Annotated in this window: 105 protein-coding genes, 1 other RNA gene and 2 pseudogenes (1 of these 108 running past the window's edge); 61 read left to right on the top strand and 47 right to left on the bottom strand. The window is 61.2% G+C overall.

The features are described from left to right. From algG to yaaA, 9 genes and pseudogenes are all read right to left on the bottom strand, one after another. Positions 1-594, bottom strand: the 5' portion of a protein-coding gene (gene algG / locus PVV54_RS04200) for a mannuronan 5-epimerase AlgG (protein WP_274908739.1). 966 nt of this gene lie to the left of the window's left edge; 594 of the gene's 1,560 nt are visible here — the first part of the coding sequence; it begins with the start codon at positions 592-594; the stop codon falls past the left edge of the window. 18 nt (positions 595-612) lie between these two features. Continuing rightward, complete coding sequence (locus PVV54_RS04205) at positions 613-2,091, bottom strand: alginate export family protein (RefSeq protein WP_274908740.1); 1,479 nt, start codon at positions 2,089-2,091, stop codon at positions 613-615. Further along, positions 2,088-3,536, bottom strand: a complete 1,449-nt coding sequence (gene algK, locus PVV54_RS04210; protein WP_274908741.1) for an alginate biosynthesis TPR repeat lipoprotein AlgK — start codon at positions 3,534-3,536, stop codon at positions 2,088-2,090. The genes PVV54_RS04205 and algK overlap by 4 nt, the downstream gene beginning before the upstream one ends. A 12-nt stretch (positions 3,537-3,548) precedes the next feature. Further along, positions 3,549-4,715: a PilZ domain-containing protein gene (locus tag PVV54_RS04215; RefSeq protein WP_274908742.1), complete on the bottom strand. Its 1,167-nt coding sequence runs from the start codon at positions 4,713-4,715 to the stop codon at positions 3,549-3,551. A gap of 36 nt (positions 4,716-4,751) precedes the next feature. Then, positions 4,752-6,233 (bottom strand): mannuronan synthase, encoded by a 1,482-nt coding sequence (gene alg8 / locus PVV54_RS04220; protein WP_274908743.1) that lies wholly within the window; start codon positions 6,231-6,233, stop codon positions 4,752-4,754. Positions 6,234-6,301: 68 nt separating this feature from the next. Further along, a complete protein-coding gene (locus tag PVV54_RS04225; RefSeq protein WP_274908744.1) occupies positions 6,302-7,618 on the bottom strand; it encodes a nucleotide sugar dehydrogenase in 1,317 nt (438 codons plus the stop codon). Positions 7,619-8,460: 842 nt separating this feature from the next. Beyond that, positions 8,461-8,598, bottom strand: a pseudogene (locus PVV54_RS04230) (peroxide stress protein YaaA); the annotation flags it as partial. Positions 8,599-8,963: 365 nt separating this feature from the next. Next, entirely contained in the window at positions 8,964-9,884 is a 921-nt protein-coding gene (locus PVV54_RS04235; protein WP_274908745.1) for a lipid II-degrading bacteriocin, read from the bottom strand. A gap of 539 nt (positions 9,885-10,423) precedes the next feature. Continuing rightward, positions 10,424-11,203: a peroxide stress protein YaaA gene (yaaA, locus tag PVV54_RS04240; RefSeq protein WP_274908746.1), complete on the bottom strand. Its 780-nt coding sequence runs from the start codon at positions 11,201-11,203 to the stop codon at positions 10,424-10,426. Positions 11,204-11,339: 136 nt separating this feature from the next. Between yaaA and PVV54_RS04245 the strand changes: the two genes are divergently transcribed. From PVV54_RS04245 to moaE, 5 genes are all read left to right on the top strand, one after another. Continuing rightward, positions 11,340-12,467, top strand: coding sequence for a polysaccharide deacetylase family protein (locus PVV54_RS04245; RefSeq protein WP_274908747.1), 1,128 nt, complete (start codon positions 11,340-11,342; stop codon positions 12,465-12,467). Between the two features lie 280 nt (positions 12,468-12,747). Continuing rightward, complete coding sequence (locus PVV54_RS04250) at positions 12,748-14,142, top strand: PhoH family protein (protein ID WP_274908748.1); 1,395 nt, start codon at positions 12,748-12,750, stop codon at positions 14,140-14,142. A gap of 169 nt (positions 14,143-14,311) precedes the next feature. Beyond that, a complete protein-coding gene (moaC, locus tag PVV54_RS04255; RefSeq protein ID WP_274908749.1) occupies positions 14,312-14,782 on the top strand; it encodes a cyclic pyranopterin monophosphate synthase MoaC in 471 nt (156 codons plus the stop codon). After that, the gene (moaD, locus tag PVV54_RS04260; protein WP_274908750.1) at positions 14,782-15,027 is read left to right on the top strand and encodes a molybdopterin converting factor subunit 1; all 246 of its coding nucleotides are present in this window, start codon (positions 14,782-14,784) and stop codon (positions 15,025-15,027) included. The genes moaC and moaD overlap by 1 nt, the downstream gene beginning before the upstream one ends. 1 nt (position 15,028) lies before the next feature. Continuing rightward, the gene (moaE, locus tag PVV54_RS04265; protein WP_274908751.1) at positions 15,029-15,475 is read left to right on the top strand and encodes a molybdopterin synthase catalytic subunit MoaE; all 447 of its coding nucleotides are present in this window, start codon (positions 15,029-15,031) and stop codon (positions 15,473-15,475) included. A 128-nt stretch (positions 15,476-15,603) separates the two neighbouring features. Here the strand turns inward: moaE and rhlB are convergent, their stop codons facing one another. Together rhlB and PVV54_RS04275 are read right to left on the bottom strand one after the other, a co-directional pair. Further along, the gene (gene rhlB / locus PVV54_RS04270) at positions 15,604-17,055 is read right to left on the bottom strand and encodes an ATP-dependent RNA helicase RhlB (RefSeq protein ID WP_274908752.1); all 1,452 of its coding nucleotides are present in this window, start codon (positions 17,053-17,055) and stop codon (positions 15,604-15,606) included. A gap of 100 nt (positions 17,056-17,155) precedes the next feature. Beyond that, a complete protein-coding gene (locus PVV54_RS04275) occupies positions 17,156-17,812 on the bottom strand; it encodes an alpha/beta hydrolase (protein WP_274908753.1) in 657 nt (218 codons plus the stop codon). A gap of 332 nt (positions 17,813-18,144) precedes the next feature. Between PVV54_RS04275 and PVV54_RS04280 the strand changes: the two genes are divergently transcribed. The 4 genes from PVV54_RS04280 to PVV54_RS04295 all read left to right on the top strand — a co-directional run bounded on the left by PVV54_RS04280 (position 18,145) and on the right by PVV54_RS04295 (position 22,302). Further along, positions 18,145-19,173, top strand: coding sequence for an amino acid ABC transporter substrate-binding protein (locus tag PVV54_RS04280; protein WP_274908754.1), 1,029 nt, complete (start codon positions 18,145-18,147; stop codon positions 19,171-19,173). A gap of 67 nt (positions 19,174-19,240) precedes the next feature. Then, entirely contained in the window at positions 19,241-20,419 is a 1,179-nt protein-coding gene (locus PVV54_RS04285) for an amino acid ABC transporter permease (protein WP_274908755.1), read from the top strand. A gap of 10 nt (positions 20,420-20,429) precedes the next feature. Continuing rightward, complete coding sequence (locus PVV54_RS04290) at positions 20,430-21,527, top strand: amino acid ABC transporter permease (protein WP_274908756.1); 1,098 nt, start codon at positions 20,430-20,432, stop codon at positions 21,525-21,527. Positions 21,528-21,537: 10 nt separating this feature from the next. After that, positions 21,538-22,302 carry an amino acid ABC transporter ATP-binding protein gene (locus PVV54_RS04295; protein WP_274908757.1) on the top strand — a complete coding sequence of 255 codons (765 nt, stop codon included), beginning with the start codon at positions 21,538-21,540 and terminating at the stop codon, positions 22,300-22,302. Positions 22,303-22,422: 120 nt separating this feature from the next. On the opposite strand, the gene algW is transcribed toward PVV54_RS04295, so the two are convergent. Then, complete coding sequence (algW, locus tag PVV54_RS04300; protein WP_274908758.1) at positions 22,423-23,583, bottom strand: Do family serine endopeptidase AlgW; 1,161 nt, start codon at positions 23,581-23,583, stop codon at positions 22,423-22,425. Between the two features lie 157 nt (positions 23,584-23,740). Between algW and PVV54_RS04305 the strand changes: the two genes are divergently transcribed. From PVV54_RS04305 to PVV54_RS04320, 4 genes are all read left to right on the top strand, one after another. Further along, entirely contained in the window at positions 23,741-24,499 is a 759-nt protein-coding gene (locus tag PVV54_RS04305) for a Nif3-like dinuclear metal center hexameric protein (protein ID WP_274908759.1), read from the top strand. 226 nt (positions 24,500-24,725) lie between these two features. Beyond that, complete coding sequence (cysD, locus tag PVV54_RS04310) at positions 24,726-25,643, top strand: sulfate adenylyltransferase subunit CysD (protein ID WP_060508578.1); 918 nt, start codon at positions 24,726-24,728, stop codon at positions 25,641-25,643. A 16-nt stretch (positions 25,644-25,659) separates the two neighbouring features. After that, positions 25,660-27,561 (top strand): sulfate adenylyltransferase subunit CysN, encoded by a 1,902-nt coding sequence (cysN, locus tag PVV54_RS04315; RefSeq protein ID WP_274908760.1) that lies wholly within the window; start codon positions 25,660-25,662, stop codon positions 27,559-27,561. Positions 27,562-27,567: 6 nt separating this feature from the next. After that, positions 27,568-28,383 (top strand): hypothetical protein, encoded by an 816-nt coding sequence (locus tag PVV54_RS04320; protein WP_274908761.1) that lies wholly within the window; start codon positions 27,568-27,570, stop codon positions 28,381-28,383. Between the two features lie 142 nt (positions 28,384-28,525). On the opposite strand, the gene PVV54_RS04325 is transcribed toward PVV54_RS04320, so the two are convergent. The 7 genes from PVV54_RS04325 to PVV54_RS04355 all read right to left on the bottom strand — a co-directional run bounded on the left by PVV54_RS04325 (position 28,526) and on the right by PVV54_RS04355 (position 32,525). After that, positions 28,526-28,705, bottom strand: a complete 180-nt coding sequence (locus PVV54_RS04325) for a hypothetical protein (RefSeq protein WP_274908762.1) — start codon at positions 28,703-28,705, stop codon at positions 28,526-28,528. After that, positions 28,702-28,968 (bottom strand): bacteriocin immunity protein, encoded by a 267-nt coding sequence (locus PVV54_RS04330; RefSeq protein ID WP_274908763.1) that lies wholly within the window; start codon positions 28,966-28,968, stop codon positions 28,702-28,704. The genes PVV54_RS04325 and PVV54_RS04330 overlap by 4 nt, the downstream gene beginning before the upstream one ends. Further along, entirely contained in the window at positions 28,962-29,285 is a 324-nt protein-coding gene (locus PVV54_RS04335) for an S-type pyocin (RefSeq protein WP_274908764.1), read from the bottom strand. Before PVV54_RS04335 ends, PVV54_RS04330 begins: the two co-directional genes overlap by 7 nt. Positions 29,286-29,351: 66 nt before the next feature. Then, the gene (locus tag PVV54_RS04340) at positions 29,352-29,615 is read right to left on the bottom strand and encodes a bacteriocin immunity protein (protein WP_274908765.1); all 264 of its coding nucleotides are present in this window, start codon (positions 29,613-29,615) and stop codon (positions 29,352-29,354) included. Next, positions 29,612-30,154 carry an S-type pyocin domain-containing protein gene (locus tag PVV54_RS04345; protein WP_274908766.1) on the bottom strand — a complete coding sequence of 181 codons (543 nt, stop codon included), beginning with the start codon at positions 30,152-30,154 and terminating at the stop codon, positions 29,612-29,614. The genes PVV54_RS04340 and PVV54_RS04345 overlap by 4 nt, the downstream gene beginning before the upstream one ends. Before the next feature lie 46 nt (positions 30,155-30,200). After that, complete coding sequence (locus PVV54_RS04350) at positions 30,201-31,931, bottom strand: S-type pyocin domain-containing protein (protein ID WP_274908767.1); 1,731 nt, start codon at positions 31,929-31,931, stop codon at positions 30,201-30,203. 114 nt (positions 31,932-32,045) lie between these two features. Then, positions 32,046-32,525: an Lrp/AsnC family transcriptional regulator gene (locus PVV54_RS04355; RefSeq protein ID WP_274908768.1), complete on the bottom strand. Its 480-nt coding sequence runs from the start codon at positions 32,523-32,525 to the stop codon at positions 32,046-32,048. A 127-nt stretch (positions 32,526-32,652) separates the two neighbouring features. On the opposite strand from PVV54_RS04355, the gene PVV54_RS04360 reads away from it, so the two are divergent. Further along, the gene (locus PVV54_RS04360; RefSeq protein ID WP_274908769.1) at positions 32,653-33,849 is read left to right on the top strand and encodes a methionine gamma-lyase; all 1,197 of its coding nucleotides are present in this window, start codon (positions 32,653-32,655) and stop codon (positions 33,847-33,849) included. A gap of 892 nt (positions 33,850-34,741) precedes the next feature. Here the strand turns inward: PVV54_RS04360 and PVV54_RS04365 are convergent. Further along, entirely contained in the window at positions 34,742-35,179 is a 438-nt protein-coding gene (locus tag PVV54_RS04365; RefSeq protein ID WP_274908770.1) for a YhcB family protein, read from the bottom strand. Between the two features lie 135 nt (positions 35,180-35,314). Here PVV54_RS04365 and PVV54_RS04370 point away from each other — a divergent pair, with 135 nt between their 5' ends. The 3 genes from PVV54_RS04370 (at position 35,315) to zapE (ending at position 38,592) form a co-directional block, all read left to right on the top strand. Further along, positions 35,315-35,950 carry an alpha/beta hydrolase gene (locus tag PVV54_RS04370; RefSeq protein ID WP_274908771.1) on the top strand — a complete coding sequence of 212 codons (636 nt, stop codon included), beginning with the start codon at positions 35,315-35,317 and terminating at the stop codon, positions 35,948-35,950. A 25-nt stretch (positions 35,951-35,975) separates the two neighbouring features. Beyond that, entirely contained in the window at positions 35,976-37,325 is a 1,350-nt protein-coding gene (locus PVV54_RS04375) for a tryptophan--tRNA ligase (RefSeq protein ID WP_274908772.1), read from the top strand. Between the two features lie 172 nt (positions 37,326-37,497). After that, on the top strand, positions 37,498-38,592 hold the full coding sequence (gene zapE, locus PVV54_RS04380) for a cell division protein ZapE (RefSeq protein ID WP_274908773.1): 1,095 nt from the start codon (positions 37,498-37,500) through the stop codon (positions 38,590-38,592). Between the two features lie 132 nt (positions 38,593-38,724). Here the strand turns inward: zapE and PVV54_RS04385 are convergent, their stop codons facing one another. After that, a complete protein-coding gene (locus PVV54_RS04385) occupies positions 38,725-39,645 on the bottom strand; it encodes a GlxA family transcriptional regulator (protein ID WP_274910384.1) in 921 nt (306 codons plus the stop codon). Positions 39,646-39,918: 273 nt separating this feature from the next. Then, positions 39,919-40,959 (bottom strand): NADP(H)-dependent aldo-keto reductase, encoded by a 1,041-nt coding sequence (locus PVV54_RS04390; protein WP_274908774.1) that lies wholly within the window; start codon positions 40,957-40,959, stop codon positions 39,919-39,921. A 258-nt stretch (positions 40,960-41,217) separates the two neighbouring features. Here PVV54_RS04390 and rplM point away from each other — a divergent pair, with 258 nt between their 5' ends. The 7 genes from rplM to PVV54_RS04425 all read left to right on the top strand — a co-directional run bounded on the left by rplM (position 41,218) and on the right by PVV54_RS04425 (position 46,076). Further along, a complete protein-coding gene (gene rplM / locus PVV54_RS04395) occupies positions 41,218-41,646 on the top strand; it encodes a 50S ribosomal protein L13 (protein WP_274908775.1) in 429 nt (142 codons plus the stop codon). 15 nt (positions 41,647-41,661) lie between these two features. Further along, a complete protein-coding gene (gene rpsI, locus PVV54_RS04400; protein ID WP_003260797.1) occupies positions 41,662-42,054 on the top strand; it encodes a 30S ribosomal protein S9 in 393 nt (130 codons plus the stop codon). Between the two features lie 265 nt (positions 42,055-42,319). Further along, complete coding sequence (petA, locus tag PVV54_RS04405) at positions 42,320-42,913, top strand: ubiquinol-cytochrome c reductase iron-sulfur subunit (protein ID WP_274908776.1); 594 nt, start codon at positions 42,320-42,322, stop codon at positions 42,911-42,913. Further along, positions 42,913-44,124 carry a cytochrome b gene (locus tag PVV54_RS04410; protein ID WP_274910385.1) on the top strand — a complete coding sequence of 404 codons (1,212 nt, stop codon included), beginning with the start codon at positions 42,913-42,915 and terminating at the stop codon, positions 44,122-44,124. Before petA ends, PVV54_RS04410 begins: the two co-directional genes overlap by 1 nt. After that, on the top strand, positions 44,124-44,903 hold the full coding sequence (locus PVV54_RS04415; RefSeq protein WP_274908777.1) for a cytochrome c1: 780 nt from the start codon (positions 44,124-44,126) through the stop codon (positions 44,901-44,903). The genes PVV54_RS04410 and PVV54_RS04415 overlap by 1 nt, the downstream gene beginning before the upstream one ends. A 116-nt stretch (positions 44,904-45,019) precedes the next feature. After that, positions 45,020-45,643 carry a glutathione S-transferase N-terminal domain-containing protein gene (locus PVV54_RS04420; protein ID WP_274908778.1) on the top strand — a complete coding sequence of 208 codons (624 nt, stop codon included), beginning with the start codon at positions 45,020-45,022 and terminating at the stop codon, positions 45,641-45,643. Positions 45,644-45,653: 10 nt separating this feature from the next. Continuing rightward, positions 45,654-46,076 carry a ClpXP protease specificity-enhancing factor gene (locus PVV54_RS04425; protein WP_274908779.1) on the top strand — a complete coding sequence of 141 codons (423 nt, stop codon included), beginning with the start codon at positions 45,654-45,656 and terminating at the stop codon, positions 46,074-46,076. Between the two features lie 44 nt (positions 46,077-46,120). Here PVV54_RS04425 and PVV54_RS04430 read toward each other — a convergent pair whose 3' ends face one another. From PVV54_RS04430 to PVV54_RS04450, 5 genes are all read right to left on the bottom strand, one after another. Next, a complete protein-coding gene (locus PVV54_RS04430) occupies positions 46,121-46,336 on the bottom strand; it encodes a YgdI/YgdR family lipoprotein (RefSeq protein WP_274908780.1) in 216 nt (71 codons plus the stop codon). Positions 46,337-46,432: 96 nt separating this feature from the next. Then, entirely contained in the window at positions 46,433-47,011 is a 579-nt protein-coding gene (locus PVV54_RS04435; protein ID WP_274908781.1) for a BON domain-containing protein, read from the bottom strand. After that, positions 47,008-47,601 carry a phosphoheptose isomerase gene (locus tag PVV54_RS04440; protein ID WP_119143469.1) on the bottom strand — a complete coding sequence of 198 codons (594 nt, stop codon included), beginning with the start codon at positions 47,599-47,601 and terminating at the stop codon, positions 47,008-47,010. Before PVV54_RS04440 ends, PVV54_RS04435 begins: the two co-directional genes overlap by 4 nt. An 86-nt stretch (positions 47,602-47,687) precedes the next feature. Continuing rightward, positions 47,688-48,059: a YraN family protein gene (locus tag PVV54_RS04445; protein ID WP_274908782.1), complete on the bottom strand. Its 372-nt coding sequence runs from the start codon at positions 48,057-48,059 to the stop codon at positions 47,688-47,690. Then, positions 48,059-49,876 (bottom strand): penicillin-binding protein activator, encoded by a 1,818-nt coding sequence (locus tag PVV54_RS04450; RefSeq protein ID WP_274908783.1) that lies wholly within the window; start codon positions 49,874-49,876, stop codon positions 48,059-48,061. Before PVV54_RS04450 ends, PVV54_RS04445 begins: the two co-directional genes overlap by 1 nt. 187 nt (positions 49,877-50,063) lie before the next feature. On the opposite strand from PVV54_RS04450, the gene rsmI reads away from it, so the two are divergent. The 18 genes from rsmI to lpxC all read left to right on the top strand — a co-directional run bounded on the left by rsmI (position 50,064) and on the right by lpxC (position 69,483). Continuing rightward, positions 50,064-50,939 carry a 16S rRNA (cytidine(1402)-2'-O)-methyltransferase gene (gene rsmI, locus PVV54_RS04455; RefSeq protein WP_274908784.1) on the top strand — a complete coding sequence of 292 codons (876 nt, stop codon included), beginning with the start codon at positions 50,064-50,066 and terminating at the stop codon, positions 50,937-50,939. A gap of 67 nt (positions 50,940-51,006) precedes the next feature. Further along, positions 51,007-51,366: RNase P RNA component class A (rnpB, locus tag PVV54_RS04460), an RNA gene on the top strand. A gap of 309 nt (positions 51,367-51,675) precedes the next feature. Next, positions 51,676-52,131 carry a division/cell wall cluster transcriptional repressor MraZ gene (gene mraZ, locus PVV54_RS04465; RefSeq protein ID WP_011535546.1) on the top strand — a complete coding sequence of 152 codons (456 nt, stop codon included), beginning with the start codon at positions 51,676-51,678 and terminating at the stop codon, positions 52,129-52,131. Then, on the top strand, positions 52,128-53,075 hold the full coding sequence (rsmH, locus tag PVV54_RS04470) for a 16S rRNA (cytosine(1402)-N(4))-methyltransferase RsmH (protein WP_446731439.1): 948 nt from the start codon (positions 52,128-52,130) through the stop codon (positions 53,073-53,075). Before mraZ ends, rsmH begins: the two co-directional genes overlap by 4 nt. Then, positions 53,072-53,365 (top strand): cell division protein FtsL, encoded by a 294-nt coding sequence (gene ftsL, locus PVV54_RS04475; RefSeq protein WP_114171376.1) that lies wholly within the window; start codon positions 53,072-53,074, stop codon positions 53,363-53,365. Before rsmH ends, ftsL begins: the two co-directional genes overlap by 4 nt. Beyond that, positions 53,365-55,098 carry a peptidoglycan D,D-transpeptidase FtsI family protein gene (locus PVV54_RS04480; RefSeq protein WP_274910387.1) on the top strand — a complete coding sequence of 578 codons (1,734 nt, stop codon included), beginning with the start codon at positions 53,365-53,367 and terminating at the stop codon, positions 55,096-55,098. Before ftsL ends, PVV54_RS04480 begins: the two co-directional genes overlap by 1 nt. Continuing rightward, positions 55,098-56,585 carry a UDP-N-acetylmuramoyl-L-alanyl-D-glutamate--2,6-diaminopimelate ligase gene (locus PVV54_RS04485; RefSeq protein ID WP_274908785.1) on the top strand — a complete coding sequence of 496 codons (1,488 nt, stop codon included), beginning with the start codon at positions 55,098-55,100 and terminating at the stop codon, positions 56,583-56,585. The genes PVV54_RS04480 and PVV54_RS04485 overlap by 1 nt, the downstream gene beginning before the upstream one ends. Then, a complete protein-coding gene (locus tag PVV54_RS04490; RefSeq protein WP_274908786.1) occupies positions 56,578-57,945 on the top strand; it encodes a UDP-N-acetylmuramoyl-tripeptide--D-alanyl-D-alanine ligase in 1,368 nt (455 codons plus the stop codon). The genes PVV54_RS04485 and PVV54_RS04490 overlap by 8 nt, the downstream gene beginning before the upstream one ends. Beyond that, positions 57,945-59,027, top strand: a complete 1,083-nt coding sequence (gene mraY / locus PVV54_RS04495) for a phospho-N-acetylmuramoyl-pentapeptide-transferase (RefSeq protein WP_274908787.1) — start codon at positions 57,945-57,947, stop codon at positions 59,025-59,027. The genes PVV54_RS04490 and mraY overlap by 1 nt, the downstream gene beginning before the upstream one ends. Before the next feature lie 6 nt (positions 59,028-59,033). Continuing rightward, positions 59,034-60,380 carry a UDP-N-acetylmuramoyl-L-alanine--D-glutamate ligase gene (gene murD, locus PVV54_RS04500; protein WP_274908788.1) on the top strand — a complete coding sequence of 449 codons (1,347 nt, stop codon included), beginning with the start codon at positions 59,034-59,036 and terminating at the stop codon, positions 60,378-60,380. After that, entirely contained in the window at positions 60,377-61,591 is a 1,215-nt protein-coding gene (gene ftsW, locus PVV54_RS04505; protein WP_446731440.1) for a putative lipid II flippase FtsW, read from the top strand. The genes murD and ftsW overlap by 4 nt, the downstream gene beginning before the upstream one ends. Continuing rightward, on the top strand, positions 61,581-62,660 hold the full coding sequence (murG, locus tag PVV54_RS04510; protein ID WP_274908789.1) for an undecaprenyldiphospho-muramoylpentapeptide beta-N-acetylglucosaminyltransferase: 1,080 nt from the start codon (positions 61,581-61,583) through the stop codon (positions 62,658-62,660). Before ftsW ends, murG begins: the two co-directional genes overlap by 11 nt. After that, complete coding sequence (gene murC / locus PVV54_RS04515) at positions 62,653-64,101, top strand: UDP-N-acetylmuramate--L-alanine ligase (protein WP_274908790.1); 1,449 nt, start codon at positions 62,653-62,655, stop codon at positions 64,099-64,101. The genes murG and murC overlap by 8 nt, the downstream gene beginning before the upstream one ends. Beyond that, positions 64,098-65,054, top strand: a complete 957-nt coding sequence (locus PVV54_RS04520; protein WP_274908791.1) for a D-alanine--D-alanine ligase — start codon at positions 64,098-64,100, stop codon at positions 65,052-65,054. The genes murC and PVV54_RS04520 overlap by 4 nt, the downstream gene beginning before the upstream one ends. Positions 65,055-65,060: 6 nt before the next feature. Next, complete coding sequence (locus PVV54_RS04525) at positions 65,061-65,930, top strand: cell division protein FtsQ/DivIB (protein WP_274908792.1); 870 nt, start codon at positions 65,061-65,063, stop codon at positions 65,928-65,930. 14 nt (positions 65,931-65,944) lie between these two features. Continuing rightward, the gene (ftsA, locus tag PVV54_RS04530) at positions 65,945-67,207 is read left to right on the top strand and encodes a cell division protein FtsA (protein ID WP_027594020.1); all 1,263 of its coding nucleotides are present in this window, start codon (positions 65,945-65,947) and stop codon (positions 67,205-67,207) included. A 55-nt stretch (positions 67,208-67,262) separates the two neighbouring features. Then, entirely contained in the window at positions 67,263-68,459 is a 1,197-nt protein-coding gene (gene ftsZ / locus PVV54_RS04535) for a cell division protein FtsZ (protein WP_003251871.1), read from the top strand. 112 nt (positions 68,460-68,571) lie between these two features. After that, complete coding sequence (lpxC, locus tag PVV54_RS04540; RefSeq protein WP_274908793.1) at positions 68,572-69,483, top strand: UDP-3-O-acyl-N-acetylglucosamine deacetylase; 912 nt, start codon at positions 68,572-68,574, stop codon at positions 69,481-69,483. Between the two features lie 50 nt (positions 69,484-69,533). Here lpxC and PVV54_RS04545 read toward each other — a convergent pair whose 3' ends face one another. Beyond that, positions 69,534-69,989, bottom strand: coding sequence for a DUF721 domain-containing protein (locus tag PVV54_RS04545; RefSeq protein ID WP_274908794.1), 456 nt, complete (start codon positions 69,987-69,989; stop codon positions 69,534-69,536). A 370-nt stretch (positions 69,990-70,359) separates the two neighbouring features. Here PVV54_RS04545 and secA point away from each other — a divergent pair, with 370 nt between their 5' ends. The 3 genes from secA (at position 70,360) to PVV54_RS04560 (ending at position 75,477) form a co-directional block, all read left to right on the top strand. Further along, on the top strand, positions 70,360-73,095 hold the full coding sequence (secA, locus tag PVV54_RS04550) for a preprotein translocase subunit SecA (RefSeq protein ID WP_274908795.1): 2,736 nt from the start codon (positions 70,360-70,362) through the stop codon (positions 73,093-73,095). Between the two features lie 173 nt (positions 73,096-73,268). After that, positions 73,269-74,486, top strand: coding sequence for a bifunctional glutamate N-acetyltransferase/amino-acid acetyltransferase ArgJ (gene argJ / locus PVV54_RS04555; RefSeq protein WP_186668030.1), 1,218 nt, complete (start codon positions 73,269-73,271; stop codon positions 74,484-74,486). A gap of 49 nt (positions 74,487-74,535) precedes the next feature. Next, the gene (locus PVV54_RS04560; protein WP_274908797.1) at positions 74,536-75,477 is read left to right on the top strand and encodes a Nudix family hydrolase; all 942 of its coding nucleotides are present in this window, start codon (positions 74,536-74,538) and stop codon (positions 75,475-75,477) included. Positions 75,478-75,575: 98 nt separating this feature from the next. Here the strand turns inward: PVV54_RS04560 and PVV54_RS04565 are convergent, their stop codons facing one another. The 3 genes from PVV54_RS04565 to PVV54_RS04575 are packed head-to-tail and all read right to left on the bottom strand — an operon-like array spanning position 75,576 to position 79,115. Then, positions 75,576-76,136, bottom strand: a complete 561-nt coding sequence (locus PVV54_RS04565) for a cob(I)yrinic acid a,c-diamide adenosyltransferase (RefSeq protein WP_274908798.1) — start codon at positions 76,134-76,136, stop codon at positions 75,576-75,578. A gap of 1 nt (position 76,137) precedes the next feature. Next, positions 76,138-78,159 carry a sensor histidine kinase gene (locus PVV54_RS04570; protein WP_274908799.1) on the bottom strand — a complete coding sequence of 674 codons (2,022 nt, stop codon included), beginning with the start codon at positions 78,157-78,159 and terminating at the stop codon, positions 76,138-76,140. A gap of 38 nt (positions 78,160-78,197) precedes the next feature. After that, the gene (locus tag PVV54_RS04575; protein WP_274908800.1) at positions 78,198-79,115 is read right to left on the bottom strand and encodes a putative 2-dehydropantoate 2-reductase; all 918 of its coding nucleotides are present in this window, start codon (positions 79,113-79,115) and stop codon (positions 78,198-78,200) included. Positions 79,116-79,215: 100 nt separating this feature from the next. Here PVV54_RS04575 and PVV54_RS04580 point away from each other — a divergent pair, with 100 nt between their 5' ends. The 3 genes and pseudogenes from PVV54_RS04580 (at position 79,216) to PVV54_RS04590 (ending at position 82,019) form a co-directional block, all read left to right on the top strand. After that, complete coding sequence (locus tag PVV54_RS04580; protein WP_186661546.1) at positions 79,216-79,701, top strand: YajQ family cyclic di-GMP-binding protein; 486 nt, start codon at positions 79,216-79,218, stop codon at positions 79,699-79,701. 114 nt (positions 79,702-79,815) lie between these two features. Then, positions 79,816-80,655 carry a mechanosensitive ion channel family protein gene (locus PVV54_RS04585; protein WP_274908801.1) on the top strand — a complete coding sequence of 280 codons (840 nt, stop codon included), beginning with the start codon at positions 79,816-79,818 and terminating at the stop codon, positions 80,653-80,655. Between the two features lie 114 nt (positions 80,656-80,769). Then, a pseudogene (locus tag PVV54_RS04590) lies at positions 80,770-82,019 on the top strand (MFS transporter). A gap of 96 nt (positions 82,020-82,115) precedes the next feature. On the opposite strand, the gene PVV54_RS04595 reads toward PVV54_RS04590, so the two are convergent. Beyond that, positions 82,116-83,663 carry an AmpG family muropeptide MFS transporter gene (locus PVV54_RS04595; protein ID WP_274908802.1) on the bottom strand — a complete coding sequence of 516 codons (1,548 nt, stop codon included), beginning with the start codon at positions 83,661-83,663 and terminating at the stop codon, positions 82,116-82,118. Between the two features lie 43 nt (positions 83,664-83,706). After that, positions 83,707-84,060, bottom strand: a complete 354-nt coding sequence (locus PVV54_RS04600) for an MGMT family protein (protein WP_274908803.1) — start codon at positions 84,058-84,060, stop codon at positions 83,707-83,709. Between the two features lie 152 nt (positions 84,061-84,212). Between PVV54_RS04600 and PVV54_RS04605 the strand changes: the two genes are divergently transcribed. The 5 genes from PVV54_RS04605 to groL all read left to right on the top strand — a co-directional run bounded on the left by PVV54_RS04605 (position 84,213) and on the right by groL (position 88,855). Then, a complete protein-coding gene (locus tag PVV54_RS04605) occupies positions 84,213-85,223 on the top strand; it encodes a DUF481 domain-containing protein (RefSeq protein WP_274908804.1) in 1,011 nt (336 codons plus the stop codon). 173 nt (positions 85,224-85,396) lie between these two features. After that, positions 85,397-86,128 (top strand): HugZ family pyridoxamine 5'-phosphate oxidase, encoded by a 732-nt coding sequence (locus tag PVV54_RS04610; RefSeq protein ID WP_274908805.1) that lies wholly within the window; start codon positions 85,397-85,399, stop codon positions 86,126-86,128. 65 nt (positions 86,129-86,193) lie between these two features. Beyond that, a complete protein-coding gene (locus PVV54_RS04615; RefSeq protein ID WP_274908806.1) occupies positions 86,194-86,655 on the top strand; it encodes an FxsA family protein in 462 nt (153 codons plus the stop codon). 214 nt (positions 86,656-86,869) lie between these two features. Continuing rightward, complete coding sequence (locus tag PVV54_RS04620) at positions 86,870-87,163, top strand: co-chaperone GroES (protein WP_009395550.1); 294 nt, start codon at positions 86,870-86,872, stop codon at positions 87,161-87,163. A gap of 48 nt (positions 87,164-87,211) precedes the next feature. After that, a complete protein-coding gene (gene groL / locus PVV54_RS04625) occupies positions 87,212-88,855 on the top strand; it encodes a chaperonin GroEL (protein WP_274908807.1) in 1,644 nt (547 codons plus the stop codon). 177 nt (positions 88,856-89,032) lie between these two features. Here the strand turns inward: groL and PVV54_RS04630 are convergent, their stop codons facing one another. Next, entirely contained in the window at positions 89,033-89,761 is a 729-nt protein-coding gene (locus tag PVV54_RS04630) for a phosphatase PAP2 family protein (protein WP_274908808.1), read from the bottom strand. Between the two features lie 180 nt (positions 89,762-89,941). Here PVV54_RS04630 and colR point away from each other — a divergent pair, with 180 nt between their 5' ends. From colR to PVV54_RS04655, 5 genes are all read left to right on the top strand, one after another. Further along, a complete protein-coding gene (gene colR, locus PVV54_RS04635; protein ID WP_003255215.1) occupies positions 89,942-90,625 on the top strand; it encodes a two-component system response regulator ColR in 684 nt (227 codons plus the stop codon). Beyond that, the gene (locus tag PVV54_RS04640; protein WP_274908809.1) at positions 90,615-91,925 is read left to right on the top strand and encodes a sensor histidine kinase; all 1,311 of its coding nucleotides are present in this window, start codon (positions 90,615-90,617) and stop codon (positions 91,923-91,925) included. Before colR ends, PVV54_RS04640 begins: the two co-directional genes overlap by 11 nt. 107 nt (positions 91,926-92,032) lie before the next feature. Then, positions 92,033-92,713, top strand: coding sequence for a class I SAM-dependent methyltransferase (locus PVV54_RS04645; RefSeq protein WP_274908810.1), 681 nt, complete (start codon positions 92,033-92,035; stop codon positions 92,711-92,713). A 6-nt stretch (positions 92,714-92,719) separates the two neighbouring features. Continuing rightward, positions 92,720-93,421, top strand: a complete 702-nt coding sequence (locus tag PVV54_RS04650) for a lipopolysaccharide kinase InaA family protein (protein ID WP_274908811.1) — start codon at positions 92,720-92,722, stop codon at positions 93,419-93,421. Then, the gene (locus tag PVV54_RS04655; RefSeq protein WP_274908812.1) at positions 93,418-93,648 is read left to right on the top strand and encodes a hypothetical protein; all 231 of its coding nucleotides are present in this window, start codon (positions 93,418-93,420) and stop codon (positions 93,646-93,648) included. The genes PVV54_RS04650 and PVV54_RS04655 overlap by 4 nt, the downstream gene beginning before the upstream one ends. 99 nt (positions 93,649-93,747) lie before the next feature. On the opposite strand, the gene PVV54_RS04660 is transcribed toward PVV54_RS04655, so the two are convergent. The 11 genes from PVV54_RS04660 to PVV54_RS04710 all read right to left on the bottom strand — a co-directional run bounded on the left by PVV54_RS04660 (position 93,748) and on the right by PVV54_RS04710 (position 108,050). Next, positions 93,748-96,792, bottom strand: a complete 3,045-nt coding sequence (locus PVV54_RS04660) for a multidrug efflux RND transporter permease subunit (RefSeq protein WP_274908813.1) — start codon at positions 96,790-96,792, stop codon at positions 93,748-93,750. Between the two features lie 13 nt (positions 96,793-96,805). Continuing rightward, on the bottom strand, positions 96,806-97,930 hold the full coding sequence (locus PVV54_RS04665) for an efflux RND transporter periplasmic adaptor subunit (RefSeq protein ID WP_274908814.1): 1,125 nt from the start codon (positions 97,928-97,930) through the stop codon (positions 96,806-96,808). Between the two features lie 199 nt (positions 97,931-98,129). After that, complete coding sequence (locus tag PVV54_RS04670) at positions 98,130-99,227, bottom strand: DUF1513 domain-containing protein (protein WP_274908815.1); 1,098 nt, start codon at positions 99,225-99,227, stop codon at positions 98,130-98,132. 2 nt (positions 99,228-99,229) lie between these two features. Beyond that, the gene (locus PVV54_RS04675) at positions 99,230-100,294 is read right to left on the bottom strand and encodes an imelysin family protein (RefSeq protein ID WP_274908816.1); all 1,065 of its coding nucleotides are present in this window, start codon (positions 100,292-100,294) and stop codon (positions 99,230-99,232) included. Positions 100,295-100,312: 18 nt separating this feature from the next. Beyond that, positions 100,313-101,740 carry a di-heme oxidoreductase family protein gene (locus PVV54_RS04680; RefSeq protein ID WP_274908817.1) on the bottom strand — a complete coding sequence of 476 codons (1,428 nt, stop codon included), beginning with the start codon at positions 101,738-101,740 and terminating at the stop codon, positions 100,313-100,315. Between the two features lie 111 nt (positions 101,741-101,851). Continuing rightward, complete coding sequence (locus tag PVV54_RS04685; RefSeq protein ID WP_274908818.1) at positions 101,852-102,238, bottom strand: hypothetical protein; 387 nt, start codon at positions 102,236-102,238, stop codon at positions 101,852-101,854. A gap of 20 nt (positions 102,239-102,258) precedes the next feature. Further along, positions 102,259-102,735, bottom strand: a complete 477-nt coding sequence (locus tag PVV54_RS04690; RefSeq protein WP_274908819.1) for a hypothetical protein — start codon at positions 102,733-102,735, stop codon at positions 102,259-102,261. Between the two features lie 143 nt (positions 102,736-102,878). After that, positions 102,879-104,216, bottom strand: a complete 1,338-nt coding sequence (locus PVV54_RS04695) for an imelysin family protein (protein WP_274908820.1) — start codon at positions 104,214-104,216, stop codon at positions 102,879-102,881. A gap of 155 nt (positions 104,217-104,371) precedes the next feature. Continuing rightward, positions 104,372-106,423, bottom strand: a complete 2,052-nt coding sequence (locus PVV54_RS04700) for a putative bifunctional diguanylate cyclase/phosphodiesterase (protein WP_274908821.1) — start codon at positions 106,421-106,423, stop codon at positions 104,372-104,374. A 238-nt stretch (positions 106,424-106,661) separates the two neighbouring features. Then, positions 106,662-107,258: a superoxide dismutase gene (locus PVV54_RS04705; protein WP_274908822.1), complete on the bottom strand. Its 597-nt coding sequence runs from the start codon at positions 107,256-107,258 to the stop codon at positions 106,662-106,664. A gap of 192 nt (positions 107,259-107,450) precedes the next feature. Then, a complete protein-coding gene (locus PVV54_RS04710) occupies positions 107,451-108,050 on the bottom strand; it encodes a LysE/ArgO family amino acid transporter (RefSeq protein ID WP_274908823.1) in 600 nt (199 codons plus the stop codon). Between the two features lie 95 nt (positions 108,051-108,145). Here PVV54_RS04710 and PVV54_RS04715 point away from each other — a divergent pair, with 95 nt between their 5' ends. The 3 genes from PVV54_RS04715 to PVV54_RS04725 all read left to right on the top strand — a co-directional run bounded on the left by PVV54_RS04715 (position 108,146) and on the right by PVV54_RS04725 (position 110,987). Beyond that, positions 108,146-109,036: a LysR family transcriptional regulator ArgP gene (locus PVV54_RS04715; RefSeq protein ID WP_274908824.1), complete on the top strand. Its 891-nt coding sequence runs from the start codon at positions 108,146-108,148 to the stop codon at positions 109,034-109,036. A 46-nt stretch (positions 109,037-109,082) separates the two neighbouring features. Continuing rightward, a complete protein-coding gene (locus PVV54_RS04720; RefSeq protein ID WP_274908825.1) occupies positions 109,083-110,078 on the top strand; it encodes an NAD-dependent epimerase/dehydratase family protein in 996 nt (331 codons plus the stop codon). Between the two features lie 87 nt (positions 110,079-110,165). Next, on the top strand, positions 110,166-110,987 hold the full coding sequence (locus PVV54_RS04725; RefSeq protein WP_274908826.1) for an ATPase: 822 nt from the start codon (positions 110,166-110,168) through the stop codon (positions 110,985-110,987). A 169-nt stretch (positions 110,988-111,156) separates the two neighbouring features. On the opposite strand, the gene PVV54_RS04730 is transcribed toward PVV54_RS04725, so the two are convergent. Continuing rightward, positions 111,157-112,206, bottom strand: a complete 1,050-nt coding sequence (locus PVV54_RS04730) for an alkene reductase (RefSeq protein ID WP_274908827.1) — start codon at positions 112,204-112,206, stop codon at positions 111,157-111,159. A gap of 16 nt (positions 112,207-112,222) precedes the next feature. After that, complete coding sequence (locus PVV54_RS04735) at positions 112,223-112,525, bottom strand: ArsR/SmtB family transcription factor (RefSeq protein WP_274908828.1); 303 nt, start codon at positions 112,523-112,525, stop codon at positions 112,223-112,225. Positions 112,526-112,589: the final 64 nt, after the last annotated feature.

Genomic DNA, 112,589 nt, shown 5'->3' on the forward strand with positions numbered 1-112,589 from the left:
TTCCTTCTCGCGCCAGCCGGTCACCTGAGTGTCGGTGACAAACAGCTTGCCGTCGTTGACCAGGAACGAGCCACCTTCCTGGGACAGGCGCAGTTGCTTGACCTTGCCGTCGATTTCCAGAATGCCCTTCTGCCCGACCACGATCGGCAGGCGTGCCAGGTAAACCCCTGGCTCGACTTCACGCAGGTACTGTTGAGGCACCTTTTTCGCCAGTTCCACCAGGCTCATGTGCCCGTCGTCGACGAAGATCGCCTGGGGGATACCGTGCTGGCGTTGTACCCATTCGGCAGCCTTGTTGTCGCCGCCGATAAACTCTTTGAGCGACTCTTCCTGCAGCATGCGGCGCACGCTGACCTTGCCCTTGTGGCTACGGTCGATTTTCTTCTGCACCGCATCAGCGGTGAAACCGCTGAGGTCGGGGAGCTTCGGCGGGTCCATGTGCAGCGGCTCGGTGGGTGCGGCAGAGATGGTGTAGGTTTTGGCCTGCTGCAGCTCTTTGCCCATGACCGCAGGCTGGCTGGCGACGGCCAGGCCCGAGGCCAGCAGCAACGCGCTGGCCAACAGGCTGTGACGGATGTGCGGCTGAAGGTTCATTGCAATCCTCTCCCGGCCTCAGAAGCGCCAGATCACGTCGACGAAGGCGCGGTGCATGTACGAATCCGCTTCCTTGCCATAGGCGTCGCCCGGCTTGAACACACCGGCACGCAAGCGCACCAGCGCAGAGGGCTCGTCGATGGCTTGGCTCATCGAGGCTGGCAACAGGCCTTGCTTGAAGTACTTGGTCACGACCACGTCCATTTCCTGGCCGAGGTCTTTTTCGCCATCAACCAGTTGGCGGCTGATGCCGTTGTCGTTGACGGCCGCGTTGATGCCGCTGGAGCCGATGTTCTGCGAGCCGTCGACGCGCCAGAACTTGTGGTAGATCAGGCTGGCGTCATAGTCGTCGCGCAGCTGCCAGGAGGCGAACAGGGTGGCTGCCTGCAGGTTGCCCAACTCGCCGCGGAAGGCTTCGCCGAAGCGGTGCACGCGCGAACGGGTGCCGGTGAAGTTGGAGCGGTTGCTCTCCAGCCCGGTCTGCTCGAAGTTGTTCGAGCCATCATCACCGCCGCCACCGCTGCCACGGGCATAGGCCGCGCCCACTTGCCAGTTCGGGTCCAGACGCAGGCGAATACCAAGGTCGGTTGCCCAGGCGTTGACGTCGCCACTCTGCTTGCCGGTGGCCACCTGGTCGTCGCCCACTTGCTGGCTGCTGAGGGTATCGCGGTCGCCGGTCAGCCAGGTGACGCTACCCCAGTAATTGACGGTGTGGTCGTTGCGCCAGTTGTAGGCGTCGCTATTGGCCTCCAGGCCCAGCCAGGTGAGGTCGCCGGTGCGGGTCTTGTCCAGCGCGTCGATGGTTTCGCCCGGGCTTTTCAGGCTACCGCTGTCATGGGTGTGGTGCCCACGCAAGCCAACCCAGTGGCCAGGGGTCCACTGCGTGGCGATGTTGCCGTAGACATGGGTGCGGTCCTTGTCTTCCGGGGCCAGCTCGGTGAGGTCGGTGCGGTATTCGCTGAAGCGCTGGGCCACGCCCAGGTCGGCCTTGAGCAGGGTGGTGTCGAAGGTCCAGTTCAGGGCCTCGATGTTGGTGTCGCGCCACATGCCGTCGTCACTGCGCAGGCGTTGGCGGCCAAAGCGCAGTTGCTCGCCGGGGTAGGCGGTGAGGCCGCTGTAACCGACCCAGAACTCGCGCATGGCCAGGTAGCTCTTCTCGGGCGTGCGGCCATCGGCGCTGGTGTCGGTGGTGGTGCCGTCGTCGTTCTGGCGCAGTGTGTCGGTTTCGATGGTGTCGGTGGCGGCGACGGCCTGGCCCATGGCGTAGGCGCTCCAGTTGCCACGCTCGCCATACACCCACGGGCGCAGGTCCAGGCCCAGGCCGTTGACGTCACCACCGGAGCGGGTGCCCAGGTCGCGGTCATCCTCGGACTGGCCGGTGATTTTCACATCCATGCCGAAGTTTTTCTGCACGGTTTCTTCGGCCAGGGTCGGGCAGGACCACAGCAGGGCGAAGCTCAGGCCAATGCCGGCTTTCACGAAGGGATTGAGCGTCATAGCATGTCCTCACCGTCTACTGCGGGGTCTTCGTATTGCAGGGCATCAAGTGACAGGCTGCGGCGGCCGACCTGGGCCATGTTGCCGCGGGCCTGCTTTTCTTGCGCCAGGAGGCTCTGGGCCTGGTTACGTTGCTCGGGCGTCAGCTGCTGGTCGAGCTGCTGGGCCAGTTCGGTGGACTGAGGCGTCGGTAACGCTTGGGAAAGCTGCGCGAACACCCAGGCGTTGGTCGGCTCTGGGCGAATGCCATGGCCTTCGCTGAACAACTGGGCGAGGGCGTAGTCAGCGCTGCTTTGGCCACCACGGGCGGCGTTGAGCAGGTGGTCGACGGCCTTTTGCGGCTCGACATCGCCCAGGTAGCCGCGGCGATAAAGCTGGCCAAGGTAGTAGTCAGCGCTGACTTCGCCGGCACTGGCGGCCGCCTGCAGGTGCTGTTCGGCCTTTTCGGCGTCGGCCGGGATGGCCTTGCCTTCGTAGTAAAGGCGGCCCAGCAGCAGGTCGGCGCGCGGCTGTTCGGCTTCGCGGCCCTTGTCGATATAAGCCATGAGCTGGTCGGTGTCGCCCAGCTCAGGGAAGTCGTACACCAGTTGCGCCAGGCTCACCCAGGAGGCCGGGTTGGTCGGGGCAATGTGTTCGAGCAAATCCTTGGCGGTTTTTTCGTCGGTCTGGCCGAGATTCATGTCGGCCAATACGCGGGCGACGCTGTCGACCCGGGTGGCGGGCACGGTGCCACGGGCGTAACCGGCTTTGAGCTGTTCAAGCAGGGCGGCCTGCTGGTCGGCCTGGCCGCGCTTCTGGTAGACCGTGGCCAGTTCGGTGTAGCACACGTCCATGGTGGCGAGTGCTTGCTTGCAGAGCGTTTCGACGTTGTCGAGGTTCTGGTCGTAGGTGCCCTGGGTGCGGTACAGCAGAATTTGCGCAAGGCCCGCTTCCGGGTAGCCAGCGGCGCGCCACTGGTCGATCTGTTGCTGGGCGTTGACGTTGGGGAAGCTCTGCGGGTACAGCAGGTAAAGCATCGCTAGCGGGATCAGTGTTTTGTTCTCGCCCTGTTCGGCGGCTCGCTTGAGCAGGGTTTCGGCTTCTTCGCGTTCGGCCTGGGTGCTGTCGGGCTTGGCCACCAGCAGGCGGCCAAGGCGTACCTGGGCGCGGGTCGAGGTGTCGGCGGCGGCGCGGTAGGTCGCTTCGGCTTCTTTGTACTGCGCCGGGTCGCCGGTGGACACCTTGATATCGGCCAGGCCCACTTGCGCGTCGCTGTAGCCCAGGTCGGCCAGGGCCTTGTAGTTGCGCTCGGCCAGTGCGGTGTCGCCACGCTTGAGGGCTTCGTTGGCCAGGCGCTGGTCCGGAAGACCCGAGCAGCCGGCCAGGGTCACGGCCAGGGCCAGGGTGCACCAGGCGAAGGGGCGGGCGCTGAGCGCTCGTCCCACGGGATACTTGTCAGCGATCATTGTCCGATCCTCTTACAGACCACGGGCCACGGCTTTGTCGATCAGCCAGTTCAGCGACGGACCACGGTCGCTGTTGACCGAAGCCGGGCGGCCGGCCAGTTCGGCAGGCAGGCCGGTGTCAGGCTTGATCTGCACGCGGATGTCAGAGGCCAGGTCTTCGCTGTTGAGGCTGGCGCTGCTGACGATGCGGCCAGTGCGCACTTCGTCTTCGCCGGCCACCTGGAAGTTGACCCGGGTACCTGGCTTGACCTCGTCGAACTGGCGGTAGCTGAAGCGCGCCTCAACCATCGGGTTGGTGGTGCGCGGGATCAGCTGGAAGATCGGCTGACCCTTGGCGGCGTACTGGCCGTCGTCCACCAGTTGGCGGGCGACTACGCAATCGCACGGGCTGGTGAGGGTGCCGGAAAGCTGCTTGCCGAACAGTTCCTCGACCTTCGCTGGCTCCAGTTGCGAGTCGTCCAGGTGGCCTTTGAGCATGTCCAGCATGCTGGTGCTGAAGCTGGCCAGCGGCGCGCCTTTGGTCACTTGGCCGCCGCTTTCCACCAGGCTGTTCACGGTGCCGTCACGCGGCATGGTGACGTTGGTGGTCGGCACCGCCACCACGCCGGCTTCGGCATGGCTGACGAAGTACATGCCGTACAGCGATTTGGCAACGAAGCCGAACGCCGCGATGCCAACCACGAACACGCCCAAGGTGACCGTCACGGCCTTCAGGCGGCCAAAGGCAGACAAACCAGCGCCGCCGTCCTTCTGCTTGCGCGCCTTGGTGAAGTTGTCGCGCTGCAGGGTGCTGAGCACATCGCCGATGCTGATCAGCTCGCCCGACAGGTGGCTGGTGATGATGTGGCGCAGGGTGGCAATGTCGCGCGGTTCTAGGTTCTGGAACTGTGCGCCGGTGCGGCCGCTGTCGCTGTGGTAGGAGCGCACCTGGAACTCGATATCCATCGACAGCCCGAGGTTGTCGACCAAGAACTGCAGGCGCCCGCGCAGCACTTCGCCCACGCTCAGCGGCTGCTTGGTGTGGAAGCTCAGGCCACCGGCGGACAGGTCGTCCACCTTCACATCGTGGGGCTGGCGCTGGGCATCCAGGAAGCGCAGCTTGGCCGGGATGCGTACCCGGGCGTGTTGGCGCTGGGCTTCGGACTCATGCACGACATTGACGTTCACGGCGGTATTCATGGTGGTTTGTTCCTTGAGTTCTGATCCGGGTTGGGCTCACACGACCATGAACAGCACAGCAACGAAGATGCTGGCAGCCGAGAAGGTCATGGTCCGCGAGGACCAGGTGTTGAACCATTGTTGAAAACTGGCGAGGTCGCGCTTGAGGGCAGTCGGTTGGCGGGTCCAGGACTGCTTGTCGAGGCGGAAGAACACGTAGATCTTCATCAGCGCGCCGACGATCTGGTTGTAATAGAGAATCAGCGGGTAGGCCGGGCCGACGTTATGGCCGGAGCACAGCAGCATCACGGTGAGAATCAGGCGGGTGATGCCGATCCACAGCAGGTACACCAGCAGGAAGGCCATGCCGAACTTGAGGCTGGCGATCACCGCCACGGTCAGGCCAAGCAAACTGGTCCACATCGACACGCGCTGGTCGAACAACACGATGCTGGTGAACAGCCCGAGGCGGCGCATGCCCAGGCCCAGTGCACGGGAGTTCTGGCGCAGGTTGTTGCCGTACCAGCGGTACATCAACTTGCGGCTGGCCTTGAGGAAGCTCTTTTCCGGCGGGTGCTCGACGGTGTTGATGGCGGCGTCCGGCACGTAGAAAGTGTCGTAGCCCAGGCGCATCAGGCTGAACCAGCTGGACTTGTCGTCACCGGTGAGGAATTTGAAGCGGCCCAGGCGCCAGTGCATCAGCGAGTCGCTTTCGACGTCGGCGATGAACTCGGGGTTGGTCACCACGCTGGCGCGGAACATCGACATGCGCCCGGTCATGGTCAGCACGCGCTTGCTCAGGGCCATCGAGCACATGTTGATGTGGCGCTGGGCGAAGCGCAGCTTGTGCCACTCGCTCATGATGTAGCCGCCGCGCACTTCGCAGAATTCGTTGGTGGTCAGGCCACCGACATTGGGGAACAGCTTGAACCACGGCACGGTCTTGCGGACCACGCCCTCGCCGAGCACGGTGTCACCGTCGATTACCGCAACAACGGCGTTTTCGTCCGGCAGCATGCGTGAAATGGCGCGGAAGCCATAAGCCAGGCCGTCGCGCTTGCCGGTACCGGCGATGCGCACGATGTCCAGCTTCACGTGTTCAGGCGGGTTGTACTTGGCCCACAGGCTCTTCACCAGCAGTTCATCGGACATTTCCACCAGCGAGCACACCACGGTGGTGGGGTAGCCGCAGTCGATCGCCTCGCGAATCACCGAGCTGTACACCTGGGCGGTGGTCAGCGCTTCGATACGGAAGCTGGTGACCATCAGGTACACGTGCGAAGGCGCGGTGGCATCGCCCAATTTCTGCACTTTGCGGCGCAGGTGCGGGTAGACGATGTAGAGGAAGATCATGCCGCGAATGAAATGGGTGGCGCCCATGGAATAGCGCCAGATGCCGACTGCGCCGACCAGGAAGATGAAGTGCTTCGACTGCGAGTCGAAGATATCGGCCGGCAGGGCCAGGGCGATCAACATGAGCAGGCTCATGTAGAGCAGCCACCCGGCGCACTGCAACAGCACTGTCTGGAGCCTTTGCATGTTCAGCATCCGTCAGGAATTCTTGGGGGGTGGGCAGCGCAGGGGGCCTGCGCTGCCCGGCCGAGGGCTTACCAGCAGATGCCTTCGGTACGGCTGGTGGCGCAGGTTGGTTTGGCCATGAAACCAACCAGGTCGATCACCTGTTTGCCGGCCGGCGCTTGCTCGGCAAGGGCGCGGAACTGCTCGTCGCGGTTGCCCAGCACGATGATGTCGGCGTTGTCGATGACCTTCTGGAAGTTGGCATTGAGCAGCGACGACACATGCGGGATCTTCGACTCGATGTACTCTTTGTTCGCACCGTGAACACGGGCGTACTCGACGTTCTCGTCGTAGATGTCCAACTGATAGCCTTTGCCGATCAGGCGTTCGGCCAGCTCTACCAGCGGGCTTTCGCGCAGGTCGTCGGTGCCGGCCTTGAAGCTCAGGCCAAGCAGGGCGACCTTGCGCTTGTCGTGGGCTTCGATCAGTTCGAAGGCGTTTTGCACCTGCGACTCGTTACTGCGCATCAGCGAGTCGAGCAGCGGGGCACGCACATCGAGGCTGGCGGCGCGGTAGGTGAGGGCGCGTACGTCCTTGGGCAGGCACGAGCCGCCGAAGGCAAAGCCCGGGCGCATGTAGTACTGCGACAGGTTGAGCACCTTGTCCTGGCAAACCACGTCCATCACGTCACGGCCGTCCACGCCCACCGCTTTGGCGATGTTGCCGATTTCGTTGGCGAAGGTGACCTTGGTGGCGTGCCACACGTTGCAGGTGTACTTGATCATCTCGGCCACTTCGATCGGCTTGCGGATGACCGGCGCGTCCAGTTCTTCGTACAGGGCCTGCAGCACGTCGCCGCTTTGGCTGTCCAGCTCACCAATGACGGTCATTGGCGGGTGGTCGTAGTCCTTGATCGCGGTGCTTTCACGCAGGAATTCCGGGTTGACCGCCACGCCGAAGTCGACGCCGGCTTTTTTGCCCGAGCAATCTTCGAGGATCGGAATGACCACGTTCTTGACGGTGCCCGGCAGTACGGTGCTGCGCACCACGATGGTGTGACGGCGTGTGGTGTCACGCAGTACGTAGCCGATTTCGCGGCAGACCGACTCGATGTACTCCAGGCCCAGGTCGCCGTTTTTCTTGCTTGGGGTGCCGACGCAGATCATCGACACATCGCTGGCGCGGATGGCCTCGGCGAAGTCGGTGGTGCCACGCAGGCGGCCGTTGGCGATGCCTTGCTGCAGCAGAGCCTCCAGGCCAGGTTCGACGATGGGCGACTTGCCCTGATTGATCAGGTCGATCTTGGTGCTGGACACGTCCACACCAATCACGTCATGGCCTCGCGCCGTCAGGCAACCTGCACAGACCGCACCCACATAACCCAAACCAAAGATGCTGATACGCATCGCAATCACCTCATGTGTTTATCACGTCGGCTCTTTCGGGAAGAGCCGGACTGGGTTGATTAACAACAGTTTTCGGGCGCACGGATCCATGGCAAAAGCACACTTTGCCGAGCGCAGGCATGAATAAATCCGTCGCGCACAAAGTTGTGCACTAAAAGTTGGCAGTCATAAGCCAGTAATTAAAGGCGTGCCCTGAAATGCAGCCGTCTTTATTGCAAGGCGCTACTTGGCGCTTTGCTGTGCTTGTTCTTTCAAGTGGATAAATCCTTTGAAATCAACCACTAGGACGATGTGTAGGGGCGCGTCTATCCTCCATGAGACGGGCTCTGCATAGAACCCGTTGCACCTTCCTGAATAAGCGGGCGGGTATTGAGTACCGCTGCTTGTCATGTGTAAGTCATTTCTCACAACCCGGGGGCATGAAATTCGTTACGGCACTATGAGCGGTCGGTTTGGGGAGAAGTTCCGGGGTGGGTACAGCGTGCATGAAAGATTTCTAAATATTTTTTCAGTGGCAAATACTTTCAATTTGATAGCACGCGAGGGTTTTACCCCGGTATATAAAGGGCGAAACTGAAGGGGGATGTTTTTGTGCCAGTATCTGAAAAATTTTTTCAAAATTCGTCAAAAAAGGTACGAACGGTCTTATGGCGGATGGCGATAAAAGGAAGCGTGTTGGGTTTTTGGCGCCAATTTTATGGCTTTTTGCGAGGGTCTATGGTGGTGCAGAGATCGAGCGCCGCCCGCGCGGCGCATCGCGGATAAATCCGCTCCTACAGGTTAAGGAGGTCCTGTAGGAGCGGATTTATCCGCGATGCGCCGCAAGGCGCCGGGTCTGAGAATCAATCGGCTGGGTGATCCCGCAAAAACACCAAATGATCCGCCTTCGACTGCTCGGCACTGTAGTAGTACCCCTGCACATCGAACTGCTTCAGCCGCTCCGGGTCGTTGACCCGCTCCTGAATCACGAACCGGCCGATGGTTGTGGGCGCTGCATAGCTAATTTGACCAGGCCCCGGTCCTGCCGGGTCTGGAAGGATGCCTCAGGGTTTGCCGACGCTCAGCTCCAGTCTTCCGTCGCAGCTGATCATTGCGAGATACCCCTTCTCTTTCAGCTTAAACGGGACGATCCACCAGTTATTCGTGGAGTCGTAGCGTTCACCTGGCTCCAGCTCGTATGAGCCCAGCGCTGATTGATCATGCTCTGAGAAGTAGGTGTCCAGCGAACGCGTGAAGAAGTCCGGCCCCATTGAGGTGCAAGACTCGCCGTCCTCTTTCTGACAGCCCGAAATAGAGAGAGCCGCTATCGCTGCGATGACAAATAGCCTGAAGCTTCGCATCTTCCCTATCTCACCCCGCTGAATTGTACATACTGAGAGCCAATGAAATGGATTTCATAATCAGCATGCCCAAATGTGTCACCCAGCTCCCGCAGGAACGTAGTTAGTGCTTCCTGCCCCCAAGTTCGGTTGCTCTGATTAGCGTCATAGACGTCCGGATTCAGCGTGTACGATCCTGAGAAATTGTAAGTGCCGTCAGCGAAAACCGTCAAATCCCCAGTCAGATTACCACTCACCCGCCCAATCATGCCGGCTGCTGGTATATCCAGTGGCGCTTTACTGAAGGTGTTGTAACTGAAACTTTCTGCGTTGAGGCGGTAGGTACCAGGACCTGTGGATGAGTTGGCCAGCAAATTGGTGATAGGCGTGAAGTCTGCCGCTACCATTTTGAGGTTTAGCGAGCCGATTCGGACATTCCGTGTAATTCCATTACCAAACAGCCAGTAACCGATTGCGGCTACCGGCATTAAGGGCGTGCCGTAGAAGTCGATCTCGTGTCTATCAAAAGCATTGGACCAATCAGTTGAACTGCTACTCAAAAATGTTCCATAACCAAATCGGGCAGAAATTACGTTTTCTCCGAACAGCCCATCCGGGCTCCAACCCTGGGTCTTCGCCTGGTCATTCATTGCAAAAGCGCTGTAGCAGTGGATTTGCAGTTGTTGATTGAGCACAGTGAGGTTCTGATTACTGAAACCCTTGCAAGCCGCGTCCAAAGCTGCGAGAGAGTCGTTGTTCTCAACTGCCTTCCACATTTCTGTCCCATTAAGGCACATATTTTCTGCTGCAACGGGGATCATTTGAATTTCACGTACATGATCAGGCAGGCCATTGAACTCATTGCTCCAGCCGTAGTCCAGCCCCATTTCTGTTACGTAGCCGCCATATACAATGGTACTGGGTAGTTCATTACTGTTTTGAGTCATGTGTGTTCTCGCTGATCGTGTTGTAAGGCTTGTACGATTGGTTGATTGCGACTCCTATGTTAGGACAAGTAGCGAGGATAGATTTGGTTAAGCGTTGTGAGAAAAGTCAACCAGTGAAGTAGGACTAGTCGATTTGTGAGATTTTATTAAATTATCGATTGCTTTTTGCTTTTATAGGGGTTCTTTGCTTGCTAACTCGGCGGTATGAGAGAAACCTTGGATTTGGAAGGTTTTTGTATGGATCATGGGCGAGTGCAAGAGTGAAAGGCGCATGCTTCATGCGTTGCACAATGGAAGCATTAAGTTATTTCGGATGAGGCATATACACGGCGAAAAGTCAGCGCTTCCTATGTGGGAGATTTCGCATGGTGGCCGTGGGTAGTTACAAGGCTTGGGCAATGTTGCAGTGTAGAATTTTCAGCAAGTTGAGTTGTTATGATGGCGGGCCAGAATTTTCTGCCGGTAACAACTCCGGAGAAGCTCAAGTTGTAACGAAGAGAGCATGCCCATCGCTGGGCAGCTCCCCTTTCATGAAAGGCTTACTCGGCAGGATGATCACGCAAAAACACCAGATGATCCGCCTTCGACTGCTCGGCACTGTAGTAGTACCCCTGCACATCGAATTGCTTCAGTCGCTCCGGGTCGTTGACCCGCTCCTGAATCACGAACCGGCTCATCATGCCGCGTGCCTTCTTGGCGTAGAAACTGATGATCTTGTACTGGCCGTTTTTCAGGTCCTTGAAGTCGACATTGATCACGCGGCCTTTGAGGGCGCTGCGTTTCACCGCGCTGAAGTATTCATTGCTGGCCAGGTTCAGCAGCAGGTCATCGCCTTGCTCAGTCAGGGCCTGGTTCAGCCATTCGCTGATGCGAGTGCCCCAGAACGCGTACAGGTCCTTACCGCGAGCGTTGGCCAGCTTGGTGCCCATTTCGAGGCGGTAGGGCTGCATCAGGTCCAGCGGGCGCAGCAGGCCGTACAAGCCAGACAGCATGCGCAGGTGCTGCTGGGCGTAGGTGAAATCGCCTTCGCTCAGGGTTTCGGCATCAAGCCCGGTGTAAACATCACCCTTGAATGCCAGCAGCGCCTGCTTGGCGTTGGCCGGTGAAAAGTCCGGTGTCCAGCTGCCAAAACGTGCGGCGTTCAGGCCCGCCAGCTTGTCGGACAGGTGCATCAGCTCGCTGATTTGTGCGGGTGACAGCTCGCGCAGCTGCTGGATCAGCTCTTGGGAGTCGTCCAGGTACTGCGGCAAGGTAAAGCGGTCGGTGACCGGCGGGGTTTCGTAATCAAGGGTCTTGGCGGGTGAAATCACCGTCAGCATCGGGTCGGCTCCTGGAATCGTTGCCGTGAATTCTACGGGCTGGGGCAGGCAACGCCAAACTATGGCGACAATAGTCACAGACCATCGCCAAATCAGGCGCTATAGTGCGCGTTTGGCTATTGCGGAGCCCTGGACCGTGCGAATTGCTGCTGCCCTGCTGGCCACATTGCTGAGCTTGTCTGCCCAGGCGGCGCCCGCCGGGCCTGCGAGCCTGGACCGCAGCGCCTGGCCCGAGCAGTTGGACAGCCCGGCGTTGTTCGATGTGGCTTCGCGTGCGGAGATCCTGTCCTTTGCCCAGGTGCTGCACGAAAGCGAACTGCTCGATGATGGAGCACTGGCCGCCCGGTTGGGGCTACGGCAGATCAACCTGCAGAAGGTTCGTGCCGTGCGCGCGCGCATGTGGCAGCGGTTATGGCAGGGTTACGAGCAGGCTCAGCGCAGTTGCGAGCAGGATGCGTCGTTTTGCTATCCAGTTGGCTCCATGGCTGATTTACGCATGCAAGCTGCCACGTTCGCTGCAGATGTCGGCGAGTTTTATACAGGTTGGATTGAGCCGAGCCATCAGTTTCACAAACGCTATCTGGATGAACAACTGCGCAAAGCCGCGTTGTTGCCACAGACCAGCAGCGAAGTCGAACGCCTGTCCAGCCGTGAACGCAGCGGGGACGAGCTGAACGACCGCATGTTCTTGCTGACCTTCGCGGGCGGCCCCGGCCCGGAAGGTGGCAGCACTGATATGTTGGCCGACTACCTGCGCAGGCAGAAAATGCAGGGCACCTTCTTTGTATTGGGCAATCGCTTCCAGCAGCGTCGCGATGCCGGAGCGGCGAACGCGCTGGGCCTTTTATACAAAGGGCAGTGTGTGGGTATTCAGGGTTGGGAATATCGCTCCCATGCCCAGTGGAATGGTTGGCAGGATTCGCTCAAGCGCAGCCAGGCGCGAGTGCAGGCGGACCTGCCTGACCAGTATGTGCCGTTGTTTCGCCCCCCTTATGGCCAGCGACGAGCTGACGGCGAAGCCTTCATGGCCAGCCAGGGATTGCGCGTTTCACTGTGGGACATCGACGCCCAGGACGATACCGCGCTGACTGCAGAGGCCTCGGCCCAGCGAGTGGTCACGTTGATGCTGTTGTGGCGCAAAGGTGTGATCCAGTTCCATGACGGCTTGCCCAAAGCACAGCCTGCATTGGAATGGTTGCTGCGTAGCACGGCACAAAGCGGCATTGGCTGGGAGGATTGTCGCCAATACGCTTACAAGGAATAAGGGGTATGACTTTTGACTGTAGACCCGTCTCGGGCTACCGCCAAGCCCTGTTCGTCATTCGGAAAAATAAACTTCACCTGCACGTAAAAAAGCTTTTTCCGGTCATGGGTTTTGCGGTATGAAGAAACCAGACAGCCGATTCCTGCAGCACAGGTGGCGTCATCCAGGCCCTCCTTGCAGGTACGCTCCCCGCCCGTAACAACGCGGATACGGGGAAGCCGGCGGTCACTCTGCGGCGCACAAGAGTACGCCGTGTGGCTTCGACATAAGGTGACCGAGTATGGATGACCAAGGACGCAACCCTTCCTCCACTAAGCCAATCCTGTATGTGCTCGATACCAACGTCCTGATTCACGACCCCAACGCTTTACTGAACTTCGAGGAGCACCACGTCGCCATTCCGATGACGGTGCTGGAGGAACTCGACAAGCTCAAGACCGGTAAACAAACCATCGCCGCCGAATGTCGCCAGGCCATCCGCCTGATTGACCAGACCCTCGGTGACGCTTCGCCCAGCGATGTCGAGCAGGGCGTGCCGATTCAACGTGGCAAGAGTGGGCCCAAGGGCTTCCTGTCGATCCTGATGAGCCCACGCAACGAGCCCAGCAAGTTGCTGCCGGAAAACCTCAACGACAACATCATTATCAACACCCTGCTGGAAGTACGTAGCCGACGCACCGACCTGGATGTAGTGCTGGTTACCAAAGACATCAACATGCGCCTGAAGGCGCGGGCCTGTGGCATCGCTGCCGAGGACTACAGCACGGACCAACTGGTCGATGACGTATCGCTGTTGTCCAAGGGCTACCATTCGGTCACGGGTTCGTTCTGGGACCGGGTCAGCAAAGTCGACACCCGTCAGGAGCGTGGCCGCACCTGGCACCGGGTGCAACTGATCGACAACCTGCCGGCCGTGCATGTGAACGAGTTCATCATCGACGAACAGGGCTTTGTCGGCTGGATCAAGGGCATCCGCAATGACGAACTGCTGTTGCTGGACCTGCACCAGGAACCGCTGCTGCACCAGGAAGCCTGGGGCCTCAAGCCACGGGACATCCACCAGAGCCTGGCGTTGTTCGCCTTGCTTGACCCGGATATCCATCTGGTCAACCTGACCGGCGCCGCTGGTTCCGGTAAAACCATCCTGGCCCTTGCCGCCGCGATCGAACAGACCATGGTCAGCAAGCGCTACCGGCGCATCATTGCCACCCGTAGCGTGCAGGGGCTGGACCAGGAGATCGGCTTCCTGCCGGGCACCGAGGCCGAGAAGATGGAACCCTGGCTGGGTGCCATCACCGATAACCTCGAAGCCCTGCATATGGATGACGAAAGCACCCATGGCAGCGTCGAGTACATCCTGGAAAGGGTGCCGCTGCAGTTCAAGTCGCTGAACTACATCCGTGGCCGCAGCTTCCAGCAAAGCCTGATCCTGATCGACGAGTGCCAGAACCTGACCCCGCACCAGATGAAAACCATCATCACCCGCGCCGGTTCCGGCTCCAAGGTTGTATGCCTGGGCAACCTGGCGCAGATCGATACCCCCTACCTGTCCGCGACCAGCTCGGGCCTGACCTACCTGACCGAGCGCTTCAAGGACTTCCCCCATGGCGTGCACATCACCTTGCAAGGGGTGCCGCGCTCGGTACTGGCCGAATACGCCGAGTCGCATTTGTAACCCTCTGCAGCCGGGCGGTACGCCGCCCGGCCCCTTCGCGGATAAATCCGCTCCTACAGGCCCTGTAGGAGCGGATTTATCCGCGAAGGGCCGGGCCTGCCAGCACAATTCGCTGCTCAATCCTGACCCACAGGTTTACACTCAATGCTCCCTCCACAGGAGCAAAGCAGTGCTGACCCATCTCGATTCCCAGGGGCGCGCCAACATGGTCGACGTCACTGAAAAAGCCGTTACCGCACGCGAGGCGATTGCCGAGGCGCGGGTGCGCATGTTGCCGCAGACCCTGCAGATGATCGTCGACGGCGAACACCCCAAGGGTGATGTGTTTGCCGTGGCGCGTATCGCCGGCATCCAGGCGGCAAAGAAGACCAGCGACCTGATCCCTCTGTGCCACCCGCTGATGCTGACCAGCGTCAAGGTGGAGTTGAGTGCCGGAGGCCAGGACGTAGTGCACATCGTTGCCCGCTGCAAACTGGCCGGGCAGACCGGCGTGGAAATGGAAGCGCTGACCGCAGCCAGCGTCGCGGCGCTGACGATCTACGACATGTGCAAGGCTGTGGACAAAGGCATGGTCATTGAGCAGGTGCGCCTGCTGGAAAAACTGGGCGGCAAGAGCGGCCACTACAAGGTGGAGGGGTGATGAAGGTCAAGGTGATGTATTTCGCCCGCTACCGTGAATTGCTGGGCGTGGATGCCGAGCGCATCGAAGGTGGATTCAAGGTACTCGACGATGTACGCCAGGCATTGGTTGCCAAGGGCGGGGAGTATGAAGTGCTGGCCGAGCAGAACCTGATGTGTGCCCGTAACGAAGAATTGTGCAGGCTTGATGAGCCGCTGGAAGATGGCGATGAAGTGGCGTTCTTCCCGCCGGTGACCGGAGGCTGACATGGCAGTGCGAGTGCAGGAAGGGGCGTTTGACCCGGGCGTTGAGGTCAATGCCATGCATGCGGCCAATGTGGGCGTGGGCGCGGTGGTCGGCTTTGTAGGCTATGTGCGGGATTTCAACGATGGGCTGGATGTGGCCGGGATGTTTCTGGAGCACTACCCGGGCATGACCGAAAAGGCACTGGCCAAGATCGTGGTAGAGGCCGAACAGCGTTGGCCGTTGCTCAAGGTGGAAGTGTTGCACCGCATTGGCGCGCTGGAGCCGGGCGAGCCGATCGTGTTCGTAGGGGTGGCCAGTGCGCATCGGCAGGCGGCGTTCGATGCCTGCAACTTCATTATGGATTACTTGAAGACGCGGGCGCCGTTTTGGAAGAAAGAGAATACTGCGCAGGGGCCGCGGTGGGTGGAAGGGAAGCAAAGTGACCAGGATGCGGCAGGGCGGTGGTAGATAGGTGTTTTATGGCCGGGGCGGTGCCCCGGTTCGCGGGTAAACCCGCTCCCACAGAGGCCCCGCTGCCCTCAGATTAAGTGAATAATCTGTGGGAGCGGGTTTACCCGCGAAGGGGCCGGTGCAGGTCAATGATGCTTGCGCGGCACGGCCTTCAGCAGCTCATCCGGCGGCATCTCGCACTTGATCTTGCGCCCCAGCAGCTCTTCGATCGCAGGCAACTGGTAGGAATCGTCTTCCCCGGCAAAGCTGATCGACACGCCGCTGGTCCCCGCACGGCCGGTACGGCCAATGCGGTGCACGTAATCGTCCGGGTCTTCCGGCAAGGTGAAGTTGATCACATGGCTGATGCCATCAATGTGAATCCCTCGCCCGGCCACGTCGGTGGCCACTAGCACGGTGATCCGGCCTTCGCGGAAGTTTTCCAGGGTGCGGATACGCTTGTGCTGCGGCACATCACCCGATAGTTGCGCGGCGTTGATGCCGTCGCGTACCAGTTTTTCTTCGATGCGCCGCACTTCGTCCTTGCGGTTGGCAAACACCATCACCCGTTCCCACTTGTTCTGGGTTACCAGGTTGTACAGCAGCTTGTACTTGTCGCTGCCGGCCACCGCGTACACATGCTGTTCGACGGTTTCGCTGGCAACGTTTTCCGGCTCGATTTCGACGATTGCCGGGTTGGTGGTCCACTGCTTGGCCAGGTTCATCACGTCGTCGGTGAAGGTGGCGGAGAACAGCAGCGTCTGGCGTTCGCTCTTCGGCGGGGTCTGGCGGATGATCTGGCGTACCTGGGGGATAAAGCCCATGTCGAGCATGCGGTCGGCTTCATCCAGCACCATCACCTCGACCATGTCCAGGTGCACTTCACCGCGCTGGTGGAAGTCCAGCAGGCGGCCCGGGGTGGCGACCAGAATGTCGCAGTGTCGCGCTTCCAGCGACTTGAGTTGTTTGTCGAAGTCCATGCCACCGACAAAGCTCATGACGTTCAGGCCGCTGTATTTGGTCAGGGCCGCGGCGTCCTTGGCGATTTGCACCACCAGTTCGCGGGTTGGGGCGATGATCAGCGCACGCGGCTCGCCCATGTAGCGCTCTTTGGGCGGTGGCGTTTGCTGCAACTGGGAAATGATCGAGATAAGGAACGCGGCAGTCTTGCCGGTACCGGTCTGCGCCCGGCCGATGGCGTCCTGGCCGCGCAGGGTATAGCCCAGCACCTGCGCCTGGATCGGCGTGCAGTACGGGAAGCCCAGGTCGTGGATGGCGTGCATCAGTTCATTGGACAGCTTGAAGTCGTGGAAGCGGGTTTTGCCTTCCTGCGGCTCGACCACGAAGTCTTCCGGCTTCCACAGGCTGGCCTGGGGTTTTGGCTTGCGTTCGCGGCGCGGTTTGTCCTTGGCCGGCTTCTCGATTTGCGCGATGGCGGGCGCTTCGACCTTGGGTGCGGGTTTGGTGCGTGGTTTGGCCGGCTGCGCCTCAGCTTGGGGCGCAGGGGCTGACGCGGGCGGCGTCACGCTGGCAGCAGGAGCGACGGCCTGTGGCGCGGCGTCTCCCTTGCCGAATATTTTCTTGAGTGCCTTGAGCACGATCGTCTCATCAACTGATTAAGGAATGTACGCCGGGCAGTGTAATGCAAGATTTGGGCGCGGCGTAGCAGAATACGCCCACAACGGCCGGTGAGCCTGCTTATTGCAACTGCTTGCTCAGCCAGTCGTGGATGTCGCCCAGCTCTTCGACGACTACCTCGTGCTCCATCGGGTACTCGTGCCAGCGGGCGGCAACGCCCCAGGTATTGAGGTATTCAAAGGCAGTGCGGCCCATGGACGGAATGACCACCGGGTCGTGTACGCCGTGCAGGCACAGGGCTGGGGTGCGTTGCTGGCAGGCGCTCAGTTGATGGCTGTCGTTGAAGGTTGGCGCGTAGGTCGACAGGGCAATCACGCCGCCCAGTGCTTCTTCCCACTTTATATAAGCAGTGTGCAGCACCACAGCGCCGCCCTGGGAGAACCCGGCCAGGATGATGCGCGACAAGCTGATGCCTTTGGCTTGCTCATCTTTGATCAGGCCGATGATCTGCTCGGCCGATTCTTCCAGTTGTGCCTCATCAATGGCGCGGGCCGGGGTCATGGCCTTGATGTCATACCAGCTTGGCATGGCATAGCCGCCGTTGATGGTGACCGGGCGGGTAGGGGCCTGCGGCATCACGAAGCGGGTGCTGAGCAGGCGCTCCTGCATGAATTCGGCAACCGGTAGGAAGTCGTAACGGTCTGCCCCCAGGCCGTGCAACCAGATCACACAGGCGTCGGCGGTTTTCTGGGGTTCGAGAATCAGCGGGTTGGTCATGACTGCTCCGAAAGAGTGCGGTTCTTGTTCTGCCGTGCCTGAAAAGAAGGCGCGGTAAATGACTGTCAGAAAATTAATGTCGCAACGATGCAACTTTCCCTACTTGACTAGCGCTTAATCGCTTTAGCCGTGAGTAGTGGTACGCCCTTTGCTATGAATTATCCGATGCAAGGGTCAGGCCGTGACGGTAACACCCTTTGCACGCGAAGGCTGTCATAGAACAGCCCATTGCGCCAATTGACCCAATAACAAGCCAGCACGGGTCGGATGCGCCTCATAAGGGTGCGGTGCAATTCCGGCTCGGTACAACAAGAGCGACTTGGAGGTTGTAAATGAAGATGTTGAAAACCACCCTGGCAGTCCTGACCGCTGCCGCCGCACTGGGCGCCGTGAGCACCGCCCAGGCCGGCGCCACTCTCGATGCGGTAAAGAAGAAGGGCTTCGTCCAGTGTGGCGTGAGCGATGGTCTCCCAGGCTTCTCGGTACCTGATGCACAAGGCAAGATCATCGGCATCGACGCCGATGTGTGCCGTGCCGTGGCCGCCGCCGTGTTCGGCGACGCCACCAAGGTCAAGTTCAGCCAGCTCAACGCCAAGGAACGCTTCACTGCACTGCAGTCGGGCGAAGTCGACGTGCTGTCGCGCAACACCACCTGGACCAGCTCGCGTGATGCCGGCATGGGCCTGGTGTTCGCCGGTGTTACCTACTATGACGGTGTTGGCTTCCTGGTCAACAAGAAGCTCGGCGTTTCCAGCGCCAAGGAGCTGGACGGTGCCACCATCTGCATCCAGGCCGGTACCACTACCGAACTGAACGTGTCGGACTACTTCCGCGCCAACGGCCTGAAGTACACCCCGATCACCTTCGACACCTCTGACGAAAGCGCCAAGTCGCTGGAATCGGGCCGTTGCGACGTGCTGACTTCGGACAAGTCGCAGCTGTTCGCCCAGCGCTCCAAGCTGGCCGGGCCGGAAAACTACGTGGTGCTGCCGGAAACCATCTCCAAGGAGCCCCTGGGCCCGGTGGTGCGTAAAGGCGACGAAGAGTGGTTCAGCATCGTCAAGTGGACCCTGTTCGCCATGCTCAACGCCGAAGAGGCGGGCGTCACCTCGAAGAACGTCGAGGCTGAAGCCAAGGGCACCAAAAACCCGGACGTCGCCCGTCTGCTGGGTGGTGACGGCGAATACGGCAAAGACCTCAAGCTGCCTAAGGACTGGGTAGTGCAGATCGTCAAGCAAGTCGGCAACTACGGCGAAGTGTTCGAGAAGAACCTGGGCCAGAGCACCGACCTGAAGATCGATCGTGGTCTGAACGCCCTGTGGAACAACGGCGGCATCCAGTACGCGCCACCTGTGCGCTGATGGCTGCACCCTGCGGCGGCATCCCGCCGCCGCAGGCTGTTCGAATCCCTACTGTCCGGGGCCTTTCATGCAAAATCAAATCGGCGCACCCAAAGGGTTATCCCTGAGCGATCCACGTGTGCGCGCGTGGCTGTTCCAGATCCTCACGATCGTCTTCGTGGTGGGCTTGGGCTGGTACCTGTTCCACAACACGCAAACCAACCTGCAACACCGGGGCATCACCTCGGGTTTCGACTTTCTAGATCGTAGCGCCGGCTTCGGCATCGCCCAGCACCTGATTCCTTACGTGGAGTCCAACAGCTATGCGCGCGTGTTCGTCATCGGCCTGCTCAACACCCTGTTGGTGACCTTTATTGGCGTCGTGCTGGCGACGATCCTGGGTTTCATCATTGGTGTGGCGCGCTTGTCGCCAAACTGGATGATCAACAAGCTGGCGACCGTGTATGTGGAAACCTTCCGCAACATCCCGCCGCTGTTGCAGATCCTGTTCTGGTACTTTGCGGTGTTTCTGACCCTGCCAGGACCGCGGGGCAGCATCAACATCGACGACATGTTCTTCATCAGCAACCGCGGCCTGAATATGCCCGGCGCCTCCATGGCCGAGGGATTCTGGCCGTTCGTCATCGCTCTGGGGTTGGCCGTGGTGGCCATCGTGGCGATGGTGCGTTATGCCAACAAACGCTTTGACGCAACCGGTGAGCCGTTCCACAAGTTCTGGGTAGGGCTGGCGCTGTTTCTGGTCATCCCGGGCATCTGCACGCTGCTGTTCGGCAGCCCGGTGCACTGGGAAGTGCCAGAGTTGAAGGGCTTCAACTTTGTGGGCGGCTGGGTGTTGATCCCTGAGCTGTTGGCACTGACCCTGGCGCTGACTATCTATACCGCGGCGTTCATCGCCGAAATCGTGCGTTCCGGGATCCGTTCGGTCAGCCATGGCCAGACCGAAGCCGCCCGTTCGCTCGGCCTGCGCGAGGGCCCGACCCTGCGCAAGGTGATCATCCCCCAGGCACTGCGGGTGATCATTCCGCCGCTGACCAGCCAGTACCTGAACCTGGCGAAGAACTCGTCCCTGGCGGCCGGTATCGGCTACCCGGAGATGGTCTCGCTGTTCGCCGGTACCGTGCTCAACCAGACCGGCCAGGCCATCGAGGTGATTGCCATCACCATGAGTGTCTATCTCGCCATCAGCATCAGCATTTCGCTGCTGATGAACTGGTACAACAAGCGCATTGCGCTGATCGAGCGGTGAGGATACGCCCGTGAATGCCCATGTTTTCAAACCCGACATGCCGCCACCGGTGAAAACCGTCGGCGTGCTCGCATGGATGCGTGCCAATCTGTTCTCCAGTTGGCTCAATACCCTGTTGACGCTGTTCGCCCTGTACATGGTGTGGCTGATCGTACCGCCGCTCATCCAGTGGTCGCTCATCGATGCCAACTGGGTCGGTACCACCCGCGCCGACTGCACCAAGGAGGGCGCCTGCTGGGTGTTCGTCCAGCAGCGCTTCGGCCAGTTCATGTACGGCTACTACCCGGCCGAGTTGCGCTGGCGCGTGGACCTGACCGTGTGGCTGGCAGTGCTTGGCGCCGCCCCGTTGTTCATCAACCGCTTCCCGCGCAAGGCGGTGTACGGCCTGTGCTTCCTGGTGCTGTACCCGATCCTGGCCTACACCCTGCTGCATGGCGGTGTGCTTGGCCTGGAAACGGTCTCCACCAGCCAGTGGGGCGGCCTGATGCTGACCCTGGTGATTGCCACCGTGGGCATCGTCGGCGCCTTGCCGCTTGGCATCCTGTTGGCCTTGGGGCGGCGTTCGCGCATGCCGGCGGTGAAGGTGGTTTGCGTGACCTTCATCGAGTTCTGGCGCGGCGTGCCGCTGATCACCGTGCTGTTCATGTCGTCGGTGATGCTGCCGTTGTTCCTGCCTGAGGGTATGAGCTTCGACAAGCTGCTGCGGGCGATGATCGGGGTGATCCTGTTCCAGTCGGCGTACATCGCCGAGGTGGTGCGTGGTGGCCTGCAGGCCATCCCCAAGGGCCAGTATGAAGCCGCGGCTGCCATGGGCCTGGGTTACTGGCGCGCCATGGGCCTGGTGATCCTGCCGCAGGCGCTCAAGCTGGTGATCCCGGGCATCGTCAACACCTTCATTGCCCTGTTCAAGGACACCAGCCTGGTGATCATCATCGGCCTGTTCGACCTGCTCAACAGCGTCAAGCAAGCCGCCGCCGACCCGGCCTGGCTGGGCATGGCTACCGAGGGCTATGTGTTTGCCGCCCTGGTGTTCTGGATTTTCTGTTTCGGTATGTCCCGCTACTCCATGCACCTGGAGCGCAAGCTGGACACTGGCCACAAGCGTTAGGAGTTTCGAAATGAGTGAAGCGATCAAGCAGCCTGCCGGCCCCGAAGGCATCATCCAGATGCAGGGTGTGAACAAGTGGTATGGCCAGTTCCATGTGCTCAAGGACATCAACCTGAACGTGCGTCAGGGCGAGCGTATCGTGCTGTGCGGGCCGTCCGGCTCGGGCAAGTCCACCACCATCCGCTGCCTCAACCGCCTGGAAGAGCACCAGCAGGGCCGCATCGTGGTCGACGGTGTTGAACTGACCAACGACCTCAAGCAGATCGAGGCGATCCGCCGCGAGGTGGGTATGGTGTTCCAGCACTTCAACCTGTTCCCGCACCTGACCATTCTCGAGAACTGCACCTTGGCGCCCATGTGGGTGCGCAAGATGCCTCGGCGCAAGGCCGAGGAAATCGCCATGCATTACCTGGAGCGCGTGCGTATTCCGGAGCAGGCGCACAAGTTCCCGGGGCAACTGTCCGGTGGCCAGCAGCAGCGTGTGGCGATTGCCCGCGCGCTGTGCATGAAGCCCAAGATCATGTTGTTCGACGAACCGACCTCGGCACTGGACCCGGAAATGGTCAAGGAAGTGCTGGACACCATGGTCAGCCTGGCTGAAGACGGCATGACCATGCTGTGCGTGACCCACGAAATGGGCTTTGCCCGGACCGTGGCGAACCGGGTGATCTTCATGGACAAGGGGGAGATCGTGGAGCAGGCTGCGCCGGATGACTTCTTCGACCGGCCGCGCAGCGACCGGACCAAGTTGTTCCTGAGCCAGATTCTGCATTGATGCTGTTGCGGCTGCTCACGCAGCCCTTGTAGGAGCGGCTTCAGCCGCGATGCGCCGCAAAGCGGCGCTGCATTTGTGCACCGCTTTGCGGCGCATCGCGAATGAATTCGCTCCTACAGGTTATTTTTCTTCCTGCGCTGTAGCCGGCGCAGGCGGCGGCCGCAGCCCCACTTCGGCCACCAGCTTCAACTGCTGCCCATTGCGTATCACCTCGATGGTGATCTTCTCGTTCGGCTTGATCCGCGCCACCTGGTTCATCGACTTGCGGCCATCCCCGGCCGGTTCGCCGTTGATGCTCAGGATCACATCACCCAGCTGCAAACCAGCTTTCTGCGCCGGGCCATCGCGGAAGATCCCCGCCACCACGATGCCTGGGCGGCCCTGCATGCCAAACGATTCGGCCAGCTCCTGGCTCAGCGGTTGTACTTCGATACCCAGCCAGCCGCGAATAACCTGGCCGTGCTCGACGATCGATTTCATCACCTCCAGCGCCAGCTTCACAGGGATGGCGAAACCGATGCCTTGGGAGCCGCCGGACTTGGAGAAGATTGCCGTGTTGATGCCCACCAGGTTGCCGTTGGCATCCACCAGGGCGCCACCGGAGTTACCCGGGTTGATGGCCGCATCGGTCTGGATGAAGTCTTCGTAGTTGTTCAGGCCCAGCTGGTTGCGGCCGGTGGCGCTGATAATGCCCATGGTGACCGTCTGGCCGACACCAAACGGGTTGCCGATGGCCAGGGTGACGTCGCCGATGTGGATGGTGTCCGAGCGGCCAATGGTGATGGCTGGCAGGTTTTTCAGGTCGATCTTCAGTACCGCGAGGTCAGTCTCAGGGTCGCTGCCGATCACCCGTGCCAAGGTTTCGCGGCCATCCTTGAGCGCCACGACGATCTGGTCGGCGCCGCTGGTGACGTGGTTGTTGGTCAGCAGGTAACCCTCGGGGCTCATGATCACCGCCGAACCCAGGCTGGACTCCCAGCGCTTCTGCTTGGGCAGGTTGTCGCCGAAGAAGCGGCGGAACTGTGGGTCTTCAAACAGCGGGTGAGCGCTCTTGTTCACCACCTTGGTGGTGTACAGGTTCACCACTGCGGGCGCGGCCAGGGTCACTGCGTCGGCATAGGACACCGGGCCCTGCATGATCTGCGTGGTTTGCGGTGCCTGCTGCAGGTTGACGTCCTGGCTGGGCAGGCCGACCCATTGCGGGAAGCGCTGGATGATCAGCATGGCGATCAGCACACCGGTGAGCAGGGGCCAGCCAAAATAACGCAAAGCCTTGAACATGAACGAATCCTGGGAGTGGGCGAGGGCCAAAGTGGGGCGCGGGGCGTGAGCGCGCGCGATCATACACCGGTTTCCCCAAGCCCGGCGACGGCCCATAATGGCGGCCATTATACGGGTGTTGAACCCGGCAAAAATGCAGATTTCGAGGAGTTTTTCCATGGCTGTCGCCCTCAATACCCTGGTCGAGGAAGCCGAGCGCTACCTGGGCAGCGCGAAAATCCAGGATTACTGCCCCAATGGCCTGCAAGTTGAAGGCCGCCCGCAGGTCAGCCGCATCGTCAGCGGTGTCACGGCCAGCCAGGCGTTGCTGGACGCGGCGGTCGAGGCCGAAGCCGACCTGGTGCTGGTGCACCACGGCTACTTCTGGAAAGGCGAGAACCCGTGCATCACCGGCATTCGGCAGCGCCGCCTGAAAACCTTGCTCAAGCATGACATCAGCCTGCTTGCCTTCCACCTGCCCCTGGATGTGCACCCGGAGGTGGGTAACAACGTGCAGTTGGCGCGGCAGCTCGACATCACCGTTGAAGGGCCGCTGGACCCGAACAACCCCAAGGTGGTCGGGCTGGTCGGCTCGTTGGCCGAGCCGATGACCGCACGGGATTTTGCCCGCCGGGTTCAGGAGGTGATGGGGCGTGAGCCGCTGCTGGTGGAAGGCGACGAGATGATCCGCCGGGTCGGCTGGTGCACCGGGGGCGGGCAGGGGTACATCGATACGGCGATTGCTGCGGGGGTAGACCTGTATCTCACGGGTGAGGCGTCCGAGCAGACGTACCACAGCGCCCGCGAGAATGGAGTGAGTTTTGTCGCGGCCGGGCACCATGCCACCGAGAGGTATGGGGTGCAGGCGTTGGGGGATTACCTGGCGCGGCGGTTTGCGGTTGAGCATTTGTTTATCGACTGCCCGAATCCTATTTGAAAGCAGGGCCGCTTCGCGGCCATCGCGGATAAATCCGCTCCTACACCGATCCCTGTAGGAGCGGATTCATCCGCGATGGGGCGCAAGGCGCCCCCCAAACCCCCAGTCATATCGTTAGACTGTTTCGATCTAGCTCGCCTCCTAAATAGAATCAGCCGCTGTGATAAAGTGGCTCGCTCGAACACGGCCCGCAGGCCGTCCATAAGATCGTTTTTCGTGAGTAGCCATGGTCGACAAACTGACGCACTTGAAACAGCTGGAGGCGGAGAGCATCCATATCATCCGCGAGGTGGCCGCCGAGTTCGACAACCCGGTGATGCTGTACTCGATCGGCAAGGATTCCGCCGTGATGCTGCACCTGGCGCGCAAAGCCTTCTTCCCGGGCAAGCTGCCATTCCCGGTGATGCACGTCGACACCCAGTGGAAATTCCAGGAGATGTACAGCTTCCGCGACAAGATGGTCGAGGAAATGGGCCTGGAGCTGATCACCCACGTCAACCCTGAGGGTGTGGCGCAGGGCATCAACCCGTTCACCCATGGCAGCTCCAAGCACACCGACATCATGAAAACCCAGGGCCTGAAGCAGGCATTGGACAAGCATGGTTTCGACGCCGCCTTCGGTGGCGCGCGCCGCGACGAAGAGAAGTCGCGGGCCAAGGAACGTGTTTACTCGTTCCGTGACAGCAAGCACCGCTGGGACCCGAAAAACCAGCGCCCAGAGCTGTGGAACGTTTACAACGGCAAGGTCAACAAGGGCGAGTCGATCCGCGTTTTCCCACTGTCGAACTGGACCGAGCTGGACATCTGGCAGTACATCTACCTCGAAGGCATCCCGATCGTGCCCCTGTACTTCGCGGCCGAACGTGAAGTGATCGAGAAGAATGGCACCCTGATCATGATCGACGACGATCGCATCCTCGAGCACCTGTCCGAGGAAGAAAAAGCGCGCATCGTCAAGAAGAAGGTACGTTTCCGTACCCTTGGCTGCTACCCGTTGACGGGTGCTGTCGAGTCCGAGGCCGAAACGCTGACCGACATCATTCAGGAAATGCTCCTGACGCGCACTTCCGAGCGCCAGGGCCGAGTCATCGACCACGATGGCGCCGGTTCCATGGAAGACAAGAAACGTCAGGGCTACTTCTAATTTTCAGGGTTACTCCATGTCGCACCAATCCGATTTGATCAGCGAAGACATCCTCGCTTATCTGGCTCAGCACGAGCGTAAAGAACTGCTGCGTTTCCTCACCTGCGGTAACGTGGATGACGGCAAGAGCACCCTGATCGGGCGCCTGCTGCACGACTCCAAGATGATCTACGAGGACCACCTCGAGGCCATCACCCGAGATTCGAAGAAGTCCGGCACCACCGGCGAAGAAGTTGACCTGGCACTGCTGGTCGACGGCCTGCAGGCCGAGCGCGAGCAGGGCATCACCATTGATGTGGCCTACCGCTACTTCTCCACGGCCAAGCGCAAGTTCATCATCGCCGACACCCCGGGCCACGAGCAGTACACCCGCAACATGGCCACCGGTGCGTCCACCTGTGACCTGGCCATCATCCTGGTCGATGCCCGCTATGGCGTGCAGACCCAGACCCGCCGCCACAGCTACATTGCCTCGTTGCTGGGCATCAAGCACATCGTGGTCGCGGTCAACAAGATGGACCTCAAAGGCTTTGACGAGCAGGTATTCGAGTCGATCAAGGCCGACTACCTGAAGTTTGCCGAAGCCATCAACCTGAAGCCGTCCAGCCTGCACTTCGTGCCGATGTCGGCGCTCAAGGGCGACAACGTGGTCAACCGCAGCGAGCGTTCGCCGTGGTACACCGGCCCTGCGCTGATGGAAATCCTCGAAACCGTCGAAGTGTCGGCTGACCGCAACGTCACCGACCTGCGCTTCCCGGTGCAGTACGTCAACCGTCCGAACCTGAACTTCCGCGGCTTTGCCGGCACCATCGCCGGTGGCGTGGTGCATAAGGGTGACGAAATTGTCGTACTGCCCTCGGGCAAGAGCAGCCGTGTCAAATCCATCGTCACCTTTGAAGGTGAACTGGAGAACGCCGGCCCAGGCCAGGCCGTAACCCTGACCATGGAAGACGAGATCGATATCTCCCGTGGCGACTTGCTGGTGCATGCCGACAACGTACCGCCGGTGACCGACCAGTTCGACGCCATGTTGGTGTGGATGGCCGAAGAGCCGATGCTGCCGGGTAAAAAGTACGACATCAAGCGCGCCACCAGCTACGTGCCGGGCTCGATTGCCAGCATCGCCCACAAGGTTGATGTGAACACCCTGGAGCATGGCGCTGCCAGTGCCCTGCAACTGAACGAGATCGGCCGCGTCAAGGTAGCACTGGACGCCTCGATTGCCCTGGACGGTTACGACAGCAACCGCACCACCGGTGCGTTCATCGTCATCGACCGCCTGACCAACGGCACCGTTGGCGCCGGCATGATCATCGCCCCGCCTGTTCTGCCGCACGGCAGCACCGGCCAGCATGGCAAGCAGGCCCACGTGGCCACTGAAGAACGCGCCCTGCGTTTCGGCCAGCAGCCGGCCACCGTGCTGTTCAGCGGCCTGTCCGGCGCGGGCAAGAGCACCCTGGCCTACGCCGTCGAGCGCAAGCTGTTCGACATGGGCCGTGCGGTGTACGTGCTTGATGGCCAGAACCTGCGCCACGACCTGAACAAGGGCTTGCCGCAGGACCGCGCCGGCCGTACCGAAAACTGGCGCCGTGCCGCCCACGTGGCGCGCCAGTTCAACGAAGCTGGCCTGCTGACCCTGGCCGCGTTCGTTGCCCCGGATGCCGAAGGCCGCGAGCAGGCCAAGGCGCTGATCGGCAAGGACCGCCTGGTGACCGTTTACGTTCAGGCTTCGCCGCTGGCCTGCCGTGAGCGTGACCCGCAGGGCCTGTACGCTGCCGGTGGCGACAACATCCCGGGTGAAAGCTTCCCGTTCGATGTGCCGCTGGATGCTGACCTGGTGATTGATACTCAGAGCACCAGTGTTGAAGAAGGCGTCAAGCAGGTGCTGGATGTGCTGCGTCAGCGTGGTGCGATCTGATCAAGCTTGCCACCGGCTGAAGCCCCCGCTTCAGCACAGGTGATAGAAAAACCGAGGCCAGTTGCTGGCCTCGGTTTTTTATTGTCCGGTCAGGCCTTCCGCCTGATGGTCAGTTGGAAGCTGTCGGAGGATGGCCATGATAATCCGACAAAGGAAGCCATCATGCTGACTCACCGACAACGCTCGTTCATTGCCACGGTCGTGGCGCCGGAGGGCTGCTTCAACTTTCTTGATCAGGTGCTTGGCACGCCCGCCTTGCTCGACGGGAAGCCCGCAGCTGCCGTGAATACCCCCAGTCTTGCGGACGTGGTCTTGGCCAAATTTGGCCGGGGCATATGGGCCAGACGCTTCGCCAAGCATGCAGCCCCCGAGAAGCCAAAGCCGGCAGGCAGTGATCGCCGGGATGAATCGCATTATTTGGGATACGGCGACAACGTGAGCGATGCCGAGCCATTGACCCTGTACTTTCGCTCTGTGGAAAAAGGCTACCGGCTGTTTGTCCGTTCAAAGGTGCGGTATGGCCTTGGGCTTTACGTTCATGCAGAGAACTGTGTGTGTGCGTTGAAGACACCGCATGATGGCAAGTACTCCACCGTGTTTGAGTTACTTGACGAGAACAACAGTCTGCTTGATTACGAAACGCTTCAGGATCAGACGAATTTCAGGCTGTCTGTTGCGGGGCGGCGCACACCGCTGATGCTGCGCACGTTCAGGGGTATTCCGTATACCTACATCTGCACCGAGGGTGCCAGCCCTCTTGAGCTAAGCATGAGCATCGTGGAGCGCAATGCCGCCTACCTGAACGACCCGGACGAAGTCTGAAGCGCCGGGCTTAATCCCTGTAGGAGCGGATTTATCCGCGAGACAAGCGACGCGGTAGATGGCACCGGCTTCGCCGGTGTTCGCGGCTGAAGCCGCTCCTACACGAATTGCGCAGTTGCTTTCAATTGCGGCATAAAAGCTTTCAACGCTTGGTCTTTTCCTGCAAGTTGTAGTGTTGATCGTAGTCTCTTCTTCGTTCACAGCCTTGCTTGTAAGGATCCATATCGCAGCTAAAACGAAGCTCTTGCTGGTTTGGCAAGAGCAGCATCCGCCCCCCGCAACCGGACAGAAGCAACATCAACAGCATTACCGAGTACTTCATTTCACGTCCTTGAACGATGGAAGTCCTTTTGACTTTCGCCATGCCATGATACGTGCCATCACTTGCGCAGCGCAGCCCTGTGCTTCGCTGTCCGGGTAGTAGATCAGGTCCGAACCGGCCGGGTGCTCGACCAATTCAAAGAAATGCTCCAGCAGGCGGTCCTGCCATTCACGGGTACCGGCCGCCTGGATCAGCTCTTCCACAATCGACTTGAATTCCCGGTAGGTGTAGTCGCACAAGGTGTGTTTCTGGCTGATCACCATTCTCCAACCTCCGAACTCAGCGCGTATTGCAGGGCGCTCATTACCCGAAGGTTGTCGCCTTCGTACGTCAGGCCGCCGAACGCTGGTGGGGTCAGGTGGCAGATTTCATAGGAGCGTAGACCTTTGGCCGTGCCATCAAAAGGGGCGCGGGGTGGCCAGCCTTGTTTGATGCGGTTGATTTGTGAGGTGGTGAATTGTTGGGAGTAGACCGGGTCTTCGGCGATTGCCATCCAGAAGGACTGGGAGAAATGGTCGAAATTTTCGAAGGTTTGGCCGGCTAGTTTTTTCAGGATGTGGTTGGGTAGATGGGTAGCCATTTTCGTCTTGTTCGTAGGGATTTTCATGGTGAGAGGTAAGTGCCCCGTCAAAACAGGGCACCTATATTATTTAGTCTTAAACCCAGTCTTTCCGTTTTCTACTCGCCACTGCTTTATGATTTTAACTATCTCTTCTGGCTCATCCAGTCCATCGTCTTCAGGCCAAAAAATAAGATCGGACCCGCTCGGGTGCTCGCTGATTTTTTTGAATTGAAATATTCTGGCGTCTAGATCGGCTTCGGTAACTCCATCCTCGGGGTCGATGATGGAGGCGATGAATTGAATAAACTCAGCCTCAGTAAACTCAGAAAGCATGGTTTTATTGATCATTTTGGAGCCCCGTAATGGATATTGTTATGAGCCTGTGGGGTGACGATTCTGATGTTGTCAATATCATAAACTGCACCTCCCTCGGAGATAGGGGTTTGATGATGTAGTATGAACGTTGTGAGTGATTTGTGATGGTCGTTGTCTCGTGCTCTTGGTGCATACCCTTTGCTCATCAGGTTCAAGTTGATTTTATTGAATTGCTTGGCAAGCTCGGGTGTGTTTGCTACGGCGTTCCAAAATGCAGATCTGAAAGTGTCGAAGCTACTGAAGCTCTTTCCTCTCATTGTGTTTGCAATTTGTATTGGTACTAATGCACCAGTATTTCGGCTGATTTCCCCAAGCCAGATACCCTCAATTTCCGAGCCTGAACCGGTGGCGACTCCAGGCTCATATCTAGGACTCTTGAACACCACCAGAATAGGCGGCAACCCCGAATCCAGCGGAAAGGTAATGATCAACCTTTCCTGATCGAGCAAGTCCAGCGCGGGATAGCTTTCTAATTCGCTATCGAAGGGTGTAAGGCTGCTGCCTTCGTACACGACCGTTCCCGGCGGTACGGCCGGCAGGTGTGTTGAGCTACCTTCTTCACCCCCCAGGTGCGCTCGTTGGTGTCCAGGTGAGTATTCGCTGGGGGTTATCCAGCGCCAGCGTGTAAACCTGCCGCTCGGTATCGAACGTCGCCGCGCGTACTCCTACCGGCTTGCCGCCGGGTACTACGTACAACTCCAACTCGTTTTCGTCGTCACTGCCAGCGAGCAGGTACGGCACATCGACACTGGCCGACGCTATGGCCAGTGCAGCCAAGTCAGGGCCACCGGGTGGTGAAAGGCTGGAAAGGGGCGTGCTGATGAGGTAACGGCGCTCTGCGTTGCCGAGTGATGACGGCCAAGCCGCAGCCAACACTGTCACGAGGAACTGAGGTGCAGAGGCAAGCGTCGCCGTGGCCATTCTGGCCACTGCTGCTCTGATCGCTTCAAGCAGCGCAGTTGAGGCGACTTCGGTGATCGCAAAAGTCGCCGGGCCAATCGGAGTGATGGCTGGCAATGAAGAAGCGACACGGGCATCGTGGATGTAGCTGATGTTCCGGCGCTCGGCCTCAAGCCGCTGTCGCTCAGCCTCAGCAGCCAAGCGTTCGGCTTCCGCTTGCTGCCTGGCGGCTTCCAGGGCCGCCGCTTGCTCAGCCACATACCTCACGTGGAGTTGCTCTACCTCAGCGGCTCGGTGTGTCAAGTTGCCCATGGCTGAGCTGAACGTTTGCAGGTAGCGGATCGATTCCGTCAGGGCAAGCGCTCGGTGGTAATCCGCCCACAGGCGGCCAGCGCGGCCTGCGGCTTGATCGTCCACAAGATGCTGCAGAGCTTCGACTTGCGGTTTGGAAAGTGGGCCGACAATGCTCGGATTGGCCTCACTGAAGGCAGGCACTTCAGCTTGCTTTGCGCCAATCAGGGCGTTGGCCGCATTTGCGTAGGCTGTCAGGCGCTGGGGGAGGGTGTCAGTCTCCTGAACCGTGGCGAACTGCACCACCTGATGCTGTATGAAGCTGGGCAGGCAATCGAAGCAGATCTGCTGCTCCAACTGGATTTGCTTCACCCTGCGTTCGATTGCCCTTGGCAGGTCGGCGCCCGGTTGTTCAAGCTCTGCCTGATCCGCCTGCCGTGCCAGTTCGGGGAGGTCGTTGGCCAGTGCCTGGTACTTCTGCGCCGCTACATGCAGTCGGTAGGCCGCATCCACCGACGCATTGTAAGTTTCCCAAATGCGCCGTCCCCATTCCTCACCTGATCTGGTTTGCTCAAACGCACCGTCGTCATGCAAGCGGCTCGCAAAGGAGTCGTAGCGCTTGTAGAAAGGGACGGCACCATAGAACCCGGTAGCCACGGGGACGGTCTGCAAATATTCCGCGCGCTTCTGTTGCAGGTTTGCCGTGACCAGCTGCTGATGCAGTTCGACAGCCTGCGAAGGCGTGCCAGCTCCAGTATTGGCCTGCTGCCTCAGGTTGCCCCGCTCTGCCTCGATCTGCTCGGGCAGCTGTTGCAAGGTTGCAGCGTGCTCTTCAGCGTAAATGCCATCGACTGCCCGCATCTCCTCGCCGAAAACCGTGCGCCAACCTTTGTCGTGGACAAATCGGCTGGGGCCGCCCGTGCCGCGTGGTCGCCCGGCATCCAGCCCCCAGCCGCCATAACCAGGGCCACCACCACCCGGCAAGGGTGTCAGCGGTACCCGGTCAGGCGCGGTAGCGCTGATCCAAAGCCCTTCAGTGAGGTAAAGGGTTGGGTGTACGTAACTCTTTTCCAGATAAACCGTTTCATTCTGAGCCATGTAGTCATCTCCTGATCGCTACATGGCAAAGGGTGCTCTGCGGAACTTGTTCCGTATGTCAGACCTGGGGGACGCAATCGGTAGGATCCTTCCTACCGCTCGGAAATGCCGACTTCAGATGTGTTTTTCCGCAACAGGGATAACCCGTCTTTCCTTTACCGCCTTGTAGGAAAAGCTCGAATAAATCTCCTTCACTCCCGGCAATCGCTGCAGCACCTCCCGGGTGAACTCGCCAAACGACTCCAGGTCCCGCGCCAAAATCTCCAACAGAAAGTCGTACCGCCCGGAGATGTTGTGGCAAGCGACGATTTCGGGAATCTCCATCAGGCGCTGCTCAAATGCCAAGGCCATATCCTTGGTATGCGAATCCATCATGATGCTGACAAACGCCGTCACCCCGAACCCCAGAGATTTGGGCGACAGAATGGCCTGGTAACCGGTGATGTAGCCGTTGTCTTCCAGCAGCTTTACGCGCCGCCAGCAAGGCGAAGTGGTGAGCGCGACCTGGTCGGCAAGCTCGGAAACGGTGAGGCGGGCGTTGTCCTGCAGGGCAGCGAGCAGGGCGCGGTCGGTGCGGTCGAGGCTGGCAGGCATGTTTTGCCCTCCGAATAAGCTTTTTGTTGTTTTTGTTCCAAAACTGCCCCTGAACCATGGGCAATTTTGGAAAGGGTCAGGCAGTTCGGTGGCATAAGCTTATAACAAACCACTAGAGGCTGTTGCCATGCGCGACTCCCATAACAACACCGGTTTTTCCACCCGGGCCATTCACCATGGCTACGACCCGCTTTCCCACGGTGGTGCCCTTGTGCCGCCGGTTTACCAGACCGCCACCTATGCCTTCCCGGACGTCGAATACGGCGCCGCGTGTTTTGCTGGCGAGGCGGGCGGGCACTTTTACAGCCGCATATCCAACCCGACCCTGGCCTTGCTGGAGCAGCGCATGGCGTCGCTGGAGGGCGGCGAGTCTGCACTGGCTCTGGCATCGGGCATGGGGGCCATCACTTCAACCCTGTGGACCCTGCTGCGGCCCGGTGATGAACTGATCGTCGGGCGCACGCTGTATGGCTGCACCTTCGCTTACTTGCATCACGGCATAGGCGAGTTCGGGGTGAAAATCCGCCATGTGGACCTCAATGACATCACCGCACTCAAGGCTGCGATCACACGCAAAACGCGAATGATCTACTTCGAAACACCAGCCAACCCTAATATGCAACTGGTCGACATCGCTGCGGTGGCCGAGGCGGCGCTTGGGCATGACCTGCACATCGTGGTCGACAACACCTATTGCACGCCGTACCTGCAGCGCCCGCTGGAGTTGGGTGCCGATCTGGTGGTGCATTCGGCCACCAAGTACCTCAGCGGCCATGGTGACCTCACGGCGGGGCTGGTGATTGGGCGCAAGGCGCTGATCGACCGGATTCGGCTGGAGGGGCTGAAGGACATGACCGGTGCGGTGCTATCGCCCCAAGACGCCTCGCTGCTGATGCGCGGGATCAAGACTTTGGCCTTGCGCATGGAGCGTCACTGCACCAATGCGCAGGCCGTGGCTGAATTTCTGGCGTGCCAGCCGCAGGTTGAGCTGATCCAGTATCCGGGCTTGCCCTCGTTTGCTCAGTACGAATTGGCGCAGCGGCAAATGCGCTTACCGGGCGGGATGATCGCCTTTGAGCTGAAGGGGGGAATTGAGGCGGGGCGGCGTTTCATGAATGCGCTGCAACTGTTTGCCAGGGCGGTGAGCCTGGGGGATGCGGAGTCGTTGGCGCAGCATCCGGCGAGCATGACGCATTCGAGTTATACGCCGAAGGAGCGGGCGCATCATGGGATATCTGAGGGATTGGTGAGGTTGTCGGTTGGTTTGGAGGATGTGGAGGATCTTTTGGCGGATGTTCAGCAGGCCCTCGAGGCTTGCGCGTAGGTTGCCTGCGCGCACCCTTTGGGAGCCCAACTTGGTTTTTCACTGTTTTAATGGCGTGTCGCTAATTGTTCTGTAGCCTTGATTGTAAGGGGCACATGCAGGCTTGTGGTCCTGGATGTTTATTTTGTGATCGCTTGCTTTCATGGGTTGTAGGTTTTCGGTATTGGCTTCTTTATTTGGCGAAAGTGTTCTTGATAGTCCATCTGTCTCTCGCAGCCTTGCTTGTAGGGGTCCATATCGCATTTGAACCGTAGGTCCAGCTTATTAGGGAATAGCAAGGGCATTTCTAGATTGCATCCAGACAGTAAAAGCCCAATGGCCAATAGTGTTTTTTTCATTCTGCCTCCAAAAATATGTGTGTGGCGTGTTTCTTTTAGTTCAGTGGTTCGGTGTTATCTGACGGTCGGCTTATTATGATGGATATTTGAAATGGAATTACGGTAAAGATATGTAGGAAGTTGCATTTTTTACGGTAGGAAATTTTACCTGGCAAGCATGGATCTTGTTCTGGTTTAGTTAAGTGGCGCATTCCTGAGTTATGAACAAAGGTCGCTGATTGAGTGGTCGTAATTTGTTATATAAGAAGAGGTCATGCCATACGCAACCCTATAGCTCCACCTTCCGTAACCTAGGGCGTGAGCCATTACAGTTTGCCGTGAGTAATTCAGGTTTCCTCTATGATCCCTCTCGAGATCGACTAGGGTCTGCGCAGAGTACGGAACTCTGGATAGGTCGTATTGGAAAACAATTACCTACGTATTACTGATGCCGGAAATATTGTGATATGTGATGGACGTAATGGAGAGGTTCGAAGGGCGCGGTATGGCTTCGCGCCGGGGCGGACGTGCCCAAGAAAAAGGCCTCTTACGAGGCCTTGTTCACATCCAACAGATCAACGCTTGAGCCCGTAGCTCTCGTCCAGCATGCCCGGCGAGTTCGGTGTCTTCGGCGCATAGTCACGCGGCACTTCACCGGTGTCGCGCGGCGGGGTCAGGCGGTCGCGCGGGCCTTGGGCCGTTTCGGAGTGCAGGGCAGCCAGCAGGCGCTGACGGGTAACGTCATCCAGGGCCAGGCTGTTGGCGCCTTCGGCCAGGTGGTCCTGCACGTCCTGGTAGCTCTGGGTCAGTTTCTTGACCAGCACGGCAGTGCTGTTGAAGTGGGTGACCACTTCGTTCTGGTAGCTGTCGAAGCGCTTCTGGATGTCATCCAGCTGGCGCTGCGTGCTGCTAGGGGCTGCGTTGGGCAGCAGGCGGGCCACGATGAAACCGACCGCAACGCCAATCACCAGGGCCAGGGTTGGCAACAACCAAACAAGGAGCGAGAGTTCCACGAGTCCTTCCTCTATAAACGGCTTTGCTTTACGTTAACGGCTCAGACCTGCGCTGTATACCGCGAGCGATCGCAAATCAGAACAGAATTCCTCACCTAGACGAATCGACCCCCTTCGAGGTCACGGAGTAGTGCCTTGCTTGTCCGCGAAACCCCCTTGTTCATCGATGGCCCTGTCGGCCAGTTGGAAGCTCTCTACCTGGACGTTGCCGATGCGCGCGGTGCGGTGCTGATCTGCCACCCCAACCCGGTTCAGGGCGGTACCATGCTCAACAAGGTGGTTTCGACCCTGCAGCGTACGGCCCGTGACGCCGGTTACGTCACCCTGCGCTTCAACTATCGCGGTGTCGGCCAGAGCGCCGGCAGCCACGACATGGGCGCTGGCGAGGTGGCCGATGCCGAAGCCGCTGCTGCCTGGCTGCGCGAAAAGCACCCGCAATTGCCGCTGGTGCTGATGGGCTTCTCGTTCGGCGGTTTTGTTGCCACCAGCCTGGCCGGGCGACTGGAAGCCGCCGATGTGGCGCTGCAACACCTGTTCATGATTGCCCCGGCGGTGATGCGCCTGACCGCCGAATACCCGCTGCCGCAGCGTTGCCCGATCACCTTGGTGCAGCCAGATGCCGACGAAGTCGTCGTCCCACAGCTCGTATACGATTGGTCCCACAACCTGTCGCGCCCCCATGAGCTGCTGAAAGTGGCAGAATGCGGACACTTCTTCCATGGCAAGCTGACCGATCTGAAGGATCTGCTGCTGCCGCGCCTTTCGAATTGAGCCAAGCCTGAATAAGCGAACACCCATGACCACGCGCATTCTCACTGGTATCACCACCACCGGCACCCCGCACCTGGGCAACTACGCCGGCGCCATTCGCCCGGCCATCGTCGCCAGCCAGCAGCCCGGTGCCGACTCGTTCTACTTCCTGGCCGACTACCACGCCCTGATCAAATGCGATGACCCGCTGCGCATCCAGCGCTCGCGTCTGGAAATCGCAGCCACCTGGCTGGCCGGTGGCCTCGACCCGGACAAGGTGACCTTCTATCGCCAGTCCGACATCCCGGAAATCCCCGAGCTGACCTGGCTGCTGACCTGCGTCGCCGCCAAGGGCCTGCTCAACCGTGCCCACGCCTACAAGGCCTCGGTGGACAAGAACGTAGAAAACGGCGAAGACCCGGACGCCGGTGTGACCATGGGCCTGTTCAGCTACCCGGTGCTGATGGCGGCGGACATCCTGATGTTCAACGCCAACAAGGTGCCGGTCGGCCGTGACCAGATCCAGCACGTGGAAATGGCCCGCGACATCGGCCAGCGCTTCAACCACCTGTTCGGCCAGGGCAAGGACTTCTTCGCCTTGCCGGAAGCGGTGATTGAAGAGAGCGTTGCGACCCTGCCAGGCCTGGACGGTCGCAAGATGTCCAAAAGCTACGACAACACCATCCCGCTGTTCACCAGCGCGAAGGACATGAAAGACGCCATTTCGCGCATCGTCACCGACTCGCGCGCGCCAGGCGAAGCCAAAGACCCGGACAACTCGCACCTGTTCACGCTGTTCCAGGCGTTTTCCACGCCGGCCCAGTGCGCGGAATTCCGCGAAGAGCTGCTGCAGGGCCTGGGCTGGGGCGAGGCCAAGCAGCGCCTGTTCCAGCTGCTTGACGGCCAGTTGGCAGAGAAGCGCGAGCATTACAACCAGCTGATTTCGCGCCCGTCTGACCTGGAAGACATCCTGTTGGCTGGTGCCGCCAAGGCCCGCAAGACTGCCACGCCGTTCCTTGAGCAACTGCGCGAGGCCGTTGGCCTGCGTTCGTTCCGCACCAGCGTGCAGGCCGCCACCGAAGTGAAGAAGAAAGCGGCCAAGAGCGCGCGCTTTGTCAGCTTCCGTGACGAGGACGGCAGCTTCCGCTTCCGCCTTTTGGCCGCTGATGGTGAGCAACTGCTGCTGTCGCGCAGCTTCGCCGATGGCAAGAGCGCTGGTGCCGTGAGCAAGCAGTTGCAGCAGGGCGGTGAGGCTGATGTGCGTGTCGGGGGCCTGGGCTTCAGTCTGTGGCTGGATGGCGAGCAGGTTGCCGACGGGCCGCAGTTTGACAGTACTGAGGCGCGGGATGCGGCCATCGCCAGCTTGCGGGAGGCGCTGGCGCCTCAGCAGGACTGAGGTTTTCTCGTTGGTTCCGTGGGGGATGGCACGGGCGTTGCCCGTGTTCGCGGCTGAAGCCGCTCCTACAGGGAACTGTGTATGGCTGGATAATGGCCGTATGTATCATTGCCATTAAGCGGGCCGGTCGCTACAGTGACGGCCCGTTTTTTGTTGCCTCGCTAACGAAATCATGACGCCCCTAGAACGATACCAAGCAGATCTGAAACGTCCCGACTTCTTCCATGATGCGGCGCAGGAGACTGCGGTGCGTCACCTGCAGCGCCTGTACGACGACCTGGTCGCGGCGCAGAACAACAAGCCGGGCGTGTTCGGCAAGCTGTTCGGCAAGAAGGAGCAGACGCCAGTCAAAGGCCTGTACTTCTGGGGTGGAGTAGGGCGCGGCAAGACCTATCTGGTCGACACGTTCTATGAGGCACTGCCGTTCAAGCAGAAAATGCGTACGCACTTCCACCGCTTCATGAAGCGCGTTCACGAGGAAATGAAAACCCTCAAGGGCGAGAAGAACCCGCTGACCATCATTGCCAAGCGCTTCAGCGAAGAAGCCAAGGTGATCTGCTTCGACGAATTTTTCGTATCCGACATCACCGATGCCATGATCCTTGGCACCTTGATGGAGGAGCTGTTCAAGAATGGCGTTTCGCTGGTGGCAACTTCCAACATCGTGCCGGACGGCCTGTACAAGGACGGCCTGCAGCGTGCGCGCTTCCTGCCGGCCATCGCCATGATCAAGCAGTACACCGACGTGGTGAACGTTGACAGCGGCGTTGACTACCGCCTGCGTCACCTGGAGCAGGCTGAGTTGTTCCACTTCCCGCTCAACGATGCTGCCCACCAGAGCATGCGTGCCAGCTTCAAGGCGCTGACACCGGAATGCACCCAGGCCGTCGAAAACGATGTGCTGATGATCGAAAACCGCCCGATCCATGCCCTGCGCACCTGCGACGACGTCGCCTGGTTCGACTTCCGCGCCCTGTGTGACGGGCCGCGCAGCCAGAACGATTACATCGAGCTGGGCAAGATCTTCCATGCGGTGCTGTTGAGCAATGTCGAGCAGATGGGCGTCACCACCGACGACATCGCCCGCCGTTTCATCAACATGGTGGACGAGTTCTACGACCGTAACGTCAAGCTGATCATCTCGGCTGAGGTGGAGTTGAAGGACTTGTACACCGGGGGCCGTCTGAGCTTCGAGTTCCAGCGTACCCTGAGCCGGTTGCTGGAGATGCAGTCGCACGAGTTCTTGGCGCGGGCGCACAAGCCTTAAGATTGTCGGGGCCGCTTTACGGCCCATTCCGACCGGTCCGGCGCCCCGGCAAGGCCGCTCCTACAGGAAATCGCGTATCCCTGTGGGAGCGGCCTTGTGTCGCGATAGGGCTGCAACGCAGCCCCAACGGCCTCAAGCCTCCTGCATGAACTGCTGCCGATACTGGTTCGGCGACAACTCCGTGTGCTGCCTGAACAACCGCGCAAAGAAGCTGGCATCGTCATACCCCACCTCGTAACTGATGGTCTTGATGCTCTTGCGCGTGCTCGACAGTAACCCCTTGGCCGTCTCGATCCGCAGCCGCTGCAGGTAATGCAGCGGCTTGTCACCGGTCGCCCCCTGAAAGCGGCGCATGAAGTTGCGGATGCTCATGCCATGGTTGCGGGCCACATCCTCGAAGCGGAACTTGTCGGCAAAGTGCTCTTCCAGCCAGTGCTGGATCTGCAGGATGATCAGGTCCTGATGCAGCTTCTGCCCACCAAAGCCCATACGGCCCGGCGTATAGTTGCGCTGCACTTCATACAGGATGTCGCGCGCCACTGCGCGGGCCACGTTGGCGCCGCAGAAACGTTCGATCAGGTAGATGTACAAGTCACAGGCCGAGGTGGTGCCGCCTGCGCAGTACAGGTTGTCGGCATCGGTGAGGTGCTTGTCCTGATTCAGGCGGATTTTCGGGAAGCGTTCGGCAAAGTTGTCGAAGAAGCGCCAGTAGGTGGTCGCTTCCTTGCCGTCGAGCAGGCCCGATTCGGCCAGCCAGAACACCCCACTGGCTTCGGCGCACAGCACGGCCCCGCGGGCATGTTGTGCGCGCAGCCATGGCAGCACCTGTGGATAACGCTGTACCAGCACATCGAAGTCTTCCCAGAAGGCCGGGAGGATGATCACGTCGGCATCGTCCAGGCCGCCGTCGACCGGAAGCTGCACGTTGCTGAAACTGTCCACGGGCTGCCCGTCCGGGCTTACCAGGCGGATCTCGAACATGGGCTTGAGGCCCAGGCCCAGCTGCTTGCTGTAACGCAAGCTGGCGAGGTGGAAGAAGTCCTTGGCCTGCATCAAGGTCGAAGCGAACACCTTGTCAATGGCCAGGATGCTGACGCGCCGCAACGACGCGGAGGGTTGGGTAAACATCATTGTCATTGTTCTTATAGGGTAGAGTGGTCAATCACCGGCTGGATCGTCTTATTTTTTGGCGATTGTGTCTACCCCGCAGATTTGTGCTGGATTCTTCGCGGGTAAACCCGCTCCCACCGGGTCAGTGCAGAGCCCTGTGGGGGCGGCGGTTCGCCGCTGCGATTTACCCGCGAAAAGGCACATTCAACATTCAGATCATGGTGCCGGGTTCGGCTGGTCCTGATGAATCCCCTCGATCGCCGCCAGCAACTCGTCGCTAAGGTTCAGTTCCAGGCTGTTCAGGTTGCTCTGCAGTTGCTTCAGGTCGGTGGCACCAATGATGTTGCTGGTGACAAACGGCTGCCGCGTCACAAACGCCAGCGCCATCTGCGCCGGGTCCAGCCCGTGCTCGCGTGCCAGTGCCACATAACGGCTGCAGGCCGCCACGGTTTGCGGGTTGGAATACCGGGCAAAGCGGCTGAACAGCGTCAAACGCCCCTTCTCTGGCCTGGCGCCGTTCTCGTATTTGCCCGAAAGCATGCCGAAGGCCAGCGGTGAGTAAGCCAGCAGCCCGCACTGTTCACGAATGGCGACTTCCGCAAGGCCCACCTCGAAGCTGCGGTTGAGCAGGTTGTACGGGTTCTGGATCGACACCGCACGCGGCCAGCCACGGCTTTCGGCCAGTTGCAGGAACTTCATGGTGCCCCACGGCGTTTCGTTGGACAGGCCCACATGGCGGATCTTACCGGCACGCACCTGCTCATCCAGCACTTCGAGGGTTTCTTCCAGCGGGGTGAACAGGTCATTGGCCAGGTGCTGATAGCCCAGCTTGCCGAAGAAATTGGTGCTGCGCTCCGGCCAGTGCAGCTGGTACAGGTCGATGCGGTCGGTTTGCAGGCGCTTGAGGCTTTCATCCAGTGCCGCGACGATGTGCTGGCGGTTGTGTTTCAGCTGCCCGTCGCGAATGTGGCTGATGCCGTTGCCAGGGCCGGCAACCTTGCTGGCGAGTACCCAGTCGTCGCGGTCGCCGTTTGCCTTGAACCAGTTGCCAATGACGCGCTCGGTGGCGGCATAGGTCTCGGGGCGGGGGGGTACCGGGTACATTTCGGCGGTATCGATAAAGTTGACGCCACAGCCCTTGGCCAGTGCGATCTGCTCGAAGGCCTCTGCCTGGGTGTTTTGCTCACCCCAGGTCATGGTGCCCAGGCACAGGGCGCTGACGTTGAGGTCGGTACGGCCGAGCTTGCGGTATTCCATCGGGAGGACACTCCTTGGCAAAGAGCTCCATCAAAGCAGGTTGAAATTTTTCGTGCAATCTGGATAATCCTGCACCTCTCTGTGTGGCGGAAGTGATGCACCACCACGCAAGAGGAACCTTGTCGAACATTGGACGCGCAGACCCGAGCCCCCAATTTGCGTCCGTGTGCGGCTGCGCGCTTGCCCTTGGCAAGTTGTGCACTATCCAGTAAGATTCGCCGTCTATTTTTCGCTGGGCGGCCTCTGAGGCTTTAGAGAATGAAAACTTTTACTGCTAAACCGGAAACAGTAAAGCGCGACTGGTTCGTAGTCGACGCCGCTGGTCAGACCCTGGGTCGTCTGGCTACCGAAATCGCTCTGCGTCTGCGCGGCAAGCACAAACCAGAATACACCCCTCACGTTGACACCGGCGACTACATCGTCGTTATCAACGCCGAGCAGGTTCGTGTGACTGGTGCCAAGTCTTCCGACAAAATGTACTACTCCCACTCCGGTTTCCCAGGTGGCATCAAGGAAATCAGCTTCGAGAAGCTGATCGCCAAAGCCCCTGAGCGTGTTATCGAAACTGCGGTCAAGGGCATGCTGCCTAAGAACCCGCTGGGTCGCGACATGTACCGCAAGCTGAAAGTGTACGCGGGTGCTGCTCACCCACACACTGCTCAGCAGCCTCAAGAACTGAAGATCTAACGGGGATAGTTCAAAATGTCGGCGACTCAAAATTACGGCACTGGCCGTCGCAAGACCGCAACCGCTCGCGTATTCCTGCGTCCGGGTACTGGTAACATCTCCATCAACAACCGTTCTCTGGACGTGTTCTTCGGTCGCGAAACCGCTCGCATGGTTGTTCGTCAGCCGCTCGAGCTGACCGAAACCGTTGAGAAGTTCGACATCTATGTCACCGTTTCCGGTGGTGGTGTCAGCGGTCAAGCCGGTGCGATCCGTCACGGTATCACCCGCGCTCTGATGGAATACGACGAAACCCTGCGTGGCGCTCTGCGTCGTGCTGGCTACGTCACCCGCGACGCTCGTGAAGTTGAGCGTAAGAAAGTGGGTCTGCGTAAAGCGCGTAAGCGTCCTCAGTACTCCAAGCGTTAATACCGCTTCGGCAGTCGAGAAAAGCCCGGTTCCTTGGAACCGGGCTTTTTTTATGTCTTGAACTAACCTGTCAGCATGTCCGTGACGTCTTGCCGCATAGACGCAGATCAAGCAAAGCGAGGGTTGTAGCCCATAGCCGGGGTAATCACCTTGTCATTGTGTGGATTTGTTTCTTACCATGGCGGCCAATTTTTAGCGCCACAGACATTACCTAAGTACAGGCCTGGTTCAACAGGCCAAGCAAAAGCTGATGGGAGAGGACTGAATGAGCAATGACGGCGTCAACGCAGGCCGGCGCCGCTTCCTCGTAGCCGCGACATCCGTGGTCGGGGCGGCGGGGGCAGTGGGGGCTGCGGTACCGTTCGTGGGGTCATGGTTTCCCAGTGCCAAGGCGAAGGCGGCCGGTGCACCGGTGAAGGTCAATATCGCCAAGGTCGAGCCCGGGCAGCAGATGGTTGCCGAATGGCGTGGCCAGCCGGTATTCATCGTGCGGCGAACGGAAGAGATCCTCGGCAATCTCAAGAAAATCACGGGCGACCTTTCCGATCCAGAGTCCAAGGCATCGGTGCAGCCTGAGTACGTTGACCCTCAGGTGCGCTCGATCAAGCCGGAAATCCTCATTCTTGTAGGCCTGTGCACTCACCTGGGGTGCTCGCCAACCTTCCGTCCGGAAGTGGCCCCGGCCGACCTCGGCCCGAAATGGGTTGGTGGCTATTTCTGCCCGTGCCACGGCTCCCATTACGACTTGGCTGGCCGCGTGTACAAGTCCCAACCGGCGCCTCTCAACCTGCCAGTGCCGCCGCACTCTTACGAGTCGGATGACATCGTGGTCATCGGCGTCGACCAGGAGAAAGCATGATGAGCAAGTTCATGGACTGGATCGACGCGCGTTTCCCTGCGACCAAGATGTGGGAAGACCACCTGAGCAAGTATTACGCGCCCAAGAACTTCAACTTCCTGTATTTCTTTGGTTCCCTGGCGCTGCTGGTGCTGGTCAACCAGATTGTCACCGGTGTGTGGCTGACCATGAGTTTCACGCCCTCGGCGGAAGAGGCCTTTGCCTCGGTCGAGTACATCATGCGTGACGTGGAGTACGGCTGGATTCTGCGCTACCTGCACTCCACCGGTGCCTCTGCGTTCTTCATCGTGGTTTACCTGCACATGTTCCGCGGCCTGCTCTACGGCTCCTACCAGAAGCCGCGTGAACTGGTATGGCTGTTCGGCATGCTGATCTATCTGGCGCTGATGGCTGAGGCCTTTATGGGCTACCTGCTGCCATGGGGGCAAATGTCGTACTGGGGCGCCCAGGTGATCATTTCACTGTTCGGCGCCATCCCGGTAATCGGTGATGACCTCACCCAGTGGATTCGCGGTGATTACCTGATCTCGGGCATTACCCTGAACCGCTTCTTCGCCTTGCACGTGGTGGCCTTGCCAATCGTGATTCTCGGCCTGGTGGTACTGCACATCCTGGCCCTGCACGAAGTGGGTTCGAACAACCCTGATGGCGTCGACATCAAGAAGAAAAAGGACGAAAACGGCATTCCGCTCGACGGTATTCCGTTCCACCCTTACTACACGGTTAAAGACATTGTCGGGGTAGTGGTGTTCCTGTTCGTGTTCTGCGCCGTGGTGTTCTTCTTCCCTGAAATGGGCGGCTACTTCCTGGAAAAACCCAACTTCGAGCAGGCAAACGCCTTCAAGACTCCTGAGCACATTGCGCCAGTGTGGTACTTCACGCCGTTCTACGCGATCTTGCGTGCGGTACCAGACAAACTCATGGGTGTAATCGCCATGGGTGCGGCCATTGCAGTGCTGTTCGTGCTGCCCTGGCTCGACCGCAGCCCGGTGCGCTCCATGCGCTACAAGGGCTGGATCAGCAAGGTCTTCCTGCTGGTGTTCTGTGTGGCCTTCGTCATCCTCGGCATCCTTGGCGTGCTGGCGCCGACGCCCGGGCGAACCTTGCTGTCGCAGGTGTGTACGGTGCTGTATTTCGCCTACTTCCTGCTGATGCCGTTCTACACAAGGATCGAGAAGACCAAACCGGTTCCGGAAAGGGTGACTGGCTGATGAAAAAGTTGATTGCGGTATTTTTGCTGGCAGTGATGCCTGCCTTTTCCTTTGCTGCCGAGACGGGTGTTGAGCTGGACAAGGTCGACATCGACCTGACCGACAAGGCGGCCATGCAGGATGGTGCGCGTACGTTCGCCAACTACTGCATGGGTTGCCACAGTGCCAAGTTCCAGCGCTATGAGCGGGTTGCCGACGACCTGGGTATCCCCCACGAGCTGATGCTCGAGAAGCTGGTGTTCACGGGCGCCAAGATCGGCGATCACATGAACATCGGCATGAAGCCCAGCGATGCCAAGACCTGGTTCGGTGCTGCGCCGCCGGACCTGACCTTGGTCGCCCGTGTGCGCGGCACCGACTGGATCTACAGCTACCTGCACAGCTTTTACGAAGACCCGTCGCGGCCGTATGGTGTGAACAACAAGGTGTTCCCGAACGTGGGCATGCCCAATGTGCTGGTCGGGCTGCAGGGCAATCAGGTGATCGGGTGCAAGCAGGTGCAGACCGTGGTCGATGGCAAGAAACAATTCGACCCACTGACGGGCAGCCCGTTGACCCATGAAGCGTGCGACCAGCTGACCATTACGCCGAATTCCGGTACCCTGACAGCTGAGCAGTTCGACGAGAAGGTCAAGAACCTGGTGACCTTCCTGGCCTATTCGGCCAACCCGGTCAAACTGGAAAGCCAGCGCATTGGTACCTATGTGTTGCTGTACCTGGCTTTCTTCTTCGTGTTCGCCTACTTGCTCAAGCGCGAATACTGGAAGGACGTGCACTGATCACGCAGTAGTTTCTGGAAGTTGAACGCGCCCGGGGAGGCTGGCAGCATTGCCAGGCCTCCCCGGGCGCGTTTTCATTTGAAGTTTTACAAGCATCCCGTGCGAGGAGGCGCTGTATGGGCGCAACCAACAGGTTAGCCTGCTATTCCGACCCCGCTGATCACTACTCTCACCGGGTGCGCCTGGTGCTGGCCGAGAAAGGTATCAGCGTGCAGGTCATTGACGTTGACCCCGGCCGTTTGCCGCCCAAGCTGGTCGAGGTAAACCCTTATGGCAGCGTGCCTACTCTGGTTGACCGCGACCTGGCGTTGTACGAGTCGACCGTGGTGATGGAGTACCTGGAGGAGCGCTACCCGCATCCGCCATTGATGCCGGTGTATCCGGTCGCGCGCGGCAACAGCCGTTTGCTGATGCATCGCATTCAGCGCGATTGGTGTGCTCTGGCTGATACCATTCTGGATTCGCGCAGCAAGGACGCCGCCCGCGCCGAGGCGCGCAAGGCGTTGCGCGAGAGCCTGACCGGTGTGTCGCCATTGTTTGGTGAGTTCGCTTGCTTCATGAGTGAGGAGCAAAGCCTGGTCGATTGCTGTCTACTGCCCATCCTCTGGCGTTTGCCGGTAATGGGTATCGAACTGCCGCGGCAAGCCAAGCCGCTGCTGGATTACATGGAGCGACAGTTTGCCCGCGAGGCTTTCCAGGCAAGCCTGTCGTCCGTTGAACGTGAAATGCGCAAGCTTTAAGGAGCCGTTGATGAACTCCAGTCGCCCCTATCTGGTTCGAGCACTGTACGAGTGGATCGTCGACAACGATTGCACGCCCCATATGCTGGTCAATGCCGAGTACCCGGCGGTGCAAGTGCCGCAGGGCTTCGCCAGTGACGGCCAGATCGTTTTGAATATTTCCCCCAGCGCCGTGCGTAGCCTGCACATGGACAATGAAGCGGTGAGCTTCGAAGGGCGCTTTGGTGGTGTGTCCCATTCGCTGTACGTGCCGGCGGGCGCCATCCTCGGCATCTATGCGCGAGAAAACGGGCAGGGCATGGTCTTTGAGTTGGAGCCGCCATTGATGGAGGCTGATGACGAGCTGGAAGAGCAGGGCGTCGAACCGGACGATGATGACAAGCCAGAGCCGCCGCGCCCAACCGGCCGGCCAAGCCTGAAAGTGGTCAAGTAACAAAAAAGGCGATCCAGTTGGATCGCCTTTTTATTTGCCGTGGATTACAGGTCGCTGATGCTGCGAATCTGGTCACGGTTGATGCGGGTTTGCTTGCCGTCGAGTTGCTGGAACTCGTAGAAGCCGGAGTCCTGGTCGAATTTGGGGGCGTCGACGGTCTGGAACTCGCGGCCGTCGTTGAGGGTGATTACGCTCGGAGTCGAGCAGCCGGCCAGGGTGGCGAAGGTGCCGAGCAGCAGGGCGGGCAGGAGCTTTTTCATGCGGTGTTTCCTGGTATCTGAAAAGGCGGAGCGTTGCAGTGCTTGTGCTGGCCTCATCGCGTCGGACCGCCGCGATGAGGCCAGCACAGGAAAAAATCAGTCAATGTACTCAAACAGCTTCACAATCTTCTGCACGCCCGAAACCCCCTGTACCACAGCAGTAGCCGAATTGGCCTCCTGCTGAGTCACCAGGCCGAGCAAGTAGACGATACCGTTCTCGGTAATCACCTTGATGCGCGAGCTGGGTACGGCATTGTCGGTCAGCATCTGGGTCTTGATCTTGGTGGTAAGCCAGGCGTCGTTGTTGCGCGCCAGGATCGACGATGGCTGCATCACCTGCAGCTCGTTGTGCACCTTTTTTACCCGTTGTACCTGGCCAGCCGTCTGCTCGGCCAGGCTCTTGAGGTCGGCACGCGGGGTTTGCCCGGCAAGCAGCACCACGCCGTTGTAGCTGCTGACGACAATGTGCGAACCGGTGTCCAGGTCCGGGTTGGCCTTGGCGATGTTCACCGCGGCTTTGGTTTCGATCAGCGAATCATCGATCTTGCTGCCGATGGTGCGCGTGCCGCGATCGTCTTCGATCGGCGAATTACGGGTAGAGGTCAGTACCGAGCTGCAACCGGTAATGCTCAGGCACAGGGTCAGGGCCATCAGGCCGAGGCGCTTGGGGATCATTCTTCACTCCCGAACAGTTGGCTGTCGATCAGATCGCACAGGCAGTGGATCGCCAGCAGGTGGACTTCCTGGATACGCGCGGTAACCGTGGATGGAACACGAATTTCCACGTCTTCGGGCAGCAGCAGCGACGCCATGCCGCCACCATCACGCCCGGTCATTGCTACGACAATCATTTCGCGATCATGTGCGGCCTGGATGGCCTGAATCACGTTCGCGGAATTGCCGCTGGTGGAAATCGCCAGCAGCACGTCGCCGGGTTGGCCCAGGGCGCGGATCTGCTTGGAGAAGACTTCGTTGTAGCTATAGTCGTTGGCGATCGAGGTGATCGTCGAGCTGTCGGTGGTCAGGGCAATGGCTGGCAGGCTCGGGCGCTCGCGCTCGAAGCGGTTGAGCAGCTCCGACGAAAAGTGCTGAGCGTCACCGGCCGAGCCGCCATTGCCGCAGGCGAGCATCTTGCCCTCGTTGAGCAGCGCATTGACCATGACCAGGCTGGCCTGTTCGATGTGCGGTGCCAGGATGTCCATTGCCTGTTGCTTGGTGTCGATGCTGGCCTGGAACAGCCGGCGAATTCGGGATTGCATGTCCATCTGGTGACCTTAAGTGGGGCTCAGGCCGGCGCGACGCGCAACAACGTCCAGCCCGCGAAACATAGAGCAAAAAAATCGGAGTGGGTTCAGCATTCGAAGGCGTTTTTCAGCCATTGAAGCGGTCGGCCTGCATGGTGGCTGCCCTGCAGGGCGACAACGTCGAAGCGGCAGGGGTAATCAGCCCAGCGTGCTTCATGCTGCAGGAACGCGCTGGCGGCCAGCACCAGGCGCTTCTGCTTGCGCACATCGATACTCTCGAGGGCGCCGCCGAAGCCTGCGTGCAACCGGTAGCGGACTTCGACGAATACTACTGTATCGGTATCGAGCATGACCAGATCAAGCTCGCCGCCTTTACATCGCCAGTTGCGCGCCAGCAGCTGCAGGCCTTGCCCTTGAAGGTGCTCAAGGGCTTGGGTTTCTGCAGCCTGGCCGGCGCTGGTCGGCGATGCGTTGGGCATCAGCGCGGGGTATCCGGCAGGCGTTTGACCTGGCCGCCCGAGAACTCGGCCCAAGGCAGCTGGCGTTCGATGCGCTGGTTGGGGTTCATGGTCAGGCTGCCGGAAAGGCCCTGTACGCGGTTGTCTGGCAGTGCTTTCAGCTGGCCCAGGCGTGGTGCCAGGCTGTAGGCATCGACGCCCATGGCGTACAGACGGCCGAGGCTGCCCGCGGCCTGCGGCCACTGCTGCACCACCTGCTGGCGCAGGCTGTTGCTGGTGTCGAGCAACCATGGGGTTTCGCAGAAGCGAATACCGTTCATGTCGTTGTACTGGTTCACATCCCCGCTGGCGCTGTACAGGTTGGAGGTGGCGTAAACCGGTACGTCACCGGCGTACTGGAAGTTCAGTGTCGGCTTGATCTGTTGCGCCTGCTGCGGGGTGGAGGCCAGGAAGATGAAGTCGATGTCCTGGCGGCGCGACGGTTGCGCGGCAATGTTGCCACCTACAGTGCTCTGCAGGCTCTGGGCGCGGCCTTCACTCTGGCGCAGCTGGAACAGGTTGGCGATCTGCTGGGCCAGAGCGACAGGCTGGGCAATGCGTTCGGCGGCAATGATGGTGCCGCCATTGCCTTCCCAATCCTGGCGGAAGGCTGCAAGTACGCGGTCGCCCCATTCGCCGCTCGGTACCAGGGCCACGGCGCGGACCATGCCATCGGCGCGGGCGCGGCGCGACACTTCACGGGCTTCGTCTTCAGCGGCAAGGCCGAACTGGAACAGTTGTGGCGGGGCCTTTTGGCCGGCGTCGGCGTAGTTCAGGGCCAGGGTGGTGATCGGCAGCTGCGGGTTGGCGGCCAGCTTCTTCACCAGCGGTTTTTCCAGCGGGCCCACGACCAACTGCACACCGTCGGCTTGAGCCTGGCGATAGAAGTCATCCAGCGAGCCGATGCGCGAGCTGTCGTATACCTGAACGGCTGGCGCCTGCTGGCCTCCTTGCTGGGCCTGGAAGTGGGCGGCCATGAAGCCATCACGCAAGGCTTTGGCTACCCCGGCCAGCGGGCCGTCTTGCGGCAGCAGCAGGGCGATTTTGGTGAGCGGCTGGCTAGCCAGCTCTTTAAGCTTGGTCAGTGCCAGCGGCAGTTGCTGTGCGGCCGGGTGGTCCGGGTTCTGTTTGCGCCAGGCGTCGATGGCGGCCTGCTGCTGTTCCAGGGTGCCGGCGCGCTTCACGGCCAGGGCGAGGCTGTTCCAGCCGGCCAGGGTTTCGTTGCTGGTGGGCTGTTGCAGTTGCTCGGCGGGCAGTGAGGCAACCAGGGCCCAGATGGCATCGTTGTTGGCGCTGGCGGCCTGGCCACTCAGCAGCGGTGCCAGCAGAACGCGCTGCTGGGCAGCGGCTTGGGCCTGGCCGTCAGCTTCGAGGGCGGCTGCATGCACACTGTACGTGCGGGCCTGTTGCTCTGCCGGCAAGTCGGCAAGGTACTGCAGGCTGGGGTGCGACAGCGCAGTCAGCGCAGCCTTGGGCTGGTTGCGGCTCATGGCCAGTTCGGCGGCCAGGGTGCTGGCGAACACTTGCTGCGCAGGCTTGAGCGTGTCCATCGGGACTTGCTCGAGAATGCGTGCGGCGCGCGGGAAGTCCTTCTGCTTGTAGGCCAGGTCGGCAGCGCTCAGGCGCAGCAGGGCGGCGTCTTCCGCGGACTTGCTGGTGGCGGCCTTTTCGAGCAGTTGCTCGATGCTGGCGTCCGGTGTGCGTGGCAGCTCGCCCAGTCTGGATGAGGGCGAGCTGGCGCAGGCTGCCAGCAGGGCAGCGAGGCAGAGGGCTGTGAACAGCCGCAGGCAAGCGATCATGTAAGGGTCCTGTTACTCGATCAAGTTGGCCGACAATTGTACCCAAGCAGTGGCCGGGGCGCGATGTCGCTGAGCGTGAACCTTCACTATAGGTGCCACGGCGTAGTCTGGGTTTGAAGTTCTTTGCGCCCTGTTACCGGTGCTCGGGCTACAATGACGCCTTTGATCCGAAAGGCAGGTATGTGCAGTGACTGATGTGGCAGGGGCTTCGAAATCCACCGTGGGGACGCTGTATGTGGTCGCCACTCCCATTGGCAACCTTGACGACATGAGCGCCCGGGCCTTGAAGGTGCTGGCCGATGTCGCGTTGATTGCTGCCGAGGACACCCGTCATTCAATCCGCCTGATGCAGCATTTTGGTATCAACACGCCGCTGGCCGCGTGCCATGAGCACAACGAGCGTGACGAGGGCGGGCGCTTCATTAACAAGCTGTTGGCGGGTGAGGATGTGGCCCTGGTTTCGGATGCCGGCACGCCATTGATTTCCGACCCTGGATACCACTTGGTCCGCCAGGCGCGTGCTGCGGGTGTGAACGTTGTGCCCGTGCCCGGTGCCTGTGCGCTGATCGCTGCGCTGTCGGCGGCGGGCCTGCCGTCCGACCGGTTCATCTTCGAAGGTTTCCTGCCCGCCAAGGCGGCGGGCCGCCGTGCGCGTCTGGAGCAGGTAAAGGAAGAGCCGCGTACTTTGATCTTCTACGAGGCGCCCCACCGCATCCTGGAATGCCTCGAAGACATGGAGCTGGTATTGGGTGCCGAGCGTCCGGCATTGCTCGCCCGCGAGTTGACCAAAACATTCGAAACCCTGAAGGGCCTGCCCTTGGGCGAACTGCGTGCGTTCGTGGCTGGCGACAGCAATCAGCAGCGCGGTGAGTGCGTGGTGCTGGTCGGCGGCTGGAGTGCACCAGAGGGCGAAGAGGCGATCAGTGCCGAAGCGCAGCGTGTGCTCGACTTGCTGCTGGCCGAGTTGCCACTCAAGCGGGCGGCGGCGCTGGCGGCAGAAATCACCGGTGTACGTAAGAACCTGCTGTATCAAGTAGCGCTGGAAAAGCAGAAAGCCCAGTAATGGCCATTTGATGTATTTCACGGTATTGCTTGTTCTTGCGCGCGCGTGCCGTTAACCTTGGCGGCGGAGAGTCGATCGGACAGTCGCTGCCGTCTTTTGTTCCGCAAAAGATGGGGGAGGAAAGTCCGGGCTCCATAGGGCAGAGTGCCAGGTAACGCCTGGGAGGCGCGAGCCTACGGAAAGTGCCACAGAAAATAACCGCCTAAGCACTTCGGTGCCGGTAAGGGTGAAAAGGTGCGGTAAGAGCGCACCGCACGGCTGGCAACAGTGCGTGGCTAGGTAAACCCCACTCGGAGCAAGACCAAATAGGGTTCCATCAGGCGTGGCCCGCGTCGGAACCGGGTAGGTTGCTAGAGGCGTCCAGTGATGGCCGTCGTAGAGGAATGACTGTCCTCGACAAAACCCGGCTTACAGATCGACTCTCCACCTCCCACCCCTCCTGCTCAATCGGTAGCAGATCTCATCTGGTAATACCAAAAAAATCTTAATCTTAATAAATCACTTTAACTTCGAACTGCATCTGTTTGGGGTGGTTTGATTTTTCACGTTTTTTTCATCCTCAAGTACTCTTTCCCTGTTCCAATATCGCGCTAAATCTCGGTCCTGTAAGGGTTTTCCTTATGAACGCGCCTTGACGGTGCAGCGGGCGGATTCCTATAGTGTGCGCAAGTGGCAGAAAGTGGGATGAAGTGGGTTTTCTGGCACAAAAAAGCTAACATTGTGGGGAATCGCAGCCGTGTTCCGCGGAGCCAACGCCGTCAGCCTCGATGCAAAGGGCCGTCTCGCCATGCCGAGCCGGTACCGTGACGAGCTCGATTCGCGTTGCAATGGTCAACTCATCGTGACCATCGACGCCGTTGACCCCTGCTTGTGTGTTTATCCCCTCGACGAGTGGGAACAGATAGAAGCCAAGTTGCGAGCCTTGCCATCGTTGCGTGAGGAAAACCGCCGCCTGCAGCGCTTGCTGATTGGTAATGCGGTTGACCTGGAGCTCGATGGCAGTGGGCGTTTCCTGGTACCGCCCCGCCTGCGTGAGTACGCCAAGCTGGACAAGAAGGCGATGCTGGTGGGGCAACTGAACAAATTCCAGTTGTGGGATGAGGATGCCTGGAACGCAGTTTCGGCAGCCGACCTTGCAGCTATTCAACAACCGGGCGCCATGCCCGACGATTTACGTGACCTGATCCTGTGACCATAGATAGCGGCTTCAACCACATCACCGTCCTGCTCGACGAAGCTGTCGAGGCATTGGCCCTGCGCGCCGACGGTTGCTATCTGGACGGCACCTTCGGGCGTGGCGGCCACAGCCGCTTGATCCTCAGCAAACTCGGCCCGCAAGGGCGGCTGTTGGGGTTCGACAAAGATCCTCAGGCGATTGCCACCGGGCAAGCGCTGGCGGCCGAAGACGGCCGCTTTGTCATTGTGCAGCGCAGCTTTGCCGAGCTGGGCTCGGAGGTGGCCGAGCGCGGCCTGGCTGGCAAAGTCAGCGGTATCCTGCTCGACCTGGGCGTGTCTTCGCCGCAGCTGGATGACCCGGAGCGCGGCTTCAGCTTCCTCAATGATGGCCCGCTGGACATGCGCATGAACCCGGACCAGGGCATCAGTGCCGCCGAGTTCATCGCCACCGCGCCTGTAGAAGAAATTGCCCGCGTCTTCAAAGAGTACGGTGAAGAGCGTTTTGCCGGCCGTATGGCCCGCGCCGTGGTCGAACGCCGCGAAAAACAGCCGTTTACCCGCACCGCCGACCTGGCCGAAGTGCTCAAGGTTGCCAACCCGGCGTGGGAGAAGGGCAAGAACCCGGCCACCCGCGCCTTCCAGGGCTTGCGCATTCACGTCAATAACGAGTTGGGAGATCTGGAGGCTGGCCTTGAGGCAGCACTCGATGCCCTGGAAGTGGGTGGCCGCCTGGCCGTGATCAGCTTCCACTCCCTTGAAGACCGCATCGTCAAGCTGTTCATGCGCAAGCTGGTCAAGGGCGAGGCCGACAACCTGCCGCGCAACCTGCCGGTGCAGCACAAGGTGTTCGAACCGAAAATCCGCCTTATCGGCAAGGCGCAGTTCGCCTCCGAAGAAGAACTCAAGGCCAACCCGCGGGCGCGCAGCGCCGTCATGCGGGTGGCGGAGAAATTGCGGTGAGCCGGCTATTCGCCAAGCCTTTGCCAGGCGGAAGCTTCCTGATGCTTCTGCTGTTCGTGGCCGTGCTCGTTTCGGCCATTGCGGTGTCCTATAGCGCGCACTGGAACCGCCAGTTGCTCAATACCCTGTACGGGGAACTGAACGAGCGCGACAAAGCCCAGGCCGAATGGGGCCGTCTGATCCTTGAACAAAGCACCTGGACCGCCGCCAGCCGCATCGAAAGCCTTGCTTCCGAGCAGCTGAAGATGCGTGTGCCTGCCGCTGACGAAGTGCGGATGGTGGCGCCATGATGAAGCTCGAAGGCGCACTCTACCCCTGGCGCTTCCGGGTGGTGATCGGCTTGCTGGCGCTGATGGTCGGTGCCATCTGCTGGCGCATCATCGACCTGCAGGTTGTCGACCGTGACTTCCTCAAAGGCCAGGGCGATGCCCGCAGCCTGCGGCATATCCCGATCCCGGCCCACCGTGGCCTGATTACCGACCGCAACGGCGAGCCTTTGGCCGTGAGTACGCCGGTTACCACTTTGTGGGCCAACCCTAAGGAAATGCAGGCGTCGAAAGAGCGCTGGCCGCAACTGGCCGCCGCCCTTGGCCAAAACGCCCAGCAGCTGACCGAGCGCCTGACTCAGCAGGCCAGCAAAGAGTTCATCTACCTGGTCCGCGGCCTTACGCCGGAGCAGGGCCAGCATGTGCTCGACCTGAAAGTGCCCGGTGTGTATGGCCTGGAAGAATTCCGCCGCTTCTACCCTGCCGGTGATGTCACCGCCCACATGGTCGGCTTTACCGACCTCGATGACCATGGCCGCGAAGGCGTGGAGCTGGCCTATGACGAGTGGCTGGCCGGCGTGCCCGGCAAGCGGCAGGTGATCAAGGACCGGCGCGGCCGGCTGATCAAGGACATTCAGGTTACCAAGAACGCCAAGGCCGGTAAGACCTTGGCGTTGTCCATCGACCTGCGCCTGCAATACCTGGCCACCCGCGAACTGCGCAACGCCATTGCCGAGCAAGACGCCAAGGCCGGCAGCCTGGTGATCATGGACGTCAAGACCGGTGAGGTTCTGGCCATGGTCAACCAGCCCACCTACAACCCGAACAACCGCCGCAGCATGTTCCCGGCCGCCATGCGTAACCGGGCGATCATCGACGTGTTCGAGCCGGGCTCCACGGTCAAACCGATTTCCATGAGCGCTGCACTGCAAAGCGGCCGCTGGAAGCCGACCGACAAGGTCGAGGTTTACCCGGGCAGCCTGCAGATCGGCCGCTACACCATCAAGGACGTGTCCAAGAGCGAAGGCCCGATCCTCGACCTGACCGGCATCCTGATCAACTCCAGTAACGTCGGCATGAGCAAGATCGCCTTCGATATCGGCGGCGAGGCCATCTACCGCGTGATGTCCCAGGTCGGCCTGGGCCAATACACCGGCCTTGGCTTCCCGGGCGAGCGCGTCGGCAACCTGCCCAACCACCGCGAGTGGCGCAAGGCCGAGACGGCGACCCTTTCCTACGGCTACGGCGTTTCGGTAACCGCGCTGCAGTTGGTGCATGCCTACGCCGCACTGGCCAACGACGGCAAGATGGTGCCGTTGTCGATCCTCAAGGTCGACAAGGCGCCGGAAGCCGTGCAGGCGATTCCGAAGGAAACCGCCGAAACCATTCAGGGCATGCTGCAGCAGGTGATCGAAGCGCCGCGCGGCGTGTTCCGTGCCCAGGTGCCGTTCTACCACGTGGCCGGCAAGTCCGGTACGGCGCGGAAGGCCACCGTGGGCTCCAAGGGCTACACCGAAAACGCCTACCGCTCGCTGTTCGCCGGCTTCGGCCCGATGAGCGACCCGCGTTACGCCGTGGTCGTGGTCATCGACGAACCGGGCAAGGGCGGCTACTTCGGCGGCCTGGTTTCTGCGCCTGTGTTCAGCAAGGTCATGTCGGGCACCCTGCGCCTGATGAACGTGCCGCCGGACAATCTGCCGCCGCCAGCCGACCAGCAGCAAGTCAGTGCAGTACCCGCCAAGGGAGGGCGTGGATAATGACGATGCCATTGAGCAAGCTTTTCGCCAACGCCAGCCGCGACCCGCTGATTCGGGAGCTGGCGCTGGACAGTCGCGCCGTGCGTGCGGGCGACCTGTTCCTGGCCGTGCCGGGCGCCAAGGTCGATGGCCGTGACCACATTGCCGACGCATTGGCGCTTGGTGCCGCTGCGGTTGCTTACGAAGAGCAGGGCGCAAGCGTGCTGCCACTCACCGATGTGCCGCTGATTCCGGTCAAAGGCCTGATCGCCCAGTTGTCGGACATTGCGGGCCGCTTCTATGGTGAGCCCAGCCGCCAGCTGAACCTGATTGGCGTGACCGGCACCAACGGCAAGACCAGCGTCACCCAATTGGTCGCCCAGGCGCTTGATGTGCTCGGCCAGCGCTGCGGTTTGATCGGGACGCTGGGTACTGGCTTCCATGGCGAGCTGCAAAGCGGCCGCCTGACCACGCCGGACCCGATTGCCGTGCAGTCGACGCTGTATGACCTGAAAAAGGCCGGTGCCAAGGCCGTGGCCATGGAAGTGTCCTCCCACGCGTTGGAGCAGGGCCGTGTTGCGGCGCTGGAATTCGACATCGCGGTCATGACCAACCTGTCCCGTGATCACCTGGACTACCACGGCAGCATGGAGGCTTATGCTGCCGCCAAAGCCAAGCTGTTTGCCTGGCCAAGCCTGCGTTGCCAGGTAGTCAACCTGGACGATGATTTCGGCCGCCGCCTGGCTGACGATTTCGCCAAGCGCCCGAAAACCGACCATATCGAAACCCGCTTGCTCAGTTACAGCCTGGAAAACCCGGACGCATCGCTGTATTGCCGTGAAGCGGCGTTCGATGACGATGGCGTGCGCGCTGTCCTGGTGACTGCCCAGGGCGAACGCACCCTGCGCAGCCAGTTGCTTGGCCGCTTCAACCTGAGCAACATGCTGGCCGCTGTGGCCACTTTGCTGGCACTGGATTATTCGCTGGACGAAATCCTCAAAGTCACCCCGCAACTGCAGGGGCCGGTTGGCCGCATGCAGCGCCTGGGTGGCGGCAACAAACCGCTGGTGGTGGTTGATTACGCCCACACGCCGGATGCGCTGGAAAAAGTGCTTGAAGCCCTGCGCCCGCACGCCCACGGCGAGCTCCTGTGCCTGTTTGGTTGTGGCGGCGACCGCGATCGCGGCAAGCGCCCGCTGATGGCTGAAGTGGCCGAGCGCCTGGCCGACCGCGTGCTGGTCACCGATGACAACCCGCGTACCGAAGACCCGCAAGGCATCTTTGATGATATCCGCCCTGGTTTCGCCAAGCCTGCCGACGTCGAGTTCGTCGCCGGCCGAGGCGAAGCCATCGCGCACCTGATTGCCACAGCTGCCGCCAACGACGTCATCGTCCTGGCCGGCAAGGGGCACGAGGATTACCAGGAGATCAATGGCGAACGCCATGCGTTCTCCGACCTGATCGAAGCCGAGAAGGCACTTGCAGCCTGGGAGGCTCCACATGCTTAAGCCCATGACACTCAGCCAGCTGACCACAGCACTGAGTGCCCGTCACGTAGGCGACGATGCGAGCTTTACCGGCGTCAGCATCGACAGCCGCAGCGTTGGCGCGGGGCAACTGTTTGTTGCGCTGGCCGGCCCGCGTTTCGATGGCCATGACTATCTGGCCGACGTGAAAGCCAAGGGGGCTGTCGCTGCATTGGTCGAGCGTGAGGTGGCTGGTGTTGATTTGCCGCAACTGGTCGTGGCCGACAGCCGTCTGGCGTTGGGCCAACTTGGCGCATTGAACCGTGCCGCTTACGACAAGCCGGTTGTGGCCATCACCGGTTCCAGCGGCAAGACCACCGTGAAAGAGATGCTGGCCGCCATCCTGCGTACGCGCGGCCCGGTGCACGCCACCCGTGGCAACCTGAACAACGACCTCGGCGCTCCGTTGACCCTGCTGGAAATCGCTCCAGAGCACAGTGCGGCCGTGATTGAACTGGGCGCTTCGCGCATCGGCGAAATCCGTTACACCGTAGGGCTGACCCAGCCCCAGGTGGTCATCATCAACAACGCCGGTACCGCCCATGTGGGCGAGTTTGGCGGGCCGGAAAAAATCGTCGAAGCCAAAGGTGAAATCCTTGAAGGCCTGGGCGAGGGCGGCACCGCCATCCTCAATCTGGCAGACAAGGCTTTTGACATCTGGCGCAAGCGTGCAGGCAATCACCGTATCTTGAGCTTCGCACTGGACAACCCGCAGGCCGGCTTCCATGCCAGCGATATTGGCCGGGATGCCCGCGGCTGCCCATCGTTCACCCTGCATGGCCCTGATGGCACCGTGCCTGTGCAGTTGAACCTGCTGGGCACCCACAACGTCAGCAATGCCCTGGCCGCCGCCGCCGCTGCCCATGCCGTTGGTCTGACCCTGAATGGCATCGCTGCCGGCCTGAACGCCGTGCAACCGGTCAAGGGCCGCACCGTGGCGCAAATCGCCCCCAACGGCGTGCGTGTAATCGACGACAGCTACAACGCAAATCCCACCTCCATGTGCGCGGCCATTGATATACTCGCCGGCTTTTCCGGGCGCACCGTTCTGGTGCTTGGGGATATCGGCGAACTGGGCCAGTGGGCGGAAGAAGGCCACCGCCAGGTGGGCGACTACGCACGCGGCAAGGTCGACGCGCTGTACGCAGTGGGTACCAACATGACACATGCGGTCAAGGCGTTTGGCGCCAATGGCCGGCATTTCGCAACCCAAGCTGAGCTGATCGACGCCGTTAGCGCCGAAAATGCCAGCGACACCACAATCTTGATCAAGGGCTCGCGCAGCGCTGCGATGGAAAACGTCGTGGCTGCACTGTGCGGTGCCAGCGGGGAGAAACATTAATGCTGCTGCTGTTGGCCGAGTATCTGCAACAGTTCCACAAGGGCTTCGCGGTCTTCCAGTACCTGTCCCTGCGCGGGATTCTGGGTGTGCTGACCGCGTTGTCGCTGGCACTGTGGCTGGGGCCGTGGATGATCCGTACGCTGCAGATTCGCCAGATTGGCCAGGCTGTCCGTAATGATGGCCCACAATCGCACCTGTCCAAGTCCGGCACCCCCACCATGGGCGGTGCGCTGATCCTGTCCGCCATCGCCGTCAGCACCTTGCTGTGGGCTGACCTGTCCAACCGCTATGTGTGGACTGTACTGATTGTCACCTTGCTGTTCGGTGCCATCGGCTGGGTCGACGACTACCGCAAGGTGATCGAAAAGAACTCGCGTGGCCTGCCGAGCCGCTGGAAGTACTTCTGGCAATCGGTGTTTGGCCTGGGTGCTGCCATCTTCCTGTACAAAACCGCGCCGACCACGGTCGAGACCACGCTGATCCTGCCGTTCATCAAGGACGTCACTATTCCGCTGGGCATTGGCTTCGTCGTGCTGACTTATTTCGTGATCGTCGGTTCGAGCAACGCGGTCAACCTGACTGACGGCCTCGATGGCTTGGCGATCATGCCGACCGTGATGGTGGGCGGTGCCCTGGGCATCTTCTGCTACCTGTCGGGCAACGTGAAATTCGCCGAGTACCTGCTGATCCCTTATGTGCCGGGCTCCGGCGAGTTGATTGTGTTCTGCGGTGCGCTGATCGGTGCAGGCCTGGGCTTCCTGTGGTTCAACACTTACCCGGCCCAGGTGTTCATGGGTGACGTCGGCGCGCTGGCGCTGGGCGCCGCGCTGGGCACCATCGCCGTGATCGTTCGCCAGGAAATCGTGCTGTTCATCATGGGTGGCGTGTTCGTGATGGAAACCCTGTCGGTGGTGATCCAGGTTGCCTCCTTCAAGCTCACCGGCAAACGCGTGTTCCGCATGGCACCTATTCACCACCACTTTGAACTCAAGGGTTGGCCCGAGCCTCGGGTGATCGTCCGCTTCTGGATCATCACCGTGATTCTGGTGCTGATCGGCCTTGCAACCCTGAAACTGAGGTAGATGAGCGTGTCTCTGATCGCTTCCGACCAATTCCGCATCGTTGTCGGCCTCGGCAAGAGCGGCATGTCCCTGGTTCGCTTCCTGGCGAACCGGGGCATTGCCTTTGCGGTCGCCGACACCCGCGAGCAACCGCCGGAACTGGACACCCTGCGCCGTGATTACCCGCAGGTGGAAGTGCGCTGTGGTGAGCTGGACGTGGACTTTTTGTGCCGCGCCAACGAGCTGTATGTGAGCCCCGGCCTTGCTCTGGCCACTCCGGCTCTGCAACAGGCGGCAGCGCGTGGCGTTAAGCTGTCCGGCGACATCGAACTGTTCGCTCGCCATGCCAAGGCGCCGATCGTTGCGATCAGTGGTTCCAACGCAAAAAGCACCGTAACGACCCTGGTCGGTGAAATGGCCGCCAAGGCTGGCAAGCGTGTAGCGGTGGGTGGCAACCTTGGCACCCCGGCGCTGGACCTGCTCAGCGATGACGTCGAGCTGTACGTGATGGAGTTGTCCAGCTTCCAGCTGGAAACCACCGACCAGCTCAACGCTGAAGTGGCCACCGTGCTGAACATCAGTGAAGACCACATGGACCGCTACAGCGGTTTGCCGGCCTACCACCTGGCCAAGCACCGCATCTTCCGTGGTGCCAGGCAGGTGGTGGTGAACCGCCAGGATGCCCTGAGCCGCCCGCTGCCGGTGGAAGGCCGCCCATGCTGGACCTTCGGCCTCAATGCACCTGACTTCAAGGCCTTCGGCTTGCGTGAAGTCGACGGCGAAAAATACCTGGCCTTCGAGTTCGCGCCGCTGATGCCGGCACGCGAACTGAAGATTCGTGGCGCCCATAACCAAAGCAACGCTCTGGCAGCTCTGGCCCTGGGCCACGCTGCCGGCCTGCCATTCGAACCCATGCTCCAGGCCCTGCGCGAATTCGGTGGCCTGGCCCACCGTTGCCAGTGGGTGCGCGAGCGTAACGGTGTGAACTGGTATGACGATTCCAAGGCCACCAACGTTGGCGCCGCCTTGGCAGCCATCGAGGGCCTGGGTGCAGACATTGAAGGCAAGCTGGTGCTGATCGCCGGCGGCGACGGCAAGGGTGCCGACTTTGCAGCCCTGCGGGAGCCGGTCAAGCGCTTCTGCCGCGCGGTGGTGCTGCTGGGCCGTGACGCCGAGCGCCTGGCCGATGCGTTGGGCGATGGCGTGCAACTGGTGCGGGTGAAGACCCTCGACGACGCCGTGCAGCAATGCGCCGAGTTGGCCCAGCCGGGCGACGCCGTGTTGCTGTCGCCGGCCTGCGCCAGCCTGGACATGTTCAAGAACTTCGAAGAACGCGGGCGCTTGTTCGCCCAGGCGGCGGAGGGGCTTGCATGATCTTCGGCATCCTCAAGCCCTACCCGTCGCCGCTGATCAGCGGCCGTGGCATCGACCTCGACTTCGCCTTCCTGGCGGGTTGCCTGGCGCTGCTCGGCCTGGGCCTGGTGATGATTACCTCGGCATCGTCGGAAGTGGCTGCGGTGCAGTCCGGCAACCCGCTGTATCACATGTTCCGCCACCTGGTGTACGTCGTCATTGGCCTGGTCGCCTGCGGCGCCACGATGATGGTGCCGATCGCCACCTGGCAGCGCATGGGCTTCATGATGCTGCTGGGCGCCTTTGGCCTGTTGGTGCTGGTGCTGGTGCCGGGTATCGGCCGTGAAGTGAACGGTTCGATGCGCTGGATCGGTTTCAGCTTCTTCAACGTGCAGCCTTCGGAAATCGCCAAGGTGTTCGTGGTCATCTACCTGGCCGGCTACCTGGTACGCCGGCAGACAGAAGTGCGCGAAACCTGGATGGGCTTCTTCAAACCGTTCATCGTGCTGCTGCCGATGGCGGTGCTGCTGCTGATGGAGCCGGACTTTGGCGCCACCGTCGTGATGATGGGCGCGGCCGCGGCGATGCTGTTCCTGGGGGGAGTGGGGTTATTCCGCTTCAGCCTCATGGTGGTGCTGGCGGTGGTCGCTGTGTTCGTGCTGGTACAGGCGCAGCCTTACCGGATGGCGCGCTTGATCACCTTTACCGACCCGTGGTCCGACCAGTTCGGCTCCGGCTACCAGCTGACCCAGGCGCTGATTGCGTTCGGCCGTGGCGAGTGGCTGGGCGTTGGCCTGGGCAACAGCGTGCAGAAGCAGTTCTACCTGCCCGAAGCGCACACCGACTTCGTGTTCTCGGTGCTGGCCGAAGAGCTGGGCGTGGTCGGTTCGCTGGTGACCATCGCGCTGTTCGTATTCGTGACCGTACGCGCCCTGTACATCGGCCTGTGGGCCGAAAAAGCCAAACAGTTCTTTGCCGCCTACATGGCATTCGGCCTGGCCTTCCTGTGGATTGGCCAGTTCCTGATCAACATCGGTGTGAACGTCGGCCTGCTGCCGACCAAAGGCCTGACCCTGCCGTTCCTCAGTTACGGGGGCAGCTCGCTGGTGATCTGCTGTGCCTGTGTGGGGCTGTTACTGCGCATCGAATGGGAAAGCCGCACGCACCTGGGTAGCGAAGAACACGAGTTCAAAGAAAGTGACTTTGCCGAGGAGCCCAGTCATGGCCGCTGACGGCAAAAACGTATTGATCATGGCAGGCGGCACCGGGGGCCATGTGTTCCCGGCCCTGGCCTGCGCCCGCGAATTCCAGGCCCGGGGTTACACCGTGCACTGGCTGGGCACGCCCCGAGGCATCGAAAACGAGCTGGTGCCTCAGGCTGGCATTCCACTGCACCTGATTCAGGTAACCGGCCTGCGCGGCAAAGGCAAGCTGTCGCTGCTCAAGGCACCGTTCACCCTGGTGAAGGCCGTGCTGCAGGCGCGGCGCATCGTGCGCCAGCTCAAACCGGTGTGCGTGATCGGCTTCGGCGGTTATGTCACCGGCCCTGGCGGCCTGGCAGCGCGCCTGTGCGGCGTGCCGCTGGTAATCCACGAACAGAACGCCCGCGCCGGTACCGCAAATCGCCTGCTGGTGCCGTTCTCGGCCCGTGTTTGCGAAGCGTTCCCTGGCACATTCGAGGCCAGCGACAAGCTGCGTACCACCGGCAACCCGGTGCGCCCGGAACTGTTCATGGATGCGCAGCGCGCGCCGCTGGCCGAGCGCCGTGCACGCCTGCTGGTCATGGGCGGCAGCCTGGGTGCGGAACCATTGAACAAATTGTTGCCTAAGGCCCTGTCCGAGGTGCCCGCAAGCCTGCGGCCAGAGGTTTTCCACCAGGCTGGCAAGCACCACGCGCCGATCACCGCCGAGCGTTATCAGGAGGCGGGGGTCGAGGCTCAGGTAGAGCCGTTCATCAAGGACATGGCCCATGCCTATGGCTGGGCCGACATGGTGGTGTGCCGGGCTGGTGCCCTGACCGTCAGCGAACTCGCGGCGGCAGGCCTGCCTTCGATGCTGGTGCCTTTGCCCCACGCGATCGACGACCACCAGACCCACAACGCCCAATATCTGGCCCGGGAAGGCGCTGCCTTCCTCATGCCACAAGCGACAACTGGCGCAGCGCAGCTCGCTGAACGCCTGAACGAGGTGCTGATGCAACCCGAGAAACTCAACACCATGGCCGGCACTGCACGGCGCCTGGCCAAGCCTGCCGCAACCAGCACCGTGGTCGATATCTGCCTGGAGGTGGCCCATGGTTGAAAGCCAAAAAGCCATGCCCCAGCCAAAAATGGGCCGTATCCGCCGCATCCACTTCGTCGGTATCGGCGGTGTGGGCATGTGTGGTATCGCCGAAGTGCTGCTGAACCTGGGCTATGAAGTGTCCGGTTCCGACCTGAAGGCTTCGCCAGTTACCGAGCGCCTGGAATCGTTCGGCGCCGAAATCTTCGTCGGCCACCGTGCCGAGAACGCCGCCAATGCCGATGTGCTGGTGGTGTCGAGCGCCATCAACCCGGCTAACCCGGAAGTTGCCACTGCCCTGGAGCGTCGTATTCCGGTTGTGCCACGTGCCGAGATGCTGGCCGAGCTGATGCGCTATCGCCACGGCGTGGCGGTTGCCGGTACTCACGGCAAGACCACCACTACCAGCCTGCTGGCTTCGGTATTTGCTGCCGGTGGCCTGGACCCGACGTTCGTCATCGGTGGCCGCCTGACCGCCGCCGGCACCAACGCGCAGCTGGGCACCAGCCGTTACCTGATCGCCGAAGCCGACGAAAGTGATGCCAGCTTCCTGCACCTGCAGCCGATGGTTGCCGTGGTCACCAACATCGACGCCGACCACATGGCCACCTACGAAGGTGACTTCAACAAACTGAAGAAAACCTTCGTCGAGTTCCTGCACAACCTGCCGTTCTACGGCCTGGCCGTGATGTGCCTGGACGACCCGGTCGTGCGCGAAATCCTGCCGCAGGTCAAACGCCCGACCGTGACCTACGGCTTCAGCGAAGAGGCCGACATCCGCGCCATCAACGTGCGCCAGCAGGGCATGCAGACCCACTTCACCGTGCTGCGCCGCGATTGCGAGCCGTTGGAAGTGTCGGTGAACATGCCGGGCAATCACAACGTGCTCAACGCCTTGGCCACCATTGCCATCGCCACTGACGAAGGCATCAGCGACGAAGCCATCATCCAGGGCCTGTCGGGCTTCCAGGGCGTAGGGCGTCGCTTCCAGGTATACGGCGAGCTGCCGGTCGACGGCGGCAGCGTGATGCTGGTCGACGACTATGGCCACCACCCGACCGAAGTGGCCGCGGTGATCAAGGCCGTGCGCGGCGGCTGGCCAAGCCGCCGGTTGGTCATTGTTTACCAGCCGCACCGCTACAGCCGCACCCGCGACCTGTACGACGATTTTGTGCAGGTGTTGGGCGATGCCAACGTGCTGCTGCTGATGGAAGTGTACCCGGCCGGTGAAGAGCCGATCCCGGGTGCCGACAGCCGTCAGCTGTGCCACAGCATCCGCCAGCGCGGTGTGCTGGACCCTATCTACATCGAACGAGGCGTCGAACTGGCGCCGTTGGTCAAGCCGCTGCTGCGCGCCGGCGACATCCTGCTGTGCCAGGGTGCCGGTGATGTCGGCGGGCTGGCCCCGCAACTGATGAAAAGCCCGCTGTTCGCTGGCGCCAAGCAGGAGAAGTCGAAATGACCAGCGCCTACGACAAGCTGCATTCCACCCTGGACGTCAAAGCCTTCGGCCGCGTTGCCGTGCTGTACGGCGGCAAGAGCGCCGAGCGTGAGGTGTCGCTGAAGTCCGGCGCCGCGGTGATCGATGCGCTGACCACAGCCGGTGTCGACGTGGTTGCCATCGATGTGGGCGACGATCTGCTGGCCCGCCTGCAGAGCGAGAAAATCGACCGCGCCTTCATCATCCTCCACGGCCGTGGCGGCGAAGACGGCAGCATGCAGGGCCTGCTGGAGTGCCTGGGCATCCCTTACACCGGCAGCGGCATCCTTGCTTCTGCCCTTGCCATGGACAAACTGCGCACCAAGCAGGTGTGGCAGAGCCTGGGTATCCCGACCCCCCGCCACGCCGTTTTGGCCAGTGAGCACGATTGTGTTGCAGCCGGTACGGAACTGGGCTTCCCGTTGATCGTCAAACCCGCCCATGAAGGCTCTAGCATCGGCATGGCCAAGGTGAACAGCGAGCAAGAGCTGGTTGCCGCCTGGAAGGACGCCGCCAAGTACGATTCGCAAGTTCTGGTCGAGCAATGGATTCACGGCCCGGAGTTCACCATCGCGGTTCTGCGTGGCCAGGTGCTGCCGCCGATCGCGCTGGGTACCCCGCACGTGTTCTACGACTACGACGCCAAGTACATCGCCAATGACACCCAGTACCGCATCCCGTGCGGCCTGGACAGTGCCAAGGAGCAGGAACTGATCGACCTGACCGCGCGCGCCTGCGATGCCATCGGCATCGAAGGTTGGGGGCGGCTGGACGTGATGCAGGACGAGCAGGGCCGGTTCTGGCTGCTCGAAGTCAACACCGCACCAGGCATGACTGACCATAGCCTGGTGCCCATGGCGGCCCGCGCGGCCGGTCTGGACTTCCAGCAGCTGGTGCTGGCGATCCTGGCCGAAAGCGTAGCGACGCGAGGTTAACGAGCCATGCAAGGCGCGATGATACGTCAGCAGCAACCCGTTACCGGCCGTAGCAAGCCGGTGCCGCGTGGTGCCAGCCGACTGGTGGCCGACGAGCCCGTATCGGCGCGCCTGCCACGGCCGAGCTTCGGTGGCCTCAAGCGCCTGCTGTGGCCGGTGCTGCTGGTGGCCGCAGGTTTTGGTGCCTACGAGGGCGCCATCCGCCTGATGCCCTACGCCGACCGGCCGATCACCAAGACCGTGGTGCAGGGCGACCTGAGTTACATCAGCCAGCAGGCGGTGCAGCAGCGGATTGCGCCCTACGTGGCGGCCAGCTTCTTCAGTGTCGACCTCACGGCGATGCGGGCGGAGCTTGAACAGATGCCGTGGATCGCCCATGCCGAAGTGCGCCGGGTGTGGCCCGACGAGGTGGTGATCCGCCTGGAAGAACAGCTGCCGGTGGCGCGCTGGGGTGATGAAGCCTTGCTCAATAACCAGGGCCAGGCTTTTACCCCTCGCGAGCTGGCCAACTACGAGCACCTGCCGCAACTGGCCGGCCCGCAGCGTGCTCAGCAACAAGTCATGCAGCAGTATCAGGTATTGAGCCAGATGCTGCGCCCTCTGGGCTTTTCCATCGCTCGCCTGGAGCTGCGCGAGCGGGGCAGCTGGTTCCTGACCACCGGTGCGAGCAGCGCCGGCCCAGGCATCGAGCTGCTGTTGGGGCGCGACCATCTGGTGGAGAAGATGCGCCGTTTCATTGCCATTTACGACAAGACACTCAAAGAGCAGATCACCAACATTGCCCGCATTGATCTGCGTTACTCCAACGGACTTGCCGTTGGCTGGCGGGAACTGAACGCACCGACGACGGCCCAACCCGCCGTTGCGAAGAATTAGAGAGAGGCAGGACCATGGCAAACGCGCATAGCGGCAAAATGATCGTCGGGCTGGACATCGGCACCTCCAAGGTTGTGGCGCTGGTAGGTGAAGTGGGCGAAGACGGCACCCTGGAGATCGTGGGTATCGGTACTCACCCGTCCCGCGGCCTGAAAAAAGGCGTGGTGGTGAACATCGAATCGACCGTGCAGTCGATCCAGCGCGCTGTGGAAGAGGCGCAGCTGATGGCCGGCTGCCGCATCCACTCGGCGTTCGTCGGCGTTGCCGGCAACCACATCCGCAGCCTGAACTCCCACGGTATCGTCGCCATCCGCGACCGCGAGGTCAGCGTGGCTGACCTTGAGCGTGTTCTCGATGCTGCCCAGGCCGTGGCCATTCCGGCTGACCAGCGCGTGCTGCATACCCTGCCGCAGGACTACGTGATCGACAACCAGGAAGGCGTGCGCGAGCCGCTGGGCATGTCGGGCGTACGCCTGGAAGCCAAGGTTCATGTGGTGACCTGTGCGGTCAATGCGGCGCAGAACATCGAGAAGTGCGTGCGTCGTTGCGGCCTGGAAATCGACGACATCATCCTTGAGCAACTGGCCTCGGCCTACTCGGTGCTCACTGACGACGAAAAAGAACTGGGCGTGTGCCTGGTGGACATCGGTGGCGGCACCACCGACATCGCCATCTTCACCGAGGGCGCCATCCGCCACACCGCGGTTATCCCGATCGCCGGCGACCAGGTGACCAACGACATCGCCATGGCCCTGCGTACACCTACCCAGTACGCCGAGGAAATCAAGATCCGCTACGCCTGCGCCCTGGCCAAACTGGCCGGCGCCGGCGAGACCATCAAGGTGCCGAGCGTGGGTGACCGCCCACCGCGCGAGCTGTCGCGTCAGGCCCTGGCCGAAGTGGTCGAGCCACGTTACGACGAGCTCTTCACCTTGATCCAGGCCGAGCTGCGCCGTAGCGGCTACGAAGACCTGGTGCCGGCCGGCATCGTCCTCACCGGCGGCACCGCCAAGATGGAAGGCGCCGTGGAACTGGCCGAGGAAATCTTCCACATGCCGGTACGCCTGGGCGTACCGCACAGCGTTCGGGGGCTGAGCGACGTGGTGCGCAACCCGATTTATTCCACCGGCGTGGGCCTGCTCACCTACGGCCTGCTGAAGCAGTCCGAGGACATGGTCCTGACCGGTAATAGCAACAGCAGCAGCAACAGCTATGGCGATGAACCGAAGGCCCCAGTGCTTGAACGCTTCAAGCGGTGGGTCCAGGGCAACTTCTAAGTTTCAAAGCAGTAGTGGTAGGCGCGACAACTAGAGAACTGTAAGGAGAGGGAAAATGTTCGAGCTCGTAGACAACGTCCCGCAAAGCCCGGTCATCAAAGTGATCGGCGTCGGCGGTGGCGGCGGCAACGCCGTCAACCACATGGTGAAGAGCAGCATCGAAGGCGTCGAGTTCATCTGCGCCAACACCGATGCCCAGGCGCTGAAAAACATTGGCGCGCGCACCATCCTGCAACTGGGTACCGGTGTGACCAAGGGCCTGGGTGCCGGTGCCAATCCGGAAGTCGGCCGTCAGGCTGCGCTGGAAGACCGTGAGCGCATCGCCGAGGTGCTGCAGGGCACCAACATGGTGTTCATTACCACCGGCATGGGCGGCGGTACCGGTACCGGTGCGGCGCCGATCATCGCTGAAGTGGCCAAGGAAATGGGCATCCTCACCGTTGCGGTGGTGACCCGTCCGTTCCCGTTCGAAGGCCGCAAGCGCATGCAGATCGCCGATGAAGGCATCCGCATGCTGGCTGAAAGCGTCGACTCGCTGATCACCATCCCCAACGAGAAGCTGCTGACCATCCTGGGCAAGGATGCCAGCCTGCTGTCCGCTTTCGCCAAGGCTGACGATGTACTGGCCGGTGCCGTTCGTGGTATCTCCGACATCATCAAGCGCCCGGGCATGATCAACGTCGACTTTGCCGACGTACGCACCGTGATGGGCGAGATGGGCATGGCGATGATGGGTACCGGCTGCGCCAGCGGCCCGAACCGTGCACGCGAGGCCACCGAAGCGGCCATCCGCAACCCGCTGCTCGAAGACGTCAACCTGCAGGGCGCCCGCGGCATCCTGGTGAACATCACCGCAGGCCCGGACCTGTCGCTGGGTGAGTACTCCGACGTGGGTAGCATCATCGAAGCCTTCGCCTCCGACCACGCCATGGTCAAGGTCGGCACCGTGATCGACCCCGACATGCGTGATGAACTGCACGTGACCGTGGTCGCCACCGGCCTGGGCGCGCGCATCGAGAAGCCGGTAAAAGTGGTCGACAACACCCTGCAGACTGCCCAGCAGGCGTACGAAGCGTCCAACCCGGCGCCCGTTCGTCAGGAGCAGCCAGCGGTCAACTACCGTGACCTGGAGCGCCCGACCGTGATGCGTAACCAGGCTCACGCCGGTGCCGCCGCGGCCGCTAAACTCAACCCTCAGGATGACCTGGATTACCTGGACATCCCGGCCTTCCTGCGTCGTCAGGCCGATTGATGGAATTTATCAGGGGTATAAGGGTGATTGGTGTTCAGCAAAGGCCGGGTCTGTTATCATCCCCAGCCTTTGTTGATACCTGTTCGCAATTTGCGCTGAAGCGGCCAATGCCATGATTAGACAACGCACCCTGAAGAATACCATCCGTGCCACCGGCGTCGGCCTGCACTCCGGGGAGAAGGTCTACCTGACCCTCAAGCCTGCGCCTGTCGACACCGGCATCGTCTTCCGCCGCGCCGACCTCGACCCTGTGGTCGAAATCGCGGCGCGCGCGGCCAACGTGGGCGAGACCACCATGTCCACCACGTTGGTCAACGGTGACGTCAAGGTCGATACGGTCGAGCATCTGCTCTCCGCCATGGCGGGCCTGGGCATCGATAACGCCTACGTCGAGCTCTCCGCCTCGGAAGTGCCGATCATGGATGGCAGCGCCGGTCCCTTCGTATTCCTGATTCAGTCTGCCGGCCTGGAAGAACAGGACGCAGCGAAGAAGTTCATCCGCATCCTGCGCGAAGTGACAGTGGAGGAGGGCGACAAGCGCGCTACCTTCCTGCCGTTCGACGGGTTCAAGGTGAGCTTCGAGATCGACTTCGATCACCCGGTCCTCAAGGGCCAGACCCAGAGCGCCGTTGTCGACTTCTCGAGCACCTCGTTCGTGAAGGAAGTCAGCCGCGCCCGCACCTTCGGCTTCATGCGTGACATCGAGTACCTGCGCAAGCACAACCTTGCGCTGGGCGGCAGTGTCGAGAACGCCATCGTGGTTGACGAGACCGGCGTGCTCAACGAAGACGGCCTTCGTTCCGAAGACGAATTCGTCAAGCACAAGATCCTCGACGCCATCGGCGACCTCTACCTGCTGGGCAACAGCCTGATCGGCGAGTTCAAGGGCTACAAGTCCGGGCACGCGCTGAACAACCGCCTGTTGCGCAAGCTCATTGAAGAAACCGATGCCTGGGAAGTGGTTACGTTCGAAGATGCCAGCACGGCACCGATCTCTTACATGCGCCCTGTTGCGGCCGGTTGAGTTCGAACACTCTCTCTAGTGTGATTAAGGCCACCTTCGGGTGGTCTTTTTTATTTGGCGCTTTTGGCGTGGCTGGCGAGGCGTTCAAGCGCTTCGCGCAGTTTTGGGTCGCTGATGCCTTCTGCGGAGCCGCGAATGCTCTCGGCGGCGTTGGCTGACAACTCGGTATTGTTGGTTCCTCGCTTGGCAGGCACCAGCGGTGGCTGCACCTTGTACAGAATGCGCCTGAGGTTGCCGAATGCTTCCATGCCCTGTAGCGCGACCAGCAAGCGTTTTTGCTGGTAGCGCAGGCGGGTTGCCCAATGGCCGTCGGTTACCACCAGCAATAACGTGCCATCGCGCCATGACGCGACGTGGCAGTGCTCGCGCGCAGCCGGTTGCAACTGGCTTTCCAGAAGGCGCTGCAGGTGTTCCAGGCGCTCGGCCTGGTTGAGCAGCAGGCGCAGCGGGCGTACCTGGCGCAGCAGGGCAGAAGGGGGCTGGGCCGAGGAGGGTTTGAAGGCCATGGGAGTATGCACGAGGTTACAAGATCGGCAGTTTAGCATTTAGGCGCCTGTGCGGGCCTCATCGCGGATAAATCCGCTCCTACACGGGAAACGTAGCCTGTAGGAGCGGATTCATCCGCGATGAGGCCGGCACAGGCAATACAAGATACGAGCCATTCTCGATACCTTTCATCTTCCTCCGGGTTGAACTCAGGGAAAATGCCCCAATCATAGAAAAGCCCCCGCCTGAGCGTTGTGCCAGCATCGTGGTAATCCACCACTTTCCTCACCATCGTTTCCGGGTAGAATGCTCGTTCGCATGCGGCCTCAGGGCTGCACGGGCGACTCATGGGGCCGCCCTCCATCCCTACGTGTGGAAGATCCTGCCGATATGTTTGCGCCTTTGTTAAAAAAACTTTTTGGAAGCAAGAACGAGCGTGAAGTCAAACGCATGCTCAAGACGGTAAACATCGTCAATGCCTTCGAAGAGAAGATGGTGGCCCTCTCTGATGAGCAACTGCGGGGCAAGACCGCAGAGTTCAAGGAGCGCCTGGCCAAAGGCGAGACCCTGGACCAGCTGCTGCCCGAAGCCTTCGCCGTGGCCCGTGAGGCCGGCAAGCGTGTCATGGGCATGCGCCACTTCGACGTTCAGCTGATCGGCGGCATGACCCTGCACGAGGGCATGATCGCAGAAATGCGTACCGGTGAAGGCAAGACCTTGGTCGGTACCCTGGCCGTTTACCTCAACGCACTGTCCGGCAAGGGCGTGCACGTGGTTACCGTCAACGACTACCTGGCCCGCCGTGACGCCAACTGGATGCGCCCGCTGTACGAGTTCCTCGGCCTTTCCGTGGGTATCGTCTCGGCCTTCCAGCCGCCGGAAGAGAAGCGCGCCGCTTATGCGTCCGACATCACTTACGGCACCAACAACGAATTCGGTTTCGACTACCTGCGCGACAACATGGCGTTCAGCCAGGAAGAGAAGTTCCAGCGTGAACTGAACTTCGCCGTGATCGACGAAGTGGATTCCATCCTCATCGACGAAGCGCGTACTCCGCTGATCATCTCCGGGCAGGCCGAGGACAGCTCCAAGCTGTACATCGAGATCAACCGCCTGATCCCGCGTCTGCAGCAGCACATCGAAGAGGTTGAAGGCCAGGTCACTCAGGAAGGCCACTTCACCATCGACGAGAAGAGCCGCCAGGTTGAGCTCAACGAGGCTGGCCACCAGTACATCGAAGAGATGCTGACCCAGTCCGGCCTGCTGGCCGAAGGCGAAAGCCTGTACTCGGCGCACAACCTCGGCCTGCTGACTCACGTCTACGCCGGCCTGCGTGCGCACAAGCTGTTCCACCGCAACGTCGAGTACATCGTACAAGACGGCCAGGTGCTGCTGATCGACGAACATACCGGCCGTACCATGCCGGGCCGTCGCCTCTCCGAAGGCCTGCACCAGGCTATCGAAGCGAAAGAAAACCTGAACATTCAGGCCGAAAGCCAGACCCTGGCTTCGACCACCTTCCAGAACTACTTCCGTCTCTACACCAAACTGTCCGGCATGACCGGTACTGCCGACACCGAAGCGTTCGAGTTCCAGTCGATCTACGCCCTCAACGTGATGGTCATTCCGCCGAACAAACCACTGGCGCGTAAAGACTTCAACGACCTGGTGTACCTGACCGCCGACGAGAAGTACGCCGCAATCATCGCCGACATCAAGGAAAGCATGGTTGCCGGCCGCCCGGTGCTGGTCGGTACCGCGACGATCGAAACGTCCGAGCACATGTCCAATCTGCTCAAGAAGGAAGGCATCGATCACAAGGTACTGAACGCCAAGTACCACGAAAAAGAAGCCGAGATCATCGCGCAGGCCGGTGCGCCGGGTGCGCTGACCATCGCCACCAACATGGCCGGCCGTGGTACCGACATCCTGCTGGGCGGTAACTGGGAAGCCGAAGTGGCTGCCCTGGAAAACCCGACCCCCGAGCAGATTGCCCAGATCAAAGCCGATTGGCAGAAGCGTCACCAGCAGGTGATCGAGTCGGGTGGCCTGCACGTGATCGCCTCCGAGCGCCACGAATCGCGCCGTATCGATAACCAGCTGCGTGGCCGTTCCGGCCGTCAGGGCGACCCAGGCTCCAGCCGCTTCTACCTGTCGCTGGAAGACAGCCTGATGCGCATCTTCGCCTCTGACCGCGTGAAGAACTTCATGAAGGCGCTTGGCATGCAGTCCGGCGAGGCCATCGAGCACCGCATGGTCACCAACGCCATCGAAAAGGCCCAGCGCAAGGTCGAAGGCCGCAACTTCGACATTCGTAAGCAGCTGCTCGAATACGATGACGTGGCCAACGAACAGCGCAAGGTGATCTACCACATGCGCAACAGCCTGCTGGCTGCCGAGAACATTGGCGATACCATCGTCGAGTTCCGCAAGGAAGTGCTCGATGCCACCATCAGCCAGCACATCCCGCCGCAGTCGCTGCCCGAGCAGTGGGACGTGGCCGGCCTGGAAGCATCGCTGGCCAGCGATTTCGCCATGAAGTTGCCGATCCAGCAGTGGCTCGACGAGGACGATCACCTCTACGAAGAGACCCTGCGCGAGAAGCTGCTGAACGAAATCACCACGGCTTACACCGAGAAGGAAGACCAGGCCGGCATCGACGCCCTGCGTACCTTCGAGAAGCAGATTTTGCTGCGCGTGCTGGACGACCTGTGGAAAGACCACCTGTCGACCATGGACCACCTGCGCCACGGTATTCACCTGCGTGGTTACGCGCAGAAGAACCCGAAGCAGGAGTACAAGCGCGAGTCGTTCACCCTGTTCCAGGAACTGCTGGAGTCGATCAAACGCGACACCATCCGCGTGCTGTCGCACGTTCAGGTTCGCCGCGAAGACCCGGCCGAAGAAGAAGCCCGCCTGCGCCGCGAAGCCGAAGAACTGGCGAGCCGCATGCAGTTCCAGCATGCCGCAGCGCCAGGCCTTGAGAGCGAACAACTGAGCGAAGAGGGTGCCGAAGTGGCAGTGGCCTCCGCGCCGGTGCGCAACGAGCAGAAGCTGGGCCGCAATGAGCCGTGCTGGTGTGGTTCGGGCAAGAAGTTCAAGCATTGCCATGGGCAGATCGAGTGATCTGACCTGCATGGGGCCGCCTTGCGGCCCTATCGCGACACAAGGCCGCTCCCACAGGGACAGCGCACAGCCACAACGCTGCGCAGTCCCTTGTGGGAGCGGCCTTGTGTCGCCAAAGGGGCGCGAAGCGGCCCCGCTTTATGAATTCAACCGATTTTTCTAGGAGCGCTCTAATGGCTGTTGGTCTTGGTCCTTTGCCCACCCTGCACCCGGTTCCGGGTTTTGAACTCGGCATTGCTTCGGCGGGCATCAAGCGCCCAGGGCGCAAGGATGTGGTGGTCATGCGCTGTGCCGAAGGCTCCAGCGTCGCAGGCGTTTTCACCCTCAACGCCTTCTGCGCCGCCCCGGTGATTCTGTCCAAACAGCGCGTGCAGGGCACCGTGCGCTACCTGCTGACCAACACCGGCAACGCCAACGCAGGCACTGGCGCGCCAGGCCTGGCTGCCGCCGAGCGTACCTGCGCCAAGCTGGCTGAACTGACCGGCGTGCCTGCCGAGTCCGTGTTGCCATTCTCCACCGGCGTCATCGGTGAGCCGCTGCCGGTTGAGAAAATCGAAGGCGCCTTGCAGGCCGCCCTGGACAACCTGTCGGAAAACCACTGGGCAGAAGCCGCTACCGGCATCATGACTACCGACACCCTGCCCAAAGGTGCCAGCCGCCAGTTCCAGCACGACGGCGTGACCGTCACTGTTACCGGCATCAGCAAAGGCGCTGGCATGATCCGCCCGAACATGGCCACCATGCTCGGCTACATCGCCACCGATGCCAAAGTTGCCCCGGCGGTGCTGAAAGACCTGATGCTCGACGGTGCCAACAAGTCGTTCAACCGCATCACCATCGACGGCGATACTTCGACCAACGACTGCTGCATGTTGATCGCCACCGGCAAGGCCAACCTGCCGGAAGTCACTGAAGCCAGCGGCGCGCTGTTCGAAGCGCTGAAGAAAGCGGTATTCGAAGTGTGCATGGAAGTCGCCCAGGCCATCGTCCGTGACGGCGAAGGCGCCACCAAGTTCGTGACCGTGCAGGTCAACGGCGGCGGCAACCATCAGGAATGCCTCGACGTCGGTTATGCCGTGGCCCACTCGCCGCTGATCAAGACCGCACTGTTCGCCTCCGACCCCAACTGGGGCCGTATCCTGGCGGCCGTGGGCCGTGCTGGCGTACCTGAGCTGGATGTCAGCTTGATCGACGTGTACCTCGACAGCGTGTGCATCGCCAGCAAAGGCGGCCGCAGCCCAAGCTACACCGAAGAACAAGGTTCGGCCGTGATGGCTCAGGAAGAGATCACCATCCGCATCGAACTGGGCCGTGGCCAGTGCAGCGAAACCATCTGGACCACCGACCTGTCCCACGAGTACGTGAAGATCAACGCCGAATACCGTACTTGATTGTTACAGGGGGCTGCACCGCGGCCCCCGTTTTGATGGAGCCTGAAGGGTGAAACGGATACATGTAGTGGCCGCCGTCATCCGCGGCAACGATGGCCGCATCCTCATTGCCCGGCGTGCAGATACCCAGCACCAGGGCGGCCTGTGGGAATTCCCGGGCGGCAAGGTGGAGGCGGGCGAAAGCGTGGAAGCGGCGCTGGCCCGTGAACTGCGTGAAGAACTTGGCATTGAAGTGAGCCGCTCGCGGCCGCTGATCAAGGTCAGCCATGACTACCCGGACAAACAGGTGCTGCTGGATGTTCGCGAAGTCGATGCATTCACCGGCGAGCCTCACGGTGCCGAGGGCCAACCGCTGGCCTGGGTAACGCCGCGGGAGCTGGCGCAGTACGAATTCCCCGAAGCCAACAAGCCGATCGTGGCGGCCGCGCGCCTGCCGGATCAGTACCTGATTACACCTGATGGCCTCGACGTGCCGGAAATGCTCAAGGGCATCCAGAAGGCCGTGGCCGCGGGCATCCGCCTGATTCAGTTGCGTGCACCGGACATGTACGACCCCAAGTACCGCGATGTGGCGGTGGATGCCGTAGGGTTGTGTGCGGGCAAGGCGCAGTTGATGCTCAAAGGGCCGCTGGAGTGGTTGGGTGACTTCCCGGCTGCCGGTTGGCACCTCACGGCAAAGCAGTTGCGCAAGTATGCCGCCAATGGCCGACCGTTCCCGAAAGACCGCTGGCTGGCGGCGTCTTGCCACAATGCCGAGGAGTTGGCGCTGGCGGAACTGATGGGGGTGGATTTCGTCACCCTGTCGCCGGTGCAGGCTACCCAGACGCATCCCGATGCGGTGCCTTTGGGGTGGGACGAGGCGCAGCGGTTGATTGACGGGTTTACCCAGCCGGTGTTCCTGCTGGGGGGCGTTGGGCCGGGTGAGCGTGAGCGGGCCTGGGAGGCCGGAGCACAGGGGGTTGCAGGGATTCGGGCGTTTTGGCCTGAGTGAACTGGGGCTGCTGCGCAGCCCATCGCGGCGGTCCGACGCTTCGGTAAATCCGCTCCTACAGAGATCTGTGTAGGAGCGGATTTATCCGCGAAACAATCTCAAGCCTTGCTCGCGGGTTGCCACAACACCTCATCAACCCCCTGCCGCCGCCCGATAATCCGAGCCGCCACAAACAGCAAATCCGAAAGCCGGTTGATGTACGCCAACCCAACCCCCTCCAGCGGCTCCAGCGCATTCAACTGCTGGCACCGCCGCTCGGCACTGCGCGCCAGGCTTCTGCACACATGCGCTTGCGCAACCAATGCCGAACCGCTGGGCAGGATGAAATTCTTCAGCGGCCCCAATTCCTCGTTCCACACATCAATGGCCGCTTCCAGCCGTTCCACCTCGGCGCTGTTCAGCGCCTGGTAGCTCGGCATCGCCAACTCCCCACCCAAGTCGAACAGCCGGTGCTGGCACGGCGCAAGAACATCGCTCACTTCCTTCAGCCCTTGTTCGGCAAGGCCGGCCAGCAACAGTCCTATCTGGCTGTTCAGGCTGTCCACCTCGCCAATCGCCTCGATCCGCGGGTGGTCCTTGGGCACTCGCCGCCCATCGCCCAGGCCGGTCTCGCCCTTGTCGCCGGTGCGGGTGTAGATTTTTGACAGGCGATAGCCCATGTCATGCCTCCGTCTTGGCCGTTACCGGCTGGCCAAGGGGCAGGCGCAGGGTAAAGCAGGTGCCCTGGCCGGGCGTGGATTGCACCTCCATCTGCCCCTTGTGATTGTTGGTGATGATGAAATACGAAACCGACAGCCCAAGGCCTGTACCCTGGCCTATCTCTTTGGTGGTGAAGAACGGCTCGAACGTGCGTTTGCGCACGGCCTCTGGCATGCCGACGCCGTTGTCCTCGATCTGGATTTCCGCCCAGGGCGGGTTGAGCTTCGTGCGTACGATGATGCGCCCCGGTTCGCAGGGCTGCGGCCGCTGATGGATGGCCTGGGCAGCGTTCTTCAGCAGGTTGAGCAGTACTTGTTCCAGTTCGTTGGCGGTGCACGGCACCGGGCCAAGGTGGGGGTCGAACTGGCGCACGATAGCCTGGCCCTTGAAGTCGAAGCCAATGGCCAGGTCAAAGTCGTTACCGGCAATTTCCACCGCCTGGTCGATCAGTGCCGGCAGGTCGCAAGGCGCCAACTGGCGGTTGCTGCGGCGGCTGAAACTGAGCATGTGGGTCACGATCTTCGCCGCCCGCGCACCGGCTTGCTGGATGCCGTCGAGCAACTGCGGTACTTCCCGGCTTTCCAGGTATTGGTTGACGGTTGGCAGGTCGATGCCCAGCTCGCTGGCCTGTTCCAGGTTTCTGGGCAGCTCTGGCGACAGACGGCGGCGAATGTTCTGCACGTTATGCAGGATGGCGCCCAGCGGGTTGTTGATTTCGTGGGCCATGCCAGCGGCCAGGCCGCCTACCGACAGCATCTTCTCTGACTGCACCATCATTTCTTCCAGCGACAGGCGCTGGGTGATGTCGTCGATGCGGATCACCACGCCGCGCCCGCCGCCGCCCATCAAGGGGTAGAAGGTGAGGGCATAGTGGCGCTGGTCGTCGTCCTTGGGCCAGGTCACGCGCTCAATCTTGGCCACCCGGTGTTTCTCGACGCTTTCCTTGAGCTGCGGCAGAAAGGGCTTGAGTGGTTCGAAGGCAATGAAGATAGGCTGGTTCAGGGCCTCGTCCAGCGGCGTGCCGGAGAGCACTGTGGCCTCATGGTTCCACTGGGTGACATACAACTGCTCGTCCAGGGCAATCAGTGCCGAGGGCATGGAGTCGATGATGCTGTTGAGGTAATTCTGAAAGCCCGTCAGCTTTTTCTCGATCTTGCTGCGCACCTGGACTTCCAGCTCCAGCTTGCGGTTGGTGTGGCGGGTTTCCTCGGCCAGGCCTTGCGCCTGGTCGTAGGCCATCTGGAACTCGTCACGGGCATTGCGCAGCTGCGATTCGCGGGCTTCGATTCGCGAGAGCATGGTGTTGAAGGCTTGTGCCAGGCTGCCGATTTCGTCGTCGTTGCCCCGGGTAGCGCGCAGGGCATAGCTTTCTTCGCGGGTCACCTGGCGAGTCAGTTCTTCGAGCTGGTTGATCGGCTGGGTGATCAGGCGTTTGATCTGCCGGGCGATCACCAGCCACAGCAGGATGCTGAACACCAGAATCCCCAGGCTGGCGCTGAGCGTGCCGGTGTAGAAGGCCGTGGGCAGTTCACTGCTGGCCACCAGCAGCAGGTGTGCTGGCGGGCTGGCGTCCCGGGGGATGCGGATCAGCTGGGTGCTGCGAAACTCCATCAGCCGCCAGCCGTCGATGTTGCGGTAGCGCTTGGGCAGGGCCAGCGGGTCGCCGTGCTGTAGCTGGGCGAGCATGCGGCCGTCGCCGCCGTAGATGGCAGCGGCGCGCAGTGGGGTATAGCTGTCGAGTTCCTTGAGCAGGGCAGTGGCGGTTTGCTCACTGTCGCCCGCGCGGGCTGAAAGCTGTGGGTTGGCGACCAGTCGGCCGATGGTCTGCAAGGCTTGGGGCGCCATGCTTTCCTGGGTGATCCAGTAGGCGGCGCTGATGAAGGTGAGGTTGGCCACCAACAGGATGGTCACCAGCAGCACCAGCAGGGCCGCCAGCAGTTTTTGCCCGACCGGGAGGTTTTCCAGGCGTTGGCGCAGGGTCATGGGTTCGGCAATGTCCGTGTCCGGTTCACAAGGGCGCGTCAGGCGCTGGGCAAGCCGCGTGCGTGCAGATTTTTGACCAGGCGCTGGTGCAACTGTTCAAGCTGTGGCACTTCCACGCCATGGCGCTCGGCCGTACGGCAGGCATGGCCCAGCAGGTAGTGCACTTCGGTGCGCCGGCCGGCGCGTACGTCCTGATACATGGAAGAGTAGTTGGCCGAGGTGGCGACGATTACCCGTTGCACTTCTTCGTCCAGGTTTTCGGCGGCCTCGGGTTGGCCACAGCAATGCAGCAATCTGGCCAGCTCAGCGCTGATGGCGTCTACCTCCGGCAAGTGCCCCAGCAGCCCGCCGTTCTGGCAGTCATGCAGCACAGTCAGCGGGTTGATGGCGCAGTTGAGCGCCAGTTTACGCCACAGACGGGTAAGGATATCCACCGTCCATTCAGTGGGAATGCTGGCGTCATGCAGCTCTTCAAGCCACTCGGGCGTCGCTGGGTTGGCCGGGTCGCCCAGCCAGTTGAAGCCGTGGCCGGCAAAGCGCACGCGCCAGTCATCCTCGCGGAAGGCGCCCTCGGTGCTGGAGGCGAAGATGCAGCGCAGGTGGGGGATTTGCTCGGCTACCTCGTCCTGGCTGCCAAGGCCGTTCTGCAGCAGCACAACTTCACCCTCTTGGGCCAGACGGGGGGCCAGCCGGGCGATGGCGGGGGCGGCATCGTAGGCTTTGCAGGCCACCAGTAGCCTGTGGATCGGCCCACGGGATTCGGCCGTTTCGGCAGGAATCGCGTACTTCGAGGCCTGGTCCTGCTCTACAAGGGTCAGGCCGCCTGCCTGTTGGTAAGCCTGCAGCCGTTGAGGGTCGCGCAGGATCAGGCGCACCGCCTTGCCTGCCCTTGCCAGGCGGCAGGCCCAAAGGGTGCCGAGGCTGCCGGCGCCGAGAATATGCCAGGTGCTGCTCATCTGCGTTTCGCAACCCGTTATAATGAGCCCGCATTTTAACCGTCAAACCCCGCGCGCTCCATCTTCACGCCGAGCGCGCTTTTATTTTGGGAGAACAACCATGCCTTCGTTCGACGTGGTATCGGAACTGGACAAGCACGAAGTGCAGAACGCGGTGGACAACGCCATCAAGGACCTCGACCGCCGTTACGACCTCAAGGGCAAGGGCACCTTCGAGTTCAAGGACAAAGAGCAAACCGTGCTGCTGACCGCCGAGGAAGAGTTCCAGCTCGAGGCCATGCTGGAAATCCTGCGCCTGGCACTGGTCAAGCGCAAGATCGACGTCAAATGCCTGGAAACCAAAGACCCGTACCCCTCGGGTAAGGAAAAGAAACAGGAAGCCAAGTTCCGCGAAGGCATCGACAAGGACCTGGCCAAGAAAATCGTCGCCACCATCAAGGACGGCAAGCTCAAGGTTCAGGCTGCCATCCAGGGCGAGCAGGTTCGCGTTACCGGCAAAAAGCGTGACGACCTGCAGGAAGCCATTGCCCTGCTGCGCACCAAAGAGTTCGACATGCCGCTGCAGTTCAACAACTTCCGCGACTGATTGAAGCGTTGCCTGGAACCCCGATGGCGCAATGATGTCCACCGGGTCCATGGCCGTTGATCGTTCAGCGGCCCGTTTTACCGTGTACATGCCGCTCGGCATCAGGAGATGAATATGGATTTGAACGCTGAAGTCGATCAGCTGGTCCGCCAATCGCAGACCTGGATCCCTTTGATCATGGAATATGGCAGCCGCCTGACGCTGGCGCTGCTGACCCTGGCGATTGGCTGGTGGTTGATCAACAAGCTCAGCGCACGTTTGGGCAAGCTGGTCGGCCTGCGTGCCGATGTGGCGTTGCAGGGCTTTATCAGCTCCTTGGCGAACATCGTGTTGAAGGTGCTGCTGTTCGTCAGCGTGGCCTCGATGATCGGCATCGAAACCACGTCGTTCGTCGCCGCCATCGGTGCCGCCGGCCTGGCCATCGGCCTGGCCTTGCAGGGCAGCCTGGCGAACTTTGCCGGCGGGGTGCTGATCCTGATGTTCCGCCCGTTCCGCATCGGCGACTGGATCGAGGCGCAGGGTGTGTCGGGTACCGTCGACAGTATCCAGATTTTCCACACCGTGCTGCGCACCGGTGACAACAAGACAGTGATCATGCCCAACGGCAGCCTGTCCAACGGCATCATCACAAACACCAACCGCCAGCCAACGCGCAAGGTGGTGTTCGATGTGGGTGTGGATTATGACGCCGACCTGCAGGTTGCACGTAACGTGCTGCTGGAGCTGGCCCAGGACCCGCGCGTGCTGGCAGACCCGGCGCCGCAGGCGGTGATTTCCACCCTGGGTGACAGCTCGATCACCGTGTCGCTGCGCATTTGGGTGAAAACGGCCGATTACTGGGATGTGATGTTCATGCTCAACGAGCATGCCCGTGACCGCTTGAAGGCCGAAGGTATCGAAATTCCGTTTCCGCAGCGGGTGATCCGCATGGTGCAGGAAACAGCTGCGCAGTAAGCGCGAATTGACTACAGGGGCCGCTTGCGGCCCCTTTTTTACACTTGTTCACAGCAATCCCCCACCTTTTCTGGCATATAGCCTGACCCCTCCTGCCTGCACCCGAAATTCATCATGAAACCACTGCTGTACATCACCCCCCTTCGCGCCTTGCTGTTCGGCCTGACGTTGGCCTTGTTCGAACTGCTGACCTACCTGGCCAGCGATGCGGTCATGCCCGCCATGCCGGTGGTGGTCGATCACCTGAATGCCAGCCCCGAGTACATTCCCCATGCGCTCAACCTGTACCTGCTGGGCGGGGTGGTGCTGCAGTGGCTGATCGGCCCGCTGGCCGACCGCTATGGTCGCCGCCCGCTGCTGTTGGCCGGTTGCGCGTTCTTCGGCGTAGCTTGCCTGGCCACGTATTGGGTGCAGGACATTGGCCTGTTCAACCTGCTGCGTTTGCTGCAAGGCATTGGCCTTGGGTTTGTCGTCACAGTCAGCTACCCCGCGCTGAACGAAGCGTTCAGCGAGGCCGACGCCGTGCGCATGATGGCGCTGCTGGCCAACATCGCCTTGCTGTCGCCGCTGTTGGGCCCGTTGGTGGGTACCTTGATGCTGCAGTGGCTGGACTGGCGCTGGCTGTTCGTGGCCTTTGCCATCGGTGCGGTGCGGTGCTGTGCTGGGTGTTGCTGCACCGCCTGATGCCAGAAACCCTTGGGGTGGAGCGGCGCGACGGTTCGCGCCTGCCGTTCACGCCGATTCACCTGCTGCCCTTGCTCGCGGGCTATGGCCAGTTGCTGGCCAATCGCAAGTTCGTGGCGGGCAGTGCCGCGCTGGGGCTGGTTGGCCTGCCGTTAATCGGCTGGATCGGCCTTTCGCCGGTGCTGCTTATCCATGATGAGGGCCTGAGCACCATGGAATATGCGCTGTGGCAGTTGCCGGTGTTTGGTGGGCTGATCCTCGGCAACCTGATCATCAACCGCATCGCCGACCGTTACCCGTTGCCAGCATTGGTGCGTGGCGCATTGTGGCCGTACCTGGCGGGCCTGTGTTTGATGGTCGTGGCGACCTGGTACTGGCCGAGCGTAATCAGCGTGGTGGCTGGCATGTCGCTGTACGCGCTGGGCCTTGGGGTGGCCAATGCGGTGCTGTACCGCATGACGCTGTTCTCCAGCGAGCAGAGCAAGGGTTTGGTGTCGGCCATGCTCGGCATGATCACCATTGCACTGCTGGGCCTGGGTGGCGCGCTGTTGGCGATGATCGGGGCGGGGGCTAGCCTGATGCACTTTGCGCTGGCTGCCGGTGTGGCGGGGGCGCTGGCGCTATGGCCATTGTGGTTTGTGGTGGGCGGGCGGCCTGGGGAAGGGGCGGTGGTTCAGTAGGGGCTTTGCCGGCGTCATCGCGGATAAATCCGCTCCTACAGGGGGCTACGATCCGTGTAGGAGCGGATTTATCCGCGAAGGGCCGTTACAGGCTGATCAAGGCCCCTCAGCCGCCGAATTCTCCACTGGCACCTGCTTGCCGCGCCCGGCTTCCTGGCGCCACTGCAACGCAATCAGGATCAGGGTAGGCACTCCCAGTAACGCCGTGATCAGGAAGAAGTCGTGGTACCCGAACTTCTCCACCATCACCCCTGAATACCCGCCGATCAAGCGCGGCAACAGCAGCATGATCGAGCTCAGCAAAGCGTATTGCGTTGCCGAGAACTTCAGGTTGGTCAGGCTCGACAGGTAGGCCACGAACGCCGAGGTGGCCAAACCTGAGCTGAAGTTGTCCAGCGAAATGGTCACCACCAGCATTTCCAGGTTCGGGCCCATGTCGGCCAGCATCAGGAACAGGATGTTGGTGGCCGCCGAGGCGGCACCGCCGATGAACAGGATCGGCAAAATGCCGAACCGCACGATCAACAGCCCACCCGCGCCCGCACCCACCAGCGTCATGATCAGGCCGAAAATCTTGCTGACACTGGCGATCTGGTCCTTGGTGAAGCCCATGTCGATGTAGAACACGTTGGCCATCACGCCCATTACCGTGTCCGACATGCGATAGGTGGCAATCAGCCCGAGCAGCAGCAGTGCCTGCCAGCGGTAACGCACGATGAAGTCGTTGACCGGTGTCAGCACCGGGGCAAGGCCTCGGCGGCCCAGGCTCGACAGGCAGGCCCAGGTCAGCAGCACGTAGAGGATCAGGCGCAGGAAGGCGCGGTCTTCGAGCAGCAGGTCCAACGGGCTCGCTTCGCCAGTGATGACACTGGACCAGCCGGTGTTGAACATCTGGGTGAAACTGGCCGGCACGGACACCAGCAGGATTATCAACACGAATACCGATGCCAGTTGGTGCATCAGGCCGTAACGTGCTGCCGACAGTTGCGTACGCAGTGGTACAGGCGGCTCGCGCATCACCAGCGTGGTGAACAGCGCTGGGAGCATCAGCACGCCGAACAGCACGTAGGTGCCGGCCCAGGCTTTATGCAGGTAACTGTAGCCCGTGGAGCCGAACCATTCGGCGAAGAACAGCGCGCCTGCGGTGGCGAGCAGGGCGGCAACGCGGTAACCGGCCATGTAGCTGGCGGCGAGGGCGGCCTGGCGTTGATCGTCGGCGATTTCCAGGCGGTAAGCGTCCACCGCGATGTCTTGAGTAGCAGACGCAAAAGCCACCAACACCGCCAAGGCGATCAGCCAGGACAGGTGTTGCTGTGGATCGCACAGGCTCATGCCGACCAGGCCAATCACCACCAGCCCCTGGGACAGCAGCAACCACGACCGGCGGCGCCCCAGGCCACCGAGCAGCGGCAGGCGCCATTGGTCGAGCAGCGGCGACCACACCCATTTGAAGGCGTACGCCAGGCCGATCAGGCTCGCGTAACCGATGGTTTCACGCGCAACGCCTGCTTCGCGCAGCCACACCGAAAGGGTCGAAAACACCAGCATGTAGGGCAGGCCGGCGGCGAAGCCCAGCAGCAAAAGTACCAAGGTAGACGGGCTGGCATATGCAGCAAGCGCAGCGCGCCAGGTTTTACGGGGCATGGGCCAACATCTGCCTCAAGTTTGCTAAAACAAAGCGCGCACTCTAACCGCTGTGCTCCATTGGGCGCCAGCCATGGCGCATCATATCCACACGATTATTGGTTACATTCACGCCCTCCGCACGTAGCCTCGCACGTTGTTCATCTCCCGACGGCGTACCCAGCGCCAGGCTCAGGCGACCGCCTGCCCCCAGTACGCGATGCCATGGTAGACGGGTATCGCCCGGTAACTGGCTCAACGTGCGGCCAACCCAGCGTGCTGCCCGGCCAAGGCCAGCCAGTTCAGCGAGTTGGCCGTAGCTCACAACTTTCCCTTCCGGCACTTGGCCGAGCACTGAATACAGGGCCGTTCGTCGGGCTTCTGACGACTCCAGGGCGTGCTCATATCCCTCAGACATCACGGCTGCACTGGCCTAGGATGAAACCGGACGAGCGGTCGCGGCAAATGAGAGTTGAACTCAACGGCATCATGTCGGTCTGTCCTTGCTCTGGTTGTCGGTATCTGGATAATGCCCGGCTTTTTTCGTCGAATCGAACCCGTAGTCCGCTTATGTATTCTAGATCCTTGCTTTGCCTGTTGACCGCTTCCCTGTGTACCGCCCCTGCCTTTGCCGACACCGTCTGGATGAAGAACGGTGACCGCCTGAGCGGCAAGATTCGTGTCTTCGATGGCGGCAAACTGCTGCTGGAAACGCCGTACGGTGGCTCCATTTCGCTGGACTGGAAGCAGGTGCAGACGCTGGAGAGCGACCAGGAACTGCTGGTCAAGCAGGATGCCTACAACGGTGAGAAGGCCAAGTCGCTCAAGGCGGCCGAAGCGGGCAAGGTTACCTTGGCCAACGGCGAGGCGCCGAAGACCGTCGAACTGGCCAGCATCCAGCAGATCATGAAGCCCAAGCCTGTGGTCGAAGACCTCATCTGGAAGGGTAATGTCGACGTGGCGATGGACTACAAACGCGCCGAGAACGACACCGACGACTATGACATCGGCTTCAAGACCACGGCCCGCCATGGCCGCTGGCGGCATAACGCCGAAGGCGAGTACAACCGCGAAACCAAGGACGATGTCACCACCACCGACAACTGGAGCGCCGAGTATGCGCTCGACCGCTTCATGACCGAGAAGTGGTTCTGGCAGGGGCGGCTTGAGTACAAGCGCGACCGGATCGAGGACCTGGCCCGTCAGCGCACGGTGGGTACTGGCCCTGGTTACCAGTTCTGGGACGACGAACTCGGTGCATTCTCGCTGGGTTCGCTGATCAACCGTACTGACTTCGAGTACCAGGACGGGGCCAAGGACAACTTCTACTCTGCCGCCGTGAAGTGGGACTACACCCGCTACCTGATCGGCAAGAACGTGCAACTGTTCACCAACGGCGAGTTCGCCAAGCCGCTGGGCGGCGTGGCCGATTACTCGCTGGATGCCGAGGTGGGGCTGCGCTACAAGGTGACTGAATGGGCGTCGCTGAACCTCAAGGCCGAGCGGGACATTATCAGCGGGACGCGGGACAGTGATCTGGAGAAGACCCGGTACACGGCCGGGTTTGGTGTGACTTGGTAAATCGCTGACCCTTTGTAGGAGCGGCTTCAGCCGCGAACACCGGCGACGCCGGTGCCATCCACCGCGTCGCCGGTGTTCGCGGATGAATCCGCTCCTACAGGGGAACTCACTGGCAGGCTCAGGTGATAATGCTTATCTTGTCACCAATTCCGATACTGCCTGGAGCATTTTCCGTGAGTACCACCGCCATCCGCCCCGCCCGCGAACTGCTGCTCAAGGAATACCGCGGCGTCCTCTCGACCCACTCCAAGTCCATGCCCGGTTTCCCGTTCGGCTCTGTCGTACCTTACTGCCTGGACGCCGAAGGCAACCCGCTGATCCTCATCAGCCGCATCGCCCAGCATACCCACAACCTGCAAAAAGACCCCAAGTGCTCCCTGCTGGTGGGCGAGCGCGAAGCAGAGGACGTGCAGGCCGTCGGGCGCCTTACCGTGATGGCCGAGGCCCACAAGCTGACCGATGAAGTTGCCATCGAGGCCGCCGCCGAGCGCTATTACCGTTACTTCCCCGATGCCGCCAACTACCACAAGGCCCACGATTTTGACTTCTGGGTCGTCAAGCCTGTGCGCCATCGCTACATCGGCGGCTTTGGTGCCATTCACTGGCTCGACCATGTGACCTTGGCCAACCCGTTCGCGGGCAAGGCCGAGGCCAGCATGATCGAACACATGAACAGCGACCATGCCAACGCCATTGCCCATTACGTGGAGCTGAGCGATTTGCCCCGCAGTGCGCCTGCCGAGATGGTCGGCATCGACAGCGAAGGCATGCACCTGCGCATCGGCCAGGGCATCTATTGGTTGCCGTTCCCAAGCATTTGCAATACGCCGACACAAGTCCGCGAAGCCTTGGTTTTGCTGGCCCGCGCCGACCAATGGCCAGCTGCGACTGTAGTCGAGGCTTGAAAAGCCGGGGGCACGCATCCATCTGTGGTTCTTACAGGAAGTTTCTCTTCCGATGAGGATGCTAGATGCGTGCTTTTCTACTGTTGTTCCTGCTCTTTCCGGTGCTGGAGCTGTTCGTCTTCGTCAAGGTCAGCGGCGCCATCGGTTTCTTCCCGGCCCTGCTGCTGATCATTGCCGGCTCCGCCCTGGGCGTGCTGGTGATGCGCGTGGCCGGCCTGGCTACCGCACTGCGTGCCCGTGAAAGCCTCCAGCGCGGCGAACTGCCTGCCGAGGACATGTTCCAGGGCCTGTTGCTGGCCGTCGGTGGTGGCCTGTTGATCATCCCGGGCTTCATCAGTGACGTGCTGGGCCTGATCTTCCTGCTGCCTTTCACCCGCCACTTCGCCGCGCGCAAGATGCGCCAGCGCGCCGAGGCCCAGGCCATGCGCCAGCGCGCGTTCCAGGATGACCCGTTCCAGGCGCAGCCGCGTGACAGTGGCCAGCGCCCGAATGTGATCGAGGGCGAGTACGAGCGCCGCGACAAATAAGCCCTTGGCAAACGGATCAAAATTTTTATTGCCCACACCTTGTAATTGATTATGGCGGCCTCATGTATGTGGTCACCGCAAGGTTTCTGGTGGCAACACCAGTCATGACACAGGTGGTTCGCCCATTGCGGGCCACCCCCGGCACCGCCGGACCGCATTAACCCGCCGGTGTCGACACCGGCCGATGAAAACCACAATTTGGGAGAGATCGACAATGAAGCTTCGTCCTCTGCATGACCGCGTCGTCATCCGTCGCAGCGAAGAAGAATCGAAAACCGCTGGCGGTATCGTCCTGCCGGGTTCGGCCGCTGAAAAACCAAACCGCGGCGAAGTCGTTGCCGTCGGCACCGGTCGCATCCTGGACAACGGCGAAGTACGCGCGCTGGCCGTGAAAGTGGGTGACAAAGTGGTTTTCGGCCCTTACTCGGGCAGCAACACCGTGAAAGTTGATGGTGAAGACCTGCTGGTAATGAGCGAGAACGAAATCCTCGCCGTTGTTGAAGGCTGATTTCCCCGACTTCCCGTTACTCCAAAGAATTCCAAGGATTAAACGATCATGGCTGCTAAAGACGTAAAATTCGGCGACTCCGCCCGTAAGAAAATGCTGGTTGGTGTCAACGTTCTGGCTGACGCGGTAAAAGCGACCCTGGGCCCGAAAGGCCGTAACGTGGTCCTGGCCAAGAGCTTCGGCGCTCCGACCATCACCAAGGACGGCGTTTCCGTTGCCAAAGAGATCGAGCTGAAAGACGCCTTCGAAAACATGGGCGCCCAGCTGGTCAAGGAAGTTGCTTCCAAGGCCAACGACGCTGCCGGTGACGGCACCACCACCGCTACCGTTCTGGCTCAAGCCATCGTCAACGAAGGCCTGAAGGCCGTCGCTGCCGGCATGAACCCGATGGACCTGAAGCGCGGCATCGACAAGGCCACCGCTGCCGTCGTCGCCGAGCTGAAAAACCTGTCCAAGCCATGCGCCGACTCCAAGGCCATCGCCCAGGTAGGCACCATCTCCGCCAACTCCGACAACTCCATCGGTGAAATCATCGCCGAAGCCATGGAAAAAGTCGGCAAAGAAGGCGTCATTACCGTTGAAGAAGGCTCGGGCCTGGAAAACGAACTGTCCGTCGTAGAAGGCATGCAGTTCGACCGCGGCTACCTGTCGCCGTACTTCGTCAACAAGCCGGACACCATGGTTGCCGAGCTGGAAGGCCCGCTGCTGCTGCTGGTTGACAAGAAAATCTCCAACATCCGTGAGCTGCTGCCAGTTCTGGAAGCCGTTGCCAAAGCCGGCCGTCCGCTGCTGATCGTTGCTGAAGACGTCGAAGGCGAAGCCCTGGCTACCCTGGTCGTCAACAACATGCGCGGCATCGTCAAGGTTGCAGCGGTCAAGGCCCCAGGCTTCGGCGACCGTCGCAAGGCCATGCTGCAGGACATCGCTGTCCTGACCGGCGGCCAGGTCATCTCCGAAGAAATCGGCCTGTCCCTGGAATCCGCTACCCTGGAGCACCTGGGTAACGCCAAGCGCGTCATCCTGTCCAAGGAAAACACCACCATCATCGACGGTGCTGGCGTTGACGCCGACATCGAAGGCCGCGTGAAGCAAATCCGCGCCCAGATCGAAGAAACCTCTTCGGACTACGACCGTGAGAAGCTGCAAGAGCGTCTGGCCAAACTGGCTGGCGGTGTTGCCGTGATCAAGGTCGGTGCTGGCACCGAAGTTGAAATGAAAGAGAAGAAAGCCCGCGTTGAAGACGCCCTGCACGCTACCCGTGCTGCCGTCGAAGAAGGCGTGGTGCCTGGCGGTGGTGTTGCCCTGGTTCGCGCTCTGGCTGCCATTATCGACCTGAAAGGCGACAACGAAGACCAGAACGTCGGTATCGCCCTGCTGCGTCGCGCTGTTGAAGCCCCGCTGCGTCAGATCACTGCCAACGCCGGCGACGAGCCAAGCGTTGTTGCTGACAAGGTCAAGCAAGGTTCGGGCAACTACGGCTACAACGCTGCTACCGGCGAATACGGCGACATGATCGAGATGGGCATCCTGGACCCAGCCAAGGTCACCCGTTCGGCGCTGCAAGCTGCTGCTTCGATTGGCGGTCTGATGATCACCACCGAAGCCATGGTTGCTGACGCTCCGAGCGAAGCTCCAGCTGGTGGTGGCATGCCAGACATGGGCGGCATGGGTGGCATGGGCGGCATGATGTAAGCCAGCCTCACCCCCTGCACCATGAAAGGGCCCCGGTTCGTGAGAACCGGGGCTCTTTTTTGTTTTGGGTATTTGGGGCCGCTTTGCGGCCCTTCGCGGCTGAAGCCGCTCCTACAGGTTTTCGCGATTCGTGTAGGAGCGGCTTCAGCCGCGATGGGCCGCAAAGCGGCCCGTGTTTCAAACAGCACCGCGCTCGGCAACTGGCACCTCAGCCACCCCCCGCCGATACAGCACTAGGTAATACGACCCCAACCCGATCAACCAACAGAACACCGCCGTCCACAGGTTGTGCGACAGGAAGTGCGCTCCCTGCATCATCCTACCCACCGACAGCACTGACCCGGCCACAAGGGCCACAGCCAATGCCACCCGGGCCAGCCGCGGGCGCCGGTCACGCAACATGAAGAACAACCCGAACAGGCAGAAGCCCGTTGCCGCATGCCCACCCGGCCAGCACAGGCCCGGCTTGTCAGTGGCAGGGCGCGGTTCCAGCAGCTTGCTGTAGGTTTCGGTACCGCCAAATTGGGTCAGGCTCCACGGGCACTGCACTTGCGTCACCTTTTTCAGCGGTGTGACAAACGCGGTGGATACCCCCAGTGCCAGCACCAGGCAACCCAGTTCACGACGCCAGCCAAAAAGGCGTTTCCAGAAGAAGCTTGTGGCAAATGCAGCCAGCGACAGTAACCCCAGCAGAATCACGCCTTGCTTGACCCGGTCATGCAGGATGTTTTCCAGCAGGTAGCTGTGGCGCCCGATGAACTGCCCGGCTGCGGGGTCAAAAAACAGGTTGGCGATGTCCATGTCGACCGAGGTCAGTTCGAGCAGTATCAAGGCCAGCGCAGTGGCCAGTGGAATGCCCAGGTACAGCCAGATGTTGATCGGGCGAGGGCGTATGGGTGGGTGCATGGCGGCTCCAGGGCGCGAAAAAGACCGGCCATTGTCCGGCGCCCGCTATCCTGACTCCGTGAAGGATGAGTGAAAAAACCGTCAAGTTCGGTGAATTTTCCAGAGGGCTGGCACAGGCCGGGCGATGGCCTTAAGCTGCGCCTGCCGCGCACTCTGCGAAGCGCCGCACAGGAGAACCCGATGCGCATTCTTTTGGTTGAAGACAACCGCGATATCCTTGCCAACCTGGCTGACTACCTGGGCATGAAGGGCTACACCGTCGACTGTGCCCAGGATGGCCTGTCTGGCCTGCACCTTGCCGCCACCGAGCACTACGACCTGATCGTGCTCGACATCATGCTGCCCGGCATCGATGGCTACACCCTGTGCAAACGCCTGCGCGAAGACGCCCGTCGTGACACGCCGGTGATCATGCTCACCGCTCGCGACCAGCTCGACGACCGCCTGCAAGGTTTCCGCTCCGGGGCAGATGACTACTTGCTCAAGCCGTTCGCCTTGTCCGAACTGGCTGCGCGCATCGAAGCAGTGCTGCGCCGCGCCCAGGGTGGCGGGCGCCGCACCCTGCAGGTGGCCGACCTGAGCTACGACCTGGATACGCTTGAGGTTACTCGCCAAGGCCGCCTGCTCAAGCTCAACCCGGTAGGTCTGAAGTTGTTGGCCGTATTGATGCAAAAGAGCCCGCACGTGCTGCGCCGCGAAGTGCTGGAAGAAGCCCTGTGGGGGGACGATTGCCCGGACAGCGACAGCCTGCGCAGCCATGTGCACCAGTTGCGCCAAGTGATCGACAAACCCTTCGAAAAACCGCTGCTGCATACCGTCCATGGCGTCGGCTATCGCCTCGCCGAGGGCCGAGATGGAGTTTAAGCAAAGCCTCGCTCAGCGCATCATCATTGCATTTGCGCTGATGAGCGCGTTGGTGGCCGGGGCCTTCGCATTTGGCATCGTCGCCACGGTTCACCTGGTGGAGGAGCGCCTGATTTCGTCGGTGCTCGGTGGCGATTTGCAGCGCCTGTTGCGCATGGACAGCGTCAGTGACTGGAGCCATCGCCCTCGGCCAGACCAATTGTTCTACTTCAGCGGCGGGCGTGACGACTTCGAACTGCCCAAGGACTTGCGCCACCTCGACAAAGGCTTCCATGAAGTCTTCCGGGACCAGCTTTCCTACCATGCCATGGTCGAAATCGTTGATGGCAGGCGTTACGTGCTGCTGCAGGACCAGAGCGATTTCGAAGAGCGCGAGCGCGTGCTGTTCGCCGTCGTGGTGGTGGGTTTCGTACTCAGCCTGGTGCTGGCTGCGGTGTTGGGCTGGCTGTTGGCACGACGGGTGATGGCACCGGTGATCCGCCTGGCACGCCAGGTGCGCCACCGCGACCAGCTGCTAGGCCTGGCGCCGCCGTTGGCCCCGGATTACGCGGCGGACGAAGTTGGCCAGTTGGCGGTGGCATTTGACGATACGCTGGGCCGGCTGCGTGATGCACTGACGCGCGAGCGGTTGTTTACCAGTGATGTAAGCCACGAGTTGCGCACGCCGTTGATGGTGCTGGCCACATCGTGCGAATTGCTGATGGAAAACCCGAACCTGGACACCCGTTCGCGCAACCAGGTAGAACGCATCGCCCGTGCGACCGAGGAAATGCGCGAACTGGTCAAGACTTTCCTGATGCTTGCCCGGGCGCAACGTGACCAAGGGGCTGTGGCGGCCCAGGCAACCTTACGTGAAGTGGCCGATGACCTGATCGGCGTGTGGCGTGACACTATCGAGCAAAAGGGTTTGACGTTGTATTTCGATGGCCGGGTCAGTGCCAGCCGCGTGCTGTACAACGCCACGTTTCTGCAATCGGTGATGGGCAACCTGCTGCGCAACGCCGCGCACTACACCGACAGCGGTTACATTCGCCTGAGCCTGGAGCCCAATGGTTTCAGCGTCGAGGACAGCGGCGTGGGCATCCCTGAAGAGCAACGAGAAGCAATGTTCCAACCCTTTGTGCGAGGGGATGAGCGACGTGGTGAAGGGCTGGGCTTGGGCCTGTCGCTGGTGCAGCGGATTTGCGATGACCAGGGCTGGCGCGTGACGCTGACGGCAACCTCACCCCATGGTTGCCGCTTCCAGGTGGACCTGAGCCAGGGTGCCGAGCGCATGGACCCATCACTGATTACGGAGTAACGTTGTGTAACAAAACGTCAGGTGTCTGACATTTTTTTCACATCGGCATAACCAAGCGCCAACGCTCTGCTCCCTAAGGTGAGCGCACTGGAGTCTGGAGATGCCCAATGCGTAGCCCCATCAAACTCGAATTTTCCGAGAAGTACGATCAGCAACATGCTCAGGAGTACTTCCTCAAGCACCAGGATGGTCTGGCCCGTCGCCTGTCGCACAAGCGCGACGAGCAACTGGCGCGCCGCGCCCTGGCAATGGCCGGTGAGCCTGGCCTGGTGCTTGATTTGCCTTGCGGGGCTGGTCGCTTCTGGCCACTGCTGGCGGAAAAACCGAACCGTGTGATCATTGGCGCTGACAACTCCGAGGCGATGATTGCGACAGCGTGTGCATCACAACCGCCAGAAGTGGTAGCTCGGGTACGGCCTTTGCAAACTTCTGCCTTTGCGATCGATTTGCCGGACAACGCGGTGGACAGCATTTTCTGCATGCGGTTGTTCCATCACATTGGCGAAGCCGCCCATCGCAAGACAATTCTTCAAGAATTTCAACGAGTTAGCCGAGACAGTGTAATCCTGTCACTGTGGGTGGACGGCAACTTCAAGGCTTGGCGGCGCAAAAAGCTCGAGCAGCGGCGCAGCGCCAAAGCGGAGCAGGACAATTATCAGAACCGCTTTGTGTTACCGGCAGAGACAGTGGAAGAAGAATTCAAGGCCGCTGGCTTCAGGATCCAGGAACGTCTCGACTTCCTGCCGCTCTATGCCATGTGGCGGGTCTATGTATTGCGTAAGGGGTAGTGTTTGATGGCTGTAGCTCAGAGCGGCGATTCACGCTTCGATTTCTATTGGCGCCAGCAGGGTGAGTGGGTCGAGGAACCCAACCAGCGGCGCGGCGGTGAGAGTGGTGTGCAGCGCCTGAGCGATGGCAATGGCAAATTGCTGTATTCCAAGCGCCAGATTGGGCATATCTACCGCAGCTTGCTGCACCCGTTCGGCAGGCCGACGGTGCTGCGTGAACTCGACGCGCTGCACAGCTTCGAGCAACTGGGTGTGCGCGTTCCGCGTATTGTGTTTGCGGGCGCCGAGCGCGATGCCGATCATCAATGGCGTGCGCTGCTGGTCAGCGAGGCGCTGGACGGTTTCGTCGAACTCGACACCTGGCACGCCGAAGGTGCCCGTGAGCGCTACCCGCAGGTGGTACACGAGCGGATGTTCAAGGACCTGGCCGACAACCTGGCGCGCATGCACCTGGGCCACTGGCAGCATGGTTGCCTGTACGGCAAGCATGTATTCATCAAGGTAATCGGTGAAGGCGAGCAGGCGCGCGTCGAAGTGGCGCTGTTGGACCTCGAAAAATGCCGACGCCGCATCAGTTGCCAGCGTGCAGCTGCCAATGACCTGCGCCAACTGCGGCGCCATTCGTCGTTCAATGACGCGGAATGGCAATCGCTGCTCTATTTTTACCAGATGGCGTTTGGCAGCGCTGTCAAAGGGTTAGGGCAATGAAACTAGAAATCGCTCGAGCTTTGTTTCTGGTAGCTGGCTTGGCAGTGACCACGGTGGCCGTTGCCGCCTGGGAAGAGCCGGGGCCGGTGGTATTCAGCAAGTCCGAGCAGGCAGAGCAATGCGCGCTGCCGCGTGAAGTGAAGCAACAGCAGGCTCAGGCCAAGCCGGATCAGGACATCTTGCTGTTCCTGTTCGGCCTGCGCCAGGGTTTGAGGCCTGTTGGTTGAGCTGAGGGCCTCTTCGCGGGTAAACCCGCTCCCACAGGGATGCAATAACTCTGTGGGAGCGGGTTCATCGCAGCGGCGAACCGCCGCGAAAGGGCCGGGTCAGGCAACCGCAGGTTCCCTGGCTGTCGATTTGTGGGCCAGCAACGTATAAATGCAAGGCAACACGAACAACGTAAACAACGTCCCGATCGACATCCCCGTCGCAATCACCGTCCCGATATCAAACCGGCTCACCGCCCCGGCGCCGGTCGCCAGGATCAACGGCACCATCCCGAAAACCATTGCCGCCGTGGTCATCAGCACCGGCCGCAAGCGAATGGCGGCGGCTTCCTCGATGGCCTCCCGCACCTCCAGCCCCTTTTCCTCGCGTAACTGGTTGGCGAATTCGACGATCAGGATCCCGTGCTTGCTGATCAGCCCGATCAGCGTCACCAGCCCCACCTGGGTGTAGATGTTCATGCTCGATATCCCCAGGAACAGCGGAATCAAAGCCCCGCAAATCGACAACGGCACCGTCACCAGAATCACCAGCGGGTCGCGGAAGCTCTCGAATTGCGCTGCCAGCACCAGGAAGATAATGGCCAGTGCCAGCCCGAACGTGACCCACAGCGCACTGCCTTCCTGCACGTACTGCCGCGCTATGCCTGCGTAGTCGAATGAAAAGCCCTCTGGCGCTTCCTCGCGGGCGATGTCGCGCACGGTCTGCAAGGCCTCGCCGATGCTCACCAGTGGCACGCCCTGGATGATCGCCGAGTTGAGCTGCTGGAACTGGTTCAGCTGGCGCGGGCGCGCCCGGTCGCTGAGGGTGATCAGCGTGGACAAGGGCAATAACTGGCCTTGGTCGTTCTTCACATAGTAATTGTTCAGCCAGCCGGCGTTGTCCCGGTAGGGCCGTTCCACTTGGGCGATCACCTTGTAACTGCGGCCTTCCAGGGTGAAGCGGTTGATCTCTGCCTCGCCCAGCAAGGTGGCCAGGGTGCCGCCCAGCGCATCCATGGACACGCCCATCTGCGCCGCTTTTGCCCGGTCGATGTCGACCACCACCTCGGGCTTGTCAAAGGCCAGGTCGATGTCGAGGAATGCGAACTTGCCGGAGGCCTGGGCCCGCTCCTTGACCCGCTGGGCAACCTCCAGCAGTGCCGGGTAGTCGCCAGCGGTGTTGATCACGAACTGAAACGGCAGCCCTTCACCCGTGCCGGGCAGTGATGGCAGGTTGAAGCCGAAAATCTGCAGGCCGCCGATTTCTTCAAGTTTGGCCTGCACCTCGGGCAGCAGCTCCATCTGGGTGCGTTCACGCTCGTTCCAGGGCTTGAGCAGGAAGCCGCCAATCCCGCTTTGCACGCCGTTGAAGCCATTGATCTGGAACGACGAGTAGTACTCGGGGAAAGTCTTGAACAGCGGCGTGAAGGCATCGGTGTAGGCGTTGAGGTAGTCCAGGTTGGCCGGTTGCGGCGAGCTGCTCATCATGAAAATCACGCCCTGGTCCTCGTTGGGGGCGAGTTCGTTCTGGGTGAACTTGAGCAATACCGGGATCAGGCACAGGATGATCACTGCGAACACCAGCACCACCGGGCGGCTGTTGAGTGTCGCGTGCAGCAGCCGCTGGTAACGCACCTTCAAACTCTCGAACAGCACATCCAGGCGGTGGGCCAAGCCCGTAGGGTTTTGCTCCTGACGCAGCAGCAGGGCGCACATCATGGGCGACAGGGTCAGGGCAACTACGCCTGAGATCACCACCGCACCGGCCAGCGTAAGGGCAAACTCCTTGAACAGCGCCCCGGTAAGGCCTGTGAGGAAGCCGATGGGGGCGTAAACCGCCGCCAGCGTGATGGTCATCGACACCACCGGCATGGCGATTTCCCGCGCGCCCTCCAACGCGGCATCAAACGGTGTCTTGCCTTCTTCCATGTGCCGGTGAATGTTCTCCACCACCACGATGGCATCGTCCACCACCAGGCCGATGGCCAGCACCATGGCCAGCAGGGTCAGCAGGTTCAGGGAGTACCCCATCATCTGCATGAAAAACAGCACGCCGATCATCGACAGGGGAATGGTCACTACCGGGATCAGCACCGAACGCAAGGCACCGAGGAACAGGAACACCACCACGATGACGATCAGCACGGCCTCGCCAAGGGTCTTGATTACCTCGTCGATGGACGCCTGGATGAAGAGTGTGGCGTCGTAGGCAATCGATACCTTGAGCGCGGATGGCAACTGGCTTTCCAGTTCCGGCATGATGCGCCGCACTTCTTTGATCACCTCCAGCGGGTTGGCCGCCGGGGTGGCTTTGATGCCGATATAGACCGACGGGATGCCGTCGAACGAGCTGACCGTGTCGTAGTTCTCCGCGCCCATTTCCACCCGCGCCACATCGCCCAGCAGCACGCGGCTGTCTCCGGTGGTCTTGACCGGCAGCGCCGCAAACGCTTCGGCCGACTTCAGTTCCGTGCTGGCGTTGATGCTGGTGACCACGTACTCGCCTTTCACCTCGCCAGCGGCGGCGAGGAAGTTGTAGCGGCGCACGGCATTGGTCACATCGGTGGCTGCCAGGCCAAAACCGGCAAGCTTTACCGGGTCGATCCAGATACGCATGGCGAACACCTGGTTGCCGAGGATTTCGGCCTCGGCCATGCCCGGCAGCGTAGCCAGCTTGGGCTGGATCACCCGTGACAGGTAATCGGTGATCTGCGGGTTGCTCATTTCCTTGCTGTAAAAGCTGATGTACATCAGTGCCGAGGCGTCGGCGGCCTCTTTGCTCAGCACCGGGTCTTCGGAGTCCTGGGGCAACTGGTTGCGCACCTCGTTGGCCTTGGCCAGCAATTCGGTGAACAGGCGATCGCTGTCGGCGCCGATACGCGCATAGATGGAAATGATCGAGAAGTTCTGCCGGCTTACCGAGGTCATGTAGTCGATGCCTTCGGCGCTGGCCAGGCTCTGCTGCAGCGGCTGGGTGATGTAGCCCTGGATGGTTTCGGCGTTGGCACCGGGATAGGCGGTGGTGACCGTGATCAGGGCGTTTTCCATTTGCGGGTACTGGCGGATCTGCAGCTTGCTCCAGGCCTGGAAGCCGAGCAAAAGAATCAGCAGGCTGACCACGGTGGCCAGCACCGGGCGGCGGATGAACGGGTCGGTGAACGCCATGTCTGCCTCCTGATCAGTCCGCACTCGGGGTGCTGGCGGTGGGCTTGATTACAGGGTCCTGGCCGATGCGGATGACTGCCCCCGGGCTCAGCTTGAGTTGCCCGGCGGTCACCACCTGCTCGCCCGCCTTGAGCCCTTTGAGTACCACCACAACACCATCGCGGCGTTCGCCGGTTTGCACGGTGCGCTGTTCGGCGGTGAGCTGGTTCTGGCCGTCCTTGTCCTGCTTGGGCGTGGCGACGTACACCGAATTGCCGTAGAGCGTGTAGGTAATGGCGCTTTCCGGTACTACCACCTGGGGCTGCGGGTCGGGCAGCAGGACCAGCAGGCTGGCGAACATGCCCGGCAGCAGCTTGCCGTCCGGGTTGGCCATGGTCGCGCGCACCAGCAGGTTGCGGGTGCTTTCCTCGACCTTGGGGTTGATGGCGCTGAGGCTGGCCGGGAAGGTCTGGCCGGGGTAGGCGGCTACCTGCACTTGCACCTGTTGGCCCAGGCTCAGATGCGGCAGGGCCTGTTCGGGTACGTTGAAGTCGACATAGAGGCTGGAGGTGTCCTGCAGGGTGGCGATCACCGTGCCTGCGGGCAGGTAACTGCCCACGTCCACCTGACGGATGCCGATGGTGCCGCTGAACGGGGCGCTGATGCTTTTTTTGGTTTTTGACGCCTTGAGCTGGTCGACCACGGCCTGGTTGCGGCGGTACTGGGCGGTGAGGCGGTCGTATTCGCCGCGGGAGATCGCCGAATCGCCGACCAGTTGACTGCCACGGCCGAAGTCCACTTTGGCCAGGCCCAGGTCGGCCTGGGCGGTGCCGAGCAGGGCGGTTTCCTGGTCGTCGTTGAGCTGCAGCAGCAGTTGCCCGGCTTTGACCTTCTGGCCAGAGTCGAAGTGCAGCGTCTTGACCGTACCTTCCACCTCCAGGCTCAGTTCCACGCCCTGCAGGGCCTTGAGGCTGCCGACGGCGGGCAGGCGCTGTTGCCACTGGCGTTGTTCGGCCAGGGCTGCTGCCACGGTAATGGGCGGCTTCGGGGCAGTGAACATCTGGATCTGCTGGTAGATCGAAAACGCTTTGTAGCCCCCCAGGGCCAACACGATCAGCAGAACCACCCCCAACATGATGAGCATGCGGCGGCGCAGCATAAGTCCGGTTCCTTGGATGCAGGGTTGTTATTCGTTATGACACGACAACGGGCGATCCTGCCCACGTGCGGTAGGGGGAGTATTGACTGTTTTCGACGAGTGGGGAAGGGAGGGATACCTGTGCCGGCTTATCGCGGATAAATCCGCTCCTACAGGAGGGTGAGAACCTGTAGGAGCGGATTTATCCGCGATCAGGCCCTCAAGCCAGGTGCAAGTGGTTATCCCAAAACCCGGAAGGCAGTTTCATCGGCTGCCCAACCAGCTCAGCCTTGGTGCAATCATAAAACCGGCACCGCCCCTGCCCGGACGTCACCACAAATCCATCCTTCACCGCCCCAACCCCGGCACAATCCGGCATCGGCGCATCAAGCTTCACCGCGCCGCTGTCCAGGTCCCACACAAACAGCCGGTTTGCCCGCGGCGCCGTCAACGCCACCAGCCGCAGCTCACTGTGAATGGCCACGCTGGCGGTGTACTGCGCCATCGATTGCAGCTGATGCTCCGGCACCGGGAAGGCCTTGAACGCCTCGCCCGGCCGCTTGATTGCCAGCAGTTCGGCGGTGGTGTCGGCATCGCCCATGAACTGTTGGCAGGCGGCGATGGTGCCGTCCTGGCCCACGGCCAGGTGGCGCACGCTGTTCATCTGCTGGGCAAGGGTTTCCTTGCTCAGCAGGGTGCCGTCACGCTGCATCAGCACCAGGCTCGGCTCCATGGCGTTAAGGTTCATCTCGACCCGGCTTTCGGCCTCGGTGCGAATGCCGCCGTTGGCCACGATCAGTGTTTCACCGTCCGGCAGCCAGGCCACTTCATGGGGGCCGATGCCGTGGGTCGGAATTTCCCCGGTGTGCACCAGCCGCTCACCCTCGAAGCGGTACACACCGAGCACGCCACGCCCCGGGTCGGTGGTGTCGTTTTCGGTGGCGTACAGCCACTCACCGCCTTTGTGGATCACCGCATGGCCATAGAAATGCCGGTTCGGTTGGGAGGTGATGGTTTGCAGCAGCCGCCCGTCGCGCAAATCGACCAGGTAACTTTCGGTACCTGGGCGGCGCGCGACGAACAGCGCGATGGGCAACTCGGGGTGGTTGATGATGGCATGGCAACGCTGGGCCACCTGGGTGCTGAACACCTGAGTGCCGTCCAGGCGGAACCCGACCGCATAATGCTTGCCGTCGCCATCGTCACGCGCCGACAGCAGCAAGGGCTCGCTGCCTTGTTTGCGGAACAGGCTCCAGCCGCCCAGGGTGAGGGCGCTGAGCAATACGCTACCGAGTTTGATGGCCTGGCGTCGCAGCATGATCAGTCACCGTCGTTGGCATTGAAGCCCAGCTGAATGTTCAACGCCTTGGCCAGCTCGCCTTCGTGCAGGCGGTGGACGACGTTGAGGCTGTCGTAGATCTGGTTGAGGGTTTGTTGGCCGGCGTCGTCGGCCAGCAGCTCGCCCAGGGTCTTCTGGTTGTCGGCCAGCAGTTTGAGGGAGGTAGCGTAGGCGTCGTCGATCTTTTGCGCCAGGGCTTTCTGGTCGCTGCCCAGCAGGCCGCGCAGGCCCTGATTGTCGACACCAACCCAGACCGTTTGCGCGGCTTTCAGGCTGGCTTCCAGGCTCTTGAGCGAGGAATGGCTGCGCCAGGCTTCGGCCTGCAGCGGTTGCGGAATGTTCTTGCTCTGGCGGCCCATCGGCGCGCCGAGTTTCTTTTTCAGGGTATCCAGCGCGGTGACCTGGGCACGCAGCACGTCGGCGATGGCCTCATGGGAGTCGGCATAGCGCTGGTTGGGGAACTTGGTCATCTGCGACAGCATGCCGTCGGTGCTGTTCCAGCCCTTGAGGATCTCTTCCGCCAAGTTCTTCTGGTGTTCGCCGATGGCCACCAGCAGTGGGCAGTAGCGGGCCTTTTGCTCGGCGGTAGCGACGTCTGGCTTGCTGTCGAACAGGATGTACTCGTAGGCCGACAGGCCACGCACCACGACGCTGGATTTGCCCAGGCTGGCGGCATCGACCGGCTTGTCGCCATTGACCAGTTGCTCAACCTGGCGGCCGACCAGGTTTTTCTTGTCGGGCCAGAATTGTACCTGCCAGGCGCGGTTGCCTTCGGCCAGGGGCCCGACCAGTAGCGGTTGCAGCTCGGCCCAGGCTTTTTGCGCGTTGAGGAAGTCGGCGCGGGCGGTTTCCAGGCTCTGTTTGCCTTCACAGAAGGCCAGGGCGCTGGCGGCCAGCGCGCGGTCGGCTTCGACCCAGCGGCTGTAGGTGGGCAGGATCACCTGCTTGGCGATGGCGGCGGAGGTCACGGCCTGCGGGTCTTGCGGCGAGCAAGCACCCAGGGCGAGTGCAGCGAGGCTGGTGAACAACAGTTTGGGTCGGAACATGCCCGGCTCCTTGCGCGTTTAAAGTGAGTTCAGGAAGGCAAGCAACGCGGCGCGTTGCTCGGCATTGAAGGTCAAAACGTGATCGCGTGCAGCCTGCGCTTCGCCACCGTGCCAGAGCACGGCTTCGAGCAGGTTGCGGGCGCGGCCGTCGTGCAGGTACTGGGTGTGGCCGCTGACGGTCTCGGTCAGGCCGATGCCCCACAGCGGTGCGGTGCGCCAGTCCTGGCCGTTGGCGGTGAATTCGGTGCGCTCGTCGGCAAGGCCGGGGCCCATGTCGTGCAGCAGCAGGTCGGTGTAGGGGCGGATCACCTGGCCGGCCAGTTCAGGCTCGATGCCGGTTTTGGCGGTGGTGAACTGCGGGGTGTGGCAGCCCTGGCAGCCGGCCTCGAAAAACAGGTTCTTGCCGGCCAGTACCTGCGGGGCGTCCACATCGCGCCGGGCGGGTACGCCCAGGTTGCGGGTGTAGAAGGTCACCAGGCGCAAAATGTTGTCGCTGACTTCCTTTTCACCATCGGGGCCTTCGCCGTTGGGCGCGGCCAGGCAGGCGGTTTGCGCCGGGGTGCAGTCGTCCTTCGGTTGCAGGTGGGTGGTGAGCCCCATGTCGCCGATGAAGGCATGCACGTTCTGCTGATTGACGTTGGGTTGCCCGGCTTTCCAGCCAAAGCGGCCCAGCACGGTTTTGCCCTGGGCATCGTCCCACACTCGGTTGGCACGGCCACGAATGCCATCGCGGTTGCGGTCGTCGGGGTCTTCGTTGGCCAGAATGTCGGCTTCAGGGATGGCTTCGAGCAGGCCCAGGCCGATCATGGGCGGGGCAACCCGGGCCGAAAAGCGGGTGTCGGGGTGCATCGGGCCGTAGCCGAGCTGCGTGATTTGCAGGCTCGGACGACGGAGCTCGACTTGATGGCCGTCGTTGAAGGTGACGGTCTGGTTGTCGTAGGTCACCCGCACCTTGCCCTCGGGCGCTACGCCGGGGATGGCCATGTCCTGCAACTGGGTGCCATAGACCGGCTCGGGGACTACGCCGATGCGCTCGATTTCCTTGGCCAGGTAAGGCTGATCGGGGATCGACAGGCGCACCAGCATCGACACGGCGTTGCTGTCGCCAGGTTCGGGTGGATGGCCGCGGCCATCGCGTACATGGCAGTTCTGGCAGGCGTTGGTGTTGAACAGCGGGCCCAGGCCGTCACGCGCGGTGGTGGTGGACGGGGCGATCACCCACGGGTTGCGGAAAAAGCTGTTGCCGACGGCGAAGTCCAGCCGCCGCTCGGGTGACAGGTTGGCCGAAGGCAGGGAAAAGGCACTGCGGTCGCTGCGCTGCACGGTTGCCTGGCCACCAGACAACGCTTCGCCAGGCTCGGCCTGGGTGAAACGCGGGGCGTCGTCACAGGCTGCGAGGGCGAGGGCCAGCAGCAGAAGAGTGTGTCGGGACAGCGACAAGGACATCAAGGATCCTGGGCGTGAGCGTAAAACCGGCGTGCAAGCTTATCAGGCCCAGGATGATTGAATAAGAGCAATTTGCGTTTGCCAGATGAAATTGACGCGCTTCGTTCTCCCTCAAGCCATATAGAGTTTGAAGTCGCGGTTCACCAGATTGACGATCAGGTTTTTGCTGCCGCCGCCGCGGTTATCCCCAGGCACCTCAATGGTGTCGGTGCTGGTGTAGTCCATGGTGCTACCGCTTAGGCATTTGATCGCATCTTTGTGAGCAGGCTCCCAGTAGTCCTGAAACATCCAGATGTTTGTTTCGGCGCGTGGTCCGAGAATGATACGGATGGCTTTGTAATCTTCAGCCGCTCGACCGATCCACGGGACGGCCAATTGGCCATTCCAGACATGTTGTGCACCAATCGCAAGGCTGTTGCTTCGGTTTTCTCCGTCGATCAACGTCAGTGTATAGGGGGTGTTGTTAGCAATCGATCTGAGGTATGTCACGCTGGCCATTGATTTGTCCTTCTCTGGTTTTAGTGAGCGGGGCGCGGTAGGGGAGGGGGAGGTGCGCGATAAACGTAGGCCGCCAGCAATGTGATTTCGTTGAATGGCGGCTCCAGTTCTTCAGGAGAAAAACGTCCTTCAAGGTGCAAGCCATGGTCAAAAGCGACTGACTCGAACAGGCGGCGATGGCGTTCGTTCGGGTCGTACAGGTAGACTTTTCCCGAGTGGCCAAGCACTCGGCACATTTCCTGTGCCACTTCTTGGGTAATGGGAGCTCCCATCAGCGTTATATGCATCACCGAGCGGTCATCCAGAGGAAAGCGCGGCGCGTCATACTCGTAGACGGGGAAAAGATGCGGGATGGGATTGCCAGTGAAGGGGCCGTTGGAGATTTGCTGGTCGAATTTGTTGAGGTTGTAGGCGTGGGTGAATCCGGTGACGATTTTTTTTCCGCCAGCCGAGTCGACTATTCGCCCTTCTCCCCACACGTCTAGAATCTGGAACATGTTGACGCCCGTGATTGCAGTAACGACAGGCAACCACGATGCAGCAGGGACCTGCGTCAGAGCAGAGGGAAACACAGCCGCGCTTCAGAGACAAAAACGCCCGGCACTAGACCGGGCGTTGGATGGAACGCGTCAAAACAGCATCAGAACTCGTGATCCGCAGTGTCCGGGTTCAGGTTGGAGATCCCCAACTTGCCCGCAGCCTGCTCGATCGCACCGGTCTGCTTGACCAAGGATGCGATGGCATCACGCACGATCTGGTTGCCGGCCGCGTTGTCGGCGGCGATCAGCTGGTCGTAGTGCTCGCCTTTGAGGGCGTGGTCAACCATGACCTGGATCTTGGCTTCGGTGGCTTCCAGGTCGGCCTTCAGGGTAGCGTCGGCAGCTGGGTCAACCTTGGCCACCAGCGACGACAGGCTTGGGCCGGTCATCTTGGTGCCGTCGGCGCGAGTGTACTCGCCCAGGTAGACGTTGCGGATACCCTTGGCGTCGTAGAAGTGCGAGTAGTGGGTGTTGTCGCTGAAGCAGTCCTGCTCGTCTTCAGGCGAGTTGGCTTCCAGCGAAACCTTCATGCGCTCGCCAGCCAGTTCGCCCAGCGAAAGGCTGCCCATGCCGAACAGCATCTTGCGCAGGCCGTCGTTGACCGGCTCTGCTTCCAGAGTGGCGCGGTAGTTGTCGGCCACGTTCGGTGCCCAGTTGCCGACCATCTCTTCGAGGTCTTTGACCAGCAGCTCGGTAACGGCCTTCAGGTAGGCGCGGCGACGGTCGTTGTGGCCGCCGGTGGCGCCCTGGCCTTCCAGGTAGTCCGAAGCAGGGCGGTTGCCTGCGCCCGGGCCGGTACCGTTCAGGTCCTGGCCCCAGAGCAGGAACTCGATGGCGTGGTAGCCAGTGGCGACGTTGGCTTCGGAGCCGCCCAGCTCGTTCAGGCTGGCCAGTTTCTCGGCGGTGATGTCCTTGACGTCGACCTTCTCTTCGCCCACCTGGATCTCGGTGTTGGCGATGATGTTGGCGCTGGCGGCCGGGTTGCCCAGGGCGTGCTCGTAGCTCTTGTCGACGTAGTCGATCAGGCCTTCGTCCAGCGGCCAGGCGTTCACTTGGCCTTCCCAGTCGTCGATGATGGTGTTGCCGAAGCGGAAGGCTTCACTCTGCAGGTAAGGAACACGCGCGGCGGCCCAGGCAGCCTTGGCGGCCTTCAGGGTTTCATCGTTGGGCTTGGCAAGGAACGCGTCGATGGCGGTCTGCAGGGTTTTGGCGGTGCTCAGCGAGTCGCTGTACACGGCGTAGACCATATCGGCGTAATGCTTGACCACGGCCTTGCCGGCTGCTTCGTCGACAGCCCCAGGCGCCGCGGCGGTGGTGCTGGCGGCAGCAGGTGCCTGAGCTTGCGGGGCGGCGGCCTTGTCATCCTTGCCTTCGCCGCAACCGGCGAGAGCGATGGCGATGGCCAGCAGACTGGCGGAGGCCAGAGGCATTCGAATCATTATTGGTTTTCCTGCGTCGTGTGGTTGGACCAAGGGTTCAAGCCGTGCGCCGTGGCACGCGAAACCGCAACATCATGCGAAAGATTTGCATTTGCTGTAAAGAGCTGTGCGCACAATTCATGTCAATGAGCGTCATGGACTGTAACGGGCAAGGGTTACAGCGCTGAAACCTGATTGCGCTGGGCCTGCTTGAGGAAACTGGTCAGCTCGCGCGCCGACAGCGGCTTGCTGTAGTGGTAGCCCTGACCTTCGTGGCAGCCCTGGGCAATGATGTAGGTTTCCTGCTCGGCGGTTTCCACGCCCTCGGCGATCACCTGCATCCCCAGGCTCTTGCCCAGCTGGATGATGGCGCGAACGATGGTGGCGTCGTCGTCATCGTCGAGCAGATCTTGCACGAAGCTCTTGTCGATCTTGATCTTGTCCAGCGGCAGCGACTTCAGGTAGCTGAGCGAGGAATAGCCGGTGCCAAAGTCGTCAATGGCAATCATTGCCCCCGAGCGGCGCAGGCTCAGCAGGTGCTGGGCAGCGGTGCTGATGTCTTCCATCAGGCCGGTTTCGGTCACTTCCAGCTCCAGGCTGCGTGGCGGCAGCCGGTAGGCTTGCAGCAGGTTGTTGACTACGCGCGGCAGTTCGTTGTGGTGCAACTGCACGGTGGACAGGTTGACCGCCATGCGCAGCTCGCTGAAGCCCAGGTCGTGCCACTCGCGCAGTTGCTTGCAGGCCTGGTCGAGCACCCATTCGCCGATGGTGATGATGTTGCCGTTCTGCTCGGCAAGCGGGATGAACTGGTCGGGCGGGACCATGCCCAGCTCCGGGTGCTGCCAGCGCAGCAGGGCTTCGACACCGACCACGCGGTGGTCGCGGTAGCTGATCTGGGGCTGATACACCAGGTACAGCTGGTTGCGTGGCAGGGCCTCGCGCAGGTCTTTTTCCAGCTCACGTCGGCGGCGCATCTCGCTGTCGACGCTGGCGATGTAAAACTGATAGCGGTTGCGCGAGCGTGCTTTGGCCAGGGTCATGGTCTGTTCGGCCTTTTGCAGCAGTTTTTCCGTGCTGTCGCCGTCTTCGGGGAACAGGGTGATGCCGATGGTGGCACGCAGGCGGATTTGCTGGTGATCCAGGCCGAATGGCACTTCAAGGTCGTCGAGGATGCTTTGCGCCAGCTCGGCCGCTTCGTAAGGCTGCTCGATGTTGGCCTGCACCAGGGCGAACTGGTCGCCCCCCAGGCGGGCCAAGGCGCCCAGGCGGCCACTATGGGCGCGCAGGCGGTCGGCCAGGGCCAGCAGCAGTTGGTCACCCACCTGATAACTGAATTGCTCGTTGATGCCCTTGAAGTCATCCAGGCCCACGCACAGCACGGCCACACGATGCTGCAGGCGGCCGCCGTCGGTGAGGATCTTGTCCAGCTGCGTCTGCAACTGTTGGCGGTTGGGCAGCCCGGTGAGGAAGTCGTATTGAGCCATGCGTTGCAGGCTGTTTTCAGCCTCATGACGCAGGTGTGTGTTGCGTTCGATAGACGCCAGCAACTGGTTGGCGGTGTTGACCCAGATACCCAACTCGTTCTTTTCGTGGCCTTTGAGCAGCGGGATCTGGTGCTGGCTGGGGCGGTCGGGGTTGATCTGGGTGAGGTGTTCGATGATTTTCGACAGCGGTTTGGTCAACAGCCAGTGATAGACCAGGTACAACACCAGGCCCATCGCCAGCGCCCGCAGCACGCCGGAGATGAAGATGATGATGGCGTTGATCAGGAAATCTTCACCGTAGGAGGCGGTGTCGAGGGTGATGCTCAGGTCGCCGTAGTACTCGCTGTAGGGGCCGCGGCCGACCAGTTGGGTGGTGTAGGTGCGTTCCTGGCCCAGAAACAGGTCGGTGAGCCAGCGCATGGACATGTCGCGCAGCGGCCGGGATTTTTCCGCCAGCATGGTTTCGTTGGGGTGGCCAATGGACGCCATGCGTACCGATTCGTCCTGGAACAGGCCTTCCATCACCTGCATGCCCATTTCCCGGTCAAGGCTGTAAACCGCCTGGGTGGACGGGTCGCGGAACATGTCGAGGATGCGCTGGGCGTCATTGGTGACGGCCTGGCGGGTCTTGTAGGTGTCGTAGACGATTTGCGCGCAACTGAGGACGACGCCAACTGCCAGCGCCGAAAGCAGGACGACCCTGAGCAACTTGACCGATAAGCTGTTCCGCAATTCCAGCTTCAAATGGGGTTTCCTTAATCCATGCGCATGGCATCATCTTGCCATTAACGTTGGCAATACACTATCGGCCAATGGGGCTGCCCTGAGCAGTGTATCGGTTGCCTGACCTTGCAACTTGAGTGCGCTACAGCAAACTTCCAGACGTTTGATGTTAGCGCGGTATGCGGGGGGAGCAAGGGGTAGATGTGCGGGCACAAAAAAACCCGGCACAAGGCCGGGCTTTTGTTCAAGGCTGAATTAATCAGGCCTTGAAGGTTTTGCCTTCGAACTGCTCGGCAACGAAGGCCCAGTTGACCAGGTTCCAGAACGCCTCGACGTACTTCGGACGCAGGTTGCGGTAGTCGATGTAGTAGGCGTGCTCCCACACGTCGCAGGTCAGCAGCGGGGTGTCGCCGCTGGTCAGCGGGCAGCCGGCGCCGATGGTGCTGGCCAGGGCCAGGGAACCGTCAGCTTTCTTCACCAGCCAGCCCCAGCCGGAACCGAAGGTGCCAACCGAAGTCTTGGTGAACTCTTCCTTGAACTTGTCGAAGGAACCGAAAGCGGTGTTGATGGCCTCAGCCAGGGCACCGGTAGGCTGGCCGCCGGCGTTAGGCGCCAGGCAGTTCCAGTAGAAGGTGTGGTTCCAGACCTGGGCGGCGTTGTTGAAGATGCCACCCGAAGAGCTCTTGACGATCTCTTCCAGGGTCTTGCCTTCGAATTCGGTACCTGGGACCAGGTTGTTCAGGTTCACGACATAGGTGTTGTGGTGCTTGTCGTGGTGAAACTCCAGGGTTTCCTTGGAGATGTGCGGCTGCAGGGCATCGTGGGCGTACGGCAGCGGCGGCAATTCAAAAGCCATGGTGTATCTCCTGATTCAGGTCTAGTTCGCGGTTTGCGCAGGGCCGATCACGGGCGGCCCTCTGAGCGTCGGCGAGTTTGTACTCTTTGCGACGCAAGGGCTGGATCATAGCACCAGCCCCTGCGTATAACCACGCAACAAACATAGGGAATAGAGGTTCCAGAGGGCTTTGCCAGGGCCGACAGAAGGTCGTCAATTGAAAATCAATTGGGCCGCCACCGCGAACATCATCACCGCCACCATCAGGTCGAGCATTCGCCATGTAGCCGGACGTGCAAGCCAGGGCGCCAGCCACGCGGCACCGATCGCCAAGGTCGAAAACCACACCAGCGATGCGCTGGCGGCACCGGCCACGTAGGCCCCCGGCATGGTCTGCTGGGCGCCGAGCGAGCCGATCAGCAGCACGGTGTCCAGATACACATGCGGGTTGAGCAAGGTCACCGCCAAGGCGCTAAGCAATACCGCCCGCCGTGAGCGCGTGCCCTGGCCTTCCTGATGCTGCAGGCTCTGCTTTGAGCAGGCGCTGCGCAGCGCCTTGGCGCCGTACCAGATCAGGAACACCGCGCCACCCCAGCGCGCAATGGCCAGCAAGGTCGGGTTGTGCGCCAGCACCGTGGCCAGGCCGAACACGCCGGCGGCAACCAGAATGGCATCGCAGACAATGCACAGCGCAGCCACGGGCAGGTGATGTTCACGGCGCAGGCTTTGCGCCAGGACGAAGGCGTTTTGCGCGCCGATGGCCATGATCAGGCCGAAGGCGACCAGCATGCCGTTCAGATAGCTTTGCCACATGGCGGGGTACTCGGTGAACCAAAGATGCTGGCCACTTTCCGGTGTCTCGCTGTATAAGAAAAACCAATATCGCTGATCGCTCATTAGGAAAATCGATGTTCGACTACAAACTGCTGGCAGCCCTCGCGGCGGTGATCGAGCAGGGTGGCTTCGAGCGTGCAGCGCAGGTGCTGGGGCTGTCGCAGTCTGCCATTTCACAGCGCATCAAATTGCTGGAGGCGCGAGTCGGCCAACCCGTGCTGGTGCGGGCGACGCCGCCGAGCCCCACCGAAGTCGGGCGGCAGTTGCTCAACCATGTACAGCAGGTGCGCCTGCTGGAGCGCGACCTGCAGCGCCAGGTGCCGGCGCTTGACGAGGAAGGCCTGCCGGAGCGCCTGCGCATCGCCCTCAATGCCGACAGCCTGGCGACCTGGTGGGCGGGTGCGGTGGGGGCTTTCTGTGCTGAGCATCAATTGCTCACGGACTTGGTGGTGGAAGACCAGGAAGTGGGGCTCAAGCGCATGCGCGCGGGGGAGGTGGCAGCGTGCCTGTGTGGCAGTGAACGCCCTGTTGCCGGCGCACGCAGCCTGCCGCTGGGGGCCATGCGCTACCGGGCGCTGGCCAGCCCTGCATTCATGGCGCGCTGCTTCCCCCAAGGGTTCGATGCGCGGCGCCTGGCCCGCACGCCGGCCATCGTGTACGGGCCGGATGATTTCCTGCAGCACCGTTACCTGGCTTCGCTGGGTATTGAAGGCGGCTTCCTGCACCACCTTTGCCCGTCTTCCGAAGGTTTTCTACGCATGACCGAAGCGGGGCTGGGCTGGGGGCTGGTGCCAGAGTTGCAGGCCCGCGAACAATTGGTGAGCGGGCAATTGGTGGAAATCTGCGCCGATACTCCCATCGATGTGCCTTTGTACTGGCATCATTGGCGCAACGGCGGGCACCTGCTCGCGCAACTGACCGATCACTTGCGGCACACGGCACGGCACTGGCTGGTGCCCTTGTAGCCGCAGCCAGCGTCAGTTGCATCTGAAATTCTAGGCGGAGTCTTACATGCGAATTCTGGTCACCGGCGCGAGCGGCTTCATTGGCGGGCGTTTTGCGCGCTTTGCCCTGGAGCAGGGCCTGGACGTGCGGGTCAGCGGGCGCCGTGCCGAAGGGGTCGAGCACCTGGTCAAGCGAGGCGCGCAGTTCATCCCCGGCGACCTGGGTGATGCAGAGCTTGCCCGGCGCGTGTGCCAAGGTGTCGAGGCGGTGGTGCATTGCGCCGGGGCCGTGGGCACCTGGGGGCGTTATCAGGACTTTCATCAAGGCAATGTGGTGGTCACCGAAAACGTGGTGGAGGGTTGCCTTAAAGAGCACGTACGGCGCCTGGTGCATTTGTCGTCGCCGTCGATCTACTTCAATGGTCGCTCGCGCCTGGATATTCGTGAAGACCAAGTGCCGCGCCGCTTTCATGACCATTACGGGCACACCAAGTACCTGGCTGAGCAGAAGGTGTTCGGCGCCCAGGAGTTTGGCCTGGAAGTGCTCGCCCTGCGCCCGCGTTTCGTTACCGGGGCGGGCGATGCCAGCATCTTCCCGCGGCTGATGCAGATGCAGCGCAAGGGCCGCGTGGCGATTGTCGGCAATGGCCTGAACAAGGTCGATTTCACCAGCGTGCATAACCTCAACGAGGCCCTGCTCAGCGCGCTGTTCGCCGAGGATCGCGCGTTGGGCCAGGCCTATAACATCAGCAACGGCCAGCCGCTGCCGCTGTGGGATGTGGTGAACTATGTGATGCGCCAGATGAACCTGCCGCAGGTGACCCGTTACCGCTCCTACGGCCTGGCCTACAGCCTGGCGGCCATGAACGAAGCCGCGTGCATGCTCTGGCCCGGCCGGCCGCAACCCACCCTGTCGCGCGTGGGCATGCAGGTGATGAGCCGTGACTTTACGCTGGACATCAGCCGTGCCCGGCAGTATTTGGACTATCAGCCCAAGGTCAGCCTGTGGACGGCGCTGGATGAATTTTGCGCGTGGTGGAAGCACCAGCCGGTTGGCCAGTGAACCTGGCGCGCGGATGATGGTCATCAGTGCGCCGCGCAAGCGGTTTATACTCATGTCTCTTTGCTACTACCGCGGTTGATCCTACCCATGCGCAACGATGCCCACGACGATTTCGATGATGTGCCTACCCTGCGGGCCGGTACCCCTGATGATGACGAACTGTTGCCGGCGCATGTGTCGCGCAGCCGCAAAAAAGCCGCGCGCCCGGCCAGCACCGGCCCGCTTTGGGCGCTGCTGGGGGCGTCGTTCATCGCCCTGGCGGGGCTTGGCTGGTGGAGCTTCCAGCAGATTTCGCTGATGGAGCAGCAACTGGTGGCCACCCAGGAAAGTTTTGCCCGCATCAGCGAAGAGGCCGCCGGGCGTTTGCAGGCTATCAGCGGCAAGGTCGATGCCAGCGAATCGACCAGCACCACCGGCAGCGAGGCGTTGAAGCTGCAGATTCGCCAGTTGCAGGCCAGCCTGGTCGAGCAGGGCAAACAGCAGCAAGGCGTGGCCGGGCAGGCTGGAGACCTGGGCAAGCGCCTGGAGCAAGTGTTGGCAGATACCCGCGAGCAACAAAAGGCGGTGACCGAGTTGCAGGGCCAGTTGCAGGCGCAGTTGAAGGCGGTGAACAGTGAATTGGCTGCGCTGAAATCGGGGCAGGTGGACGGCGGCAAGCTGGACGGCCAGCTGAAGAACCTGAGTGATGAAGTGGCGGCGTTGAAGAAGCAAGGCAACCCCAAAGCTGCGATTGAAAGCCTGGAGCAGGATGTACTGGTGTTGAAGAGCCAGGCGGATAACCGGCCGGCCAGTGCCAGTGGGGCGTCAGTGCAGGAATTTGACGCGTTCCGCGGGCAGACCACGCGCAACATCAACACGCTGCAGAGCCAGATTCAGAACCTGCAGCAGCAGATCAACGCGCGGCCTTGAGGTTGAGCTGGCCTCATGACATGCAAATAACCTGTTGTATTAGCTGGGGTATGTGGGAGCGGCTTTAGCCGCGAACACCGGCGAAGCCGGTGCCAGGCACCGCGTCGCCTGCTTCGCGGCTGAAGCCGCTCCCACAGGGTACGCGATACGCTTGCGGCGGCAGTCGCAATCACAACCGCGGATAGTCGATGTACCCCACCGCACCCTGGCTATAGAAGGTCTCGCCTCGCGCCTCATTCAGCGGCGCATCCGCCGCCAGCCGCGCTGGCAAATCCGGGTTGGCAATAAACGGCACGCCAAACGCCACAGCATCGGCCGTGCCTTTGGCCAACGCCGCATTGGCACTGGCCTTGTCGAAGCCTTCATTGACAATGTACGGCCCGCCGAAGGCCTGCTTGATCAGAGGCCCGATACTGTCATCGGCTTCGTTCTCCCGTGAGCAGATGAAGGCGATGCCGCGCTGGCCCAGCTCCCGAGCCAAATAGGTGAAGGTTTCGGCGCGGTTTTCATCGCCCATGTCGTGCAGGTCTGCACGTGGCGACAGGTGCACGCCCACACGGCCCGCGCCCCACACCTCGATGGCAGCATCGGTGACTTCCAGCAGCAAGCGCGCGCGGTTTTCCAGCGTGCCGCCGTAGCGGTCGGTGCGCTGGTTGGTGCTGCTTTGCAGGAACTGGTCCAGCAGGTAGCCATTGGCACCGTGGATTTCCACGCCATCGAAGCCGGCGGCCTTGGCGTTTTCAGCCGCGCTGCGGTACGCCTCGACGACGTCGGCGATTTCTTCGGTTTCCAGGGCGCGTGGGGTTGGGTACTCGGTGATCGGGCGCACCAGGCTCACATGGCCTTTGGGCTGGATCGCACTTGGCGCCACCGGCAATTCGCCGTTCAGGTACATGGGGTGGGAAATACGCCCTACGTGCCACAGTTGCAGGAAGATCCGGCCGCCTGCCGCATGCACGGCTTTGGTGACGTTGTTCCAGCCGCGCACCTGCTGGTCGTTCCAGATGCCAGGCGTGTCGGGGTAGCCCACGCCCATGGGCGTGACCGAGGTAGCTTCGCTGAGGATCAGCCCGGCGCTGGCGCGCTGAACATAGTATTCGGCCATCAGTGCGTTGGGCACACGGCCGTCGTCGGCGCGGCAGCGGGTCAGCGGTGCCATGATGATACGGTTGGGCAATTGCACATCACCCAGTGTGATCGGATCGAAAAGCGTGGTCATGAAGGTTACCTGCTCGTCAGAGTGCTTGGCGCAGTTGTTCGAGAAACGCCTGAATGGTGGCTTCGTCGCGTTTGAAAAAATGCCACTGGCCAATCTTCTGGCTGTGGATCAGCCCGGCGCGCTGCAAGGTGGCCAGGTGGGCGGACACCGTCGACTGCGACAGGCCGCAGCGTTGGTCGATCTGCCCGGCACACACACCGTTTTCGGTGCTGTGGTACTGGTCGGGAAATTGCGCAGCCGGGTCTTTCAGCCATTGGAGGATTTCTCGGCGGACCGGGTGGGCCAGTGCTTTTATGATTTCGTCGAGATCAAGGGGCATCGGTGCAAGCTCATTTTGGCGTAACGGTATATCGCGATGAGCCGAAATATAGATCGGAAATTTC

It is taken from the genome of Pseudomonas sp. PSKL.D1, from assembly GCF_028898945.1.
GTDB lineage: Bacteria > Pseudomonadota > Gammaproteobacteria > Pseudomonadales > Pseudomonadaceae > Aquipseudomonas.

Excerpts from the sequence above, each read along its gene's own strand:
- PVV54_RS04410 (WP_274910385.1), top strand. The coding sequence starts at position 42,913 with ATGAGCAAGTTCATGGACTGGATCGACGCGCGTTTCCCTGCGACCAAG.
- PVV54_RS04360 (WP_274908769.1), top strand. The coding sequence starts at position 32,653 with ATGCGCGACTCCCATAACAACACCGGTTTTTCCACCCGGGCCATTCAC.
- secA (WP_274908795.1), top strand. The coding sequence starts at position 70,360 with ATGTTTGCGCCTTTGTTAAAAAAACTTTTTGGAAGCAAGAACGAGCGT.
- PVV54_RS04225 (WP_274908744.1), bottom strand. The coding sequence starts at position 7,618 with ATGCGTATCAGCATCTTTGGTTTGGGTTATGTGGGTGCGGTCTGTGCA.
- PVV54_RS04605 (WP_274908804.1), top strand. The coding sequence starts at position 84,213 with ATGTATTCTAGATCCTTGCTTTGCCTGTTGACCGCTTCCCTGTGTACC.
- moaD (WP_274908750.1), top strand. The coding sequence starts at position 14,782 with ATGAAGGTCAAGGTGATGTATTTCGCCCGCTACCGTGAATTGCTGGGC.
- PVV54_RS04735 (WP_274908828.1), bottom strand. The coding sequence starts at position 112,525 with ATGCCCCTTGATCTCGACGAAATCATAAAAGCACTGGCCCACCCGGTC.
- ftsA (WP_027594020.1), top strand. The coding sequence starts at position 65,945 with ATGGCAAACGCGCATAGCGGCAAAATGATCGTCGGGCTGGACATCGGC.
- mraY (WP_274908787.1), top strand. The coding sequence starts at position 57,945 with ATGCTGCTGCTGTTGGCCGAGTATCTGCAACAGTTCCACAAGGGCTTC.
- PVV54_RS04275 (WP_274908753.1), bottom strand. The coding sequence starts at position 17,812 with ATGACCAACCCGCTGATTCTCGAACCCCAGAAAACCGCCGACGCCTGT.
- PVV54_RS04485 (WP_274908785.1), top strand. The coding sequence starts at position 55,098 with ATGACGATGCCATTGAGCAAGCTTTTCGCCAACGCCAGCCGCGACCCG.
- PVV54_RS04385 (WP_274910384.1), bottom strand. The coding sequence starts at position 39,645 with ATGCAGGCCAAGGACTTCTTCCACCTCGCCAGCTTGCGTTACAGCAAG.
- rplM (WP_274908775.1), top strand. The coding sequence starts at position 41,218 with ATGAAAACTTTTACTGCTAAACCGGAAACAGTAAAGCGCGACTGGTTC.
- argJ (WP_186668030.1), top strand. The coding sequence starts at position 73,269 with ATGGCTGTTGGTCTTGGTCCTTTGCCCACCCTGCACCCGGTTCCGGGT.
- yaaA (WP_274908746.1), bottom strand. The coding sequence starts at position 11,203 with ATGCTGACGGTGATTTCACCCGCCAAGACCCTTGATTACGAAACCCCG.
- PVV54_RS04440 (WP_119143469.1), bottom strand. The coding sequence starts at position 47,601 with ATGGACATGCAATCCCGAATTCGCCGGCTGTTCCAGGCCAGCATCGAC.
- PVV54_RS04525 (WP_274908792.1), top strand. The coding sequence starts at position 65,061 with ATGCAAGGCGCGATGATACGTCAGCAGCAACCCGTTACCGGCCGTAGC.
- algK (WP_274908741.1), bottom strand. The coding sequence starts at position 3,536 with ATGATCGCTGACAAGTATCCCGTGGGACGAGCGCTCAGCGCCCGCCCC.
- PVV54_RS04655 (WP_274908812.1), top strand. The coding sequence starts at position 93,418 with ATGAAACTAGAAATCGCTCGAGCTTTGTTTCTGGTAGCTGGCTTGGCA.
- PVV54_RS04250 (WP_274908748.1), top strand. The coding sequence starts at position 12,748 with ATGGATGACCAAGGACGCAACCCTTCCTCCACTAAGCCAATCCTGTAT.
- PVV54_RS04670 (WP_274908815.1), bottom strand. The coding sequence starts at position 99,227 with ATGCTGCGACGCCAGGCCATCAAACTCGGTAGCGTATTGCTCAGCGCC.
- PVV54_RS04375 (WP_274908772.1), top strand. The coding sequence starts at position 35,976 with ATGACCACGCGCATTCTCACTGGTATCACCACCACCGGCACCCCGCAC.
- PVV54_RS04415 (WP_274908777.1), top strand. The coding sequence starts at position 44,124 with ATGAAAAAGTTGATTGCGGTATTTTTGCTGGCAGTGATGCCTGCCTTT.
- PVV54_RS04615 (WP_274908806.1), top strand. The coding sequence starts at position 86,194 with ATGCGTGCTTTTCTACTGTTGTTCCTGCTCTTTCCGGTGCTGGAGCTG.
- PVV54_RS04205 (WP_274908740.1), bottom strand. The coding sequence starts at position 2,091 with ATGACGCTCAATCCCTTCGTGAAAGCCGGCATTGGCCTGAGCTTCGCC.
- PVV54_RS04445 (WP_274908782.1), bottom strand. The coding sequence starts at position 48,059 with ATGCCCAACGCATCGCCGACCAGCGCCGGCCAGGCTGCAGAAACCCAA.
- PVV54_RS04450 (WP_274908783.1), bottom strand. The coding sequence starts at position 49,876 with ATGATCGCTTGCCTGCGGCTGTTCACAGCCCTCTGCCTCGCTGCCCTG.
- PVV54_RS04675 (WP_274908816.1), bottom strand. The coding sequence starts at position 100,294 with ATGTTCCGACCCAAACTGTTGTTCACCAGCCTCGCTGCACTCGCCCTG.
- colR (WP_003255215.1), top strand. The coding sequence starts at position 89,942 with ATGCGCATTCTTTTGGTTGAAGACAACCGCGATATCCTTGCCAACCTG.
- cysN (WP_274908760.1), top strand. The coding sequence starts at position 25,660 with ATGTCGCACCAATCCGATTTGATCAGCGAAGACATCCTCGCTTATCTG.
- PVV54_RS04285 (WP_274908755.1), top strand. The coding sequence starts at position 19,241 with ATGCAAAATCAAATCGGCGCACCCAAAGGGTTATCCCTGAGCGATCCA.
- alg8 (WP_274908743.1), bottom strand. The coding sequence starts at position 6,233 with ATGCAAAGGCTCCAGACAGTGCTGTTGCAGTGCGCCGGGTGGCTGCTC.
- PVV54_RS04420 (WP_274908778.1), top strand. The coding sequence starts at position 45,020 with ATGGGCGCAACCAACAGGTTAGCCTGCTATTCCGACCCCGCTGATCAC.
- rpsI (WP_003260797.1), top strand. The coding sequence starts at position 41,662 with ATGTCGGCGACTCAAAATTACGGCACTGGCCGTCGCAAGACCGCAACC.
- PVV54_RS04340 (WP_274908765.1), bottom strand. The coding sequence starts at position 29,615 with ATGATCAATAAAACCATGCTTTCTGAGTTTACTGAGGCTGAGTTTATT.
- lpxC (WP_274908793.1), top strand. The coding sequence starts at position 68,572 with ATGATTAGACAACGCACCCTGAAGAATACCATCCGTGCCACCGGCGTC.
- ftsZ (WP_003251871.1), top strand. The coding sequence starts at position 67,263 with ATGTTCGAGCTCGTAGACAACGTCCCGCAAAGCCCGGTCATCAAAGTG.
- PVV54_RS04575 (WP_274908800.1), bottom strand. The coding sequence starts at position 79,115 with ATGAGCAGCACCTGGCATATTCTCGGCGCCGGCAGCCTCGGCACCCTT.
- murG (WP_274908789.1), top strand. The coding sequence starts at position 61,581 with ATGGCCGCTGACGGCAAAAACGTATTGATCATGGCAGGCGGCACCGGG.
- algW (WP_274908758.1), bottom strand. The coding sequence starts at position 23,583 with ATGTTCAAGGCTTTGCGTTATTTTGGCTGGCCCCTGCTCACCGGTGTG.
- PVV54_RS04680 (WP_274908817.1), bottom strand. The coding sequence starts at position 101,740 with ATGTCCTTGTCGCTGTCCCGACACACTCTTCTGCTGCTGGCCCTCGCC.
- moaE (WP_274908751.1), top strand. The coding sequence starts at position 15,029 with ATGGCAGTGCGAGTGCAGGAAGGGGCGTTTGACCCGGGCGTTGAGGTC.
- PVV54_RS04620 (WP_009395550.1), top strand. The coding sequence starts at position 86,870 with ATGAAGCTTCGTCCTCTGCATGACCGCGTCGTCATCCGTCGCAGCGAA.
- PVV54_RS04430 (WP_274908780.1), bottom strand. The coding sequence starts at position 46,336 with ATGAAAAAGCTCCTGCCCGCCCTGCTGCTCGGCACCTTCGCCACCCTG.
- PVV54_RS04490 (WP_274908786.1), top strand. The coding sequence starts at position 56,578 with ATGCTTAAGCCCATGACACTCAGCCAGCTGACCACAGCACTGAGTGCC.
- PVV54_RS04325 (WP_274908762.1), bottom strand. The coding sequence starts at position 28,705 with ATGAAGTACTCGGTAATGCTGTTGATGTTGCTTCTGTCCGGTTGCGGG.
- PVV54_RS04705 (WP_274908822.1), bottom strand. The coding sequence starts at position 107,258 with ATGGCTTTTGAATTGCCGCCGCTGCCGTACGCCCACGATGCCCTGCAG.
- PVV54_RS04480 (WP_274910387.1), top strand. The coding sequence starts at position 53,365 with ATGAAGCTCGAAGGCGCACTCTACCCCTGGCGCTTCCGGGTGGTGATC.
- PVV54_RS04595 (WP_274908802.1), bottom strand. The coding sequence starts at position 83,663 with ATGCCCCGTAAAACCTGGCGCGCTGCGCTTGCTGCATATGCCAGCCCG.
- PVV54_RS04350 (WP_274908767.1), bottom strand. The coding sequence starts at position 31,931 with ATGGCTCAGAATGAAACGGTTTATCTGGAAAAGAGTTACGTACACCCA.
- cysD (WP_060508578.1), top strand. The coding sequence starts at position 24,726 with ATGGTCGACAAACTGACGCACTTGAAACAGCTGGAGGCGGAGAGCATC.
- PVV54_RS04640 (WP_274908809.1), top strand. The coding sequence starts at position 90,615 with ATGGAGTTTAAGCAAAGCCTCGCTCAGCGCATCATCATTGCATTTGCG.
- PVV54_RS04650 (WP_274908811.1), top strand. The coding sequence starts at position 92,720 with ATGGCTGTAGCTCAGAGCGGCGATTCACGCTTCGATTTCTATTGGCGC.
- PVV54_RS04690 (WP_274908819.1), bottom strand. The coding sequence starts at position 102,735 with ATGTTCCAGATTCTAGACGTGTGGGGAGAAGGGCGAATAGTCGACTCG.
- PVV54_RS04720 (WP_274908825.1), top strand. The coding sequence starts at position 109,083 with ATGCGAATTCTGGTCACCGGCGCGAGCGGCTTCATTGGCGGGCGTTTT.
- PVV54_RS04580 (WP_186661546.1), top strand. The coding sequence starts at position 79,216 with ATGCCTTCGTTCGACGTGGTATCGGAACTGGACAAGCACGAAGTGCAG.
- PVV54_RS04695 (WP_274908820.1), bottom strand. The coding sequence starts at position 104,216 with ATGATTCGAATGCCTCTGGCCTCCGCCAGTCTGCTGGCCATCGCCATC.
- PVV54_RS04215 (WP_274908742.1), bottom strand. The coding sequence starts at position 4,715 with ATGAATACCGCCGTGAACGTCAATGTCGTGCATGAGTCCGAAGCCCAG.
- PVV54_RS04355 (WP_274908768.1), bottom strand. The coding sequence starts at position 32,525 with ATGCCTGCCAGCCTCGACCGCACCGACCGCGCCCTGCTCGCTGCCCTG.
- PVV54_RS04435 (WP_274908781.1), bottom strand. The coding sequence starts at position 47,011 with ATGATCCCCAAGCGCCTCGGCCTGATGGCCCTGACCCTGTGCCTGAGC.
- PVV54_RS04330 (WP_274908763.1), bottom strand. The coding sequence starts at position 28,968 with ATGGTGATCAGCCAGAAACACACCTTGTGCGACTACACCTACCGGGAA.
- PVV54_RS04630 (WP_274908808.1), bottom strand. The coding sequence starts at position 89,761 with ATGCACCCACCCATACGCCCTCGCCCGATCAACATCTGGCTGTACCTG.
- PVV54_RS04295 (WP_274908757.1), top strand. The coding sequence starts at position 21,538 with ATGAGTGAAGCGATCAAGCAGCCTGCCGGCCCCGAAGGCATCATCCAG.
- PVV54_RS04390 (WP_274908774.1), bottom strand. The coding sequence starts at position 40,959 with ATGGAATACCGCAAGCTCGGCCGTACCGACCTCAACGTCAGCGCCCTG.
- PVV54_RS04715 (WP_274908824.1), top strand. The coding sequence starts at position 108,146 with ATGTTCGACTACAAACTGCTGGCAGCCCTCGCGGCGGTGATCGAGCAG.
- PVV54_RS04425 (WP_274908779.1), top strand. The coding sequence starts at position 45,654 with ATGAACTCCAGTCGCCCCTATCTGGTTCGAGCACTGTACGAGTGGATC.
- PVV54_RS04660 (WP_274908813.1), bottom strand. The coding sequence starts at position 96,792 with ATGGCGTTCACCGACCCGTTCATCCGCCGCCCGGTGCTGGCCACCGTG.
- petA (WP_274908776.1), top strand. The coding sequence starts at position 42,320 with ATGAGCAATGACGGCGTCAACGCAGGCCGGCGCCGCTTCCTCGTAGCC.
- PVV54_RS04235 (WP_274908745.1), bottom strand. The coding sequence starts at position 9,884 with ATGACTCAAAACAGTAATGAACTACCCAGTACCATTGTATATGGCGGC.
- PVV54_RS04730 (WP_274908827.1), bottom strand. The coding sequence starts at position 112,206 with ATGACCACGCTTTTCGATCCGATCACACTGGGTGATGTGCAATTGCCC.
- PVV54_RS04600 (WP_274908803.1), bottom strand. The coding sequence starts at position 84,060 with ATGTCTGAGGGATATGAGCACGCCCTGGAGTCGTCAGAAGCCCGACGA.
- PVV54_RS04335 (WP_274908764.1), bottom strand. The coding sequence starts at position 29,285 with ATGGCTACCCATCTACCCAACCACATCCTGAAAAAACTAGCCGGCCAA.
- PVV54_RS04685 (WP_274908818.1), bottom strand. The coding sequence starts at position 102,238 with ATGGCCAGCGTGACATACCTCAGATCGATTGCTAACAACACCCCCTAT.
- PVV54_RS04305 (WP_274908759.1), top strand. The coding sequence starts at position 23,741 with ATGGCTGTCGCCCTCAATACCCTGGTCGAGGAAGCCGAGCGCTACCTG.
- PVV54_RS04570 (WP_274908799.1), bottom strand. The coding sequence starts at position 78,159 with ATGACCCTGCGCCAACGCCTGGAAAACCTCCCGGTCGGGCAAAAACTG.
- PVV54_RS04710 (WP_274908823.1), bottom strand. The coding sequence starts at position 108,050 with ATGTGGCAAAGCTATCTGAACGGCATGCTGGTCGCCTTCGGCCTGATC.
- zapE (WP_274908773.1), top strand. The coding sequence starts at position 37,498 with ATGACGCCCCTAGAACGATACCAAGCAGATCTGAAACGTCCCGACTTC.
- groL (WP_274908807.1), top strand. The coding sequence starts at position 87,212 with ATGGCTGCTAAAGACGTAAAATTCGGCGACTCCGCCCGTAAGAAAATG.
- PVV54_RS04545 (WP_274908794.1), bottom strand. The coding sequence starts at position 69,989 with ATGGCCTTCAAACCCTCCTCGGCCCAGCCCCCTTCTGCCCTGCTGCGC.
- PVV54_RS04585 (WP_274908801.1), top strand. The coding sequence starts at position 79,816 with ATGGATTTGAACGCTGAAGTCGATCAGCTGGTCCGCCAATCGCAGACC.
- ftsW (WP_446731440.1), top strand. The coding sequence starts at position 60,377 with ATGATCTTCGGCATCCTCAAGCCCTACCCGTCGCCGCTGATCAGCGGC.
- PVV54_RS04565 (WP_274908798.1), bottom strand. The coding sequence starts at position 76,136 with ATGGGCTATCGCCTGTCAAAAATCTACACCCGCACCGGCGACAAGGGC.
- murC (WP_274908790.1), top strand. The coding sequence starts at position 62,653 with ATGGTTGAAAGCCAAAAAGCCATGCCCCAGCCAAAAATGGGCCGTATC.
- PVV54_RS04280 (WP_274908754.1), top strand. The coding sequence starts at position 18,145 with ATGAAGATGTTGAAAACCACCCTGGCAGTCCTGACCGCTGCCGCCGCA.
- PVV54_RS04665 (WP_274908814.1), bottom strand. The coding sequence starts at position 97,930 with ATGCTGCGCCGCCGCATGCTCATCATGTTGGGGGTGGTTCTGCTGATC.
- PVV54_RS04725 (WP_274908826.1), top strand. The coding sequence starts at position 110,166 with ATGCGCAACGATGCCCACGACGATTTCGATGATGTGCCTACCCTGCGG.
- PVV54_RS04520 (WP_274908791.1), top strand. The coding sequence starts at position 64,098 with ATGACCAGCGCCTACGACAAGCTGCATTCCACCCTGGACGTCAAAGCC.
- PVV54_RS04645 (WP_274908810.1), top strand. The coding sequence starts at position 92,033 with ATGCGTAGCCCCATCAAACTCGAATTTTCCGAGAAGTACGATCAGCAA.